The 115,343-nt window shown below is 62.8% G+C and carries 92 protein-coding genes, 1 tRNA gene, 3 pseudogenes and 1 riboswitch (2 of these 97 cut by a window edge); of the genes and pseudogenes, 53 read left to right on the top strand and 43 right to left on the bottom strand.

The window, feature by feature from the left end; all coding sequences use genetic code 11:
• The 3 genes from gph to EK416_RS08365 all read right to left on the bottom strand — a co-directional run.
• Nucleotides 1-657, bottom strand: the 5' portion of a protein-coding gene (gene gph / locus EK416_RS08375) for a phosphoglycolate phosphatase (protein WP_127077050.1). The gene continues 96 nt to the left of window position 1, outside the view; the window shows 657 of its 753 coding nt (coding positions 1-657); its start codon is at nucleotides 655-657; its stop codon lies beyond the left edge, outside the window.
• A 26-nt stretch (nucleotides 658-683) separates the two neighbouring features.
• Nucleotides 684-1,748 (bottom strand): class II fructose-bisphosphate aldolase, encoded by a 1,065-nt coding sequence (fba, locus tag EK416_RS08370; RefSeq protein ID WP_127077049.1) that lies wholly within the window; start codon nucleotides 1,746-1,748, stop codon nucleotides 684-686.
• A 306-nt stretch (nucleotides 1,749-2,054) separates the two neighbouring features.
• Complete coding sequence (locus EK416_RS08365) at nucleotides 2,055-3,263, bottom strand: phosphoglycerate kinase (protein WP_127077048.1); 1,209 nt, start codon at nucleotides 3,261-3,263, stop codon at nucleotides 2,055-2,057.
• A 390-nt stretch (nucleotides 3,264-3,653) separates the two neighbouring features.
• On the opposite strand from EK416_RS08365, the gene EK416_RS08360 reads away from it, so the two are divergent.
• From EK416_RS08360 to EK416_RS08310, 11 genes are all read left to right on the top strand, one after another.
• Nucleotides 3,654-4,277, top strand: a complete 624-nt coding sequence (locus EK416_RS08360; RefSeq protein WP_127077047.1) for a class I SAM-dependent methyltransferase — start codon at nucleotides 3,654-3,656, stop codon at nucleotides 4,275-4,277.
• A 226-nt stretch (nucleotides 4,278-4,503) separates the two neighbouring features.
• Complete coding sequence (locus EK416_RS08355; protein ID WP_127077046.1) at nucleotides 4,504-5,796, top strand: OmpP1/FadL family transporter; 1,293 nt, start codon at nucleotides 4,504-4,506, stop codon at nucleotides 5,794-5,796.
• 355 nt (nucleotides 5,797-6,151) lie between these two features.
• Entirely contained in the window at nucleotides 6,152-7,501 is a 1,350-nt protein-coding gene (locus tag EK416_RS08350) for an OmpP1/FadL family transporter (RefSeq protein WP_127077045.1), read from the top strand.
• A 541-nt stretch (nucleotides 7,502-8,042) separates the two neighbouring features.
• Complete coding sequence (locus tag EK416_RS08345; protein WP_245433993.1) at nucleotides 8,043-8,756, top strand: UDP-2,3-diacylglucosamine diphosphatase; 714 nt, start codon at nucleotides 8,043-8,045, stop codon at nucleotides 8,754-8,756.
• On the top strand, nucleotides 8,756-9,784 hold the full coding sequence (locus EK416_RS08340; protein WP_127077043.1) for a glycosyltransferase family 4 protein: 1,029 nt from the start codon (nucleotides 8,756-8,758) through the stop codon (nucleotides 9,782-9,784). The genes EK416_RS08345 and EK416_RS08340 overlap by 1 nt, the downstream gene beginning before the upstream one ends.
• A gap of 427 nt (nucleotides 9,785-10,211) precedes the next feature.
• Nucleotides 10,212-11,216 (top strand): threonine ammonia-lyase, encoded by a 1,005-nt coding sequence (locus tag EK416_RS08335; RefSeq protein ID WP_127077042.1) that lies wholly within the window; start codon nucleotides 10,212-10,214, stop codon nucleotides 11,214-11,216.
• Between the two features lie 27 nt (nucleotides 11,217-11,243).
• A complete protein-coding gene (locus tag EK416_RS08330; RefSeq protein WP_127077041.1) occupies nucleotides 11,244-12,161 on the top strand; it encodes a metallophosphoesterase in 918 nt (305 codons plus the stop codon).
• Between the two features lie 147 nt (nucleotides 12,162-12,308).
• On the top strand, nucleotides 12,309-12,728 hold the full coding sequence (locus EK416_RS08325) for a L,D-transpeptidase (protein WP_127077040.1): 420 nt from the start codon (nucleotides 12,309-12,311) through the stop codon (nucleotides 12,726-12,728).
• A gap of 349 nt (nucleotides 12,729-13,077) precedes the next feature.
• Nucleotides 13,078-14,184 (top strand): S-(hydroxymethyl)glutathione dehydrogenase/class III alcohol dehydrogenase, encoded by a 1,107-nt coding sequence (locus EK416_RS08320; RefSeq protein ID WP_127077039.1) that lies wholly within the window; start codon nucleotides 13,078-13,080, stop codon nucleotides 14,182-14,184.
• Nucleotides 14,185-14,479: 295 nt separating this feature from the next.
• Nucleotides 14,480-17,383, top strand: a complete 2,904-nt coding sequence (locus EK416_RS08315) for a methyl-accepting chemotaxis protein (RefSeq protein WP_164729925.1) — start codon at nucleotides 14,480-14,482, stop codon at nucleotides 17,381-17,383.
• 344 nt (nucleotides 17,384-17,727) lie between these two features.
• Entirely contained in the window at nucleotides 17,728-20,718 is a 2,991-nt protein-coding gene (locus EK416_RS08310) for an autotransporter outer membrane beta-barrel domain-containing protein (RefSeq protein ID WP_164729924.1), read from the top strand.
• A gap of 110 nt (nucleotides 20,719-20,828) precedes the next feature.
• Here EK416_RS08310 and EK416_RS08305 read toward each other — a convergent pair whose 3' ends face one another.
• The 4 genes and pseudogenes from EK416_RS08305 to EK416_RS08290 form a co-directional block, all read right to left on the bottom strand.
• On the bottom strand, nucleotides 20,829-21,641 hold the full coding sequence (locus EK416_RS08305; RefSeq protein WP_127077036.1) for an energy transducer TonB family protein: 813 nt from the start codon (nucleotides 21,639-21,641) through the stop codon (nucleotides 20,829-20,831).
• Nucleotides 21,638-22,102 carry a TonB system transport protein ExbD gene (gene exbD, locus EK416_RS08300; protein ID WP_127077035.1) on the bottom strand — a complete coding sequence of 155 codons (465 nt, stop codon included), beginning with the start codon at nucleotides 22,100-22,102 and terminating at the stop codon, nucleotides 21,638-21,640. Before exbD ends, EK416_RS08305 begins: the two co-directional genes overlap by 4 nt.
• Before the next feature lie 4 nt (nucleotides 22,103-22,106).
• Nucleotides 22,107-23,183, bottom strand: a complete 1,077-nt coding sequence (gene exbB / locus EK416_RS08295) for a tonB-system energizer ExbB (RefSeq protein ID WP_245433992.1) — start codon at nucleotides 23,181-23,183, stop codon at nucleotides 22,107-22,109.
• Between the two features lie 259 nt (nucleotides 23,184-23,442).
• A pseudogene (locus tag EK416_RS08290) lies at nucleotides 23,443-25,571 on the bottom strand (TonB-dependent hemoglobin/transferrin/lactoferrin family receptor).
• Nucleotides 25,572-25,930: 359 nt separating this feature from the next.
• Between EK416_RS08290 and hutW the strand changes: the two are divergent.
• Together hutW and hutX are read left to right on the top strand one after the other, a co-directional pair.
• Nucleotides 25,931-27,451, top strand: coding sequence for a heme anaerobic degradation radical SAM methyltransferase ChuW/HutW (gene hutW, locus EK416_RS08280; RefSeq protein ID WP_164729923.1), 1,521 nt, complete (start codon nucleotides 25,931-25,933; stop codon nucleotides 27,449-27,451).
• The gene (gene hutX, locus EK416_RS08275) at nucleotides 27,448-27,978 is read left to right on the top strand and encodes a heme utilization cystosolic carrier protein HutX (protein ID WP_127077032.1); all 531 of its coding nucleotides are present in this window, start codon (nucleotides 27,448-27,450) and stop codon (nucleotides 27,976-27,978) included. The genes hutW and hutX overlap by 4 nt, the downstream gene beginning before the upstream one ends.
• Nucleotides 27,979-28,334: 356 nt before the next feature.
• On the opposite strand, the gene EK416_RS08270 is transcribed toward hutX, so the two are convergent.
• Nucleotides 28,335-28,410, bottom strand: a tRNA-Ile gene (locus EK416_RS08270).
• 117 nt (nucleotides 28,411-28,527) lie between these two features.
• On the opposite strand from EK416_RS08270, the gene EK416_RS08265 reads away from it, so the two are divergent.
• On the top strand, nucleotides 28,528-29,253 hold the full coding sequence (locus tag EK416_RS08265) for an SIMPL domain-containing protein (RefSeq protein WP_127077031.1): 726 nt from the start codon (nucleotides 28,528-28,530) through the stop codon (nucleotides 29,251-29,253).
• 35 nt (nucleotides 29,254-29,288) lie between these two features.
• Here the strand turns inward: EK416_RS08265 and EK416_RS08260 are convergent, their stop codons facing one another.
• Complete coding sequence (locus EK416_RS08260) at nucleotides 29,289-30,011, bottom strand: LrgB family protein (RefSeq protein ID WP_127077030.1); 723 nt, start codon at nucleotides 30,009-30,011, stop codon at nucleotides 29,289-29,291.
• Nucleotides 30,008-30,400: a CidA/LrgA family protein gene (locus EK416_RS08255; RefSeq protein WP_127077029.1), complete on the bottom strand. Its 393-nt coding sequence runs from the start codon at nucleotides 30,398-30,400 to the stop codon at nucleotides 30,008-30,010. The genes EK416_RS08260 and EK416_RS08255 overlap by 4 nt, the downstream gene beginning before the upstream one ends.
• A 187-nt stretch (nucleotides 30,401-30,587) precedes the next feature.
• Here EK416_RS08255 and EK416_RS08250 point away from each other — a divergent pair, with 187 nt between their 5' ends.
• On the top strand, nucleotides 30,588-32,489 hold the full coding sequence (locus EK416_RS08250) for a pentapeptide repeat-containing protein (RefSeq protein ID WP_127077028.1): 1,902 nt from the start codon (nucleotides 30,588-30,590) through the stop codon (nucleotides 32,487-32,489).
• A 65-nt stretch (nucleotides 32,490-32,554) separates the two neighbouring features.
• Here the strand turns inward: EK416_RS08250 and EK416_RS08245 are convergent, their stop codons facing one another.
• From EK416_RS08245 to EK416_RS08225, 5 genes are all read right to left on the bottom strand, one after another.
• On the bottom strand, nucleotides 32,555-33,202 hold the full coding sequence (locus EK416_RS08245; RefSeq protein ID WP_127077027.1) for a hypothetical protein: 648 nt from the start codon (nucleotides 33,200-33,202) through the stop codon (nucleotides 32,555-32,557).
• A gap of 201 nt (nucleotides 33,203-33,403) precedes the next feature.
• Nucleotides 33,404-34,774, bottom strand: a complete 1,371-nt coding sequence (gene glmM / locus EK416_RS08240; RefSeq protein ID WP_127077026.1) for a phosphoglucosamine mutase — start codon at nucleotides 34,772-34,774, stop codon at nucleotides 33,404-33,406.
• A gap of 238 nt (nucleotides 34,775-35,012) precedes the next feature.
• Nucleotides 35,013-36,074, bottom strand: coding sequence for a dihydropteroate synthase (gene folP / locus EK416_RS08235; RefSeq protein ID WP_127077025.1), 1,062 nt, complete (start codon nucleotides 36,072-36,074; stop codon nucleotides 35,013-35,015).
• Between the two features lie 202 nt (nucleotides 36,075-36,276).
• On the bottom strand, nucleotides 36,277-36,933 hold the full coding sequence (locus tag EK416_RS08230) for an invasion associated locus B family protein (protein WP_127077024.1): 657 nt from the start codon (nucleotides 36,931-36,933) through the stop codon (nucleotides 36,277-36,279).
• Nucleotides 36,934-36,991: 58 nt separating this feature from the next.
• A complete protein-coding gene (locus tag EK416_RS08225; RefSeq protein WP_127077023.1) occupies nucleotides 36,992-37,501 on the bottom strand; it encodes an RNA methyltransferase in 510 nt (169 codons plus the stop codon).
• Between the two features lie 42 nt (nucleotides 37,502-37,543).
• On the opposite strand from EK416_RS08225, the gene EK416_RS08220 reads away from it, so the two are divergent.
• From EK416_RS08220 to EK416_RS18185, 4 genes are all read left to right on the top strand, one after another.
• Nucleotides 37,544-38,518 (top strand): NADPH:quinone oxidoreductase family protein, encoded by a 975-nt coding sequence (locus EK416_RS08220; RefSeq protein WP_127077022.1) that lies wholly within the window; start codon nucleotides 37,544-37,546, stop codon nucleotides 38,516-38,518.
• Nucleotides 38,519-38,539: 21 nt separating this feature from the next.
• A complete protein-coding gene (locus tag EK416_RS08215; protein WP_127077021.1) occupies nucleotides 38,540-38,980 on the top strand; it encodes a gamma-glutamylcyclotransferase family protein in 441 nt (146 codons plus the stop codon).
• Nucleotides 38,981-39,083: 103 nt separating this feature from the next.
• Nucleotides 39,084-40,496 (top strand): class II fumarate hydratase, encoded by a 1,413-nt coding sequence (gene fumC, locus EK416_RS08210; RefSeq protein WP_127077020.1) that lies wholly within the window; start codon nucleotides 39,084-39,086, stop codon nucleotides 40,494-40,496.
• Nucleotides 40,497-40,567: 71 nt separating this feature from the next.
• Nucleotides 40,568-40,918, top strand: a complete 351-nt coding sequence (locus EK416_RS18185; protein WP_127077019.1) for a ribbon-helix-helix domain-containing protein — start codon at nucleotides 40,568-40,570, stop codon at nucleotides 40,916-40,918.
• Between the two features lie 178 nt (nucleotides 40,919-41,096).
• Here the strand turns inward: EK416_RS18185 and acnB are convergent, their stop codons facing one another.
• Together acnB and EK416_RS08195 are read right to left on the bottom strand one after the other, a co-directional pair.
• Nucleotides 41,097-43,727 (bottom strand): bifunctional aconitate hydratase 2/2-methylisocitrate dehydratase, encoded by a 2,631-nt coding sequence (gene acnB, locus EK416_RS08200; protein ID WP_245433991.1) that lies wholly within the window; start codon nucleotides 43,725-43,727, stop codon nucleotides 41,097-41,099.
• A gap of 102 nt (nucleotides 43,728-43,829) precedes the next feature.
• A complete protein-coding gene (locus EK416_RS08195; protein WP_127077018.1) occupies nucleotides 43,830-46,064 on the bottom strand; it encodes an NADP-dependent isocitrate dehydrogenase in 2,235 nt (744 codons plus the stop codon).
• Between the two features lie 378 nt (nucleotides 46,065-46,442).
• Between EK416_RS08195 and EK416_RS08190 the strand changes: the two genes are divergently transcribed.
• The 6 genes from EK416_RS08190 (at nucleotide 46,443) to irrA (ending at nucleotide 49,470) form a co-directional block, all read left to right on the top strand.
• Complete coding sequence (locus EK416_RS08190; protein ID WP_342634629.1) at nucleotides 46,443-46,673, top strand: antitoxin MazE family protein; 231 nt, start codon at nucleotides 46,443-46,445, stop codon at nucleotides 46,671-46,673.
• Nucleotides 46,670-46,993, top strand: a complete 324-nt coding sequence (locus EK416_RS08185) for a type II toxin-antitoxin system PemK/MazF family toxin (RefSeq protein WP_127077016.1) — start codon at nucleotides 46,670-46,672, stop codon at nucleotides 46,991-46,993. Before EK416_RS08190 ends, EK416_RS08185 begins: the two co-directional genes overlap by 4 nt.
• Before the next feature lie 160 nt (nucleotides 46,994-47,153).
• The gene (locus tag EK416_RS08180) at nucleotides 47,154-47,474 is read left to right on the top strand and encodes a HesB/IscA family protein (RefSeq protein ID WP_127077015.1); all 321 of its coding nucleotides are present in this window, start codon (nucleotides 47,154-47,156) and stop codon (nucleotides 47,472-47,474) included.
• 17 nt (nucleotides 47,475-47,491) lie between these two features.
• Nucleotides 47,492-47,788 carry a NifU family protein gene (locus EK416_RS08175; RefSeq protein WP_127077014.1) on the top strand — a complete coding sequence of 99 codons (297 nt, stop codon included), beginning with the start codon at nucleotides 47,492-47,494 and terminating at the stop codon, nucleotides 47,786-47,788.
• Between the two features lie 18 nt (nucleotides 47,789-47,806).
• Complete coding sequence (gene nifS, locus EK416_RS08170) at nucleotides 47,807-49,012, top strand: cysteine desulfurase NifS (protein ID WP_127077013.1); 1,206 nt, start codon at nucleotides 47,807-47,809, stop codon at nucleotides 49,010-49,012.
• Between the two features lie 11 nt (nucleotides 49,013-49,023).
• Nucleotides 49,024-49,470, top strand: a complete 447-nt coding sequence (gene irrA / locus EK416_RS08165) for an iron response transcriptional regulator IrrA (RefSeq protein ID WP_127077012.1) — start codon at nucleotides 49,024-49,026, stop codon at nucleotides 49,468-49,470.
• A gap of 165 nt (nucleotides 49,471-49,635) precedes the next feature.
• Here irrA and EK416_RS08160 read toward each other — a convergent pair whose 3' ends face one another.
• The 3 genes from EK416_RS08160 to EK416_RS08150 all read right to left on the bottom strand — a co-directional run bounded on the left by EK416_RS08160 (nucleotide 49,636) and on the right by EK416_RS08150 (nucleotide 51,474).
• Nucleotides 49,636-50,103, bottom strand: coding sequence for a YbgC/FadM family acyl-CoA thioesterase (locus EK416_RS08160; RefSeq protein WP_127077011.1), 468 nt, complete (start codon nucleotides 50,101-50,103; stop codon nucleotides 49,636-49,638).
• A 185-nt stretch (nucleotides 50,104-50,288) separates the two neighbouring features.
• Nucleotides 50,289-50,780 (bottom strand): YciE/YciF ferroxidase family protein, encoded by a 492-nt coding sequence (locus EK416_RS08155; protein ID WP_127077010.1) that lies wholly within the window; start codon nucleotides 50,778-50,780, stop codon nucleotides 50,289-50,291.
• Between the two features lie 91 nt (nucleotides 50,781-50,871).
• Nucleotides 50,872-51,474, bottom strand: coding sequence for a PRC-barrel domain-containing protein (locus EK416_RS08150; protein ID WP_245433990.1), 603 nt, complete (start codon nucleotides 51,472-51,474; stop codon nucleotides 50,872-50,874).
• A gap of 357 nt (nucleotides 51,475-51,831) precedes the next feature.
• Between EK416_RS08150 and purD the strand changes: the two genes are divergently transcribed.
• The 15 genes from purD (at nucleotide 51,832) to EK416_RS08075 (ending at nucleotide 70,610) form a co-directional block, all read left to right on the top strand.
• On the top strand, nucleotides 51,832-53,091 hold the full coding sequence (purD, locus tag EK416_RS08145) for a phosphoribosylamine--glycine ligase (RefSeq protein ID WP_127077009.1): 1,260 nt from the start codon (nucleotides 51,832-51,834) through the stop codon (nucleotides 53,089-53,091).
• A gap of 221 nt (nucleotides 53,092-53,312) precedes the next feature.
• Nucleotides 53,313-56,768 carry a DNA polymerase III subunit alpha gene (dnaE, locus tag EK416_RS08140; RefSeq protein WP_127077008.1) on the top strand — a complete coding sequence of 1,152 codons (3,456 nt, stop codon included), beginning with the start codon at nucleotides 53,313-53,315 and terminating at the stop codon, nucleotides 56,766-56,768.
• Between the two features lie 185 nt (nucleotides 56,769-56,953).
• Nucleotides 56,954-58,000, top strand: a complete 1,047-nt coding sequence (locus EK416_RS08135; protein ID WP_127077007.1) for a 30S ribosomal protein S2 — start codon at nucleotides 56,954-56,956, stop codon at nucleotides 57,998-58,000.
• Between the two features lie 56 nt (nucleotides 58,001-58,056).
• Nucleotides 58,057-58,986, top strand: coding sequence for a translation elongation factor Ts (gene tsf / locus EK416_RS08130; protein WP_127077006.1), 930 nt, complete (start codon nucleotides 58,057-58,059; stop codon nucleotides 58,984-58,986).
• A gap of 67 nt (nucleotides 58,987-59,053) precedes the next feature.
• The gene (gene pyrH, locus EK416_RS08125; RefSeq protein WP_127077005.1) at nucleotides 59,054-59,782 is read left to right on the top strand and encodes a UMP kinase; all 729 of its coding nucleotides are present in this window, start codon (nucleotides 59,054-59,056) and stop codon (nucleotides 59,780-59,782) included.
• Nucleotides 59,783-59,828: 46 nt separating this feature from the next.
• Complete coding sequence (gene frr / locus EK416_RS08120; protein ID WP_127077004.1) at nucleotides 59,829-60,395, top strand: ribosome recycling factor; 567 nt, start codon at nucleotides 59,829-59,831, stop codon at nucleotides 60,393-60,395.
• 145 nt (nucleotides 60,396-60,540) lie between these two features.
• A complete protein-coding gene (locus EK416_RS08115; RefSeq protein ID WP_281023880.1) occupies nucleotides 60,541-61,263 on the top strand; it encodes an isoprenyl transferase in 723 nt (240 codons plus the stop codon).
• 39 nt (nucleotides 61,264-61,302) lie between these two features.
• Nucleotides 61,303-62,139: a phosphatidate cytidylyltransferase gene (locus EK416_RS08110; protein WP_127077003.1), complete on the top strand. Its 837-nt coding sequence runs from the start codon at nucleotides 61,303-61,305 to the stop codon at nucleotides 62,137-62,139.
• Between the two features lie 7 nt (nucleotides 62,140-62,146).
• On the top strand, nucleotides 62,147-63,400 hold the full coding sequence (gene dxr / locus EK416_RS08105; RefSeq protein WP_127077002.1) for a 1-deoxy-D-xylulose-5-phosphate reductoisomerase: 1,254 nt from the start codon (nucleotides 62,147-62,149) through the stop codon (nucleotides 63,398-63,400).
• Between the two features lie 114 nt (nucleotides 63,401-63,514).
• The gene (gene rseP, locus EK416_RS08100) at nucleotides 63,515-64,675 is read left to right on the top strand and encodes an RIP metalloprotease RseP (protein WP_127077001.1); all 1,161 of its coding nucleotides are present in this window, start codon (nucleotides 63,515-63,517) and stop codon (nucleotides 64,673-64,675) included.
• Nucleotides 64,676-64,879: 204 nt separating this feature from the next.
• A complete protein-coding gene (gene bamA / locus EK416_RS08095) occupies nucleotides 64,880-67,222 on the top strand; it encodes an outer membrane protein assembly factor BamA (protein WP_127077000.1) in 2,343 nt (780 codons plus the stop codon).
• Nucleotides 67,223-67,324: 102 nt separating this feature from the next.
• Nucleotides 67,325-68,377, top strand: coding sequence for a UDP-3-O-(3-hydroxymyristoyl)glucosamine N-acyltransferase (gene lpxD, locus EK416_RS08090; RefSeq protein ID WP_127076999.1), 1,053 nt, complete (start codon nucleotides 67,325-67,327; stop codon nucleotides 68,375-68,377).
• An 11-nt stretch (nucleotides 68,378-68,388) separates the two neighbouring features.
• The gene (fabZ, locus tag EK416_RS08085; RefSeq protein WP_127076998.1) at nucleotides 68,389-68,910 is read left to right on the top strand and encodes a 3-hydroxyacyl-ACP dehydratase FabZ; all 522 of its coding nucleotides are present in this window, start codon (nucleotides 68,389-68,391) and stop codon (nucleotides 68,908-68,910) included.
• 6 nt (nucleotides 68,911-68,916) lie between these two features.
• On the top strand, nucleotides 68,917-69,717 hold the full coding sequence (gene lpxA / locus EK416_RS08080; RefSeq protein WP_127076997.1) for an acyl-ACP--UDP-N-acetylglucosamine O-acyltransferase: 801 nt from the start codon (nucleotides 68,917-68,919) through the stop codon (nucleotides 69,715-69,717).
• Nucleotides 69,714-70,610 carry an LpxI family protein gene (locus EK416_RS08075; protein WP_127076996.1) on the top strand — a complete coding sequence of 299 codons (897 nt, stop codon included), beginning with the start codon at nucleotides 69,714-69,716 and terminating at the stop codon, nucleotides 70,608-70,610. Before lpxA ends, EK416_RS08075 begins: the two co-directional genes overlap by 4 nt.
• Nucleotides 70,611-70,950: 340 nt before the next feature.
• Here EK416_RS08075 and EK416_RS08070 read toward each other — a convergent pair whose 3' ends face one another.
• Both EK416_RS08070 and EK416_RS08065 read right to left on the bottom strand, forming a co-directional pair.
• A complete protein-coding gene (locus EK416_RS08070; protein WP_127076995.1) occupies nucleotides 70,951-72,663 on the bottom strand; it encodes a L,D-transpeptidase scaffold domain-containing protein in 1,713 nt (570 codons plus the stop codon).
• A 364-nt stretch (nucleotides 72,664-73,027) separates the two neighbouring features.
• A complete protein-coding gene (locus tag EK416_RS08065) occupies nucleotides 73,028-73,603 on the bottom strand; it encodes an HNH endonuclease (protein WP_127076994.1) in 576 nt (191 codons plus the stop codon).
• Between the two features lie 172 nt (nucleotides 73,604-73,775).
• Between EK416_RS08065 and EK416_RS08060 the strand changes: the two genes are divergently transcribed.
• The gene (locus tag EK416_RS08060) at nucleotides 73,776-74,072 is read left to right on the top strand and encodes a DUF2293 domain-containing protein (protein WP_127076993.1); all 297 of its coding nucleotides are present in this window, start codon (nucleotides 73,776-73,778) and stop codon (nucleotides 74,070-74,072) included.
• Between the two features lie 282 nt (nucleotides 74,073-74,354).
• Here the strand turns inward: EK416_RS08060 and EK416_RS08055 are convergent, their stop codons facing one another.
• The 7 genes from EK416_RS08055 to EK416_RS08025 form a co-directional block, all read right to left on the bottom strand.
• Nucleotides 74,355-75,842: a DEAD/DEAH box helicase gene (locus EK416_RS08055; RefSeq protein WP_127076992.1), complete on the bottom strand. Its 1,488-nt coding sequence runs from the start codon at nucleotides 75,840-75,842 to the stop codon at nucleotides 74,355-74,357.
• 285 nt (nucleotides 75,843-76,127) lie between these two features.
• On the bottom strand, nucleotides 76,128-77,045 hold the full coding sequence (locus EK416_RS08050) for an SDR family oxidoreductase (protein WP_127076991.1): 918 nt from the start codon (nucleotides 77,043-77,045) through the stop codon (nucleotides 76,128-76,130).
• A gap of 206 nt (nucleotides 77,046-77,251) precedes the next feature.
• On the bottom strand, nucleotides 77,252-78,550 hold the full coding sequence (locus EK416_RS08045; RefSeq protein WP_127076990.1) for a glutamine synthetase family protein: 1,299 nt from the start codon (nucleotides 78,548-78,550) through the stop codon (nucleotides 77,252-77,254).
• Between the two features lie 160 nt (nucleotides 78,551-78,710).
• Nucleotides 78,711-80,270 carry a L,D-transpeptidase gene (locus EK416_RS08040; RefSeq protein WP_164729921.1) on the bottom strand — a complete coding sequence of 520 codons (1,560 nt, stop codon included), beginning with the start codon at nucleotides 80,268-80,270 and terminating at the stop codon, nucleotides 78,711-78,713.
• A gap of 183 nt (nucleotides 80,271-80,453) precedes the next feature.
• Entirely contained in the window at nucleotides 80,454-81,110 is a 657-nt protein-coding gene (locus EK416_RS08035) for a Pr6Pr family membrane protein (RefSeq protein WP_127076988.1), read from the bottom strand.
• Nucleotides 81,111-81,336: 226 nt separating this feature from the next.
• Entirely contained in the window at nucleotides 81,337-82,932 is a 1,596-nt protein-coding gene (locus EK416_RS08030) for a 2-isopropylmalate synthase (RefSeq protein ID WP_127076987.1), read from the bottom strand.
• A 330-nt stretch (nucleotides 82,933-83,262) separates the two neighbouring features.
• Complete coding sequence (locus EK416_RS08025) at nucleotides 83,263-83,805, bottom strand: TIGR00645 family protein (protein ID WP_127076986.1); 543 nt, start codon at nucleotides 83,803-83,805, stop codon at nucleotides 83,263-83,265.
• A 358-nt stretch (nucleotides 83,806-84,163) separates the two neighbouring features.
• On the opposite strand from EK416_RS08025, the gene olsB reads away from it, so the two are divergent.
• The 4 genes and pseudogenes from olsB to EK416_RS08005 form a co-directional block, all read left to right on the top strand.
• Entirely contained in the window at nucleotides 84,164-85,132 is a 969-nt protein-coding gene (gene olsB / locus EK416_RS08020) for a l-ornithine N(alpha)-acyltransferase (protein ID WP_127076985.1), read from the top strand.
• A gap of 115 nt (nucleotides 85,133-85,247) precedes the next feature.
• Nucleotides 85,248-86,717 carry a hypothetical protein gene (locus tag EK416_RS08015; protein ID WP_127076984.1) on the top strand — a complete coding sequence of 490 codons (1,470 nt, stop codon included), beginning with the start codon at nucleotides 85,248-85,250 and terminating at the stop codon, nucleotides 86,715-86,717.
• Nucleotides 86,718-86,814: 97 nt separating this feature from the next.
• Nucleotides 86,815-87,990: a vWA domain-containing protein gene (locus tag EK416_RS08010; protein ID WP_127076983.1), complete on the top strand. Its 1,176-nt coding sequence runs from the start codon at nucleotides 86,815-86,817 to the stop codon at nucleotides 87,988-87,990.
• A 220-nt stretch (nucleotides 87,991-88,210) separates the two neighbouring features.
• Nucleotides 88,211-88,564 (top strand): annotated as a pseudogene (locus EK416_RS08005) (transposase); the annotation flags it as partial.
• Nucleotides 88,565-88,678: 114 nt separating this feature from the next.
• On the opposite strand, the gene EK416_RS08000 reads toward EK416_RS08005, so the two are convergent.
• Nucleotides 88,679-89,503 (bottom strand): KilA-N domain-containing protein, encoded by an 825-nt coding sequence (locus EK416_RS08000; RefSeq protein ID WP_164729920.1) that lies wholly within the window; start codon nucleotides 89,501-89,503, stop codon nucleotides 88,679-88,681.
• A 217-nt stretch (nucleotides 89,504-89,720) separates the two neighbouring features.
• Between EK416_RS08000 and EK416_RS07995 the strand changes: the two are divergent.
• Nucleotides 89,721-90,489: pseudogene (locus tag EK416_RS07995) on the top strand (IS5 family transposase).
• 55 nt (nucleotides 90,490-90,544) lie between these two features.
• On the opposite strand, the gene thiC reads toward EK416_RS07995, so the two are convergent.
• A complete protein-coding gene (gene thiC, locus EK416_RS07990) occupies nucleotides 90,545-92,395 on the bottom strand; it encodes a phosphomethylpyrimidine synthase ThiC (protein WP_127076981.1) in 1,851 nt (616 codons plus the stop codon).
• Nucleotides 92,396-92,466: 71 nt separating this feature from the next.
• A riboswitch (TPP riboswitch) is annotated at nucleotides 92,467-92,596 on the bottom strand.
• A 268-nt stretch (nucleotides 92,597-92,864) separates the two neighbouring features.
• On the opposite strand from thiC, the gene EK416_RS07985 reads away from it, so the two are divergent.
• Entirely contained in the window at nucleotides 92,865-93,305 is a 441-nt protein-coding gene (locus EK416_RS07985; protein WP_127076980.1) for a putative periplasmic lipoprotein, read from the top strand.
• 112 nt (nucleotides 93,306-93,417) lie between these two features.
• On the opposite strand, the gene EK416_RS07980 is transcribed toward EK416_RS07985, so the two are convergent.
• From EK416_RS07980 to EK416_RS07970, 3 genes are all read right to left on the bottom strand, one after another.
• A complete protein-coding gene (locus EK416_RS07980) occupies nucleotides 93,418-93,840 on the bottom strand; it encodes a phosphate-starvation-inducible protein PsiE (RefSeq protein WP_245433989.1) in 423 nt (140 codons plus the stop codon).
• Between the two features lie 17 nt (nucleotides 93,841-93,857).
• A complete protein-coding gene (locus tag EK416_RS07975; RefSeq protein ID WP_127076978.1) occupies nucleotides 93,858-96,401 on the bottom strand; it encodes a mechanosensitive ion channel family protein in 2,544 nt (847 codons plus the stop codon).
• A 182-nt stretch (nucleotides 96,402-96,583) separates the two neighbouring features.
• Complete coding sequence (locus EK416_RS07970) at nucleotides 96,584-98,017, bottom strand: NAD-dependent succinate-semialdehyde dehydrogenase (RefSeq protein ID WP_127076977.1); 1,434 nt, start codon at nucleotides 98,015-98,017, stop codon at nucleotides 96,584-96,586.
• 220 nt (nucleotides 98,018-98,237) lie between these two features.
• Between EK416_RS07970 and ggt the strand changes: the two genes are divergently transcribed.
• The 5 genes from ggt (at nucleotide 98,238) to EK416_RS07950 (ending at nucleotide 107,076) form a co-directional block, all read left to right on the top strand.
• Nucleotides 98,238-100,019 carry a gamma-glutamyltransferase gene (gene ggt / locus EK416_RS07965; RefSeq protein ID WP_127076976.1) on the top strand — a complete coding sequence of 594 codons (1,782 nt, stop codon included), beginning with the start codon at nucleotides 98,238-98,240 and terminating at the stop codon, nucleotides 100,017-100,019.
• Between the two features lie 257 nt (nucleotides 100,020-100,276).
• The gene (locus tag EK416_RS17725) at nucleotides 100,277-101,137 is read left to right on the top strand and encodes an ImuA family protein (RefSeq protein WP_164729919.1); all 861 of its coding nucleotides are present in this window, start codon (nucleotides 100,277-100,279) and stop codon (nucleotides 101,135-101,137) included.
• Nucleotides 101,046-103,043, top strand: a complete 1,998-nt coding sequence (locus EK416_RS07960; protein WP_164729918.1) for a Y-family DNA polymerase — start codon at nucleotides 101,046-101,048, stop codon at nucleotides 103,041-103,043. The genes EK416_RS17725 and EK416_RS07960 overlap by 92 nt, the downstream gene beginning before the upstream one ends.
• Nucleotides 103,040-106,573: an error-prone DNA polymerase gene (locus EK416_RS07955; protein ID WP_127076974.1), complete on the top strand. Its 3,534-nt coding sequence runs from the start codon at nucleotides 103,040-103,042 to the stop codon at nucleotides 106,571-106,573. Before EK416_RS07960 ends, EK416_RS07955 begins: the two co-directional genes overlap by 4 nt.
• 131 nt (nucleotides 106,574-106,704) lie before the next feature.
• Nucleotides 106,705-107,076, top strand: a complete 372-nt coding sequence (locus EK416_RS07950) for a DUF1491 family protein (protein WP_127076973.1) — start codon at nucleotides 106,705-106,707, stop codon at nucleotides 107,074-107,076.
• Nucleotides 107,077-107,206: 130 nt separating this feature from the next.
• Here EK416_RS07950 and hisG read toward each other — a convergent pair whose 3' ends face one another.
• The 4 genes from hisG to EK416_RS07930 all read right to left on the bottom strand — a co-directional run bounded on the left by hisG (nucleotide 107,207) and on the right by EK416_RS07930 (nucleotide 110,841).
• Nucleotides 107,207-107,917, bottom strand: a complete 711-nt coding sequence (hisG, locus tag EK416_RS07945; protein WP_127076972.1) for an ATP phosphoribosyltransferase — start codon at nucleotides 107,915-107,917, stop codon at nucleotides 107,207-107,209.
• 1 nt (nucleotide 107,918) lies between these two features.
• A complete protein-coding gene (locus EK416_RS07940) occupies nucleotides 107,919-109,043 on the bottom strand; it encodes an ATP phosphoribosyltransferase regulatory subunit (protein WP_127076971.1) in 1,125 nt (374 codons plus the stop codon).
• Nucleotides 109,040-110,461 carry a histidine--tRNA ligase gene (gene hisS, locus EK416_RS07935; RefSeq protein ID WP_127076970.1) on the bottom strand — a complete coding sequence of 474 codons (1,422 nt, stop codon included), beginning with the start codon at nucleotides 110,459-110,461 and terminating at the stop codon, nucleotides 109,040-109,042. The genes EK416_RS07940 and hisS overlap by 4 nt, the downstream gene beginning before the upstream one ends.
• Before the next feature lie 191 nt (nucleotides 110,462-110,652).
• On the bottom strand, nucleotides 110,653-110,841 hold the full coding sequence (locus EK416_RS07930) for a YdcH family protein (protein WP_127076969.1): 189 nt from the start codon (nucleotides 110,839-110,841) through the stop codon (nucleotides 110,653-110,655).
• Nucleotides 110,842-111,155: 314 nt separating this feature from the next.
• Between EK416_RS07930 and EK416_RS07925 the strand changes: the two genes are divergently transcribed.
• A complete protein-coding gene (locus EK416_RS07925; RefSeq protein ID WP_127076968.1) occupies nucleotides 111,156-111,362 on the top strand; it encodes a YdcH family protein in 207 nt (68 codons plus the stop codon).
• 431 nt (nucleotides 111,363-111,793) lie between these two features.
• Here the strand turns inward: EK416_RS07925 and EK416_RS07920 are convergent, their stop codons facing one another.
• From EK416_RS07920 to EK416_RS07900, 5 genes are all read right to left on the bottom strand, one after another.
• Entirely contained in the window at nucleotides 111,794-112,615 is an 822-nt protein-coding gene (locus EK416_RS07920; RefSeq protein WP_127076967.1) for a tetratricopeptide repeat protein, read from the bottom strand.
• A 147-nt stretch (nucleotides 112,616-112,762) separates the two neighbouring features.
• Nucleotides 112,763-112,993, bottom strand: a complete 231-nt coding sequence (gene rpsU, locus EK416_RS07915; RefSeq protein WP_013419901.1) for a 30S ribosomal protein S21 — start codon at nucleotides 112,991-112,993, stop codon at nucleotides 112,763-112,765.
• Between the two features lie 92 nt (nucleotides 112,994-113,085).
• Entirely contained in the window at nucleotides 113,086-114,216 is a 1,131-nt protein-coding gene (locus EK416_RS07910; protein ID WP_127076966.1) for a 5-(carboxyamino)imidazole ribonucleotide synthase, read from the bottom strand.
• Nucleotides 114,203-114,700, bottom strand: coding sequence for a 5-(carboxyamino)imidazole ribonucleotide mutase (gene purE, locus EK416_RS07905; protein ID WP_127076965.1), 498 nt, complete (start codon nucleotides 114,698-114,700; stop codon nucleotides 114,203-114,205). The genes EK416_RS07910 and purE overlap by 14 nt, the downstream gene beginning before the upstream one ends.
• 138 nt (nucleotides 114,701-114,838) lie before the next feature.
• A protein-coding gene (locus tag EK416_RS07900; RefSeq protein ID WP_127076964.1) for a polyprenyl synthetase family protein crosses the window boundary here: on the bottom strand, nucleotides 114,839-115,343 show its final stretch. 512 nt of this gene lie beyond the right edge of the window; the window shows 505 of its 1,017 coding nt (coding positions 513-1,017); its start codon lies beyond the right edge, outside the window; its stop codon occupies nucleotides 114,839-114,841.

The raw sequence follows: 115,343 nt of genomic DNA, 5'->3' as shown, positions 1-115,343 counted from the left end.
GTAGCCGAAGGTGACGACGACGGAGCGGACGCCCGCCGCCTTCGCGCAGCCAACGTCGGCTTCGCTATCGCCGACCATCACCGCGCAGCAGGGCGAGACGTCGAGCGCATGAAGAACATCGAGCAGCGGACCTGCATCGGGCTTGCGAGGCTGCCCCTCGCGCTCGCCGATCACGCTGCTGAAATATTTCGCGAGGTCGAGCTTCTGAAGGATGGCGAGCGTCGCCGCGTGATGCTTGTTGGTGCAAAGCCCAAGCTTCCGGCCCTCGGCCTTGAGTTGCTCCAGAAGCTCGCGCGCGCCCGGATAGACTTCCGTGTGTGTCGTCAGGTTCTCGCGGTAGGCTGCGATGAAGTCCTCCACGACCGGGACGATGCCGTCGGGATGCAGGCCGCGCGCGACAAGCGCGCGCTGGATGAGCGTCGGCACGCCGCCGCCGATCATGTCTTTCACCTCGGGCACCGTGAACGGGTCAAGGCCGCGTTTTCCCGTCGCGACGTTGAGAGCGTGCGCGATATCGGGCGCACTGTCGATCAACGTCCCGTCGAGGTCGAAAACCACCGCTCGCGGCCAATTCGCTTCACCCGTCACGCCGTGCTCCTTGATTTTTGGCCTTGATGCGACCGTCGCAAACGAATGGCCGGGGAAGCCCCCGGCCATGGCTGTCAGTTTTTCCGATCGGCGACTCAGCCGATCTTCGGATCGAGTTCGCCGCTTGCGTAGCGCTTCGCCATCTGTGCCGCCGGGATGATCTTGATTTTCGACGCGTTGCCGGCCGTGCCGAACTGTTCGTAGCGCGCCTTGACGACCTTCTTCTGTTCCTCGATGGCGGGCTTCAGGAACTTGCGCGGGTCGAACTCCTTCGCGTTCGAAGCGAGCACCTTGCGCACCGCAGCCGTCACGGCAAGGCGCAGGTCGGTGTCGATGTTCACCTTGCGCACGCCGAAACGGATGCCGCGCTGGATTTCCTCGACCGGCACGCCGTAGGTTTCCGGGATCGCGCCGCCGTACTTGTTGATGATCTCAAGCAGTTCTTCCGGCACCGAAGATGAGCCGTGCATCACGAGGTGGGTATCCGGGATGCGCTTGTGGATCTTCTCGATGACATCGATGGCGAGCACTTCGCCCGTGGGTTTCTGCGTGAATTTGTAGGCGCCGTGCGACGTGCCGATGGCGACTGCGAGCGCGTCCACTTTCGTTGCGGCGACGAACCTGGCGGCCTCGTCGGGATCGGTGAGAAGCTGTTCGCGCGACAGAACGCCTTCCGCGCCGTGACCGTCTTCCTTCTCGCCGGTGCCGGTTTCAAGGGAGCCGAGCACGCCGAGTTCACCTTCGACCGACACGCCCACATAATGAGCGATGCGCGTCACGTCCGACGTGATCTGCACGTTGTAGTCGTAATCGGCGGGCGTCGAGGCATCGGCCTTCAGCGAGCCGTCCATCATCACGCTGTCGAAGCCGAGACGGATGGCGCTCACGCAGGTTTCTTCGTTGTTGCCGTGGTCCTGATGCATACAGATCGGGATGGTCGGATACTGGGCTTCCAGACCCTCGACGAGCTTGCCGAGCAGCAGGTCGCCGGCATAGGAGCGCGCGCCGCGGCTCGCCTGGATGATCACGGGGCTGTCTGTTTCCTTCGCCGCTTCGAGGATGGCGATGCCCTGCTCCATGTTGTTGATGTTGAAAGCGGGCACGCCGTAACCGTGCTCGGCGGCGTGGTCCAGAAGTTGCCTCAGCGTGATGCGGGCCATTTTTCGGCTCTCCCTGATTGGAACGAATCGTCGGTAATTCCGGCAAAGCGGAGCACTGCGCGTGCGTCTTTCCAACGCAGTGTGACGCGCCCGCGCAAATCGAGTCAATGCGCAGCGCTCGGGTTTTCACCTGATCGCTGAGCCGTTACAGCGTCATGCCGCAAAAAGCCGGCGGCCACTTTTGCGGATGATGCTCCAGAGCCGGACCGATCGGGAGTTATCCAACCTGATCGGTGAATCCGCCTCTGACCTAAGAAGAGACCGTTTTACCGATCCGATCGCGACACGATCAGATCGGAACGGGCTCTAGCGGATGAGCGCTGCCACGCCCGGGAGCGTACGCCCTTCGAGCCATTCCAGGAAGGCGCCACCCGCCGTCGAAACATAGGTAAACTTGTCCGTAACGGAAGCCGCGTTCAGCGCCGCGACGGTATCGCCGCCACCCGCGATGGTGACAAGCTTCCCCTCTTCCGTGAGCTTCGCCGCTTCACGGGCGAGCGCGAACGTGCCCTCGCCGAAAGGCGGAATTTCAAACGCACCGACGGGGCCGTTCCACAGGAGCGTCTTGCTGCTTTCGATGAGCTTCGAGAATTCGGCAACCGAGCGCGGTCCGATGTCGAGGATCATGGCATCCGCGGGCACTTCGCCGACCGGGATCACCTCGGTTTCCGCGTTCGCCTTGAACTCGCGCGCGACAACGGCATCGACGGGCAGCACGATCTTGCAGTGAGACTTCTGCGCCTTTGCGCGGATGTCCTTCACGATGTCGATCGCATTCGGTTCGCACAGCGACTTGCCGACCGAAATGCCGTCCGCATAGAGGAAGGTATTCGCCATGCCGCCGCCGATGAAGAGATAGTCCATCTTTTCCGCGAGGTTGCCGAGCACGGCAATCTTGGTCGAGACCTTCGAGCCGCCGACGATGGCGGAAACGGGCCGGTTCGGATTATGCAGCGCCACCCTGAATGCGCCGATTTCGGCAAGCAGCGATGGTCCGGCGTAGGCCGGCAGGATGTGTGCCACGGCTTCGGTCGAGGCGTGCGCGCGATGCGACACGGAGAACGCGTCATTCACGTAAATGTCGCCGAGCTTTGCGAGTTCGGCGGCAAAGCCGGGATCGTTCTCCTCTTCTTCCTTGTGGAAGCGCACGTTTTCGAGCATCGCGATCTGCCCCGGCTCAAGCGCCTTGACGACCGCGTCGGCGGCAGGCCCGATGCAATCTTCGGCGAAGGCTACGGGCGCGCCGAGCATTGCCGCAAGTTTGTCCGCGACCGGCTTCAGCGAATATTTGGCGACCGGTTTGCCGTCCGGGCGACCCAGATGGGAAAGGATGACGATCTTTGCTCCCCGCGACGCAAGGACGCGGAAGGTTGGCAGGAGCCTTTCGATGCGGGTTGCGTCGGTGATCTGTCCTTCCGCCATCGGCACGTTGAGGTCTGTGCGGATGAGCACGCGTTTTCCGGCGACGTCGGCGGATGCGATATTCTTCAACGAATCGAAAGCTGCTGATGTCATTTCTCTCCCCTGATGGCGCGCGTGTCTGATCGGCTTTTTCCGGCAACGGGGACGGCGGCCCCTCCGTTAGATAGGCACGGGTGAGACCTCCTTAAGTGAACTTAAGGGCGCTGCGTTGCGGTTTGTTGACGCTTGCGTGATTACCTGACACTTCTCCGTGCAATAGACAAGTCAGAGATATTTAACGCACTCTTCACGCAAGCTGATGGCGGGCGATTGCAATTGTGAAGCCGGAGTCGTATGTCTTACGCTTGTCACATTCGAGCAGGTATTCAAATCGCTTATCGTGCCGCTGCCGGGGCCGCTGAAAGCGCGAACTTGTCCGATGGCACGGGGTTATCGATTCGTTAAACGATCCCGTTTCGACGGGGGTTTGAGATAGCGCCCTTCATGAGCAAGCTCATCGAATTATCGGATCTTCCGCTGGCGGCCCAGGGGCCGGTGCTGTTCTGGCAGCGAGCCATCGAGAACCCTCTTCAGGTTTGCAGCCTGTTTCCGTCCAGCCCGTTCGTAGGTCGGGCCATGACGGAGGTTCTCGGCAAGAGAATCGAGTCCCACGTCATCGAGCTTGGCGCGGGCACGGGCGCTGTCACGCGGCAGTTGATCCGCAATGGCGTGGAACCCGACAAGCTGACGCTGCTCGAAATCGACGCGCGCCTCGGCGGCCATCTGCGCCGCCGTTTTCCCGATGTCGATGTGCTGATCGGGTCTGCGCAGGATCTGGCGAAGCTTTGGCAGGAGCGCAACGGCGAGAATGTCGGCGCCATAGTCTCCACGCTGCCGATGCGGCTGTTCTCGAAGAAGCTCATCTATCTCGTGATGAAGAACAGCCTGCAGGTTCTGGACGAAGGCGGCATGTTCGTCCAGTTCACCTATCGCCAGACGAGCCCGGTACCGCCGCGCGTGGTCAATGCGCTCAGGCTCAAGGCGTGGCGCTACACGCGTGTCTGGCTCAACCTTCCGCCCGCCGCGATCTGGGTTTACGAGCGCATGCCGCAACCCCGCGAGATTTGACACGCGCCGAACCGCAGTATCATTTTCGCCACCGCTGGCTGTGGTGTTGATGCATGGCGGAAGCGCGCTCGCGCACGCTTTCTTCCGAGCCACTGTCGCGCGGCTGACGTTTCGTGTCGCGAGCCGCGCGTGGGCAGCCTCGTGCCAGTTTCGGACAAGTTGAGACAGTTACGGGTTCCTTGATGGACGATTCACCGTGCGCGCTCGTCCTGAAAACGGGGGAACCATGACAGGCGGCCACCATTTGAAGCACTGCCTCACAGCGGGCAGCATCCTGATTTTAGGCATGGCCGGAGGCGATGCCGCGGAAGCGGCCGATGCTTTCGGCTTGAGGCCGCAATCCACCTATTTCCTCGGAGCCTCCAATGCGGGAGCGGCTGCGGGTGCAGATATCAGTTCCGTGATCTGGAACTCCGCCGCCACCACCGTGGCGCCCGGCCTGAATTCATCGTCGTCCTATACGGTGATCACGACCTCGCTTGACGAAACGGCTTATGGCGGCGCGTTTGTCGAGAGCGGGTTGCGCACAACCACGGACTCCGGGACGACGCGCGCCGCTGCTGCGTCGGTCTACACCTACCAGATCAACGATCAACTCTATGCCGGGCTTGCGATGTACGCGCCCTTCGGCCTCGTGACGAAGCCCGACAATTATTGGGCCGGCTCGCCTGCTGCTTCCACGCAGCGCATTTTTTCGGTCGATGTCAATCCGACGCTTGCCTACAAGATCACGCCGAACCTGTCCGTCGGCGTCGGCGTGCAGGCCCTTTATTATCAGACGCGGCTGAACTCCGGACCGATCGGTGTCATCGAGGGCACGGCGTTCCGGGGGAGCGACTGGGGCGTCGGCGCGACGGCAGGGCTGCTCTGGGAGGTCGCGCCGGGTACGAGCGTCGGCATCGGCTATCGCTCGGCTGTGGGCGTCGAACTCGACGGAAGCTATCGCGGCCCGGGCGTCTATACGCGCGCCACCCTCGACCAGACCCTGCCGGAGCAGGTCACCTGGAGCTTGCGGCACACCGTTCTGCCGGGCATTGCGCTGCTCGGCACCGTTCAGTGGGAAAACTGGGGCCGCATCAACAATCTCGTTGTGGCCTCCGGCGCCGGCACGGAAGCGGTCATCAACCTCAACTTGCGCGACTCCTGGTATTTCGCCATCGGCGCGGAATATCAGTACAGCCCCGACATCACGTTCCGCACCGGTGTCGCCTACGATTCGTCGCCCGTGACGGATTATAACCGCAATCCGGGGTTGCCGGATTCGAACACCGTGCTCGTCTCGCTCGGTGGTTCCTATAACTGGTCGCAGAGCATCCGGCTGGACGCAGCCTACGCCCACGCCTTTTTTGACGACGCGCCTTTCTGCATCGGCGACCAGATCACAGGAGGAACCTCCCATTGCGTCAGCAGCGCGCAGCCGGTTCTTGTGCGGGGCAGCTCGGACAATTCCGCGGACGTGTTTTCGGTCGGCTTCAAATACAGTCTGGCGCCGGTCGTGGAGCTTGAGCCCTACAAGTAACGATTTTGCGATAATCGCGTTCAGACCGGTCGAAAATTGCGTGACAGCCATGCAACAGTGATTGGGCAAAACACCGAACAAATGCCCCGTCGAAACTGATGAATTCGTCAGTTTTGAAGGGGCGCCGCAATCGCGACAAATCCGTCGTCGTTCCGCGATGTCATTGTTTTTATTTTATTTATTTCCATGCGGCGCACCAAATTTAGGGGCATTTCCCCTTCGCGCCGAAGGCTGATTCGGCTTCCTCTTTCGACCTTTCAGCCCATTGCCAGAGCAGAGAATTTAATGATTAAGTTCCCTCACGAGGAAAAATTAAAGGCGCGGGGCATGCGCCGGGCTCGCTTGGGAGGGGACTATGGGCACATCGAAATTCGTGCGGCTGGCGTGCGTCGGCGCGGCCGCGCTATTGGCTGGGGCCGCGCTGACGCACGAAGCGAACGCCGGTTCGTTCGGCGTGCGCGAGCAGTCCGCCTATTTCCAGGGCATGTCCTTTGCCGGTACAGCGGCGGGCGGTGACATCAGCTCGATGTTCTGGAACTCGGCCGCGACGGCGACGCTTCCCGGCTTCAACACATCGAGCAACGGAACGATCGCTTTCGGCGATGCAGACCTCACGGCGACGGGAGGGGCTTTGACGGGCCTTCCGCTGCCGAAAAGCGCCAACAACGGAACGGATGCGTTCATCCCGGCGTCCTATGCGACCTATCAGGTCAATGATCGGCTGTGGGCCGGTCTCGCGATGAATGCTCCGTTCGGCTTCATCACCAAGCCCGACCGCATTTGGTCAGGGAACGCAGTTGCCGACACCTCGAAGATCTTCTCGCTGAACCTCAATCCGACCCTGGCATACAAGATCACTCCGACACTGACGGTCGGCGTCGGCGCACAGGTGGAATATTTCAAGATCCGCCTCACGCGTGACGGATTCGGCCCCGGCACCGGAACCTCGTGGCGCAGCTACTCGGCGGACGACTGGGGCGTCGGCGCTACGGCGGGTCTGCTCTGGGAGCCAAGAGAGGGCACTACAATCGGCGTCGGCTATCGCTCTCGCGTCGATCTGGATCTTGAAGGATCTTACAAGCGGGATGCCGCGACGGTTGTCGTGCCGGGCGTTGGTCTCGTCACAAGCGCCTCTCGCGTTCGCACGACCGCAACCGGCGAGCTTTCGCTTCCCGACGAACTTTCGATCTCGCTCAGGCAGAAGCTGACGGAACGCCTCGCCGTTCTGGGCACCGTGGAATGGCAAGGCTGGAGCGGAATCGGCAATGTGAAGGCTGTTAGCGGTGCCTGCACGAACGGCGTCTGCGAAACGCTGAACCTGAACTACCGCGACGGCTGGAAATACGCGATCGGCTTCGAATATCTCTACAGCCCGACGCTCACGCTGCGCACCGGCGCGAGCTATGAAGTTTCGCCGATCGACGACAAGACCCGCAACATCCTGATCCCGGATTCGGACCGCATCGGCGTAAGCGTCGGCGCGAGCTATAAGTACTCCGACAAGATCACTGTCGATCTGGCTTATTCGCACCTTTTCTTCGACGAAGGGTCCTACTGCATCGCGTCGGGTGGCACGTCTTCCCATTGCGGCAGTGGCGGTACGACGGTACTCGCCGGCACCACAGATGTCGCCGTCGACCTCGTCTCTGTCGGCCTGAAATACAGATGGAGCGATCCGGTCCCCGCTCTCGAACCCTACAAGTAAGCGGGACGGAACGCTACGAAGGGGGTCAGCGCAAGCTGGCCCTTTTTTGCATTTGGCCGTTCACGGCTCTCGGTTCGTCGCGCGGAACGATGCGGCAATTCCCCGCGCCTCACGCTTCCCTTTAATCGGTTCCGGCGCGGGACGCGGTGCCATTCGCCGGGGGCTCTTGCTTGAACTTGGAAAGGGCCATTTTGCCGCCGGTCCCCTCCTCCGGGGATCGAAGTCGGCAGCCAGTTTTTTTGCTCTCCCCAGCCGACCCTCGCGCGATCGCGACGCGGTCCGGCCTTCGCTCCATGATGCCGCCCAGCAGGGCCGCGGGGCCTGCCTCGAATGGGCGAGAATCTCGTCAGGATGCATTTTTTTAATCGTGGGCTTCGCCGGGGATAGCTTTCACCTCCCGGTAACGCACTTAAAATAATCGTATTTCCTCTACGGGGTGGATCGATGCGTTTTGACGCGATATAAGACGAGCGTGAGATACCGCGCCATCTTTCTCTCGGACATGCACCTCGCCGCGCGAGCATGCCGTTCCGAGGACTTATTGAGTTTCTTGAAGTCCCACGACGCCGCCGTGATCTTCCTCGTAGGGGATGTGATCGATTTCTGGCGGCTTCGGCGGGGACCGAGTTGGCGCGCCTCGCAAACCGAGGTCATCCAGCAGTTTCTGGCGAAGGCACAGGCCGGGACGCGCCTCGTTTACATCCCCGGCAATCACGACGAAGAATTGCGCATTCTCGCGGGCACGACGCTCGGGACACTTGAGGTGCGCCTGCGCGCGATCCACGACACGGCGGATGGCCGCCGCTTCCTCGTCGTCCACGGCGACGAGTTTGACGACGTCGTGAACAAGGCGCGATGGCTCGCCGTGCTGGGCGACATCGCCTACGACGTTGCGTCGGCGGTGAACGTCGGCGTCAACGTCGTGCGCCGCGCGATGGGCATGTCCTACTGGTCGCTGTCGGCCTGGCTCAAATACCGCGCGAAACGCATTTTCAACGGCAGCAAGTTCGAGGGCCTGCTCACGGCCGAAGCGCGCCGCGTCGGCGCTACCGGCGTGATCTGCGGTCATATCCACCATGCTTGCGTGCGCATCATCGACGGCGTTCAATATGTCAATACCGGCGACTGGGTGGACAGCGGAACCGCCGTCGTGGAGCATTTCGACGGCCGGCTCGAAATCGTCCGCTGGACGGATCAACTCCGCGCTCTCCAGTCGAAACCGACAAAGACGCCGGTCGCGCCCGTGACATCGTGATGCGCATCCTGCTCGCGACAGACGCCTGGAAGCCTCAGATCAACGGCGTCGTGAACACCTACCTCAATCTGGAACGGGAAGCCGCCGCCGAAGGCTTCGACCTGTCGTTTCTCACACCGGAAGGCTTCCGAACGCTCCCGCTGCCGACCTATGACGAAATCCGCCTCGCGCTGATCCGGCCGAGCGATGTCGCCGAGCGCGTGGACTATGCCCGCCCCGACTTCATCCATATCGCGACCGAAGGACCGATCGGGCTGGCCGCGCGAGCCTATTGCCTCAAGGCGGGGCGCCCGTTCACGACGAGCTATCACACACGCTTTCCGGAATATGTCGCGGCCCGCGCGCCCGTGCCGGTATCGTGGGGCTACGGCTTCGAGCGCTGGTTCCATAATTCGGGCGTGGGGGTGATGGCGGCTTCGCTGTCGCTGTGTCAGGAACTGGCGGACCACGGCATCCGGCGCGTGCATCTCTGGTCGCGCGGGGTGGATCTCGACCTTTTCCGGCCGCGCTCGGTAGACCGCTTCCCCGATCTGCCGCGACCGATCTTCCTTTATGCCGGCCGCGTGGCGGTCGAAAAGAACCTCGACGCCTTTCTCGATCTTGACCTGCCGGGCACGAAAGTCATCGTCGGTAAAGGCCCGCAGCTCGAAGAACTGCGCAATCGTTATCCCGACGCGGTGTTCACGGGTGCCAAGTTCGGCGACGACCTTGCCGAGCACTACGCCAGCGCCGACGCGTTCGTTTTCCCGAGCCTCACCGACACCTTTGGCAACGTGCTGCTCGAAGCGATGGCGTGCGGCGTTCCGACTGCGGCGTTCAACGTCACCGGGCCGAAGGACGTTGTTGAAAACGGTCGGGTCGGCATCATCGGCGACGATCTGCGCGAAGCAGCGCTGGGTGCGCTCAAGCTCGACCGAAGCGCCTGCCGCGCCTATGCCGAACGCTTCAGCTGGGCCGCGTGCGCCCGCCGCTTTCGCGACATCATCGTCGAGGCCAACAGCGACTCGTCCGACCGCCGCGATGGGTAAACCGGAGCGGTGGATTTGAAATCGGCCTCACTTTGTGGCGCGTACGTTGCCGATTTCGGTCCCGACTTTGAATGCGACTGAAGCCCGACCTGTCCGTGGGGCGCATTCAAAAAGCGATGTTCGACCTTGGATCTCTCGGCCCCGTCGTGATCAATCGTTCAGGGCACCAAGCCATTATCCGCTAGGGCGCTCCCCGCTTCGGCGAAACTGCGCGAGTAGAAAATGCCTGCCAATGGACGCCCGCTTGACGGCGTGAATTGACATTCGGGGCTGACCTGCCGCACGCTGGTTTCCGGTGTCGAAATCAAAGCTCCACGAGACTCGAAGGAGTTGTCCCTGGTCCTCTGGTTTTGACGCGTCTTGTTCACGCGAACCGGTTCACTTCGCTGGAAAATGCTCTGGGACAAACGACACGCGGGACGCTTTCATGCAGACGCCGACGATTGAAGACATTGTTGACGCCGACAAACGCATCCGGCCTCACGCCGTCGAAACGCCGCTTCTTGAGTTCGGCACGCTGAACGAAAAACTCGGCGGGCGCATCCTCTGCAAGGTGGAAGCCCTTCAGCGCACCGGGAGTTTCAAGTTTCGCGGCGCCTATAACCGCGTATCCCGTGTCGACAGACAGGCATTCCCCGGCGGCGTGGTGGCCTGCTCGTCGGGCAATCACGCGCAAGGCGTGGCCGAAGCCGCCCGGCTCTGCGAAATCGACGCCGCCATCGTGATGCCGTCCGATGCGCCGCAGATCAAGATCGCGCGCACGAGCGCAAGCGGGGCTGACATCGTCTTTTACGACCGCGAGACTGAAGACCGCGAGGCGATCGCCCGCGACCTTTGCCAGAAGCTCGACGCGGATTTCATCGCGCCTTTCAACGATCCTTACGTGATCGCGGGGCAGGGCACCGTGGGACTGGAGCTTGCGCGGCAGGCAGAAGCGGCGGGTGCGAAACTCGACGCGGTCCTCGCTCCCGCGAGCGGTGGCGGCCTTGTCGCGGGCGTGGCGCTCGCCGTGAAGGATCGCGTTCCCGATGCGGAAATCTATTCCGTCGAACCCAGAGGCTTCGACGATCTGGCGCGTTCGCTCGCAGCCGGCAGGCGCGTGCGAAACGAGCCCGGCGCGAAATCCATCTGCGATGCGCTGCTCATGCCCGAGCCCGGCGAACTTACATTCGCGCTGAACAAGGATCGGCTCTCCGGCGGCCTCGTCGTCAGCGATGGGGACGTGCGGCAGGCCGTGGCTTATGCCTGGCGCGACCTGAAACTCGTGCTCGAACCGGGCGGGGCGGTGGCTCTCGCCGCGATTCTGTCCGGCGCTCTCGATGTGGAGGGCCGGACCGTTGCCATCGTGCTGTCGGGCGGCAATGTGGACGCCAATCTGTTCGCGGAAATCATCGCCGATAACAGAGAATTGGCCTCGCCGCGCCACGAATAGGTAAAAAACCGGCTGTATGATCGGCGCATGATCACACGCCGCCGCCTTCTCACCCTTGCCGCCGGGACCGTCGGCACGGGCCTCCTCGGTGCGACGAACGCGGTCGCCATGGAGCCGCGTTATCGGCTGGCCGTGACCGACTGGGATATCGAGCACCCGTCCTGGCCCGCTCCGGCGCCTCCGCTTCGCATCGGCGTCATGACCGACATCCATGCGGTTGAACCGTGGATGCCCGCGCGGCGCATCGGCGACATCGCGGCGCGGCTTGGTGCGCTGAAGCCGGACATGATCGTGTTGCTCGGCGATTACGTGAACGCGCTGCGCCCCCGCTTCGTATCGCGGTCGGTTCCGGTCAGGGAATGGGTTGCGGCGCTTGCAGAGCTTTCGGCGCCGCTCGGGGTGCATGCGGTGCTCGGCAATCATGACTGGCTCTCTGGCGAAGCGCCGTCGATCCGGCGCGCCTTTGAAAAGGCGGGGTTCGACCTCCTCGAAAACCGGGCCGTGAAGCTGTCGCATCGTGGCACCCCGTTCTGGATTGCCGGGGTCGTCGATCAGATCGTGTCGCCGACAGCGGGGATTCGGGATCTCGAAGGCACGCTCGATGCCGTGACCGGCGACGACCCGCTCATCATGCTGTGCCACGAACCCGACATTTTCCGCGTGGCCCCGAAGCGGGTCGCGCTGACGCTCGCCGGGCACACGCATGGTGGACAGGTTTATATCCCGTTCGTCGGCCGCCCCGGACTCCCGCCGCAATACAGCGGAGACAATGCGGATCTGGCTTATGGTCATATCGAGGAGGCCGGGAGGCATCTGGTCGTATCGAGCGGTCTCGGCCTGTCCCATATGCCGGTGCGCTTCCTCGTGCCGCCGGAAATCGTGATGATCAATCTTCGCGGCGTGGGAACTTCCGGCCTCAATATTCCTTTAACAAGCGAAGCGTAAACTCTGGCATTAAGCCGTGGTGCGCGTTCCGGCTGAGCGTGCGTCCGTGGCTGTTGTCGAGCGAGGGCGAAGAGCCTTTCGCTTCAATGTAAGTCGAAGCGGCTTTCGCTGCTTCTAGGGCACAGTATCCGGTTGTGGGGCACCCCGATGGGCAAGGTTTCCGTCGCCGTTGCGAGCGTTGTCGCTTGCAGCGTATCCTTTTCTGTTGCGCAGGCCGATGTGGAAGTCCGCATCAGCAAATCGCGTCAGATGATGTATGTCTATGTCGACGGCGAACATTACTACTCATGGCCAGTCTCGACCGCGCGCGGAGGCTACAACACCCCGAACGGCGTCTATAGCCCGCAGCGGCTCGCCGTGTTCCATCGGTCGAGCAAGTACAACAATTCGCCGATGCCCTACTCGATCTTTTTCCATGGCGGCTACGCGATCCACGGCTCCTACGACATCGGCAATCTCGGACGCCCGGTCTCGCATGGCTGCATCCGGCTGCATCCCGAGGACGCGCGTGAGCTTTTCGGCCTCGTCAGCGACAGCGACTATACGCGCATCGTCGTGACGTATTAGCGCGGTTCCCGTTCATTTCGGTTCATAGCCGCATGAACTGAAGCAATTCGCGCGCTCGTCTGGCCTGAAAGGCCGGCGAGCCGCCGATGCGGGTGTAAAGGCCGTTGACGATGCGCTCGCCAGGCGAACGCCCGGCGTCTCGCGCCCCTGCGTGGCTATTGCCGTTGGAGCGGCGCTCCCTTCACGGCGGCTTTCATTGCCCTTGCGACATTCGAGATGTATCCGATTTTGATGGCAGGCGTCGCCTCACATCATGTGAATGTTGGGCGACGGCGGGCTGCGCCGGACGTTGCGAGATAAATTTTACAAGAACAGGGCGGCCGGGAATTGGCTTTAGGAGGATACGGGATTGAAAACACGCGCAGCAGTGGCATTCGAGCCGAAGAAGCCGCTCGAAATCGTGGATGTGGACCTCGAAGGCCCGAAGGCGGGCGAAGTTCTGGTCGAGATCATGGCGACGGGCGTCTGCCATACCGATGCCTACACGCTGGATGGCTTCGACAGCGAGGGCATCTTTCCGTCGATCCTCGGCCATGAGGGGGCGGGCGTGGTGCGCGAGGTCGGCGCGGGCGTTACCAGCGTGAAGCCCGGCGATCACGTCATCCCGCTCTACACGCCGGAATGCCGCCAGTGCAAATCCTGCCTCAGCCGCAAGACGAATCTCTGCACGCATATCCGCGCCACACAGGGCAAGGGCCTGATGCCGGACGGCACGAGCCGCTTCTCCTACAAGGGGCGGACGATTTTTCACTACATGGGATGTTCGACGTTCTCGAACTTCGCGGTGCTGCCGGAAATCGCGGTGGCCAAGATCCGCGAGGACGCGCCGTTCGACACCTCATGCTACATCGGCTGCGGCGTCACGACGGGCGTCGGCTCGGTGATCTTCTCCGCGAAGGTGGAGCCTGGCGCGAATTGCGTTGTATTCGGCCTCGGCGGCATTGGCCTAAACGTGATCCAGGGCCTGCGCATGGTGGGCGCGGACAAGATCGTGGGCGTCGATATCAATCCGTCCAAGGAGGAATGGGGCCGCCGCTTCGGCATGACGCATTTCGTCAACCCGAAGGATGTGGGCGACGTGGTGGCTCATCTCGTGAATCTCACGGGCGGCGGCGCGGATTACAGCTTCGACTGTACCGGCAATACCACCGTGATGCGGCAGGCGCTCGAATGCTGCCATCGCGGCTGGGGCACCAGCATCATCATCGGCGTGGCGGAAGCGGGCAAGGAAATCTCCACGCGGCCCTTCCAGCTCGTCACGGGCCGAGTGTGGAAGGGTTCGGCGTTCGGCGGCGCGCGCGGCCGCACCGACGTGCCGAAAATCGTAGACTGGTACATGGAAAAGAAGATCGAGATCGATCCGATGATCACGCACAGGATGCCGCTGGAGAAGATCAACGACGCATTCGATCTGATGCACAAGGGCGAGAGCATCCGCTCGGTGATCGTCTACTGAGGCTTGAGCCTCGCCCGGATCGCGAGGCAAGCGAACGCGGTTTCGTCAGAGGCGCTGAACCTACGCGACTGGAACGCCGAGGCGTTTCGTCGCCTTCGTCCGGCACAGGCGGCGGGGGGCATGCGCGTGCCGCTCGTCTGGTATGTCTCCGGCCGTCAACCGCTTCGTTCGTCACAGTTTTAGCGGTTGTGGCAACGCACCGCCAACCCTCATCGCGTACAACCTAAGCTAAAGTATGGTTGTTGGTTGGAGTCGGGGGATGTTGAACGTACTTTTCGCGCCAGCTATGGCGATCATGAGCAGACTTCATTTTGGATCGAAGTTGGGACTCGCAGGGCTTCTGTTTGTCGTGCCTTTGGCGACACTCTCATTTGAACTGTATAACGAACTCGACAGAGATCTGCAGTTCAACAAGCAAGAGCAGATCGGACTTGAACTGATCGTGCCGGCAAGGCGCTTGCTACAGGCGGCGCAGGACTACGGTATCGCCAACCCTCTCGCCCTCGGCGGTCAGGAGGAGGCCAAAAAGAAAGAGGCAAAATCCCGGGAAACCGTCGATGAAATGCTGGAACTTTTGACGTGCAAGCTCGCCACCATCCAGTCATTTCAAAGGACGAAGGAAACTTTGTCTATCCTGAAGCAGAACTGGAAGACAGTGAAGAATGCGTCCACTTTAACGATTATAGATAGCGGCAGCGGAAGTCTCATCGATTTCACGAATAAGATCCATGATTTCATTGCCTTTATCGCCGACGACAGCAAGTTGACGTTGGACCCGGAAGCGGATGCTTACTATCTCATCTTGACGACCACCTCAGGCATTCCGGCGCTCACCAGCAATGTGATCCGTCTTGAATATGAAGGCGAAGCCGTGCTTTCGAGGAAGGATAGCTCAGCATCGGAGCGTGTCCGGCTGAGCGTGCTGTCGGAAATCGTAAGCCGCGATTTCGAAGCGTCGAGGCAAAATCTCGATAAGGCCATCGCGGCCAATCCAGGCATTGCGGAAACAATAAAAGCCCGGAGCGACCAGGCAAGAGTTGCAACGGCTTATTTCCTTAAAAGAGAGGTAGGCGCTCTCTTGCGCGGTGACTTCAGCACCGAACGAGATGAATTCGCCAAGCGCTCATCCAACGCCATCGAAAAGCTTTACGCGCTCATGGATTTTTCGCTCGATACGCTCGACGGCATCCTGGCAAGCCGCGGCAGTAAAGCCGAACGAAACATGCAGTTTGTATTCCTCGTGAGTGGTGCCGCGCTTTTCATTGTTCTCTATATTTTTATCGGCACGCTTCTGTCCGTTCTTCGTTCATTGAAAGCGATCGAAAACGGCGCGAACAGGCTCGCTCATGGCGACCTTGCCGAGCCTGTCGAAAGTCACTCGAAGGATGAGCTGCGGAAGGTCAGCGATGCCGTCAACAGCGTGATGACGACGTTGCAAAAATTCTCCGCCGCGCAGATCGACATGGCGCACGCCCATAATTCGGAAGGGCGTATTTCCGTGCGCCTTCGCGCGCATGAATTTGCGGGAACCTATGGCGAGATCGCCCAGAATGTAAACGAGATGGTGCGTGGGCAGATCGATCTGACGATGAGCATCGCCAAACTCGTCGAGGAATACGCCGACGGCGATTTCTCGAAGCACATCCCGCCCCAGCCGGGTGAGCGAAAGGCCATTACCGACGCTATCGATAAAGTTCGCGACGTGCTTGAAGCCGGTGCCAGCGCCGCGCGCTACAATGCGCGCGTCAAGGCTGCGCTCGACAATGTTGGCGTCCCCGTTCGCATCGCCGATATCGAAGGCCGGGTCATTTACGTGAACAAGGCCTTCGCGGCGATGCTCAAAAGGCACGAAGCGGCCCTCCAGCGGCAATATCCCGGCTTCGATGCGGGCAAGGTCGTGGGGAGCGTTGAGATATTCGGCAAAAATGACACCGCGTGGACCTCGGCATATTCGCAGCAAGAGACCGCGCTGCGCAGAGTGTTCGGCGGGCGAAACTTCGATGTTGTCATCAGTCCGGTCCTCGACGAGCACGGCGAACGGCTCGGGACGGCCGCGCAATGGAACGATATAACCGACCAACTGATCGCTGAGAGAGAGATAGCGGCTCTTGTCGATGCCGCCGCCGCGGGCGACTATACGAAACGCGCGGCAGAAGCCGGGAAGTCCGGTTTCCTCCTCGAAATGTCACAAGGTCTCAATGCGATCCTCGGCACGAGCGAGCGTGCTCTCAATGACATCGACCGCCTTTTGAAAGCTCTGGCGGCCGGCGACCTCACGCAGAAGATCGATAGTCATTTCGAGGGCGTGTTTGCCGATTTGAAAGACAACTCGAACAGGACGGTCGATCAGTTGCGCGTTATCATCGCGCAGATCCGAGCTGCGTCCGGCACGATCCAGAACGCCGCGAGCGAGATCGCGACTGCGAACGATGATCTTTCGAGACGCACGGAAAATCAGGCGTCAAACCTTGAGGAAACAGCGAGCAGCATCGAGGGAATCGCCTCCACGGTGAAGCAAAACGCCAACAACGCGCAGGAAGCCAATAAAATCGCCGCCGAGGCATCCAAATGCGCACTTCAAGGTGGACAACTGGTGTCCCAGGTCGTGGCGACCATGAATGACATCACCGCAAGCAATCGTGAGATCGCGGACATCACCACCATCATCGATGCCATCGCTTTCCAGACGAACCTTCTGGCGTTGAATGCGGCGGTCGAGGCTGCGCGTGCAGGCGAGCAGGGCCGAGGTTTCGCCGTGGTGGCTTCGGAAGTGCGCAGTCTTGCCCAGCGCGTGTCTGAAGCCGCCAAGGATATCAAGGCTGTCATTGCGAACTCTGTCGGGAAGGTCGACGAAGGGGCCAAACTCGTGGAAAACGCCGGCAGGGCGATGGATGAGATTGTCGGCCAGGTGCAGCGCGTCAATTCGATCATCGGCGGTATCGCGATGGCCAGCAAGGAGCAGAGCGAGAGCGTGCAGCAAGTGAATGTGGCAATCACCCAGATCGACCGAATCACACAGCAAAATGCCGCGCTTGTAGAAGAAGCGACGGCGTCGGCGAGAAGTCTGGAGGAGCAGGCCCACGAACTTGTCGACGCGGTCGCATTTTTCAGGATCGCGGAGGAACGCCGTTCCTCAAGGAGCGAGCCACCCGCCTCGCCCGATGTCGCGGAACGGGCAAAAGACTCCGCGCTGCATTGATGCGCGTCGGCGCAGAAAGCAGATCTTGTTTCTGCGCCAAGAAGACCCTCGGTGGCAGGCAGGACTAAAGAGTCCACGGAGCGCGCTTTCGATTCAAATCGAAAGCGCGCTCCGTGTTTTGGCTTGTCTGTCGTCTCGGAGCAACGGCGCGCGAGGCGGCCCGCTTCTCCTCTCGCTTTTGTCCAATTCAGAAAGACGGCGTTCGCTCCACGAGAGCGATGAGTAGCCCAATTGCATCACCGCGACCGCCCTCCAAGGCTCAGGCCAAGCGTGTCACGCAAGCTTCAAAGAGCGCTCATAAGGTCCGAAAATTCGGGTGGGCAATCAAAGAATTAGTTGAGCAAATGGGCAAGATAATGTTTTCCGGCTCTTGCGCCGCATTCGCGGCTGTGAGTCTGGTTCTGGTATCGAATGCGGCAGAGGCGGCGTGCGGTAGCGGCGGGAGCATCAACACGGCAAGCGGTTGCCAGACGCTGTCCACCGCTGGCAGCAGCCTGACCGTCACAAGCCTGGGCTCGGTGGCCGTCACCAGCGGTGACGCGGTCACGGCTTCGGGCTCGAACGTCACGATCACCAATTCCGGCACCATATCCGATACGGCGAACGGCAAGCGCGCCATCAAAGGCAGCGATGCGTCTGGAAGCCTTACCATCACCAATAACGCCGGGGCCACGATAACCGCTTCCGGCGACGACGCCATCAAGGTCGGGAGCAACGTCAGCGCCCTCACGATCACGAACGCGGGCACCATTTCGGCCACGGGCAGCTCCGGTCAAGCCATCGACGCACGCGATGCAACCGGCGGAACGATCACGAATTCCGGCACTCTCAGCGCGGCCTACGACGATGCGCTGCGTCCGGGCTCGAACATGACGATCACCAATACCGGGACGATCATCTCGACCAGTCCCTACAATACGAAGTGTCCCGACTATCTCGGCGCAACGGCATGCGCGAGCGCGAAGAGTGCCTCCGACGCCATCGACATCGGCGGAAATACCGGGGTGACCGTTAATAACTACGGCACGATCAGCGGCCCCCGTCACGGTATCACCGCCGATACCGACGTCACCGTCTACAACTATGCGGGAGGCACGATCACCGGAAATAACGGCTCGGGCGTCGGTTCGGACGGAACGGGCAGAGTCTACAACTGGGGCACGATCACGGGAGCATACGCAGGCGCCGGCAACGCCTATGACCAGACGGGTACGGGCGCGACAGTCAACAACGGCGATGGCGACGGCGTCGATATCGACGGTGTGGCTTACATAGAAAACTGGGGAATCATTCAGGGCACGGGCGCAGGCGGCGTGGACAGCGGCGGCAATCCAAACGGCTCGGAAGGCATTGCGGCAGGCGGCGGCACCCTCATCAACCACACGGGCGCAACCATCTCCGGTGCGACCAACGGCATCCTGATCGACGACGGCGCGGGTGGTCCGGGTGTGGCGGCGGTGTCCATCACCAATGACGGCACCATCACCGGCACGACCGGCTACGGCATCTGGATCGCCGGGAGCACTTACGACAACACGATCACGAACAGCGGCACGATCACGGGCGGCACGGCGGCGATCCGGATCGACGGCGGCAACAACACGGTGACGCTTCTCGCCGGGTCCACCATCAACGGGGCGATTCAGCTCGGCAGCGGCAACGACACGCTGAACCTTTATACAGGCGCAACCGTCAACGGCCAGATCGACGGCGGCGCGGGCGCGGACACCCTCAATCTCAAGGGTACTGGCGCAGGTTCCCTCTCCAACGCCACCAATTTCGAGAGCCTGAACATCTACGGCGGTGCGTGGACGTTGACGAGCGGCCTGAGCTTCTCCGGCAATGTGACGGTTGCCTCCACGGCAGTGCTCAAGGTCGGTGACGGCATCGGCACGCTGACGGTTGGCGGAAACTTTACGCAAGCGAGCGGCTCCACCTACGCCGTGCAGGTCACGCCCGGTTCGACCGCGTCCGACGCGATTAATATCACGGGGGCCGCAAGCGTGGACGGCGCGATCCTGAATGTGTCGAAAACCGTGAGCGGCCGCTATACCATCGGCTCCACCTATACAGTGCTTACCGCCGCTGGCGGCGTTTCCGGCGAATACACGCTTACGGGCGACACCACGCTTTCGGCCTTTTACGACCTCGTCGCCAAATACCCTGGAAACGCCGTCAGGCTCGCCGTGACGCAGACCTCGGCCTTCTCGGCGGCGGCCACAACCCGCAACGAGACGGCGGCCGCGAACGGGCTGCAAAGCCTTTCCGAAGGCAACACGCTGCGCGATGCGGTCGGGTATTTGACGAGCTACGAAACGGCGCGCGTCGCCTTCAACCAGCTCTCGGGCGAAGCGCATGCATCGGCCAAGGCCGCGCTCGTGGACGACAGCCGCTTTGCGCGCAGCGCCGCGCTCGACCGTCTGCGCGACGACGACCAGTGCAGCACCGAGTGGCAGCCCGTTTCCGCCAAGGACGAGCCCGCCGCACCCTGCGCGGCTGGCCTCTCGGCCTGGGGACGCGGGTTCGGATCGTGGGGCGGCATCGACGGCAACGGCAATGCACACGCCCTCGATCACACAACGGGCGGCTTCTTCGCTGGCCTCGACGGCCTCGTCGGCAGCGGCATCCGCGCGGGCTTCCTGTCCGGCTACAGCCATTCAACCTATAAAGCATCAGGCGTCGCATCCAGCGGATCGAGCGAGAATTACCATTTCGGCCTCTATGGCGGCGGCGCATGGGGACCGGTTGCGCTTCGCGTCGGCGGCTCCTTCACGATCTCCGACATCTCGCTGTCGCGCGGCGTTGCGTTCACCGGCTACAGTGATCGCTTGAAGTCAGATTATCAGGCGGTCACGGGGCAGGTGTTCGGCGAGGTCGGCTATCGTCTCGGGGCCATCGCCACGCCAGCGGGCGCGGTCGTCGTCGAGCCGTTCGCGGGGCTTGCCTTCGTGAACGTGCATTCCGACGCCTTCAACGAAAGCGGCGGCGCGGCGGCGCTTGCGGCGCGCTCCGGCGATACCGGCGTGGGCTACTCGACCCTCGGCGTGCATCTCTCCCGCGACTTCACCCTCGGCGGCATCGGCCTCACGGCAAAAGGCTCCTTCGGCTGGCGGCACGCCTTCGGCGACGTCACGCCGACGAGCACCTTCGCGTTTTCGGGCGGCGATGCGTTCACGGTGGCGGGAAGCCCGATTTCGCGGGATGTCGCCTTCGTAGAGGCCGGTCTTGGCACGGCCGTGTCATCGAATGTAACGGTGGGCGTGTCCTATGTCGGGCAGTTCGGCGACCGCTCCGACGACAATGGCGTGCGCGGCACGGTCGTCTGGAAGTTCTGACAAGACAAAGCCCGCCTCGCTCCTGTCATCGAGGCGGGCTTTCAATGCGCTCATGGCACCTCATGCCGATGTCGTGACGCGAACGACATCCAGCCGGATCCTCAAACCGGTCAGCGCGTGAAGCGGAGCGGAACCGAGAGGGTGATCGACCCGCGCGCCATTTCCGCCGGCGGCGCGGGCACGGGAGAGGCGCGCTTCGCAAGAGAGACGGCCTCAGCGTCAAGCTGGGAACTGCCGGACGAACGGATGAGGCGCGCCCACAGAACACGGCCTTGCCTGTCTATGGCGAAAGCGACCGAGGCCGTGCCGTTCGATGCGCCGCCCGGATGACGCTTGTGGCGGTTCAGATGACCGACAACCGCGCTTCGCCATGAGGCGGCGGACGCCGAGGAGGAGACGCCTGCGGACGGCGCCGCGTTTACAGGGGCATGCCTCGTCTTGTCCGGGCGCGGCGCGGCTGCGGCGCGAGCGGTCGATTTCACCCGATGCGGCTTCTGCTCTTCCGCTTTCTTTTCAATCTGCTTTTCGACCGGCTTTTCTGGTTGCGGCTCCTGCCGCGCCCGTTCGAGAACGGCCACGGCCTTCTCGAACTCGGGAAGCCTGGTCTCTTGCAGCACCGGCTCTTCTTCCGGCTTTGGCTCACTGATCTCCTGTTCGGGCGAAGCTTCCGATTCCGCACCTGTAGCGACGTCACGCACCGGCGTCTCAGGGGCGGCCACGATCGGCGCGAGTTCGACCATGACCGCGCCAGCGGAATCGCTCGATGCAGGCGCCGCTTCCTCACGCTGCCAGAGGATGACTAAAGCCGCGCAGGCATAGAGCGTCGCGGCAGCCGCAGCGGCGGCCGCCCAGCGCATGGCGTCGGTCCGACGCTCGTCCATGTTGCCAGTCGCGTAGTCCAACGCCCAATCTACTGAGGTCATGGCTTCGCGCCACCCGTTTCCACCGCCTGCGCGCTCGCCTGCGGCGCGGCCTCGAGTCCGACGAGCCCGATTTTCAGATAGCCGGCGTTCCGAAGCAGGTTCATCGCTTCCATGAGGGAGCCGTAGTCCACGCTCTTGTCTGCGCGCACGAAAACGCGTTGTTCGGTGTCGCCCTTCGTCTTGGCGTCAAGCGCGGCCTTGATCGCCTCACGCCGGACGGGATCGTTGCCGATGGAGAGGGAGAGGTCTGCCTTCACCGTAACGAAAAGCGGTTCGGACGGCCTTGGCTTCGGTTGCGCATTCGACACCGGGAGATCGACCGGCACATCTACCGTGGAGAGCGGCGCGGCGACCATGAAGATGATCAGCAGCACCAGCATCACGTCGATCAGCGGCGTGACGTTTATCTCGTGGTTTTCCTCTATGCCGTCGCTCGGCTCCCGCTTCAAACTTCCGGCCATGGCGCTACTCCGCCGCCGCCTTGACGCGAGGTCTGGCCACGCATCTCGCATCGAGATCGAAGCTCACCAGCCTTTCGACCGCTGCCGATGCGTCGGCGAGAAGCTGGCGGTAGTCGGTGATCTGCCGCGCGAAAGCGTTGTAGACGACCACGGCGGGGATCGCGGCAACGAGGCCGAGCGCGGTTGCGAGCAGCGCTTCCGCGATGCCGGGAGCGACCACGGCCAGGTTGGTGGTTTGCGCTTTCGAGATGCCGATGAAGGCGTTCATGATGCCCCAGACGGTGCCGAACAGTCCCACGAACGGTGCAACCGAGCCGATGGTGGCCACGATGCCGATGCCGGACATGACACGCCGGCTCGCGCGTGCCTCCGCGCGGGACAAGCGGGATGCGACCCGCTCCTTGACGCCGTCCTTGTCGGGCTCTCCTAGCGTCGTGGAGCGCTGAACCTCTCGGGCTGCCTCGGCGACAATGACCGCGCCCGGGCCTTTCGTTTCCGCTACCGCATCCAATGCCCCGCTGAGGCTTCGCGCATCTTCGAGAACAGCGATTGTTCCTCTCAGGCGTCGACGCGCCGTCCAAAGCTCCGCCGTTTTCGCGAAGAAAACCGTCCATGTGAGAAACGAGGCAAGCAGCAGCGCAATCATCACCGTCTTCACGACCATGTCGGCGGCATGGAACATTCCCAGCGGCGACAACTCGTGCGGAAGCTGCCTGCCGATCGCCTTCTCGCTCGCCGGAGGTGGCAATGGCTCGGATTGGGAAGATGCGAGAGGCGGCGGCGCCTCCACGGTTGCTCCCGCTTCGGCCTGCGCGGCTTGTGGCGCTTGCTCTTCAAGCTTCGCTTCGGCTGTGAGAGGCGCGGCTTGCGACGGTTGGCCCTCGACGGTTGGCGCCGCTCCCGTTTGAACCGCCTGCGACGGTTGCGGCTCTGCGGTCGTCTCTCCGCCCGAAGCCGTTTGCGGCGGCTGTGCGTTCCCCTCCTGGCCGAAAACCGGGCTCATCGCTATCAGAAGCGTGGCCATCACAGCAACTATGGCATGCACCATCTGCTGGCACCGCGTCGTCGCCTCCGACTGCATCCGTTCTCCCTCATGTCGTGAGATGCACTTCGCGCTACTGTCTTGCCGCATTAGAAAATTGCCCAAGCGCGCTTCGAGACAATAATCCCGCGTCCCGATGCAATCAATGAATATAGTTTGTAATTATTATAGGTTTAGTTCGATATTGGAGATGGAGGCAAAATATGTGTCAGTGTCGACTGGAAAAGTCCCCAAAGAAAAAACGACAGCCGGCGGATGAGCCGCCGGCTTTATATCATTTATCTTTTCGCTCGCGTGGCTACCACTTCACGGTCCAGCTCACTGCGCCCTTGAAGTTGATGCCCTTCTCGTAGACATCCGCGGCGATCAACTGATAGGCCTTGTCGGTGACGTTATCGATGCCGAGGTCTACACGAAGTCCTTTCAATGGCCCTTCGGTCGGCTCGATCACGGCGAACAGGTCCACGAGGTTATAGGCGTCGCGATAGGCCGTCGCCGCATCGGCGCGCGTAAACTTGTCCGCGAAGGTGAAGCGCGTGCCGAGGCGCGTCCAGTATTCCGGCAGCTTCACGCCGGCGGTGAGGATCACCTTGTCGGGCTGGAGCGCGCCGACATACGCATCGGTATCAGCATCGCGGCCGGTCATGGTCGCCCACGAAGCGCCGCCAAAAAACCGCGCGCTGTCATAGGTGAGCGCGATTTCCGCACCCGAAAGGATGGCGTGGTCGGTGTTGAAGAACCGGGTATAACACCCGCCTCGACCGGTGAAGCAGCCCATGTCGCTTGGATCGGTGAGACTCGCACCGACAACCTCTTGATTGATATAGTCGCGCGCGTCCATGTGCCAGTAGGAGCCCTTGAGCTTCACGGCGTCGCCTTTTGCCACGACATCTGTGAACTCGAAGCCCGCGCCCACTTCACCGGTCTCAGCCGTTTGCGGCTTGAGGTCCGGGTTCGGCAAAAACGGATTGCAGACCGTTCGCGGCCCCATCGGGATGCAGAAATGGTTCCCCATGGCGTAAAGCTCATTGTAGTCCGGCGCACGAAAGGCGCTTCCGTAATTGCCGAACAGCAGGAACCACGGCACCGGCTTGTATGCGGCTGCGATCTTCGGCGAGAACGCCTCGTCGGAGAAGTCCTCCTCGCCGCTCGCCTCCATCGAAAACGAGTCGAAGCGCGCGCTCGGGGTCAGCGTAAGCTCGCCCGGAAGCGACGCTGGCCGAAGCATCTTGATTTCAGCCTGTATGAAGGTGCCGGTATAATCGGCTTCGGCACTCGGGATCGATGAGATCTGGTTGCCAACTTCCCAGCCTTGGGGAAGGCTGTCCGCGCCCGCCTGCTTGTCCTTGTGGTAGTCGATGCCGTAGGTGAACGTCACCTTGGTCTGCCAGTCGTTCAACTCGAACCAGGAGCGGTTGTCGGCCTTCACGCCAACCGTTTCGACATCGCGCGTCTGATACCGAGTACTGTTATAGTAATTCTCGGTCACCTTGTTCTGCGCCCAGTAGGCGAGGAAATTGCCGTTGAACCACTGACTGCCTTCCGGCGTGTAGCTGAGTTTGCCGGACACGGTGTCGCTCAGGATGCCGCGTTTGACGAGCGCGTTCGATGAACTGACTTCGCCGTTGTTTTGCGGGTTCGCGGGCGTGACGCCGTCGTCGCCGAAATGGACCCAGGTCGCGGTTGCCTTGAGGTCCGGCGTCACCTGTGCCGTGCCTTTCGCGAGCGCGGACTTGATGTTGTCCTTGTTGCTGAGGTCGTCGCCATTGCCAAGCTCGATCGACCCCATGCGCCGATAGGTAAAGCTGCCGATGGTTTCGAACCTGCCGTCCTCGGTCCGCGCGAAGCCCGTGGTCGTGAGGATCGGCTGGCCGTCCGCCGTCTGGAAGCCGACCTTGACGCGCGCTCCCGCCGTTTCGCCCGCTTCCAGAAGATCGCTCGCGTCGATGGTGGTCATCGCGATCACGCCGCCGAGCGCCCCAGAGCCGTAGAGCGATGAATTCGGCCCCTTCACCACCTCGACGCGCTTCAGCAGATCCGGGTCGACGAAAAGGCGCCCGTCATGCCCGGACTGGAACGTCTGCGGCACGCCGTCGACGAGAATGAGGACGTCCTCGCCGTCGAAGCCGCGAATGTTGGCGTCTGCCCGCTCATGCGTGCGCCGCCATCAACGAACACGCCGGGGACGTTCTTCAGCGTCTCGGCCACTGTCGAGGCTTGCTCGGTCTGGATCTGATCGCGATCCACTACGTCCACTTGGCCGGGATAGTCGAACGTTGCAATCGGATTGAGGGTCGCGAAGATCGAAATCTCGTCGAGTTCGACGCGTTGCCCCGCTTCATCTTGCGAAAACGCAGACGCGGAAAGAAGAGTGGACGCGGAAAGCGCCACTGCAGCGGCGTAAGCCGCTCTGCTGCCCCATAACATTCAACAACCCCATCAAGTGCCAAATTGCCCGGAGCAAGAGTGAGATAACAAAAAAGGGCGCGCAAGCCTAAAAAATGAGTCCATTTTCAGTTATTCATCATGTGTGTCGAATATATTTAGAATATTTCTCGATGCGCCTGCGCATAATAATTCTTATAATAATCGTAATCGCTAGATGGCTCCCGGCGCGGCTTTTAAATTTATAATTACTCTAAATATATACAAATGTTGTTGCTGTATTAATTGGCGTAGTCTAGCGTTTTACTTAAGCTGGAGCCTCGCACTCTCATGCCCGCTCGACTGATCGAAGCGGGACAAGCATCTGCGCGCCAGCGTCGGGCCAGTTGAGGGGAGGGACCATGAAACGCACGCCGCCGCACGCTGAAAAAACAAGCCTCTCCGGGCATGCGCGCAGCGACGCGCCACCTCACCATGGCGCAGGCCATTCCCATGCAGGCAATAACAGCGCGGGTCATCCGGCCCCCAAGCCGGGCCATCCGGGTGGTCATCCCGGCGGCCACCCCATGTCCGCGCCGAAAACCATCGACGCTTTCTTGGTTCCGGCGGGGCGCGATCCTCTGACAGAGGCGTTTTCCGGCCGTGAGTTTTCTCCGCCATGGCGCGGCAGTGTCGCCATCGATCCCGCTGAAGCAGGCAGCGCGGTCGCCCGAGCTTTCGCAACGCCCCGCTCCGAACCGGCGGCCGTTTATATCAACGTGCCCTACTGCCAGAGCCGCTGCCTGTTCTGCGGCTTTTTCCAGAACGTATGGCGGCCCGAGCTTTCGGATGCGTTCGTGGACGATGTCGTGGCCGAAATGGAAGAAATGGCCGCGGCGCCTTTGGTTTCGACCGCCCCCATCGAGTCTGTCTATCTCGGCGGGGGGACTCCGAGCGCGCTTTTGACGGCACCGCTGGCGCGTCTCATCGCGAATGTGCGCCGCCTGCTCCCGCTCGAACCTGAGTGTGAAATCACCGTGGAGGGCCGCGCTTACGGCTTCGGTCTTGAAAAGGCAGTCGCGGCATTCGACGCGGGAGCCAACCGCGTCTCGCTCGGCGTTCAGACCTTCGACACGGCTGTACGCCGCCGTCTCGGACGAAAGCTCGACGGCGCGGAAACGCTCGCCTTCCTGAACGATCTCGCCGCGCTCGACCGCGCCAGCATCGTGTGCGATCTCATGTACGGCCTGCCCGGTCAATCGCGCGAAATCTGGCGGCGCGATATCGAAACCGTCGCGGCCAGCCGCATCGATGGCGTGACCCTCTACGCGCTGAATGTCTTTCGCGGCGGCCCGCTCGCGAAGTCCATCGCGGACGAGAAGCTGCCCCCTGCCGGCTCCGTGGGCGAGCAGGCGCAGATGTATGCCGAAGCCACCGAATTCCTCGTGGCGGAAGGGTTCAAGCAGGTATCGCAGTCGCATTTCGCGCGGGGCGACCGCGAGCGGAACCGCTATAACAGCGGGATCAAGCGCGGCGTGCCCTGCATTCCTTTCGGCCCCGGCGCGGGCGGGCAGGCGCATGGCGTCCGCTGGAGCAATCTCGTCAGCATCGAAGAACGCAGGGCTGCGAAGGTGGAGGGGCAGGCCCCGATCGCGGGCGCATCGCGCATGCCGGCGGCCTATGCTGCGCAAGCCGCCATCACGGCGGGGCTCGAAACAGGCTCACTCGCCATCGCCGCAGTGGAGGCCGTCGCGCCCGGTTTCGCGCGCGCAGCCGCGCCGCTTCTCGACAATTGGGCGGCCGCAGGGCTGGGAAGCATCGACGGCGGCACTTTCCGCACGACGCGCGCGGGCACCTTCTGGATCACCAATTTGACCGGCGGTCTTTACGCCGCGCTCGATGCCATTCCGCATGAAGCCATAGCAACGGAGGAAATCGCATGACCCAGACACAAACCGGCTTTGCCTCGAAAGAAGAAGCGCTGGCGGCACTCGCCGCGCGTCTCGAAACGAACCCGGACGGCGTCATCGAAGCACTGGCGGAGGCGCACGGCGTGAGCGTGGTCGAAGCGATGCAGCTTCTGCCGCGCGTGAACTGCGCCTTCGCGCCCGCGTCTGCCTTCGACGACGTCATGAACGAACTCTCCGAATGGGGCGACCTGACAGTTGTGGTTCACACGAAGAACCTCGTTCTCGAATGCCGGGGACCGCTTCCGAAGGGAGAGTACGGGCGCGGCTTCTTCAACCTGCATAGCAAAAGCCCCATCGGCGGCCACATCAAGGCGTCGCGTTGTGCCTGTATCGCGTTCGTGCGCCGGCCTTTCATGGGCAAGGAAAGCTGCGGCGTGCAATTCTTCGATGTCGACGGCGAAGCCATGTTCAAGGTGTTCGTGGGGCGGCTGGCGGACTATTCGCTCAACCCGGAGCAGGTGGCGAAATTCGAGGATCTGAAGGCGCGGCTGAGCAAGTGAGTGCCGCCAGCAGCGTTGTCAAATCGGGTCCGATTTGGCGCGGCTCGCTCTTGCGCCCGTTCCGGTCGGGTTGAACGACCTGATCGGAATTCTTTTCATGAGGAGAGCGCATCCGCTTTCGACTCGATAAAAAGCGGATGCGCTCTTTTTTTGTGCGTGCCCTTCAGAAAACCGCGTCACTTTTCCGGACGCGTGCGCGGGGCCGTCGTGCCGATCAAAGCGCAGCGTCTGCTCTGCGCGCCCTGCATGTGTGGGCACCGATGCCAACCAGCAGCGCCATGAGAACCGGTTTGCTATCGGTTGCATTTATCCAGATGCAACCAGATGCCGAAAAACCTGAATGAAATCAATGGCAATGGTGGGCGCGGCAGGACTCGAACCTGCAACCAAGCGGTTATGAGCCGCTAGCTCTGACCATTGAGCTACACGCCCTATTCGAGACGTTCGTCGTCGCGAAGCCTACGGAAACTTAATCGGCGGCATAGCTAACGCGACCCGACGCAAAGTCTCATATGCAGTGCGGTTTCGATTCTTAGCGAAGAAAGCACCATGAGAAAAGCACTCCTTGTTCCTTTAGCGGCCTTTGCGGTGGCGTTTTCGACAGCGGCATCGGCAGAGCCGCAGGAATTGAGCATTCCCGCGCAGAGAACGTCGACGATCGAGGTGTCGGGCTCGGGCAGCGTGCAGGTCAAGCCGGACATCGCGGTGATCCGCATCGGCGTCGCGACCGAAGACGCCAACGGGGAATCGGCCGTCGCCAGGAACAGCGCGTCCACAGCGAAAGTGCTGTCCGAAATCGCGGCCGCGGGGATCGAGAAGATGGATTTGCAGACCGCGCAATTCTCCCTCTATCCGCAGACGCAGGCGGCCAGTTCATCGGCAAAGGAAAAGGGCGGCGCCACCATTTTTCGCGCCTCCAACACGGTGAGCGTGACCGTGCGCAAACTCGAACGGCTGGCTGAAATCCTCGGCAAAGCCGTCGCTGCGGGTTCCAACCAGATTTCGGGACCGGACTTCATCGTGTCGGAGCCCGAAAAGCATCTCGGCGAGGCCCGCCGCAAGGCGGTGGAGCAGGCACTCGCGAAGGCGAATACCTATGCGGAAGCGGCCGGGCTGAAGCTCGGCGCCGTGCTTTCCATCACGGAAGATGGCGGTGCGTCGCCCGTGCCGGTTTTCCGGGCGTCATACGCGAAGGCGCAGTCCGTGCCCGTCGAAAGCGGCGAGGAAACGTTTTCGGCGCGGGTGCGCATCGTGATCGAACTCGTCAAACCGTAGCGGGGACGACGGCGCCGAGCGGCGCCGTCTTTCGCCTATCTTCCGAAGATGAGATGCCATGCGGCGGGGATCAGCAGCGCCGACGCGAGCGCGTTCAGCCCCATCGCAAGCCCGGCGAACGCGCCCGCGATCTCGTTCACCTGAAGCGCGCGCGCCGTGCCGATGCCGTGCGAGGCCGTGCCCATCGCGAGACCGCGCGCTGCCCAATCCCTGATGCCAAGCGCGTTCAGGAGCGGCGCGCCCAGCATCGCGCCGGTGATGCCGGTCAGGATGACGAACATCGCCGTCAGCGTCGGCAGGCCGCCGATCTGCTCGGTGATACCCATCGCGACGGGGGTCGTCACGGATTTCGGGGCCATCGAGACGAAGGAATCGCGCGTGCCGCCGAGCACCCAGGTGATGAAGACCGCACTCGCCGCCGCCGTTATCGAGCCGACGATCAGGCTGACCGTCACCGCCAGCGCCGACTTCCGCACCCGCGCGACCTGACGGTATAGCGGGATCGCGAGCGCTACCGTCGCCGGGCCGAGCAGGAAGTGCACGAACTGCGCGCCCTGGAAATAGGTCTGGTAGCTCGTATGCGTCACGAGCAGGATCGTGACCAGAATGATGATCGCGATCAGCACCGGGTTGAAGATGGGATTGAACTTCCGCCAGCGATAGACGGCGTAACCCGCCTGATAGGCGACGAGCGTCAGCGCGAGATGCAGGAGCGGGCTCGCGGAGAGGTAAACCCAGATGTCTGCGATACTGGTCATGAGCGCGCCTCGGGCTCTGGTGCGGCGGGCTTCGGCCCCGGCGCGGTCCCGGATGCCTTGCGCGAAAGCCACGCCATGAGCGCTGCCGTCACGGCGATGGTGAGAAGCGTACTCACGACGAGCGACGCGCCGATGGGAAGCAGGTCGTGTTGAAGAACGCCGAAGTGCAGCATGACGCCCGCGCCAGCCGGCACGAACAGCAGCGACAGGTTCGACAGGAGACCTTCAGCGGTTTTCGCCAGCCCGTCAGGCACGCGTCGGTAGATGACCAGCGCGAGAAACAGCAGCACCATTCCGCACACGGGGCCCGGCACGGGCAGCTTCGTCGCCGCCGAAAGGATTTCTCCAGCGAGCTGGAAAACAACGAGGACGGTGAACCATTCGACCATGGCAAGGCTCCTGTCGGCAGGATTTTTCGGCGGGAAGGGTAAGCACAACTTCAGGGCGCGGTTCAAAGACTAATTTCCGGGGGAATACCTCACGCCCGCCCAATTCATGATAAAAAGGCTGTTCATCACTCGGGTGTGAATTTGGGTTCGGGAAGTCGCCGCGGCGGGCGATGGGGCTTGGGACTGCATGAATGGGCAGGAGACGCGGGCGCTGTTCGACATGGGCCGCGCGGCCTGGAACGACTGGGCTTCGCAGGTTCTGAAATCGAAAGCGAATTTTCAAGAAGCGGGGACGCTTTCGCTGAACTGGTTCGGCGAGGGCGACAACGATGAAACGCGCCTCTGGCTCAAGGTGGCGAAGGCCGATTTTGCGAATGAGCGTTTTGAGGACGCCGTCGATTTCGAGGGCTTCATCTTCCCCGGTCCGGTCAACCTCGCAGGGGCGGTGTTCGAGCGTCCGGTTTCGTTCGCGGACGCGGAATTCGGGCTTTCCGTCACTTTTGCACGTGCGCATTTTCAAGGGGACGCTACCTTCAAGGCGGCGAAATTTTCCGGGCAGGCGGTTTTCGACGACGCGCTTTTCGACGGCGTGGCCGATTTCGAGCGCGCGGAGTTCCTGCAGGAGAAGAACGGCCCGCTTAGTCACGGCGTGAAATTCCAGCGGGCTCGCTTCACGGGAAAGGCCGATTTCCGGTCGAGCCTGATAACCGGCAGCGCCGACTTCTCGAAGGCGCAGTTTGCCGCCGCCGCGCGGTTCGACGAGGCGCGCCTGCTGTCGGACACGCTGTTCGAGGGAGCGGTTTTTTCCGGCTCGGCAGGGTTCCACGCGGCGCAGTTTCTTGGCAATGCCGGGTTTGCGGAGGCGCAGTTCACAGGCGATGCGCGTTTCGCCGAAGCCGCCTTCAAGGGTGAGGTGCTGTTCGATCGCTGCCAGTTCTGGAACGACGTGTCGTTTCGCGATGCTCGTTTCGATAGACCCGCATCTTTCGTGGACATGCGCGCGGAAGGCAAGGCGCGCTTCAGCGGCGCGAAATTCGCGCTCGACGCGACATTTACCGACGCGCGCTTTTCGGGCGAGAGCGATTTCTCGGCTGCCGAGTTTGGCGCTCCCGCGATTTTCCGGCAGTCCGGATTTCCGGGCGGAGTGACCTTCGCGAACGCGCGTTTTCTCAGTCAGTCGGATTTCGCGGGCTTCAGCGTTGGCAAGACATCCACCTTCGCTGAAAGCCGGTTCGAAGGCGAGGCGGTGTTTCGCGAGGCCAGATTTGAAGCGCCGGTTTCGTTCGCCTCTGCCGTATTCCTTGCGAATGCGGATTTCAGCGCCGCGCAGAGCCGCGTTGCGTTCGTGCTCGCGCGAGCGAATTTCAAGGCCGTGCCAAATTTCCTCGAAGCGAACTTCCACGAGCCGCCCCGTCTCGACAACATGACGGTGGCCGATCCGCTGAAGCGTTTCCACTCGTGGAAGAAGGCGGGCATTTCGGATCCGCGCGGGCCGTTCTTCAAGGCCGCGAAGGTTTGCGCGGACGCGGATGCTTCCGCGAAGTTCCGCCGTCTCAAGAAGCTGGCATCGGAGGCGCAGGATCTGCCCCGCGAGCAAGAGTTCTTCGCGCAGGAGTTTCGCTGCCGGAGGTTCTGGAGCGACAGACCGTTCGGCGCGGGCGTCGGCCGCTTCTGGCTGGGATATCTTTACGGGGGCGTTGCGAATTTCGGCCGCTCGCTTTTGAGACCGGCGGCGCTGTGGGGGCTGTCCGTCCTGGTGTTCGCGTGCTTCTACCTGATCGCGCGGGGAAGCGCAGCGTCGCTCCTGAAGTGGCCGCCCGCCGCAATCGGCTCGCCCTGCGCCAGCGGCGCCTCGAACCCGATCCTCGAAGCGCTGTATCTCTCGTTCAGAAGCGCGTTCCTGCAAATCGACTGGCACGATTCGATAAACGCACGCCGCGTCTTCGGCTGCCTCTATGGCGTCGAGGCAGGCGGAACGCCCATCATGCCGCTCGTCGTATCCTCACTGGCGCTGTGTCAGGCGATCCTGAGCGCGGCGCTCATCTTTCTGTTCCTGCTCGCGCTGAGAAATCTGCTCAAGGTCCGCTGAGAACTCGGCGACGAAAAAAGGGCGGCACATGGCCGCCCTGCCAGATAGGAACATACGCGTCGTTGTTAATGCCGCCGCCAGCGCAGATATTCGTCGAGGCGTACGATGTTCGCTTCGAGCGACATCGGCGTTTCCATCATTGAAGACGACGCCACGGCCCGCGCAAGTGCAGGTTCTCTCACCGGCGTAAACGCCATGCGGGGCAGCGGCACCGACGCGCGCCAGAGCGCCGAGAAGCTCGCGATCGCTTCGGTGAGCACAAGCGGTGTGCAATCTTCCACGCGGTCGATCGCGCTGCGCGAATCCTCGGATCGGCGCATGGAATCGCCCGTCCAGCAGAGTGTGCGGCCCAGCGTCAACCGCTCGTGTGCATCGAGAAGCGCGCGGTTCTTGGCCCAGCGAACGATGATTTCGGGGGCTCGGCCGCAGGCGTTGGCGAGCGAGCGCACGAAGGACTCAAGCTCGTCGGCGGGCGCGATCTGCGCGAAGATGACATTGACTTCGACGGAGCGCGGCTGGAAGCGGGCGAGGTTCAACGCCAGCGCCTTCGCACAGGGAGAAACGGGGGAACGCGCTATCAGAGTGACGGTTCGCTGCACCTCGTCGGCCTCCTGCTTGAGGCTAAGGCCGTAAACGTCGAAATAGGCGTCGAAACGGCTGGCCGCTCCGAGCAGCCCTTCGTGGGTAGCGTCGTAATCTGACATAAAGCTCATGGTTTTATCCAGTGATGCAGCTTGGGACGGGCAAATCGGTCTGGCATCATTGGTAAACGGCTAAGGTTAAATATCACTTGCGAGCGGGCCGTTTGTACTGGAAAAAGCCATCACGGATTATTATGGTTACTGAAGGGTGAAGTAATCCTAAGTATTGCGAGAGCCGAGGCGAAAGCGCAAAGGGGCCCGGCTCTCGGCCTTTTATGCCGCCGAAACAACGCCCTCGCCTTGCCCGGCGGCCTCAACGGCGGCAACGATCTCGGCCACGACGCCGCTGATGAGCGTCTGGTCCTCGCCTTGCGCCATGACGCGTATTAACGGCTCGGTTCCCGATTTGCGGATGAGGAGCCGCCCGGCCCTTCCGAGGCGCTTTTCCTGCGCGGCGATGACCGCCTTGACCGCCTCGCTTTCGAGCGGGCTCCTGCCGGAGAAGCGAAGGTTTTTAAGAAGTTGCGGCACCGGTTCGAAGCGGCGGCACACCTCGCTGACCGGCTTGCCGCTCTGAATCACGACGCTCAGCACCTGAAGCGCGGTTACGAGGCCGTCGCCCGTGGTAGTGAAGTCGGACAGCACGACATGGCCCGACTGCTCGCCGCCGACATTGTAATTGCCGCGCCGCATGGCCTCGACCACGTAACGGTCGCCGACCTTGGTGCGAACCAACGAGAGATCGAGCTTCTCGAAATAGCGCTCCAGGCCGAGATTGGACATCACCGTCGCCACTACGCCGCCGCCGCGCAGCCGCCCCGATTCGCGGAAATTTTCCCCGATGACGGCGAGGATCTGGTCGCCGTCGACGAGTTGGCCATTTTCATCCGAAATGATGACGCGGTCGGCGTCGCCGTCGAGTGCTATTCCGATATGCGCGCCCGTCTCGAGAACCTTGCGGCAGATGTGGTCGGGCACCGTCGAGCCGCATTCGCGGTTGATGTTGCGGCCGTCCGGCGCGATCCCCAGCGCAACCACCTCGGCGCCGAGTTCCCATAGCGCAGCGGGGGCGACGCGATAGGCGGCTCCGTTCGCGCAGTCGATGACGATCTTGAGGCCTGAGAGGCTGATGGTGCGGTCGAGGGTGCGTTTGGCGAATTCGATGTATCGGTCGACAATGCCGTCGATGCGCCGGGACTTGCCGATGTGGTCCGGCTCGGCGAGCAGGCGGTCGATGTCGCCGAACACCTCGGCCTCGATTTCGGCTTCCACCTCGTCCGAGAGCTTGTAGCCGTCGGGGCCGAACAGCTTGATGCCGTTATCCTGGTAGGCGTTGTGCGATGCCGAGATCATCACGCCGAGGTCGGCGCGAAGCGAGCGCACGAGCATGGCGACGGCAGGCGTCGGTATGGGGCCGAGTTGCACCACGTCCATGCCAACCGAGGTGAAGCCGGAAACGAGTGCGTTCTCGATGGTATAGCCGGAGAGCCGGGTGTCCTTGCCGATCACCACGCGGTGGCGGCGGCCGCCATTCGTGAACATATGACCAGCCGCCATGCCCACCTTCAATGCAATCTCAGCCGTCATCGGCCAGGTGTTTGCCTGCCCGCGAATGCCGTCCGTGCCGAAGAGTTTTTGCCGCATGTCCATTCCCGGTAAGTCAGTTTGGCCGCCGTCAACAAAGACAGACTTGCGCTTAAAACGGATAAAGATTTTCGCTTCACGCTACGTCTGTCAGTGCAGCATTATATTTGAATATTTGACGGAATTGAGCCTGTTTGTTCCAGAATTGCATGAATACCGACAGGCGGTGTCTTGCATACAATCTGAAGCCGCTTCCCGCAAGCGTCTCGTCGGCATGGCAGCCACCCGGCCGCTTGCCTTATGGATCACGGCCGTTGAGCCAGCGCCAGATCGCAAGCGCCTGCGCGGTGGCGCCGACATTATGCATCCGCAGAATTTGCACACCCCGCGAGGCGGCGTCGAGGGCGGCGGCGAAGCTCGCGGCGTCGATGTCGGCTGAAAGCTCGACAGCGGCCACGCGCCGGAGCGACCGCTTGCGCGATGTGCCGACGAGCAGCGGCACGCCGAGGCCGTGGAACAGCGCGATGCTGCGGAGCAGGGCTGCGTTGTGATCGAGCGTCTTGCCGAAACCGATCCCCGGGTCGACGACGATTTTCGCTCTGTCTATTCCCGCCGCGACGGCAGCTTCGATCCGCGCTTCGAGCCAGTCGAACACTTCGAGCACAACGTCGGAATAGGTCGGCGCGTCCTGCATCGTTTTCGGATCGCCCTGCGCATGCATCAGGACAACGGGTCTGCCGAGTTCTGCGGCCGTTGACAAGCTGTCGCTGGCAAAGGTGAGGGCGGCAACGTCATTGATAAGGTCGAGCCGCGCGCCCGCCGCAACACGCATGACGTCCGGCCGGCGCGTATCGACCGAAACGGGTGTCTGCCACGCGGTCAGCCCTTCGAGCACGGGCAGGATGCGGCGCACCTCTTCCTCGACGTCCACCGGATCCGAGCCCGGCCGCGTCGATTCCCCGCCGACATCGATGAAGTCGGCGCCCTGGCGTACGAGATCCGCCGCATGCGCCAGCGCGGCATCCGTACCGAAATGCTGGCCGCCGTCGGAGAAGCTGTCCGGCGTGACGTTCAGAATGCCCATGATGCGCGGGCCGTCCATCGGCACGCCCGCTATGTCGGACCGAGGCGCGGTAAGGCGCGCGAGCAGGTCTTTCGCCCGCGGTTCGTTCAATTGCGAAAGGGCCGCTGCGCGCAGGAAGAAGTTGCGAATGCGGCCAGCCCCGCCCTCCTGAAGGCGCGCGGCCGAAAACGCGATGCGCGGGCTACCCGCAAGCGGCAACGCCTCTCCCGCCGCGATCGCCTGCCGCGCAACCTCGCCGTAAAGAAAGCCGGTTGGTTCCAGATAAAGTCCGGGCATCTCATCTCCAGAGCGTGAAACGGTCGCGCTGTTGGCGGCTAGTGGAGCGAATTTGACATTTGAGTCCCGGTGGCTGCGGGCTCTCGCTCAAATGTCAAATTCAAAAGCTCCACTAGAATCATGATGTTGTTGGTGGTCCTTTCGATTCCGGCATTTGCTCGCAAGCGTGCTGCAAACGGATGCAAATGTCGGACTCGGACCACTAGGGGCAGATTTCGCGAAGCTTCTGAACGGCGGCAGGCGCGCCTTCGAGCGAATAGTGGTCCGTCGTGGCAGTACCCTTCGCGGACGTGGCCTTGACCGTCATCGGCCCGCCCATGGCCATCGCCGAAAGCAGCCTGCGCTCTTCGGCCGGGTCTCTCGCATAGGCTTTGTCGTCGAGCGCATAGAGCGCGAAGGATTGGCCGCCGAGCGTGATCGTGGTCTGCGCATTCGCCTTCATGGCGTAGCCCTGCCGTACGCTGATCTCATTATAGATCCCGTCCTTCTGCCACGAACTGATGTAGAAAATGACGGACGTGCGCTTCGCCGTCTTCGGCTGCATGTCGGTTGGCGCGCTCGCGGCGAAACAGATGCGGCCTTCGGGGCTGTCATGCAGGAAGACATTCCATTCCCCGATTTTCTCGACGAGCTTCGCCTTCACATCGGGAACGGGAGCGGGCGCCGGCTTTTTGGCGGGCACTGGCTTCGGCTTGGGCTTCGGTGCCGCCGCCGGGCGGGGCGGCTGGGTCGGGTCCGGCACGGCTGACGGTCCTTGCGGAAGCGTCTGCGGAATTTGCTGCACCTGGACTTGTTGAGCGACCGCGCCCGACGAGATCGCGGCGACGGACAGAAGCGGAAGGATCAGATGGCGCCGCATGAAAATTCCCGTTTGAAAAGCCATAGTTGGCAAGCCAAAACCTTAAGCAGAACCCAGGTCATCGGTCCACGGAAAGCCTGCCTTGGCGCGGCTGGAGCGCCTTTGCGGGTGCGTCCATCCGATCCGGGAACGAGCCGAGGCTTCGCACGCGGTCGTACATCACGATGGCTCCCGCGGTGCCGACGTTGATGCAGAATGCGGTCGGAATTTTGATCACGTGATCGCAGCGGGCGAGCACCTCGTCCGACAGCACGCCGAGTTCTGGGCCGAGCACATAGGCCGCGTGGAGCGGATGCTTGAACGCAGGCAGATCGGTGGCTCCTTCGATCAGTTCGACACCGACGAGTTTGCAGCGCAGCGGCAGCGCCATCTCCGCCACGTTCGCCCAGTGATAGACCGGCAGGTGGTCCACCGTTTTCGACGTGTCGGATTTTGCATCGAAGGCCCTTTCGTGCGCGCCGATGGTAAAAAAGAAGTTGGCGCCGAAAGCATGAGCGGAACGCATCAGCGCGCCGAGGTTCATCGGCTTCGAGATCCGTTCGGCTCCGATGGCGAAATATCCGCGCATGCTATAGCTTCGTTCGGGAAGTGCCATGCGATGAGGTAGGCGATGAAGGCTGTGCTGTGCAAGTCTCTCGAAGGACCGGACGCACTTGAAATGGCGGACCTGCCCGACGCGATACCGGGTCCGGGCGAGGTCGCAATTCAAGTTACAGCGGTTGCGCTTAATTTTTTCGATACGCTGATCACGCGCGGAAAATATCAGACGAAGCCGGCGTTGCCGTTCTCGCCCGGCGGCGAGGTCGTGGGGCGCGTGATCGCTACGGGGCCGGGCGTCGAGGATTTTGCGGAAGGTGAGCGCGTGCTCGCCTATGTCGGCTATGGCGGATGCCGTGAGCAGGCCATCGCCCCGGCGGCGCGCACCGTCGTCGTGCCGGACGGCATCGCCGACGAAGAGGCGGCATCCATTCCCATCGCCTACGGCACGGCGCTGCACGGCCTCGAAGATCGCGGACAGGTTCGCGAGGGCGATGCGGTGCTTGTGCTGGGCGCGACGGGGGGCGCGGGCCTTGCGGCGGTGGAAGTGGCGGCGGCGCTCGGCGCGGAGGTAATCGCGGCGGGCACGTCCGACGAAAAGCTCAAGCTGTGCGCTGATCGCGGCGCGGCGCATCTTCTGAACCTGAACGGCACCGACGTGAAAGAGGCCGTGCGGGCCATTCGCGGCGGCAAGGGGCCGGACGTGATCTATGACTGCATCGGCGGCCCGTATGCCGAACCGGCGCTGCGCGGCATCGCCTGGGGCGGGCGCTATCTCGTCATCGGCTTCGCGGCGGGCGACATTCCGAAAATCCCGCTGAACCTCGTGCTGCTGAAGGGCTGCGATGTTCGGGGCGTGTTTTTCGGCCGTCACATCGACACCGATCCGGCGGCGTTCCGCGTTCAGATGGCGAAGCTGCTCGACTGGTGCGCGGAGGGAAAAATCCGCCCGCATATCGACCGCATTTTCAGCCTCGAAGAAACGAAGGACGCGATCAAGGCGCTGGACGCGCGGACGATCAAGGGCAAGATCGTCGTCAAGCCGTGAGGGAAAAACGGGGGCAGCAGGATGAATGAAGACATCGATCTACAGGCGACGAAGGCGAGCCGCCCGGTTGCCGAGCCGAAGCATATCTTCGTCTACGGCACATTGATGCGCGCAAGCCGCAGTCCCTATGCGCGCCTTCTCGAAACGCGCGCCCGTTTTGTCGGCGAAGCGTCTGTACGGGGGCGGCTTTACAATCTCGGGCGTTTTCCGGGGGCGGTGTTCGACGAGGCGGCGCGGACCCGCGTTTTCGGCGAGGTGTTCCGGCTGAACGGCGCGGCGGTGCTTGCGGCGCTCGACGCTTACGAAGGCTGCGCGGGCGTCGGCACCAAGCCCGACCAGTTCTATCGCACCGTGATCGAGGTACGGCTTCATCGCGGCGGCCCGCTGGCGGCATGGGTCTATCCTTACGCGGGCAAGGTCGACTTTCGCCCGCTCGTCGCGTCGGGCCGCTTCCCGCTGTAACGGAAGCGTGCGGTTTTGCGCCAATCCGTGCGGCTTGGCGCGACCGGCGCGGGCATGATAGACCACCTGTCAACCTTTCCACGCAAATCATCAGAGACCGGCCATGACAGAAGACGTCTCCCCGTTCGCAACGCGCACCGAAACCGACACATTCGGCCCCATCGACGTGCCCGCCAACCATTACTGGGGCGCGCAGACACAGCGTAGCCTCGGCAATTTCAAGATCGGCGGCGAGCGTATGCCCATCCCGCTGGTGCACGCGCTCGGCATCGTGAAGAAGGCGGCGGCGAAGACGAATCTCGCGCTCGGCAATCTGGAGCAGCCCTTGCACGACGCCATCGTGACGGCGGCGGAAGAAGTCATATCCGGCAAGCTCGATGCGGAATTTCCGCTCGTCGTCTGGCAGACGGGATCCGGCACGCAGTCGAACATGAACGCGAACGAGGTGATCTCGAACCGCGCGATCGAACTGCTCGGCGGCGAGAAAGGCTCGAAGAAGCCGGTTCACCCGAACGACGATGTGAACCGTTCGCAATCCTCGAACGACACCTTTCCGACCGCGATGCGCATTGCCGCCGCCGTGCAGGTGAACGAGGCGCTGCTGCCCGCGCTCTATCATCTGGCCAGCGCCATCGAGGCGAAGGCGGAAGAGTTCAAGGACATCATCAAGATCGGCCGCACGCATCTTCAGGATGCGACGCCGGTTACGCTCGGGCAGGAGTTTTCCGGCTACGCGACGCAACTGCGCTTCGGCATCGAGCGCGTGAAGGCCACGCTGCCGCGCCTCTATTTCCTCGCGCAGGGCGGCACGGCGGTGGGCACCGGCCTCAACACGCCCATCGGTTTCGCCGAGAAGTTCGCGGACGAAGTGGCTAGAGAAACGGGTCTGCCGTTCGTCACCGCGCCGAACAAGTTCGAGGCGCTGGCGTCGAACGACGCCGAAGTCGAGCTTTCGGGCGCGCTCAATGTGCTTGCGACGAGCCTGTTCAAGATCGCGAGCGACATCCGCCTCATGGGCTCCGGCCCGCGCTCCGGCATCGCCGAAATCTCGCTGCCCGAGAACGAGCCGGGCTCATCCATCATGCCGGGCAAGGTGAACCCGACGCAGTGCGAGGCGCTCACCATGGTCTGCGCGCAGGTGTTCGGCAACAACGTGGCGATCACTGTCGCGGGCAGCCAGGGCCATTTCGAGCTGAACGTCTACAAGCCCGTCATCATCTACAATCTGCTCCAGTCGATCCGGCTGATCGCCGACGCGGCGGTGAGCTTCACCGAGCATTGCGTCGTCGGCATCGAGCCGAACCGCGCGCGCATCGAAGACCTGCTGGAGCGTTCGCTGATGCTCGTAACCGCGCTCGCGCCGAAGATCGGCTACGACAAGGCCGCCAAGATCGCGAAGACGGCGCACAAGAACGGCACGACGCTGCGCGAGGAAGCGCTGGCGCTCGGCTACATCTCCGAGGAAGACTTCAACGCTCTGATGAAGCCGGAACTGATGATCAAGCCCGGCGTGTGACGAGCGGCGACGGGCAAGGCCGGGATTTCCCGGCCTTGCTTTTTGGGATCGTTCGGCGAAGCGGGTTGCCTATGAGGAAAGTCATCGCGCGCGAAAAAGCCGGAAGCAGCGGCAGGGAGCCCGGCGCGCGGCCCAGTGGCGATGCGGTCCAGAGTGCGGATGCAGGCTCAGAGCGAGCCGCGTTCGACCCCGCGCTTGCCTTGCCAAAAAAGCGCTCCCTCGCCATCGCGGGGCACCGCACGTCCATCACGCTCGAAGATGCCTTCTGGCGGGAACTCAAGGCCTCGGCGGAAGAACAGGGGCGCACGGTCGCGGCACTCGTCGCCGAGATTGACGCGGCGCGCGGACCTGCGAGCCTTTCCGCTGCCATACGGGTCTGGCTTCTCGAAAGATCGAATGAACGCGCTCCGCTGCCGGAGTAACAAGCGCCGCGCTTGGCATGGGCCGCAAATAATGCGCTCTACAGGGCCATTCGATTATTCCGTTCGACCGCGCGCTGCTTGAGGTGATGGCGACCGCGCGTCACATCGAGCGCGTGCAAAGTGCGAATCGATCAAAAAAGCCCCGCAGCGCGGGGCTTCATGATCATGTCGTGCGCCGTCAAGCCGCCGCCTTACCCGCGTCGGCAAACTCCGGGATCTGGTCGAAATTCATGTAGCGGTAGACGTCACCCGAGGCTTTGTTCACGGCCTCGACGTGCTCCAGATATTCCGCCAGCGTCGGGATGCGTCCGAGAAGCGCGCCCACCGCAGCAAGCTCCGCCGACGAGAGATAGACCCGCGTGTCGATGCCGAGCCGGTTGGGGAAGTTGCGCGTCGAGGTGGAAAGTGCCGTCGAGCCTTTGCGGATCTGTGCCTGATTGCCCATGCAGAGCGAGCAGCCGGGCATTTCCATCCGCGCGCCGGACTTGCCGAGCACTGAATAATAGCCCTCTTCCGTCAGGATGCGTGCGTCCATCTTGGTCGGGGGCGCGATCCACAGCCGTGTCGGGATGTCGGACTTGCCCGCGAGGATCTTCCCCGCCGCGCGGAAGTGGCCGATGTTCGTCATGCACGAGCCGATGAACACCTCGTCGATGGTGTCGCCCGCCACCTCGGACAGCGTCTTGACGTCGTCCGGGTCGTTCGGACAGGCGAGGATCGGTTCCTTGATGGTGGCAAGGTCGATCTCGAACACGGCGGCGTAGTCCGCGTCCGCGTCCGGCTCGATCAGGTGCGGCGCGGCGATCCACGCTTCCATCGCGGCGATGCGGCGCGCGAGGCTGCGGGCGTCCTCATAGCCGTTCGCGATCATCCACCGCATCAGCGCGATGTTCGAGCGCATGTATTCGATGATCGGCTCCTTGTTGAGCCGCACGGTACATGCCGCCGCCGATCGCTCCGCCGATGCGTCGGTCAGCTCGAACGCCTGTTCCACCTTCAGATCCGGCAGCCCCTCGATTTCGAGGATGCGACCGTTGAAGACGTTCTTCTTGCCCTTCTTCTCGACAGTGAGCGCACCGGCCTTGATTGCCGCCAGCGGGATCGCATTCACGAGGTCGCGAAGCGTGATGCCGGGCTGCAGCTTGCCCTTGAAGCGTACGAGCACGCTTTCCGGCATGTCGAGCGGCATGACGCCCGTCGCCGCAGCGAACGCCACGAGGCCCGAGCCCGCCGGGAAAGAGATGCCGATCGGAAAGCGCGTATGGCTGTCGCCGCCGGTGCCGACCGTGTCGGGCAGAAGCAGGCGGTTCAGCCACGAATGGATGACGCCGTCGCCGGGCCGCAGGGATACGCCGCCGCGCGTGGCGATGAAGCCCGGCAATTCGCGGTGCGTCGTCACGTCGACCGGCTTCGGATAGGCCGCCGTGTGGCAGAAGGACTGCATGACGAGATCGGCGGAGAAGCCGAGGCAGGCGAGATCCTTCAACTCGTCGCGCGTCATCGGGCCGGTGGTGTCCTGACTGCCGACCGTCGTCATCTTCGGCTCGCAATAGGTGCCGGGGCGAATGCCCTTGCCTTCCGGCAGACCGCAGGCGCGGCCGACGATCTTCTGGGCGAGCGTGAAGCCCTTGCCGGTGTCGTGCGGCACGGCGGGTAGCCGGAACAGCGTCGATGCCGGAAGCCCGAGCGCCTCGCGCGCCTTCGCGGTGAGCCCGCGCCCGATGATGAGCGGGATGCGGCCGCCCGCGCGCACCTCGTCGAAGATCACCTCGGACTTCACCTTGAATTCCGCAATGACTTCGCCGTTTTTCAGCGCCTTGCCTTCATAGGGGCGAAGCTCGACCACATCGCCCATGTCCATCTTCGATGCGTCGAGTTCGATCGGCAGCGCGCCCGCGTCTTCCATCGTGTTGTAGAAAATGGGCGCAATCTTCGTGCCGAGGCAGACGCCGCCAAAGCGCTTGTTCGGCACGTAGGGAATATCTTCGCCCGTGAACCACAGAACCGAGTTCGTCGCCGATTTGCGCGAAGAGCCGGTGCCGACCACGTCGCCGACATACGCAACCGGGTTCCCCTTGGCGATGAGCGCCGCAAGCTGCTTGACGGGGCCGCGTGCGCCGGGTTCGTCCGGTTCGATGCCGGGGCGCGGGTTCTTCAGCATGGCGAGCGCGTGGAGGGGGATGTCGGGGCGCGTTGAGGCGTCCGGCGCGGGCGACAGGTCGTCCGTGTTCGTCTCGCCATTCACCTTGAACACGGTGACGGTGAGCGATGCGGGCACTTCGGGGCGCGACGTGAACCACTCCGCGTCCGCCCAGCTCTGGATCACGGCTTTCGCGTTGGCGTTGCCCGCGTCGGCGCGCTCCTTCACGTCGTGGAAATAGTCGAACACGAGCAGCGTCTTTTTGAGGCCATCGGCGGCGACCGCGCCGACTTCGGCGTCGTCGAGAAGCTCGATCAGAGGCTTGACGTTGAAGCCGCCGAGCATGGTTCCGAGAAGCTCAGTAGCCCGCGCGCGCGAAATAAGCGCGTTCGCTTCCTCGCCCCTCGCGATGGCGGAGAGGAACGCCGCCTTCGCCTTCGCCGCATCGTCCACGCCCGCCGGGACGCGGTACGTTATGAGATCGACAAGAAACGCTTCCTCGCCCGCAGGCGGATTGCGCAACAGCGCGACGAGGTCTTCCGTCTGCTGGCGACTGAGCGGCAGCGCGGGAATGCCGAGCGCGGCGCGTTCGGCGGCGTGGGCACGGTAGGCTTCAAGCATGGTGTAGTCCTTGGAGGTCGGCGGCGGCGCGTTGTCTTTTTGAGGCAAGCGGCGTCATGAGGCAAGCGACACTGGAATCGTTTCAGGGGAGGCGAACGTCCCTTCCCTGAAACTCGCGTAAAAACAGACCGCGTGCGCATGTGCCGCTGTCTAGCGAAGGCTCTCCAGCGCCGCGTTCAAGGTCGCGCTCGGACGCATGGCCGCCGAGGCTTTCGCGAAGTCCGGGCGATAATAGCCGCCGAGATCGGCCGGGCGCCCCTGCGCCGCGGCGAGTTCGCCCACGATCTTCGCTTCGTTCTCAGTCAGCGTCTCGGCGATCGGAGCGAACAGCGCCTGCAATTCCGCGTCCTTCGTCTGCTCGGCCAGCGCCTGCGCCCAGTAAAGCGCGAGATAGAAGTGGCTGCCGCGATTGTCGATGCCGCCGATCTTGCGTGCGGGGCCCTTGTCGTTCTCAAGCACCTTCGCGGTTGCCTTATCGAGCGTCTCCGCCAGAACTTCCGCCTTCTCGTTCCTGTAGGTCTGGCCGAGATGTTCGAGCGAGACGCCGAGCGCGAGATATTCGCCGAGCGAATCCCAGCGCAGATAGCCATCTTCTTGGAACTGCTGGATATGGCGCGGAGCAGAGCCGCCGGCGCCCGTTTCGAACAGCCCGCCGCCATCCATCAGCGGCACGATGGAGAGCATCTTCGCGGACGTGCCGAGTTCGAGGATGGGGAACAGGTCGGTCAGATAGTCGCGCAGCACGTTGCCGGTGACGGAAATCGTGTCCTCGCCCCTGCGGATGCGCGCGAGCGTGAAGCGCATCGCGTCGTCAGGCGAGAGGATGCGGATGTCGAGGCCGCCGGTGTTGTGGTCCTTGAGGTAGCGCCCGACCTTCGCGATGACCTGCGCGTCGTGCCCGCGCTTCGGATCGAGCCAGAAGATCGCCGGCGTGCCGGTGGCGCGGGCGCGATTGACCGCGAGCTTCACCCAGTCCTGAATAGGCGCATCCTTCACCTGACACATGCGGAAGATGTCGCCGTGCTGCACCTCCTGTTCGAGGAGCACGTTACCGTCCTCGTCGATGGCGCGCACCTTGCCGTGGCCTTCGGTGATTTCGAACGTCTTGTCGTGGCTGCCGTATTCCTCGGCCTGCTGCGCCATGAGCCCGATATTCGACACGCTGCCCATGGTCTTCGGATCGAACTGGCCGTGTTCCTTGCAGTCGTCGATCATCACCTGATAGATCGTCGCGTAACAGCGGTCGGGGATCATCGCGAGCGTGTCGGCTGTCTTGCCTTCCGCGTCCCACATCTTGCCGCCTTCGCGGATCATCGCGGGCATGGAGGCGTCAACGATCACGTCGTTCGGCACATGCAGGTTGGTGATGCCCTTGTCGGAATTCACCATCGCAAGCTGCGGACGCTTCGCATAAACGGCCTTGATATCGGCTTCGATCTCGGCGCGCTTGTCTTCCGGGAGCTTGCCCAGCTTCGCGTAGAGATCGCCGAGGCCGTTGTTCGGATTGACGCCGATATTCTTGAAGGTTTCGGCGTGCCTGTCGAACACGTCCTTGAAGTAGACCGAAACCGCATGGCCGAACATGATCGGGTCCGACACCTTCATCATCGTGGCCTTCAGGTGCAGCGACAGCAGCACGCCCTCCGCCTTCGCCGCCTCGATGGCGTCCGCGTAGAAGGCGCGCAATGCGTCGCGGCTGATGAAGGCGGCGTCGACGATCTCGCCCGCCTTGTAGCGCACTTTCTGCTTCAGGACATGTGTGTGGCCATCCTCACCGAAGAACTCGATCATGAAGCTGCCATCTGTCGGCAGGGTGATGGACTTTTCGCTGCCGTAGAAGTCGCCGCCCGCCATATGCGCAACGTTCGTCTTCGAACTGGCCTTCCACGCCCCCATCTTGTGCGGATGGTTCTTCGCGTATTGCTTCACCGATGGAGCGGAGCGGCGATCAGAATTGCCTTCGCGCAGAACGGGGTTCACGGCCGAGCCGAGCACCTTCGCATAGCGCGCCTTGATTTCTCTCTCCGCCTCGGTCTTCGGCTCCTCGGGATAATCGGGCAGATCGTAGCCCTGTCCCTGAAGCTCCTTGATCGCCGCCTTGAGCTGCGGGAGCGAGGCCGAGATGTTCGGCAGCTTGATGATGTTCGCTTCCGGCTTTTTCGCGAGAGCGCCGAGTTCGGCGAGCGCGTCGGGCTGGCGCTGTGCGGGCGTCAGGTTCTCGGGGAACGTCGCGATGATGCGGCCCGCGAGCGAAATGTCCTTCTCGACGACCGAAACACCGGCTGTTTTCGTGAACGCCTGGACGATGGGCAGGAGCGAATAGCTCGCAAGCGCCGGGGATTCATCGGTCCTGGTCCAGACGATCGTCGGTGCTTCGTTGGTCATGCTGTCAACCTCAGTCAATGGTTCCGGCCAAGCTTAGCCGCTCCGCAGCCGAATATCACGAGACAACCCGTGGGGCCGAGACGGAAAGCCGAAAAAATCATCTCGCCGCATGAACGTTTCCAAAGACGATGGCGGTTCGCCGCCATTCCGCTTGTGGCATTCTGTAGCGCGGTCACTCATCCGGGGTGGTAATGAATCGCCGCGTTCCGACCGAATGTAGCATGATGTTGTCGCCCGCGACGACGTGAAATCGCGCAAGAAAGCTTCGCCCTGCGGCGCGCATTCTTGGCCTCAAGCGTGCGGTCACGAAAGACAAATGCTTGTGAGGCTCGCAATTGCACCTGTCAGCCAATATGATAGGTTACATGTAACCGGACCATGGACATGCCGCTATCTCCAAAGCCTAGGTCGTCGCGCATCAAGGTGCGCGAACATCGCGCACGACTGCGGGCGCTCGGCCTCAGACCGATACAGATCTGGGTTCCGGATACAAGGACGCCAACCTTCAAGAGAGAAGCTCATCGCCAGTCGGCGGTTGTTGCGCGAAGCGGCAGCGCGGCTGACGACCAGGCTTTCATCGATTCAGTTTCCGACTGGCCGAACGAATGAGGCGCGGGGAAATCTGGACCGTGTCGGGCGGTAAGGATTACGCGGGCAAGCCCCGCCCCGCCGTCATCATTCAGGAAGACGCCTTCGACGCCACGGATTCAATAACGATCTGCGCCTTCACCTCCGACGAAACCGAAGCACCGTTGTTCCGGCTGCCGGTCGAGCCAGACAAGATGAACGGCCTCAGGCAGAGCTGCCGCCTCATGGTCGACAAGATTACGAGACACCTCGCCGACGAGGACATTCTCCGTCTCAACCGCGCGATTCTGGTCTTTCTCGGCTTGACCGCCGCTCACAGGGCAGCGCGCTCCGGTCATTGAACCGCGCGTCCCGCTTGCGACGTGTCGGGAATCCGACAAACCGCATCTTCGATCCGCTCTAAATTTGATATTTATCAAGCCGTGCAGCCACTTGCCGCATTGGCACGGGCGTTGCTTCAGCCTTGAGCGAATGCAGGTTCAAGCAGAAAGGCTCCGCCGCATGATCTACCTTACGGAAGCCGCAGCAAACGCCGTTCGCACCGCCATCCAGGGCGCGAACACGCCGATCGAAGGGTTGCGCCTCGCCGTGGACGCAGGGGGATGCGCGGGCTTCAAATATCTGATGGGGCTCGTGGCCGATCCGAACCCCGACGACATCGTCGTTGAAGAGCGCGGCGTAAAACTCTTCGTGGATCGCGACAGCGTCGGGATGCTCGAAGGCACCACCGTCGATTTCGTGACCAGCGTGCAAAGCTCGGGCTTCACCTTCGACAATCCGAAGGCGACGTCGAGCTGTTCCTGCGGTAAATCGTTCGGCTGACAGAGGGAAAACAAACAATGTTCGAAGTCTTGGAACGCGCCGAAACCGTCGAGTGCGATGCCCCCGTGGAAACGGCCGAAGAAACGAAACTGCGTATCATCCGCGAAACCATCGAAGAGCTGCGCCCGCACCTGAAGCGCGACGGCGGCGACTGCGAACTTCTCGAAGTCTCGGGCAATTTCGTGAAAGTACGCATGACAGGCGCGTGCGTCGGCTGTCAGCTTGCGTCGGTCACCGTGCACGGCATTCAGGCCAAGATCATCGCGAAGCTCGGCTATCCGGTGCGGCTCATTCCCGCGATGGGTGCCCACTAAAACCGAAAGAAGGGACTTATGCATCCGGTCTATCTGGACAATAACGCCACCACCCGGCTCGATCCGGCTGTGCTGGCTGAGATGCTTCCCTTCTTCACCGAGCATTTCGGCAACGCATCTTCCATCCACGGCTTCGGCAAGGAAGTGGGCGCGGCGATCAATCGAGCGCGCAAGCAGGTGCGCGCTCTGATCGGCGCTGCCCAAAGCCACGAGATCGTCTTCACCTCGGGCGGCACCGAATCGGACAATACGGCACTTCTGTCGGCGCTCGAAACGCAGAGCGGCCGCAACGAGATCGTGACATCTGCCGTCGAGCATCCGGCGATCCTCGCGCTTGTGCAGCATCTCCAGCGCCATCGCGGCATCGTGGTGCACATGATCGGCGTCGACGGGAAAGGCCGTCTCGATATCGACGCCTATCGCGCCGCGCTCGGGCCGAAAACGGCCATCGCCTCGATCATGTGGGCGAACAACGAAACCGGCACGATCTTTCCGGTCGCGGAGCTTGCGCGGCTCGCACACGAAGCGGGCGCGCTGTTTCACACGGACGCGGTTCAGGCCGCCGGACGCATCCCGATCGACGTGAAGGCCGCCGATGTCGACATGCTTTCACTATCGTCGCACAAGTTTCACGGGCCGAAAGGGATCGGCGCGCTTTACGTGAAAAAGGGCGTGGCCTTCCATCAACTCATCCGCGGCGGCAAGCAGGAGCGTGGACGGCGCGCGGGGACCGAGAATGCGCCGGGCATCGTCGGGCTCGGCAAGGCTGCGGACCTCGCGCTGAAGCGTTTGCTGACCGGCGAAGGCGATCGCGTAAGGCAGCTTCGCGACAGCTTCGAGCGCGCGGCACTTGGTCGCATAGATGCGACGTTTATTGCGGGCGATACCGAGAATCGACTTCCGAACACGTCGAATATCGTGTTTGATCGCGCCGAGGGTGAAGTGATCCTTCTGGAACTCGATAAGGCTGGAATAGCAGCGTCGTCCGGTTCCGCTTGTGCTGCCGGCTCTACGGAGCCATCTCATGTCCTGCGGGCCATGAAGATGCCTTACGCCGCCGCTTTGGGGGCGATCCGCTTTTCATTTTCGCATACCAGCGGGGCAGAAGACGTCGCTCGTGTTCTTGCAATATTGCCCGCGATAGTGGAAAAAGCGCGTGAAGCCTCGGGCTTTGCTGCGATGGACGAGACGGCGCAAGCAGGGCTTGGCGCCAGGTTTCGATAGGGGAGGGTGCGGTGTATCTGCCGGAAGAAGCGCGGGTTGCGGACAGCAGGGACGCGACCTGCCGTATCGAAGCGAAACTTCGCGATGCGGGCCTTCGCCCCACGCGGCAGCGAATTGATCTCGCCAAGCTCCTGTTCAAGGAGAGAGATCGCCACGTGACAGCGGAGGAACTGCACGCGGAAGCCGTCGCCAACAAGATGGCGGTGTCGCTTGCCACCGTTTACAACACGCTGAAACAGCTCACCGAATGCGGGCTGCTGCGTGAAGTCGCGATCGAGGGGTCGAAGAACTATTTCCACACCAAGATTTCAGACCATCAGCACTTCTACTTCGAGGAGGAAGGCCGCCTCGTCGACCTTGAGCCCGACAACGAAGTAACCGTGACGGTTCCCAAGTTGCCGGAAGGCATGAAGGTCGCCCGTATCGACGTGCTGATCCGGCTCGTGAAGGCGCGCTAGTAGTCCGATTCCGACATTTGCATCCGTTTGCAGCACGCTTGCGATCAAATGTCGGATCGAAAGGACCACTAGCAACATCATGATTTGAGTGGAGCTTTTGAATTTGACATTTGAGCGAGAGCTCGCAGTCACCGGGCCTCAAATGTCAAATTCGCGCCGCTGGTCCTAACCGCGCGTCAGCATATCCACCAGCGCGGGCGGCAGGCGCAGCACGCGCCCCGTCATCGACAGCAGTACGCATTGCACTTCAAGCTCGAATACGCGCTCGCTTCCGCGCACAATGTGCTGCGTGAGCGTGATGGTCGCCTTGGTGAAGGAGCCGTAGGCCGTGTGCACCTCAAGCTCGTCGTCGATGCGGGCTGCGCGCAGGAATTCGGCCTTGAGACGGCGCACGGCGAACACCGACGGTTCCCCCGTTAGCGAGCCGTCCGCCAGCTTGTTGTGATGCACGCCGAGAAGGCGCAGGAAGTCGGAGCGGCCCCGCTCGCACCAGCGCAGGTAGCTCGCATGATAGGATGCGCCGGAAAAATCCGTGTCCTCGAAATAGACGCGCACCGGCAGCACGTGGCCTTCGGCAAGCACGCGGCCCGAAAGATCGGGCCAGGCCGAGCCCCACGGTGGAGCATCCGTCATGCGGCCCCCGCAAACGCGACCGCCGCGACCACGGCGCGTGCCGCTGCCCAAGCGCTTCCCCGAAGTCCGTCCACCGCCGCCTCCATCGCAGAACGGGCCTGCTCGCCCACGATGGGCCACCTCCACAAAAAGTAAGGCGGGTCCATGGCAGAACCCGCCTTGCGACAAAATTTCGAGGAAGCTGCTCAGGCCGCGCTTCGATTGATGCCACCCATGGCCATCTTATTCAGGAGCGCATCCGTCTCCTTCTCTTCCTTGAGGGTCTGCTGGAGCAGCTTTGCAGCCTCGGGCATGCCAAGCTGCTCGGCCCACGCACACAAGGTTCCGTATCGGGCGATCTCGTAATGCTCGACAGCCTGCGCAGCCGCGATCAGACCGGCGTCCATCACTTCTCCCGGCTCGGTCTCGCTCATGACTTCCTGGCCTTCTTCGACAAGCCCTTCGATTGCTTCGCAGGTCTTCCCGCGCGCGGACTTGTCGAGCATTTCGAACACCTGCTGCAGCCGCTCCACTTGGCCCTGCGTCTGGTCGAGGTGAAGCTGGAATGCCTTCTTGAGTTCCGGCGTGGTGGCGTTTTTTGCCATCTTTGGGAGCGCTTTCAGGATCTGCTTTTCGCCGTGATAGATGTCCTGAAGCGTTGCATAGAACAGTTCGTTCAGGTTTTTCGCCATCGGCATGACGGGATGTCCTTTTCTGAGGTGAATATTTCTCGGTTCCGGCTGCTGTTACGAAAAGAGAGGGCTATCAAGCCCCCTCTCCCGCCGATCATTATCGTCTGTCGCCCATCATGCCGCTTCCTGAACCCTGGCGCTGGAAATTGGGTGCGTTGTTCAGGTCGTCCTTCGTCATGTTGATGGTGACGCGGTCTGGCGTGATGCCGCCATTCTGCCGCAGATGGTTGTAATCCACCGCGACGTTTTTCTCGCCGAGGCCAAGGAAGCCCCCGACTCCGACCACGACCGCCGCGATGCGACCATCCTTGTCGATCACGAGATCATTCAGGTCGCCGATAGATTCACCATTGGAATTGTAGACACGCTTGTTCCAGAGATTGCCAACGAGCCACTGATCGGCGCCTTGCGTCTGGCGGAAGCGCTCCGACGCGCCTGGCGCGCCTGTGCCGCTTCGAATCGTATCGCGGACCTGGCCCTCTGTGCCCATCTGACCCTGATTTGTCTGGGCCATTCGGTCACGGCTGGCGCGGTTCGACTCTTCCGCGCGCATGGCGGCGGGATCTCCGGGGCCGCGCGTCCCGAGGCTGGACCCCGCATTGCCGGGGGGCGACGACTGCTGAACCTGCGGGGTTTGCTGAGCCTGAGCGGCGGTTGCAAGCAAGAGCACTGCAGCAGCCGCCGTGGTCATACACTTCATGGTCGTGTCCTCCGTTTGATGATGGTCCTTCTCAAACGCTCATTACGCCGTGAAGTTCCTGCCTGTGGAAAGGAACGGCGGTTTGCAGCCGAGTGTTCTACTGACATATGAAGCAATAGGAGGTAGAAAAATGAAGGGGGTTATGCTTTGGGCAATCGGAATCCCGATCCCGCTTATCATACTCGGCTATATCTTCGGATGGCTGTAAGCTTCTTGAGCGTGGCGTTATGCTATCGAAGTGTCCAACTATATTCTAAAGACATCTGACACGCGTCGCTCGCGAGGGCCTCGAACGGCGCGTGCCCGGAAGGCTTTTTCGCTGTTAACGCGGGGCAATTTCGTTGCTAAGAAGCGTGCATGAACGTTCTTCTCATTGGCGGCGGTGGCCGCGAACATGCGCTGGCGTGGAAGCTCAGGCAGAGCCCGGCGCTCGGCACGCTTTATTGCTCGCCCGGCAACGCGGGGATCGCGCAAATCGCGGAGCAGGGGCCGACGAACCCTGACGATTTCGCGCAGGTCGCCGAATTCTGCCGTGAGGCGGCCATCGGCCTTGTGGTCGTCGGCCCGGAAGCACCTTTGGTGGCGGGGCTCGCGGATTATCTCCGCGCCGCCGGATTGTCGGTTTTCGGCCCGTCCGCAGCCGCCTCGCAGCTTGAGGCGTCGAAATCCTTCACCAAGGCCGTTTGCGACGAGCGCGCCATTCCGACAGCCGCCTACGGCCATTTCGTGAGCCGCGAGGAAGCGATGGCGTATGCGCGCGCAAAGGGTGCGCCGCTCGTCGTGAAGGCGGACGGGCTTGCGGCCGGCAAGGGCGTGACCGTATGCGAGACGCTCGCCGAGGCTGAAGCCGCGATCGCGTCGTGTTTTGACGGCGCATTCGGCGAGGGCGGTTCGTCCGTCGTCATCGAGGAAAAACTTGTCGGCGAGGAAGCGAGCTTTTTCGCGATCTGCGACGGCACGCGCGCCGTGCCGTTCGGGAGCGGCAAGGACCACAAGCGCGCATTCGACGGCGACGAGGGGCCGAACACCGGCGGCATGGGCGTTATCTCGCCCGCCCCGCAGATGACGCCTGCGCTCGAAGAGCGCGTCATGCGCGAGATCGTGACGCCGACGCTCGAAGCGATGGCTGCGCGCGGGACGCCGTTTCAGGGGGTGCTATACGCCGGGCTGATGATCACGGCGGATGGCCCGAAACTTATCGAATACAATGTCCGCTTCGGCGATCCCGAATGTCAGGTGCTGATGCTTCGGCTGAAGTCCGATCTCCTGCCGTTGCTCCATGCCGCCGCGAAGGGCGATCTTTCCAGCGTGGCGCCGGAATGGAGCGACGACACGGCTGTCACCGTCGTGCTGGCCGCAAAGGGCTACCCCGGCGATTACGAGAAGGGCAGCGTCATTCGCGGGCTGGACGCGGCGGCTGCGCTTCCGGGCGTGACCGTTTTCCACGCCGGGACGAAGCGCGGGAACGATGGCAAGGTTCTCGCCAATGGCGGGCGCGTGCTCAATGTGAGTGCGGTAGGCCGCGATGTCGCGGAGGCGCGCGCTCGCGCCTATGCCGCCGTCGACGCCATCGATTGGCCGGAGGGCTTCTGCCGCCGGGACATCGCTTTGCGGTAGGGATCAGGCGAAAGCCGGCATCATCGGACGGCGTCGCCTCCGCCTGGGCTTTTCCGTCTGTCCCGCCCATCGGCGGGAAGAGTTTTCCCCGCAAGTGCCGCTGGATTGCCGTATATTCGTAAGCGACTTGAATCTCGATCCGCTTTCGCGGCCAATGGTTCCGCCGACGGAGACGATTCGGCCATTACGGTCGTTTGCGGAAGAAGGGAGGGGCGAGGCTTATGACAAAACCGGGATTCATCCACCTCCACGTCCATTCCGCCTATTCGCTGCTCGAAGGCGCGCTGCCGGTCAAGGCGCTCATCAAGGCCGCCGTCGCCGACGGACAGCCCGCGCTCGCCATCACCGACCGCAACAATCTTTTCGGTGCGCTCGAATTCTCCGAATACATGGCGGGGGAGGGCATCCAGCCGATCATCGGTTGCGCGCTGACTCTCGCCTTTCCCGCACCCGCCGACGAGACGCCGCGCCCCGGTGCGCGCCCCGCCGCGAACACGGGCACTGTCGTTGTGCTCGCGAAGGACGCGGAGGGCTACGGCAACCTCATGCGTTTGTCCAGCCAGGCGTTTCTCGATTCCGGCGACGGCTCGAAGCCGCATGTCGAACTCGATTTTCTCGCGGAACATGCGCGCGGCCTGATCGCCCTGTCAGGCGGCCCCGACGGCCCGGCGGATCGCGCTTTCGCTGCCGGAAACGCAGCCGTCGCGGAAGCGCGTCTTGCGGCGCTCGCGGAGTCGTTCGGCGACCGTTTCTATGTCGAAATCCAGCGCCACGGGCTCGCGCGCGAGCGCGCGGTGGAGCCGCAGCTGCTGCGCTGGGCCTATGACAATGGCGTGCCGCTCGTCGCCACCAATGAAGCCTATTTCCCGAAGCGCGGGGTTTTCGAGGCGCACGACGCGCTGCTTTGCATTGCCGAGGGGCGCTACGTCGCCGAGGACGATCGCCGCCGCCTCTCGCCCGATCACTGGCTGAAGCCGCAAGCCGACATGGTGAAGCTGTTCGCGGATCTGCCCGAGGCGGTGGCGAACACCATCGAGATTGCGCAGCGCTGCGCCTTTCGCCCGCGCCCGAGAAAGCCGATCCTGCCGCAATTCGTCGTCGGCAGCGAGGACACGCACGAGGCCGAAGCCGCGGAGCTTCGCAAGCAGGCGCAGGAGGGGCTCGCGCGCCGCCTCGCCGTCATCCCGGAAAACCAGCGCGCGGCGAGCGTCGAGGATTACGAGAAGCGCCTCGAATTCGAACTCGACGTCATCACGCGCATGAAGTTTCCCGGCTACTTCCTGATCGTGTCCGACTTCATCAAATGGGCGAAGGCGCACGGCATCCCCGTTGGGCCGGGGCGCGGCTCGGGCGCGGGTTCGGTCGTCGCGTGGTCGCTCACCATCACCGATCTCGACCCGATCCGCTTCGGCCTCCTGTTCGAGCGCTTCCTCAACCCGGAACGCGTGTCGATGCCGGACTTCGACATCGACTTCTGCCAGGATCGTCGCGACGAGGTGATCCAGTATGTGCGCGGGAAATACGGAGCGAACCGCGTTGCGCAGATCATCACCTACGGAAAGCTTCAGGCGCGCGCTGTGCTTCGCGACGTGGGCCGCGTGCTGCAAATGCCCTACGGGCAGGTGGACCGGCTCTGCAAGCTCGTGCCGAACAACCCGGCAAACCCGGTCACGCTCGCGGAGGCCATCGAGGGCGAGCCGAAGCTTCAGGAAGCGCGCGACGGCGAGGAAATCGTCGCCCAGCTTCTCGACACCGCGCAGAAGCTCGAAGGGCTCTATCGCCACGCATCGACGCACGCGGCGGGCGTGGTAATCGGCGACCGCGACCTCGTGGAGCTTGTGCCGCTTTATCGCGATCCGAAGTCCGACATGCTCGTCACCCAGTTCAACATGAAGTGGGTGGAGCAGGCGGGGCTCGTGAAATTCGACTTCCTCGGCCTGAAGACGCTGACCGTCTTGCAGAAGGCGTGCGCGCTGCTGGAGAAGGCGGGCAGACCCATCGACCTCGGCCATCTGCCGCTCGACGACCGGCCGACCTATGAAATGCTGGCGAAGGGCGATACGGGCGGCGTGTTCCAGCTCGAAAGTACGGGCATGCGCGAGGCATTGCGCAAGCTGAAGCCCGACCGCTTCGGCGACATCATCGCCATGGTGGCGCTCTACCGCCCCGGCCCGATGGACAACATCGAGACCTACGTCAACCGCAAGCACGGCATCGAGGTGCCGGACTATCTGCATCCGCTCGCGCAGCCCATCCTCGAAGAGACCTACGGCGTCATCATCTATCAGGAACAGGTGATGCAGCTCGCGCAGGTGCTGTCGGGCTACAGCCTCGGCGAAGCCGACCTGCTCCGCCGCGCCATGGGCAAGAAGATCAAGGCGGAGATGGACGCGCAAGGCGCGCGCTTCGTGAAGGGCGCGCTGGAGAAGGACATTCCCGAGGCCCGCGCGCGCTACATCTTCGAGCTTGTGGCGAAGTTCGCGGGCTACGGCTTCAACAAGAGCCATGCGGCAGCTTATGCGCTGATTGCCTATCAGACGGCGTACCTGAAGGCGAACCACCCGCAGGAGTTCATCGCCGCCTCGATGACGCTCGACATGGCGAACACGGACAAGATCTACGGCTTCACGCGCGAGGCCCGGCAAAACGGCCTTGCGATCCTGCCGCCCTCGGTCAACAGGTCGGCGGTCGAGTTCGAACCCGAGGGCGACGACGCCATTCGCTACGCCCTCGCCGCCCTCAAGAATATGGGGCACGCAGCGGCAGCTCACATCGTGGAGGAACGTGGCGACAAGCCATTTCTCGATCTCGCCGACTTCATGCTCCGCATCAACCCGAAGGCGGTGAACAAGCGCGCCATCGAGACGCTGAACGCGGCGGGCGCTTTTTCGGACATGGAGCCGAACCGCGCGAAGGTGGCGAAGAACCTCGACCGGCTCGTGGAGTTTGGCGCAAAGGCCGCCGAAGATCGCGCGCGCGGGCAGGTGGACATGTTCGGCGGCGGGATCGCGGGCGGCCCCGCGCCGCGCCTCGACCTCGCGGACGCGCCCGAATGGAGCCTCGTGGAAAAGCTCGAAAACGAGCTTGGCGCGGCGGGCTTCTACCTCTCCGGCCACCCGCTCGACGATTTCACCGACCAGCTCGCCCGCATGAACGTGCTGAAATGGAGCGATTTTTCAGCGCGCGTGCAGGCGCATGGCCGCGCGGAGTCGCGGCTTGCGGCAACCGTCACCTATCGGCAGGACCGCAAGGCCAAGTCCGGCAACCGCTTCGCGTTTGCGGGCTTCTCCGATCCGACCGGCCAATTCGAAGCCGTCATCTTCTCCGACACGCTGAATGTGGCGGGCGACAAGCTCGAAGCGGGCAAGAACGTGCTCGTCCATGTGGAGGGTGAGGCCGACGGCGAGGCGATCAAGGTGCGCGTGCAGGCCGTGCAGGCACTGGACGACGTGCTCGGCAAGACCACGAAGCAGCTTTCCATCACCGCCACGGAGCGCCTGCAGGTGGCCGAACTCGTGAAGCATCTCGGCCGCGAGGGCGGCATCCAGGTGAATCTCGTGGTGCAGATCCCCGAAGCGCAAAAGGCCGTGGAGTTCAAGCTCGGCGACAATTTCTCGATTTCCGCGCGCCAGCTCGCCACGCTGAAGACGCTGCCGGGCGTGTTGCAGGTGGGGTAAAGGGGGGCGCCGAAGCGACGGCGCGTTAACCCCGCTCTTGCAAATCGCGCCGTCGCCCCCTATACAAAGCGCATCTCGCACGCGGGGATCATGTCAGGGCCGTTCAAGCGGCCCTTTTTGGCATTCCGGTGATGGCATCGCCATCCACACGCCCCGCGGAGGCTCAACCGGACGAAGGACATACCATGACGCTTCCCCAATTCACGATGCGCCAGCTCCTCGAAGCTGGCGTGCATTTCGGCCACCAGACGCACCGCTGGAACCCGAAGATGTCGGACTACCTGTTCGGCACGCGCAACAAGATCCACATCATCGACCTGTCGAAGACCGTGCCGCTGCTGCATCAGGCGGTCGTCGCGGCGAGCGACGTGGTGGCTCAGGGCGGGCGTATTCTGTTCGTCGGCACGAAGCGGCAGGCGTCGGACGCCGTCGCGGACGCGGCGAAGCGCAGCGCGCAATATTACGTCAACCACCGCTGGCTCGGCGGCATGCTGACCAACTGGAAGACGATCACGAATTCGATCAAGCGGCTTCGCTACCTCGACGATCTCGTGTCGGGCGAAGGTCAGGGCTTCACCAAGAAAGAGCTTCTGAACCTCACGCGCGAGCGCGACAGGCTTGAGCAGGAACTCGGCGGCATCAAGGACATGGGCGGCGTGCCCGATCTTCTGTTCGTGATCGACACGAACAAGGAATCGATCGCGATCCAGGAAGCGAAGAAGCTCAAGATCCCGGTCATCGCGGTGATCGACTCGAACTCGAACCCGGACGGCGTCACCTATCCGATCCCGGGCAACGACGACGCGGGCCGCGCCATCACGCTGTATTGCGATCTGATTTCGCGCGCGGCGATCGACGGCATCGAGCGCGCTCAGGGCGTTTCGGGCATCGACATCGGCGAAGCGGAAGACGTCGCTGAAGTAGCGCTTGACGAAGTGCCCGCGACGAACGGCAAGAACGGCGCGCATGCGACCGTCGCCAAGAAGGAAGACGACGCGGAAACCACGCTTGAAGGTCTGGCCGAGCCGCAGGGTGAGAAGGACGACCTCAAGAAGGTGCGCGGCATCACCAAGGCGCACGAGAAGAAGCTCAACGAGCGCGGCATCTTCCATTTCTGGCAGGTTGCGGCGTTCACGCAGGACAATCTGGACGAGATCGACCGCCTGCTGCATGGCAACGGCCAGATCGCGAAGGGCGATTGGGTCGATCAGGCGCGCGAACTGACGAGCTAGGACATTAAGCCGGAGCGCGCGCGAGCGCGCTCCGGCTCAACGAAACGAGGTAGAGAATGGCTGCGATTACTGCCGCATTGGTGAAGGATCTCCGCGAGAAGACCGGCGCGGGTATGATGGACTGCAAGACGGCGCTTTCGGAATCGAACGGCGACATGGAAGCAGCCGTCGATTGGCTTCGCGCGAAAGGTCTGTCCAAGGCCGCGAAGAAGGCGGACCGTGTGGCTGCCGAGGGTCTGATCGGCGTGGCGTCCGACGCAAAGTCCGGCGCCCTGGTCGAAGTCAACTCCGAAACCGACTTCGTGGCGCGCAATCCCGAGTTCCAGAAAGTCGTGGCCGAAGTGGGCAAGCTCGCGCTCAAGGCTGGCGGCGATGTCGAGAAGCTCGGCGCCGCCATCTATCCGGGCAAGACGGCTTCCGTCACCGACCATCTCAAGGAACTCGTGGCCACCATCGGCGAGAACATCTCGCTGCGCCGCACGGCTGCGTTGTCGGTGAACGATGGCGTGGTTGCGACCTACGTCCACAACCAGGCGGCTCCGGGCCTCGGCAAGATCGGCGTGCTCGTCGCGCTCGAATCGACGGGCAACGCGGAGAAGCTCGCCGAGATCGGCCGTCAGATCGCGATGCATGTCGCGGCGACGAACCCGCTCGCGCTGAAGGATGAGGAAGTCGACCCGGAAGTGGTGGAGCGCGAACGCGCGATCTTCACCGAGCAGGCGAGGGAAAGCGGCAAGCCCGAGAAGGTCATCGCGCAGATGATCGAAGGACGCATCCGCAAGTTCTATCAGGAGGTCGTTCTCCTGAAGCAGGCTTTCGTGATCAATCCCGACCTCACCGTTGAGAAGGCGGTGAAGGAAGCCGAGAAGGAAGCGGGAGCGCCGATCACGGTTGCGGGCTTCGTTCGCTTCGAACTCGGCGAGGGCATCGTCACCGAGAAGGGCGACTTCGCGGCGGAAGTGGCGGCGGCCGCTGCAAACCAATAACGGCAGACCGATATGGCGGGCGGCAACCTCTGCCGTCCGCACTTCCCGCAGCCTCAAGGAAAAGCCCATGGCGCACCTTCCTTTTACCCGCCCGCTCATCAAGATTTCGGGCGAGGCGCTTATGGGCAGCGGACATTACGGCATCGACCCGCAGGCGCTCGACGCTATTGCGCGCGATATCGCCCAAGTGGCCAGGAGTGGCAAGCGCATTGCGCTCGTCGTCGGCGGCGGAAATATCTATCGCGGCCTCGCGGGCTCCGCGAAAGGCATCGACCGCGTGAAGGCCGACTTCATGGGCATGCTTGCCACGGTCATGAACGGCGTCGCTTTGCAGCAGACGCTGGTTCGCATCGGGCAGCCCGCCACGATCTACTCCGGGCTTCCGGTGCCAACAATCTGCGCGACCTTTTCACGCGATGAGGCGCTCGCCGATCTTGAGGCGGGCAAGGTCGTCGTGCTCGCGGGCGGCACTGGAAATCCGTATTTCACGACCGACACGACGGCAGCGCTTCGCGCCGCCGAACTCGATTGCGATTCGCTGCTCAAGGCGACGCAGGTGGACGGCATCTATTCCGCCGATCCGAAGAAAGACCCGCATGCCGAACGCTACGACCGGCTGACCTTTTCGGACGTATTGGCCCGGGATCTCAAGGTGATGGACGCAGCGGCGATCGCGCTTGCCCGCGACAACGCGATTCCCGTCGTGGTATTCTCGCTTCACGAACAAGGCGCAATCGGCAAGGTAATGCGCGGTGAGGCCCTTTGCAGCGTTGTCGGAACCGACGCGGACGCATAAATCAGGGCCTAAAGAAACACAGCCTCAAGACTCGAAGGGGATGGAAATGGCTACCGGCAATTTCGACATCAAGGAAATCGAGAAGCGCATGAAGAGCTCGGTCGCTTCGCTGAAAAGCGAATTCGGCGGCCTTCGTACGGGGCGCGCGAGCACGACGCTGCTCGATCCGATCATGGTTCAGACGTCTTACGGCGCAAAGATGCCCATCCAGCAGGTGGCTGCGGTCAACGCGCCGGAACCGCGCCTCATCACGGTGCAGGTATGGGACAAGAGCAACCTTCACGGTGTGGAGAAGGCAATCCGCGAGTCGAACCTCGGCCTCAATCCCGTTGTCGACGGGCTGACGCTGCGCCTCCCGATCCCGGAGCTGAACCAGGAGCGCCGCCAGGAACTCGTGAAGATCGCGAAGAAGTATGCCGAGACGACACGCGTTGCCGTGCGCAACGTCCGCAAGGATGGCATGGACCAGATCAAGAAGCTCGAAAAAGACGGCAAGATCAGCGAAGACGAGAGCGGCAAGTCTTCCGCCAAGGTGCAGGATCTGACCGACAAGACCATCAAGGAAATCGATGCATTGCTCGCGACGAAAGAGCAGGAAATCTTGCAGGTTTGAGGTTCGTCGATTCAGCCCGGCGCAGGTTCCGGCGCGTAACCTCCGGTGCCCGCCGACGGAGCCTGAAGCGCAAGAGCCTGTCGGGTTTAGCGGCAAATTGCCTCGGTAATCATGGGTGCTCGAAGTGAGATTGCGTGAACAGGCTCTGACCGACGGAAACGAGCGCCCGTCTCCGAAGCATATCGCCATCATCATGGATGGAAACGGCCGGTGGGCGGCTCAGCGCGGTCTGCCGCGCTCCGAGGGGCATCGCCGAGGGGTGGAAAGCACGCGCGAATGCGTGCGCGCGGCTGCCGAACTCGGGATTTCCTATCTGACGCTGTTCAGCTTTTCGTCGGAGAACTGGAAGCGCCCGCCGCTGGAAGTGACTTACCTCATGGGGCTTCTGCGCCGGTTCATCCGCCGCGATCTCGCGGAAATCCACCAGAACAACATCAAGATACGCGTCATCGGCTCGGAGGAAGGTGTGCCGCCCGACCTCAACGCCATGTTCCGCGATGCAATGGCGCTGACATCCGGCAACACCGGGATGGAACTCATCATCGCCTTCAATTACGGCGCGCGCGATGAGATCGTGCGTGCGGCGAAGCGTCTCGCGGAGCGGGCCAAAGCCGGCGAAATCGACCCCGCCGATATCACGCAGGAGATGTTAGCCAAACAGTTCGATACCGCCGGAATCCCAGATCCCGATCTCCTGATCCGGACGAGCGGCGAACAGCGGATTTCAAACTTTCTCCTGTGGCAGTGTGCCTACTCCGAGTTTTTATTCGTTGATAATTTCTGGCCGGACTTTACAAGACAGACGTTAGAAAGCGCGATCGCGTCTTACCAGCAGCGTGAACGCCGTTTCGGCGGCCTTGCAGGATAGCGCCCTCGCGCACCTCGCAGCCGCCAGAACGGGCGAAGGATGATGGTCAAACCTCTCAGTTCAGAGCTGGTTCTCAGAATCAATTCGGCCTTGGTCATGGTCGTCCTGACCTTGGCGTTGACGTACGCCGGGACAACGACGTTTGCAGGGTTGATCCTCTTCGCGGCGACGTTGATGAGCTGGGAATGGGGCCGCGTCGTGCGCGGATCCAACATCGATCGCATCTTCGTCATTCAGTCGGTAGCCATCATCGCCGCTGGCTACGCGACGCTGATCGGGGAGCGGGTGCTGGCCATAGCCATCATCGTTGCGGCAACCTGGATCGTGTTTCGCGTCCACAAGAACAGCGAACTCACGAGCGATCCCTGGTGGTCAGCTGCCGGTGTCTACTACGCGGGTTTTCCCGCCATCGCGCTCATCGCGATCCGGCAGGACCCGGATTACGGCTTTCACGCCATCATCTATCTGTTTCTGGTCGTCTGGTCCGCGGACACGGGCGCCTTCTTCGTCGGCAGGTTTTTCGGCGGTCCGAAACTTGCGCCCACTATCTCGCCCAACAAGACGTGGTCGGGCTTCATCGGCGGCGCCGTCACGGCCGGCGTTGCGGGCGTACTCTTCGCGCTCTGGTTCGAGCATACATCCGTCGAGATCATGGCTGGGCTCAGCGTGGTGCTCGCGATCATCTCGATGGGCGGCGATCTCGGCGAGTCGTTCATCAAACGCGCCTTCGGCGTAAAGAATTCGAGCGGGTTGATCCCCGGGCATGGCGGCGTTCTCGACCGCCTGGACGGTCTTGTTTTCGCGGCGATGGGCGCTGGCCTTATCGCCGCGGCGGCCGATCCGTTGAAGCCGGGACGCGCGCTGTTGATCTGGTGAGGCATAAATGACCAAGAACGGGCAGGCACACAAATCGAATGGAGCGGGCGTCAGAAAGCGCGTCAGCGTGCTGGGCGCAACCGGTACAATCGGCGACAGCACCTGCGACCTCCTCGCGCAGAACCCCGACCAGTTTGAAGTCGTGGCGCTTTCGGCGAACCGCAACGCGAAGAAGCTGGCGAGCCTCGCCGTGCAGTTCAAGGCGAAGTTCGCGGCGATCGCCGAGGAGAGCGCAGGAGCGGAACTGCGCGACTTGCTTGCCGGAACGGGGATCGAATGCGGCGCTGGCAGGTCGGCTGTGGTCGACGCAGGAGCCCGCGACGCCGATGTCGTCATGGCTTCCATCGTAGGCTATGCGGGCCTCGCCCCCACGCTGGCCGCTTTGAAGCAGGGCAGGACGGTGGCACTCGCCAACAAGGAATGTCTCGTCTGCGCCGGCGCCTACTTCATGAACGAGCGCGAGCGTTACGGGACGACGCTGCTTCCGGTCGATTCGGAACATTCGGCCGTATTTCAGTCGCTCGACGAACAGGATGGCCGCCACGTCGAAAAGATCGTGCTCACGGCGTCCGGCGGCCCGTTCCGCACCTGGACGAAAGAGCAGATCGCGGCGGCGCGCGTCGAGGATGCGCTGAAGCATCCGAACTGGACGATGGGACAGAAAATCACAATCGACAGCGCCACGCTCATGAACAAGGGGCTCGAAATCATCGAGGCGTTCCACCTTTTCAAGGTGGGCGCCGACCAGCTCGATGCCGTCGTGCATCCGCAGTCGATCATCCACGCGCTCGTCTACTACACCGATGGCTCCGTAATCGCGCAGGCGAGCCTGCCCGACATGCGCACGCCCATCGCGCTGAGCCTTGCCTGGCCGCAGCGGCTCAAGGCGGAGACCATCAAGCGGCTCGACCTCGCCGAAGCTGCCACGCTCACCTTCGAGAAGCCGGACGAAACGCGCTTTCCCGCGCTTCGCCTCGCAAAGGAAGTGCTGAAGTCGGGCGGCAACACGCCGACCGTTCTCAATGCAGCCAACGAGGTGGCGGTGGAAGCCTTCCTCAACCGCCAGATTTCCTTCCCCGGCATCGCCGAGGCCGTCGAGCGCACGCTCGACAAGGCGGCATCCGCGCTTGCGGGCGTGCTGCCGGATAGTCTCGACGCCGTCACTCATATCGATGAGCGTGCCCGCGATATCGCCCGGTCGGCGCTCGGCGCCGTTCGCCCCGCCGTCACCGCCACGGAAGCGGCGGCTCCGCATATTTAAGCAGTCCATCGAGCACCTTATATGCCTTCTGTTCAAGCTGCAGGTCGCGGCAAGCTCCGAAAGCGATAAGGCAGCTCACGCGTCGTTTTTCGCCTCCTCGCTGTAAGGGCCCCTATGATTCTCTCGGATTTATCCTCGGCGTTCGGGCAGTTCTTCCTCTGGACGGTGCCGTTCCTTCTCGTGCTCGGCGTCGTGGTGATCATTCACGAACTGGGGCACTTTCTCGCGGCGCGGGCGCTCGGCGTGAAGGTGGAAACCTTCTCGGTCGGCTTCGGCCCCGAGATCGCGGGCTTCGTCGACAGGAGCGGGATACGCTGGCGGCTCGCCTGGGTTCCGCTCGGCGGATATGTGAAGTTCAAGGGCGATGAAAACGCGTCGAGCGTCGCCTCGGCCGAAGATATCGCCAAACTGACGCCGGAAGAGCGCAAGGGCAACTTCCACACCGCGGACCTCTGGCGGCGCACGCTCATTGTGCTCGCCGGACCCTTTGCGAATTTCGCGCTCGGCATCGCGATCTTCGCCGGTCTGGCGCTCGCGAACGGCATCAGCTACCAGGAAGCGCGAATCGTTTGCGTCGAGCCGAACACGCCTGCCGCGAAGGCGGGCCTCGAAGCCGGGGACAAGATCCTTTCGATTGGCGGACGGCCGGTCAAAAGTTTCGAGGATTTCAGCTACTACGTGAAGTTGAATGCGCGGTCGCCGCTCGACATAGAGGTGGAGCGCGGGGGCCGCGTCATGGCCCTTACCGCGATACCCGAGCTTACCGAAAACGACTGCGTCGGGCGGCTCGGCGTGTTGGGAGGATCGCGGCGCGAGGACTCCCGAGTCGAAAGTGTCGGCATCGCGCAGTCGGTGGGTATCGGCGTGGAGCGCACATGGCGCATCATCGAGGGCCCGTTCCAGTTTTTTGGACAGCTTTTTAAGGGCAACGCCTGCGCGAGCACGCTCGGTGGTCCGGTGAAGATCGCGGAGGTCGCGAAAACCTTTGCCTCAGACAGCTTCGTCAATCTTATCCCGTTGATTGCGTTCATTTCCATCAGCGTCGGACTGTTCAACCTGTTCCCGATCCCCGTGCTGGATGGCGGCCACCTTTTGTTCTATGGCGCGGAAGCCATACTCGGGCGCCCATTGAGCCAGAGGGCTCAGGAAATCGGTTTTCAATTTGGATTCACTTTGCTTATCATGTTAATGATTTTCGTGACGTGGAATAACATAGCCGACATCACACGCGGCCCAACGCCTGCACCGCAGGTGGAAAGCGTGTGCCGTCGTTAGCGTCTTCTTAAGGGAGTGGTGGGTCTGGCCGTTCTGATGCCGGGGGGCAACAGGCGGTTCGTAAACAGACTGATTGGTGGGGGACAAGCCACCGTGGCGTCACAAATTGCTAGTCTCTGGCAAATTGAACTGCTGTGGTGGGGATCCGGCGTAATAGGGGCAACAAAACAGATGCTTCGCTCGAGCATAATCCGTGGGGTCTGCATGACCCTCGTACTACTCGCGGCCGCGATGACGGTGACCGTCACGGCCGGCGCGATCTATTCAACGGAAGTGTTCGCCCAGGGAGGTGGCGTCGTCCGCGACATAAAGGTCGTGGGCAATCGCCGCATCGAGCCGGAAACCGTCAAGTCCTACCTGACCTTCACGGCGGGCCAGCGCTATGACGCTTACAAGGCCGACGAAAGCCTGCGCGCACTTTTTGCTACTGGTCTTTTCCAGGACGTCCGGATCACCCCTCAGGGGAGCTCGGTGGTTATCGCGGTTGTTGAAAACCCGCTGATCAATCGCGTCGCTTTCGAGGGCAACACCGAAGTCAAGAGCGACACGCTCACGGGCGAGGTGCAGCTCAAGGCCCGCACCATGTATACGCGGGCCAAGGTGCAGGCGGACGTTCAGCGCATTCTCGACGTCTATCGTCGTCAGGGCTATTACGCGACCCAGGTCGATGCGCAGATCATCGAACTCGACAACAACCGCATAGACCTCGTATTCGAAATTCGCGAAGGGCCGGAGACGAAGGTCGTCGGCATCAACTTCATCGGCAATCAGTCGTTCTCGGACACGGAGCTGCGCGGCGTCATCACGACGACCGAGTCGAGCTTCCTCGACTTCCTGAAGCCGACTTCCGTCTATGATCCCGATCGCTTCAATCTCGATCGCGAGCTTCTGCGCCGCTACTACCTCAAGAACGGTTATGCCGATTTCCGTGTCGTCTCGGCCGTGGCTGACGTGGACCAGGAGGGGAAAGGCTTCTTCCTGACGTTCACCATCGACGAGGGGCAGCAATATTTCTTCGGCGGCGTGGACGTCGAATCCACACTCCCCGCTTTCGCCGTCGACACGGTTCGCGGCAATCTCCTGACCAAGCCGGGCGACGTTTATAACGCCGAGCTCGTGGACCGCACCGCCGAGCGTTTGACGGTCGCCGTCGCAGAGCAGGGATTCGCCTTCGGTCAGGTTCGCCCCCGTATCGATCGCGATCCGGTCAACCGCACCATCACCGTGACCTACGTGGTGGAGCAGGGTCCGCGCGTCTACATCGAGCGCATCAACGTCGTCGGCAACTACCGCACCGAAGATTACGTCATCCGGCGTGAGTTCCGCGTGGCTGAAGGCGACGCCTACAACAAGATCATGGTCGATCAGGCTCGCCAGCGTCTCCTCGCCCTTGGGTTCTTCAAGGATGTGAAGGTCAACCGCGAGCCGGGTTCCGCGCCGGATCGTGTGGTGCTGACGGTCGCGGTCGAAGAACAGTCCACCGGCGAGCTTTCCTTCGCGGCGGGCTACTCCTCGGCTGAAGGTATCCTCGGCGAGGTGTCCTATACCGAGCGCAACCTTCTCGGCACGGGGCAATATCTCCAGATCAAGGTCACGGGCAGCCAGGTCAGCGGCGGCGCGGAAGTGAGCTGGACGGAACCGCGCTTCCTCGATCGGAACCTCTCGTTCGGTCTCGACGCATTCGCTCGCAACTCGGACTACACCTCGTCCTCCTATACGGACGCGGGCTATGCGGATCTCAAGATCGGCGGCAGTGTGCGGTTCGGCTTCGCGCTCATCGACAGCCTGTGGCTCAACACGAACTACACGCTCATGTCGGATGAAGTTTACGATGTGTCGGATGGCTCGTCGCTCGCGGTGAAGCAGATCGAAGGAACCTCGGTGATCTCGTCGGTCGGTTACTCGCTGATCTACGACACCCGCAACAACCGCAAGAACCCCTCGCGAGGCTTCTACTTCTCCTTCGCGCAGGATGTTGCCGGTGTCGGCGGCGACGTGAACTACATCCGCTCCGTCGCAGAGGGTCGCGGCTACTATCCGATCACGAAGCAGATCACCTTTGTCGGTCGCGCCATCGGCGGTAATATTACCGGCTGGGACGATCAGAACGTCCGCATCGTGGACAGCTTCTTCAAGGGTGGCGAGACGATCCGCGGCTTCGCGACGGCTGGTCTCGGCCCGCGTGATAAATATACCGACGACCCGGTCGGCGGTAAGAACTTCTGGGCGGCCACGGCCGAAGTCCGCTTCCCGCTGCCTTTCATTCCGGACGACCTCGGCTTCGGCGGTGCGGTGTTCGCGGATGCAGGCTCGGTCTGGGGGACGGATGCTGGCAAATTTGCTCAGTCCTATATCGCCAACCATCCGAGCAGTGCAGGCTCCTACACCGGGACCTTCGACTCCAACGATATCCGGGCATCGGTCGGTGCCTCGATCCTTTGGAACTCGCCGGTCGGTCCGCTTCGCGCAGACTTTGCCTACGCCTTGGCCAAGGCAAGCTACGACGAAACGCAGGTCTTCCGTTTCGGTGCGGCAACCAAGTTCTGATCGCGTCTTTCGGCCTCGCGCCTTGGACTTTACGATCGCCTTCAACGATGCTAAGCGGGCACATGCTCGCTTAGCATTTTAATTTTTTGGGCCAGGTTCATCATGGATCATCCGGGCTTCTGGGCTCCCGCCGGGCCCTACACTCTCTCTGAACTCGTTGCCCATGCGGACGCGACGATTCCGGAAGCGTTCCTCTCGCGCGGTGCACTCAAGATCGTCGCGATCAGAACGCTCGACGAAGCCGGTCCCGACGACGTTTCATTCTTCGACAATCGGAAATATCTCGCGGCGCTCAAGGTCACCAAGGCTGCGGCCGTTTTCGTCTCGCGCGAATCGGTCGCCAAGCTACCCGACGGCGTCGTGCCGCTCGTTGCGCGCGATCCCTATCGCGCGTTCGCCCGCGCGCTCGAATTGTTCTTTCCCGACGCCGGAACCCCGAAAGTGGCTCCGGGCACGTCGCTCGTCGACGAAACGGCACAGATCGAGGACGGCGCGATCGTCGAGCCCGGCGCGGTGATCGGCGCGGGAGCCTCGATTGGCCGGGGAACGCGCATCGCGGCGGGCGCGGTGATCGGCTACCGCGTCGCAATCGGCCGTGACGGCTTCATCGGCCCCGGTGCCACGATCACGCATGCACTCATCGGCAATCGTGTCATCATTCATGCGGGCGTGCGCGTCGGTCAGGACGGCTTCGGCTTTGCCATGGGCCCCGGCGGCCATTACAAGGTGCGCCAGGTGGGCCGCGTCATCATCCAGGACGACGTGGAGATCGGCGCGAACAGCACCATTGATCGAGGCGCGCTGAGGGATACGATCATCGGCGAGGGAACGAAGATCGACAATCTCGTTCAGATCGCCCATAACGTCGTCATCGGGCGGCATTGCGTGATCGCCGCTCAGACCGGTATTTCCGGCAGCACCGTCCTCGAAGATTACGTGGCGATGGGCGGCCAGTGTGGAACCGTCGGTCACATCAGGATCGGAGCAGCTGCCCAAATCGGCGCGCAGAGCGGCGTCGCGTCCGATATCCCTCGCGGCGAACGATGGGGAGGCTACCCGGCCAAACCCATCGTGGCATGGGCGCGTGAAGTGGCGCTCCTGAAGCGTCTTGCAAAGCGCAAAGGCGCCGATACCCCGGGCGACACCAACGATTAGAAGTCATGAGCATGACCAACACATCCGAACCTCAACTGGAAAGCGAAACCCGGCAAGAACGCAGGGAACTCGGCACGGCCGATATCACCCGCATCCTCCAGCTCCTGCCCCATCGCTACCCGTTCCTTCTCGTCGACCGCATCATCGAGATGGACGGCGATCGGTCAGCGATCGGCATCAAGAACGTGACGATCAATGAGCCGTTCTTTCAGGGGCATTTCCCGAATTTCCCGGTGATGCCGGGCGTGCTTCTGATCGAGGGCATGGCGCAAACGGCAGGGGCGCTTTGCATGGCGAGCCTGTCCGGCTTCGAGCCCCAACTCGTCTACTTCATGTCGATCGACCGTGCGCGCTTTCGCCGGCCGGTGCTCCCGGGCGATCAGGTCCATTTCCACATGACGAAGAAGCGTAACCGCGGGCGCGTCTGGCGGTTCGACGGCGAGGCCCGGGTGAACGGGCAACTCGTGGCCGAAGCCGAGATCAGCGCCATGATCGTCGATCCAAACGAGAAGAAGGGCGCTCAGAACGCGTAAGTTTTCATGACAGAGATGCTGGTGCATTCCTCGGCGGCAATCGATCCGCGCGCAACGCTTGAAGAAGGCGTCGACGTCGGGCCGTTCGCTGTGATCGGTCCGAATGTCACCCTGCGCAAGAACGTCAAGGTCCATGCCCACGCGGTGATCACGGGCGTGACCGACATCGGCGAGGGATGCGAAATTCATCCCTTCGCGGTGCTGGGCGGCCCTCCGCAAGACGTCAAATACAAGGGTGAGCGCAGCGAACTTTTCGTGGGCGCGCACACGATCGTGCGCGAGCATGTCACCATGAACGGCGGGACGGCGGGCGGTGGACATGTCACGCGCGTCGGCAGCCACGGTCTGTTCCTCGCGGGAAGCCATGTCGCGCATGATTGTCAGGTCGGCAACCATGTCATTCTGGTGAACAATGCGACGCTCGCGGGCCACGTCGTTGTCGAAGACTATGCCATTCTCGGGGGACTTTCGGCCGTTCATCAATGGGTGCGGATCGGCGCCTACGGCTTTGTCGGCGGCATGTCGGGCGTGGAGGCGGATGTGATCCCCTTCGGCATGGTCCTCGGCAACCGGGCGGCGCTCGCGGGGCTCAATATTCTCGGTTTGAAGCGGCAGGGCTTTGAACGCGAGCAGATCCACTCGTTACGCAAGGCGTATCGGCTGCTCTTTTCGGCTGAGGGCACGCTTTCCGAGCGGCTTGACGACGTCGAGAAGATGTTTCAGGGCGATGTGGCCGTGGAACGCATCGTGTCGTTCATGCGGGCCAAGACGGATCGCTCGTTCTGCGTGCCACGCGCCCAGGCATGACGGTCCCGGCCGGGATTGGAGAGCAGGGTGCGAAGGGCGGCGCGGCTGGCGAAGGCACCCGCATCGGGATCGTTGCTGGAGGAGGGACGCTTCCGGTTGCCGTCGCCGAAGCGGCTGCGGCGCGGGGCGAACGCCCTTACATCGTCGGCCTTCAGGGAAATGCATGCGCCGAGATCGAGCAGTTTCCCCATACCTATGCCGGCCTCGGCCAGATCGGCCGCATCCTCGGCGCGTTACGCCGCGAGGGCTGCAATCGCGTCGTCTTCGTCGGCAGCCTGCGTCGCCCCAATCTCTTCCGGTTGAAGATCGACGCCGGCTTCGTGCGTCACTTGCCCGAACTCCTGCGCCTGCTGCGTGGCGGCGACGACTCCGTGCTGCGCGGCGTTGCGCGCTTTTTCGAGGCGCGCGGCTTCGAGGTTCTGGCGGCACACGAGGTCGCGCCGCGACTGCTCGCCCCCGCTGGCACGTTCTCCGGGCGCGCTCCGGACGCGGAGGCGCTTGCCGATATGCACCTCGCTTTCCGGGTCGCCCGCGCGCTGGGCAAGTACGATATCGGGCAGGGCGCGGTCGTCGCTCGCGGCTATGTTCTCGCGGTGGAGGCTGCGGAAGGGACTGACGCCATGCTCGCGCGGTGTCGGGAGCTCAATCGATGGGGATTCAAGAACAGGCAGGGCGTGCTCGTGAAGACGCCCAAGCCGGGGCAGGATCTTCGCCTCGATATGCCCGCCATAGGCCCGAGGACGGTTGAACTTGCGGCAGAGGCGGGGCTCGCGGGGATCGCGGTGGCGGCTGGCGGTGTGCTCCTTGCCGAGCAACAGGCCATTGTGGAGAAGGCCGACGCTCACGGCCTGTTTCTCTATGGGGTCGACGAGGAAGCGTTGCCAGCTCAATAGCCGAAGGCGCGGTTCCCCGGGCGATCAGCGCCAGAGGAACCGGTCTCGCGAGCGCTTTCGGGCCATGTGAATGGTCGTTCCCAAACGGCTGCGGCGCCCTGCATTTTTCTCGCGAACGGCTTTGCCCGTCTTTCATCCCGCCGGTAACTCGCCAACATCTGACGCGGAAGCTGATCGACAACACAAATCGACAACAGCCCCATCCGATCTTGAGCGTATCCGAAAGCGCCTCTGCCTTTTCGTCTTGTCGCGCGTCTGAAAAAACCGCGTCACAGTTTTCCGGACGCGCTCTGGTTAGGGCAGCCGCTTCGTTTGAACGCAACGAGGCGCCGACGATCGATCACCAGCGGCCGAACAGCGAATCCAGAAATCCGCCCCGAAAGCTCGCATTGCTGCGCCAGACGCGTGGCGGCGCATCGGCCGCATCGTCCTCCGCGTAACGGTTGCGACGCTGAGCGGACGCCATATCAAGCTCCACCGGTGCGAGGTGATCCTTGCCTCGGGAGATTTGCGACCACTTTCCTTCGAGCGCCAGCGTAATGCGCCGCTCGTGGCCGTAAACATCGGGGAAAGTGTGGAGCTTGCCGTCATCGTCCACAAGCGCCGTGAAATAGGTCATGTGGATGGGGATGCGCCGCTCGATCTCGAACTCGTTGTCGTTTCGGCCGGAGCGAGCCGCCTCGCGCACCTGCGCCGCTTCGAGCCCCTTGTCTTCCTTCAGCAGGATCTCCGCGAGACCGATCGGATTTTGCACGCGCATGCAGCCGTGACTGTATGTGCGCCGCGCCTTGTTGAACATCCACTTGTCGGGCGGATAGGCGTCATGCATGAAGACGGTGTGCTGGCTCGGGAAGGAGAACTTCACCTTGCCCATCACGCTCTTGGGGCCGTTCTCCTGCACCACGTTGAAGATGCGGATGTCGGTCCGGTACCAGTTGATGCGCCGCCAATCGACCGTCTGTCCGTTCTTGTCGCGAAGTTCAAGCTGCCATTCGCGCATCATTCCGCCGCCGCGCTGAAGGCTCGGCAGGATCTCCCGCACCTTGATGGATTCCGGCACGATCCAGGTCGGCTTGAAAGTGATCTTCTTCAGTGTACGCGTGAAGATCGGGGTCTGCTTGTCGAGCTGGCCCGTGACGATGCGTTCCTTGCGGACGACCTCGCCGTTCTTGACCACGCGCTGCATGAATTCGGGGATGTTGTTCCACACGTAAAGGTCGCCGAGGTCGGCAGGCATCCACCGCCACTGCTCCATGTTGGCGAGGAGGCGTTTGGCTTCTGCGCTCTGGCTCCTGTCGCGGAGCGCGAGATATTTCCGACGCAGCCTGTCGAATTGCGCGTGCTGGGGATGAAGGCCGCGAAGATAAGCATCCGGCTCCCCGCTGGCGGCGACGCCTTCGAGGATTACGTCGGGCTTGAGCAGTTGGGGGCGCCGGTCGAGATAGGAGCTGAGCTGTTCCGAAGGATTGATGATGCGACCGCCCCGAGCAAAGCGCCCATATTTCAGCACCGCGCGCGAGATGGCGATTTCGTCGGAGGCGACGGTCTCCGGCTTCTGATCTCCGACGCGCGCGGCGGCCGTTTGCGCGCGTTGATCGAGCCCGGCGGGAAGCGTGAAGTCGCGCGGATCGAGGCCGTAATCGTCGGCGCGGGCAATTTCTGCCATGGCGCTCGTGGCTTTCGGCGTGGGCACGCCCGACATGTCGAGCCAGAGCGGGGCGAAGCGACGGGTCTCGTAAAACGACAACAGGGCCGCATGCTCGTTGCGCTCCTCCTCGTTGCCTCCGGCTGCGAGCGCCAGAAGCGCTTTTTTCATAGCCTCGGCCTGTGGCGTGACCTGAGCCGGCGTTGCAGTCGCCTCGACGTCGTGACGCTCCTCGGGGGCGAGACGCTCTATCGCCGGCCGCTCCGCGTCGACGCCTGCTCCAGCGGCGTGGTCCTGAGGCGTCTCAACGGGGCTTTCCGGCTCGGTCTGCTGTGCCTGTGAAAACCCCGGCGACGCAAACGCCATCGCCGAGAGAACGAAGAACGCAAAAACAAGCTGCCCCGTCATTCCAATGCTCCTTCAACCGAATGAAAGGGCACGATAGAGGGCGGAACTGGCGTGAAACCTGATTTAAAGAATCAGAAATACTTTGGCCAGACAGCTTGAGGCGTGAACCTCGGTTTGCAGGGCATGGCGCGAGCCAGAGCCAAGGCGCGTCAGGGGGCGTCCAGAGGCGGCATGCGTCAAAATCGGACACGCGGAGAAGCCGATTGAAAACCAAGACCAGCAGCGTCGTTCCGCGTCTGATTTGCCGCGTCTGATTTGCCGCACGACGCTGTGGGGAGGTTTCTGCGGGGGCGCTCGCCCAAGGGCGGGCCGACATGAAAAGGCCGCCTTGTGGCGGCCTTAAGCGCTCAGCGGTATCTCCCGCTCATGGTTCCAGTTCGACGTCCCAATACAGATAGTCGAGCCAGCTTTGATGCAGATAGTTCGGCGGGAAGAAGCGCCCATTGCGATGAAGCTCATGGACCGTGGGCCGATAAGGCTTCAGCGCGGGGAACATCTTCGCCTTGGCGGGCATCTGGCCGCCCTTTTTCAGATTGCATGGCGCGCAGGCGGCGGTGACGTTGTCCCAGCGCGTCTGGCCGCCCCGCGAACGCGGGATGACGTGGTCGAATGTGAGATCATGGGGAGAACCGCAATACTGGCATTGAAACTTGTCGCGCAGGAAGACATTAAAGCGCGTGAATGCCGGGTAAAGCGCTGGCTTCACAAAGGTTTTCAGCGAAACGACGCTGGGTAGCCTGATTTCCGCGTTCGGGCTGCGGACAACCTTGTCGTAGAAGGAGACGATGTTGACGCGATCAAGAAAAACGGCCTTGATCGTCTCTTGCCAATTCCAGAGGGACAGAGGATAGTAGCTCAGCGGTTGGAAATCCGCGTTGAGCACGAGAGCCGGAAAGCTGTCCGGCGGAGACCCTAAAGAGGTCGCTGCGAAAGCTGTCACGTTCACCTTACCTCAACGATTGCCGTTAAGTCGGGGCCACGCTCGCACGTACGTCGCTCTATACACAGACGCGGATACTACATGCGCGTGTCAATTCTGTGAAGGGTGATGATGCACTTTCGTGCCGTTCGTGCGAAAAGCGTTTGAACGCTCGCCGCCGGACGAGGCTCGCATGGCATCGCGAAGAGAAGTCCAAGACGCGCTGACGCGCCTTGCTCCGAAAATTCCCGCCTTTGAATTCAATGCCATAGCCGATCACGCGATGGACAGTATGGGGCTTGCGAAAGCGTCGCCGGAAACGGCGGCCTGGCTGTCGATGGTCGCATTCGTGCGCCATAATTTCACGGATTACGACGCGCTGCTGCATGATGGCTATGACCGAGCGGCAGCCAGGCATTTTGTCGCAGCCGAGATCGAAGGCATTCTCGCGCGGTGGGGCGTTCGTCGGAAATTGTCGGCGGGCGAGTGAATCGCGGCGAACCCGGCCTCGAAAAGGCAGATTTCGGGCCTCGCGCACTGATTACTTCAGAGGGAGCGGTAATCGACCGCAGCGTGTCGTTCCGGACGGGGGCGCGTCGGGCTGGCGCATCGTTGCGGCGCGCCTACGCGTCCCGAAACAAAAACGCCCTCCGAAGAAGGGCGCTCTCACCATCTGCGAGGGCTCAAAGCTCCGTTCGCTTGGCAAACGTTCGCTTCAAGCCGTGTCTTGATCGCTCCGCGCTCGGCTGCTTTCGCGCGAACGCGGCTTCACTTAACTTGCAACGCGCACCGGACGCATCAGGAAGGCCGGCACATGATCGCCAAGGCCGACAACCGGCGCAGACGTTGCGGGCGGCAGAAGTTCGCGATGATAGCGCGATACGCTCGAACCGTCGCCGTTGCGGCGGTTGCGTGCGGGGCGCTCAGCCGTGGCAGCGGTGCGCGCGGGGCGGACGTCGCCGGCGGGCGCTGCTGCACCCTGACGGATCGGACGCACTTCCGCAGTTTCGCGAGGCTCGGCCGCTGCGACCGCGGCTTCCTTGCTCCGGCCGCGTCCGGCACCGCCACGTTCGCCCCGGCGAGACCGCTCGCGGCGTTCGCTGAAGTCTGTCGCGGCGAGGTTCTCTGTCGAAGGTTCGCCGTCGATCCATTCGATCTTCGCCTTGCAGAGACTTTCGATGGCGCGCAGGCCCTTCATCTCCTTCGGTGTGACGATCATGGCGGCGTAGCCGTCGCGACCCGCGCGGCCCGTGCGGCCGATGCGATGCACATAGTCCTCGGGGCTGATCGGCACATCGAAGTTGAACACATGGCTCACTTCGGGGATGTCGAGGCCGCGGGCGGCGACGTCGGACGCCGCGAGATAGGTGATTTCGCCCTTGCGGAAGGCTTCGAGCGTCGCCATGCGCTGACGCTGGTCGAGATCGCCGTGAAGGGCGCCCGCGTTGAAGCCGTGTTTGACGAGGGATTTATGAAGAACCGCGACGTCGCGCTTGCGATTGCAGAAGATGATCGCGTTCTGGATCGTTGCCGCCTCGGACCGCATCAGCTCGCGGAGGACGTGGCGCTTCGTCTTGGAATCGGAGGGGGAGAACTTCAGTTTCTGCGTGATGTTCTTCGCCGCAGTGGACGGGGCGCTGACGCGAACCTGCTCGGGGTTCTTGAGGAACTGGTCGGTCAGCTTCTGGATTTCCGGCGGCATCGTCGCCGAGAAGAAGAGCGTTTGACGCGAGGGCGGAAGCAGCTTGCAGATACGCTCGATGTCGGGGATGAAGCCCATGTCGAGCATGCGATCCGCTTCGTCGATGACGAGGTAATCGACCGCGTTCATGAGAAGCTTGCCGCGTCCGAAGTGATCGAGAAGGCGGCCCGGCGTCGCGATGAGAATGTCCGCACCGCGTTCGAGCTTCTTTTCCTGATCGTCGAAGGACACGCCGCCGATGAGAAGCGCGACGGTGAACTTGTGCTGCGAACCGAGCGTCTCGAAGGCTTCGGCCACCTGGGCGGCCAGTTCGCGCGTCGGCTCAAGGATGAGCGAGCGCGGCATGCGGGCGCGAGCGCGCCCCTGTTCGAGCATGGTCAGCAGCGGTAGAACGAAGGAGGCCGTCTTGCCAGTTCCCGTCTGGGCGATGCCGACGACATCGCGGCCCTCTAGGGCGAAGGGGATTGCCTGGGCTTGAATTGGGGTGGGTGTGGTATACCCTGCTGCCTCGATGGCAGCCAGCACTTTGTCGCTGAGCTTAAGGTCTTTAAAAGTCATATCCCGTTGGGTTTTTGGAACCACGTCATCATGGGTTCGGTGAGTATCATCCGCACAATGCAGATCGATGACAGCATGCGTCAGGCACTAGTATCCAGCGTCGCATTAGCGGGCAGATTGCGACCCACATCGGATTACCATGCTGCCTGGAAGTGCTGCTTGGGCAGATTTCTGAAATTCTGCCTTGACGCTTGGCGCGAATATGATCTCAACACCTCGCGCAGTCAACCCCGTATGGGTGTATTTGCTGATTAACACGGGTGTTATGACGCTGATGCAACAGGCTCAGACCGAGGCGTGCGCCTTTTCAAGCGCGGCCTCCACAAGACGCTCGCTCTCCGTCCAGAGGCGCAGGGCGGCATGCCGGTCTTCGGCGATGGGGTTCGGTCGCGCCGGTCGCTCCTTCACGAAGTAAAGCCCGGTTTTGCCTTCGATTTCCGTCGCGGTCGCGACGTACAACGAGTTTTCCGCGCCCTGCTCGGGTGTGAGTACCAGAGGCTTCAGAAGCGACCAGGCCGCGCCCATGACGCCGCCGACATTGCCGATGCCGGTGCCGACGACGCCCGGATGCAGGCAGTTCGCCGTGACGGGCTTCGGCGGCAGACGGCGGGCCAGTTCCACCGTGAAGAGGACGTTTGCGAGCTTGGACTGCGCATAGGCACCGAACACACTGTAGCGCCGGCTGGACTGAAGGTCGCCGAAGTCGATGGACGCGCGGTTCGAGGCGTTCGATGCAACGGTCACGATGCGCGCCTTGCGCCGTTCCTCGCCGCTGCCCGCGAGCGCTGGAACAAGCCTGTTCGTGAACAGGAACGGCGCGAGATGGTTTACCGCGAAGGTCATTTCGTAGCCGTCGACCGTCAGCTCACGGACCGGCGCGAATGCGCCGACATTGTTCACGAGGATGTGGATTTCGTTATAGACGTCGGCGATCCGCTGGGCCGCGTTGTCGACGGATTTCAGGCTGGCGAAATTCGCGAGCACGACATCCGGTTCGTTGCCTCCGCTTTGCCGCGCGATCAGCCGCTTCGCATCGTCGCCGCGCGCCTGGCTGCGGCAGACTAGAACGACCTTCGCGCCCGCCTTGGCGAGGCCGAGCGCGGTGTAAAGGCCGATGCCGGAACTCGCCCCGGTGACGACGGCGATCCGTCCGGCCTGGCTTGGGATGGGCCGCTTTTCCTTCCGGTCGAGCGAGAGTTTCATGCGCGCCTCGCGAGGGTCTTCGGCTATAACTACCTTTTATTCCTATATATGTGCCGCGAGGCTCTTTGCGATACGCCCGGCGCGATGTTCTCTGGCACACCGGCCCGAATCGCGTCGTGCCGCACATCGGATGCGGCTCGACGCTTGCGTTCAAATGTCGATCACCTTGTCTCCGTCAAATCGCGTCCGATTTTACGCGGGCCGATCTAGAAATTGACGAGATATCGCTCTGTCTCGACCGGCGTCACCTGCGCCTCAAGAAAATCGATCTCACGCTCGGCCTGACGCACCAGAATCGCAAGGCGATCCTCGCCGATCACTCGCTTCAGGAACTCCGACGATTTGGCGAGCGCAATCGCGGTCGGCAGATCGCGCGGGAGCGGCGGCAGGTCGGGCTGCTCATAAGCGTTGGTCGCAACCGGAGCGCTTGTCAGTTCCAGCCCCTCCTCAATGCCGTCGAGCCCTGCGGCGATATCTGCGGCGAGCAGGTAATAGGGGTTGGCGTCGGCCGAGCCGTCCCGCTTCTCGATGCGGACCTGATGATCCTTGCCCTCAATGACCCGGAACGCAACCGTTCGATTGTCGTAGCCCCAACTGACATTGGTTGGACAGAAGGTGTAGGGACGCCGCCGCCGGAAGGCATTGGGCGTGGTCGATACGGCGAGCGCGGATTCAGCGATGCGGCGCTCCAGCCCGGCGAGAAATGAGCGGCCGAACCTGGACAGGCGGCCTCCATCGGCGAACAGGTTCACTCCCTCCCGCCAGACCGAATAGTGCGCGTGGAAGCCGCTGCCCGACTGGTCGATAAAGGGCTTGGCCATGAAGGTGGCGATATAGCCGTGGCGCGCGGCGATTTCCTTGATCGCGGTCCTGAACAGCACCACCCGGTCCGCTCCGGTGAGCGCATCGGCGTGGCGAATGTTCACTTCCACCTGACCGGGCGCATATTCCGGGTTCGACTGCTCGATCGGGATGCCGAGCGCTTCGAGATACTTGCGGATCGGACCGAGAACGGGCTCGAATTGCGCCGAGCGGCCGATGCCGTAAACCGAGATGCCCTTGTCCTTCGGTCGTTTCGTCTCGGGATCGAGAAGGTAGAATTCGAGTTCGGTTCCCACCTCTATGGTCAGTCCAAGCCGCGCTGCGCGCTCGACCTGGGTGAGGAGGGCGACGCGGGGGTCGATCGGCACGGGCTTGTGATCGACGGTTTCGGCGCGGCCGACCGTGATGGCGACGCCCGGTTCCCATGGCACCGCCACCGGTGCGGCCAGCGGAAAAAGATGCACGTCCGGGTAGCCATTATCGAACGAGCAGAAGGGCGTGTCCCAGATGTCGCTCGTCATGTCGAGCGCGAAAATGGCCGCACAGGTGGCGTTGCCGTCTTCGCAAGTCGTCGCCCAGTTGCTGGCGGGAATGCGCTTGCCGCGCATGACGCCGTTCACATCGCCAACCCCCAGTACGACGGTATGCGTTCCATCCGGCAGCGGTAGTAAAGAACCTGACATGAAGCCCCCCTCCAAAATATTCGATATAGTCGATAATTTTAATAGACATGGCAACCGAAGTTTGCGGTGTGTGGTCGCTTTCGGGCAAGGAATCGCCGGCACGCAAAAAGCCGCGTTGTGAACGCGGCTTTCGATGGATGCGCGATGTCGGCAGGACGCGTCAGCGCGTGAGGATGACGAAATCCGTATATTCGCCGGTTTCGTTGCTGATCCCTGAATCCGAGACGATGATGGAACCGCCGGACCAGAGCATCTCCGAAATCTTTTCTTCCACCTCCTCCGGGATCTCGATGCGGTCGAGCGCGGCCGAGGCGGATACGTTCGGGGCGGAACGCTGCTGTTCTTCCTCACCCTTGCGGCGACGGGAACGTGACTCGACAAGGTCTTCGCTCGGTTCCGTGAGCGTCATGGAAAGCCAGCGAAGCTTGGGTGCCTTGTCCGCGCTACCTTTCGCGGGCTGCATGGCCATGTAAAGGTGTGTGCCGAGCGGCTTGCCGGGTTCGCGGATGGTAATCGGCACATCGAACACCTTGATGTAGTTCTGGCGAACGTAAAGCCGCTGGTTCTTCCGGCTGATGAAGACCGAAACCGGCGCGAGCCTGCGCTTCCAGAACAGTGTGCCGTTGGCCGCCTGCGACCGGGAGACGTCGAGCTGACGGAACGCCTTCAGTGCCTCGGCTGCGGCTCCATCCTTATCCGCCTTGGCACGCTCCGCGGCCTCGACCTGAGTCTGAGCCTCTTTCACCTTCGTTTCGGCTTCGGCTTTTGCAGCTTCAGCTTCGGCGCGCTTGGGCTCGTTGTCTCCCAAGCGGCTCAGGCGCTTGTCAGCCGCGTCGAGGCGGCCCTTGGCCACGGATAACGCGATTTGCGCGTTGCGAAGGTCTGTCGCCGCAATGCGCTGTTCCTGCACGCGCGCTTCCACCGCGCGGCGGGCGGGACTTGCAGCGCGTTCGGCATCTTCAGCGCTCTTCGCTGCGATCTTCGTCATGGCGAGCGCGTATTCGCGCGGGTTCAGGAGCTTGTCTGTTGCATCGGCCTTGTCGTGCGTCTCTGCCTTGACGTCGATCTTTTGCGCCTCGTCCCCGTTCCGTTCGGCGACATTGACCGCGTTGGCAAGAATGCGGTCGGAAATCGAGGCAACATGATCGTTGCCGGGGGCCTGCAACATCGCAGGTTCCGGCAGCTTCGCGTGCGAAAACGGCATAGGCACCACATCGCCCTTTGCCACGATCACCCGCTCGGTCCCCTCGGTCGCGCTGAACATGCGGCTGGCGAAATCGTAGGGGAGGCGGATGCAGCCATGGCTCGCCGGATAGCCCGGAAGAACGCCCTGATGCATGGCCACGCCTGACCAGGTCAGCCGCTGCATGAACGGCATCGGAGCGCCGCTGTAGATGTTCGAGCGGTGATGCTTGTTCTTCTGGATGATGTTGAAGATGCCGGTTGGCGTTGCGTGGCCGCGCGAGCCCGACGAGATCGGTGCTTGCGCATAGATGCCGTCGTTCGAGTAGGCGGTGACGCGTTGCTTGCCGATATTCACGACGAAAAACAGGGGGCGGTTCAGGGGCGCGGGAGCAGGCGCTTCCACCTTCTGTCTCGGACGGTCGTAAGAACGATTTCGCGTCCGCGCGTCTGCCGCGTCGAGCGGTGCAAGGGCGGCGGCCGAGCATAAACACAGGGCAAGGTAACCGCCGAAGGTCTTACGGAGCGAATTATTCACGGGACCGGCCCCCCCAGCCGCAGCTCGACGCATCATTGTAAGCCTTTTTCCGTTTTTGGCGTCGTGAGCGAAGACGCGGCGTCGGATCGAACGCACACGGCAAATCAGGGGACGCCTTAACAAAAGGGTTCTCTATATGGTTCATAGGGCCGCAGGAGTTACAATTCGGTGTGCGCGCGGTCGTTACGCTGTCGGGATCTCCCCCTGCCAGCGGCTCTGAAGCGAGCCGAGCAGCCAGTCGACTATGATGAGGACGGTTCCCAGCGCCAGAAAAAGCGCCGAAAACAATAACCCGCTCCATAACACGCTGGGGTAACCGCGCTCCGCCACGTTCAGGAACGGGTAGGGATAGAAGCCCGTCAAAGCTCCGTGAACGAGCGTCCAGACGAAGAAAGCTGCGGGAGGCAGGAGCCAGGGCAACTGATCCTTCAGCCGAAGCGTCCCCTTGGGAACAAGGAGAATCCAGTATCCGGCGAAAAGAGCCGGAACGACGAAATGAAGCGTTCGCTCGGCCAGAAATTCGATGCCCGATGGCGCGTACAGATGACGCAGGAGTGCAGCATAAACGGTGGCGACCACTATGATGTAGACGGCGAGCGCGGTATTTGCTGACGGCCTGTTCCAGATGCGCGCGTCGGACGCGTTCGCGGCGGTTGCGACGAGAGCGGTCGCGATGGCGAGATTTGTCAGGATCGTGAAATAGCTGAAGTAGTTGAGGATCGCGCCGCCGACGCTGTGGCCGGAAGGATGGGCGTACTCGACCGCAATATAAAGCTGGATGGCCAGCGCGGTCACGCACAAGGCGGCGATGAGCGTTGCGGTCAACCGTCTTACGAGCATCGGGCAAGTCCTCCTTTACCTGTTACAGCGGAGGACGAACAGCCGGGACGCGGCTTTGTGCCCGGTCCCGGCTCGATTTCTGCGCGGCTCGAAGCTGCCGCGCTCTCACTTCGGTCGACCGGCGACTTGCAGCATCAAACCTCAAATCAGACGCAGCAGGACGCTGGAGGTCTGCGTTGCCGATCGGCTTGTCTGCGTCATATCGATGCCGACCAACGCGCCCGATCTAGGCCGCCGTGCCGCCGGACTGCGCATGCACGCGGTCGCGCTTGATGGCGAGCTTGTTCAGCGCCGAGACATAGGCGCGCGCCGAGGCGACCATCGTATCGGTATCGGAGCCGCGCCCGGTGACGGTCTTGCCGCTTTCCTCCAGCCGAACGCTCACTTCGGCCTGCGCGTCGGTGCCCTCGGTCACCGCATGCACCTGATACAGCGGCAGCCGCGCGTCATGGGGAACGATGGTCTTGATCGCATTGAATGTGGCGTCGACCGGCCCGTCGCCCGTCGCTTCCGCCGTTTCCTGCTTGCCATTGACTTCGAGCGTGATCGTCGCCTTCTGCGGGCCGCTCGTGCCGGCGATGACGGTCAGGGCCACGACCTTCACGCGGTCGTTTGCCTGCGCGATTTCCTGATCGACCAGCGCTTCGATGTCCTCATCGTAGACATGCTTCTTGCGGTCGGCCAGCGCCTTGAAGCGCACGAAGGCATCCTCGAAGGCGTTGTCGCCCAATTCGTAGCCCAGATCGCGCAGCTTTTCGCGGAAGGCATGGCGCCCCGAATGCTTGCCCATGACGAGCGAGCTTGCGCGCACGCCGACGCTCTCCGGCGTCATGATTTCGTAGGTCGAGGCGTTTTTCAGCACGCCGTCCTGATGGATGCCGGACTCATGGGCGAACGCGTTCTTGCCCACGATGGCCTTGTTATACTGCACCGGGAACGCGGTGACGGCCGAGACGAGGCGCGAGGCGCGCGCGATCATCGTGGTGTCGATGTTGGTCCAGTAGGGCATGACGTCGTTGCGCGTCCTGATCGCCATCACGACCTCTTCCAGCGCCGCGTTGCCGGCGCGCTCGCCCAGGCCGTTGATCGTGCATTCGATCTGCCGCGCCCCTGCCTTCACGCCCGCCAGGCTGTTCGCGACGGCCAGGCCCAGATCGTTATGGCAATGCGTGGAGAATATCACGTCGTCCGCGCCTGGAACGCGCTCCTTCAGCATCGTGATGATGTCGACGAACTCGTCAGGCACCGTATAGCCGACCGTGTCGGGGATGTTGATGGTGGTCGCGCCCGCCTTGATGGCGGCTTCCACCACGCGGCACAGATAGTCGGGTTCGGTGCGCGTCGCGTCCATCGCCGACCATTCGACATCGTCGACCAGGTTGCGCGCGCGGGTAACGGACGATACGACCGCATCGAACACCTGCTCGGCGCTCATCTGCAGCTGGTATTGCCGGTGCAGCGGCGAGGTGCCGATGAAGGTGTGAATGCGGCCGCGCTTCGCGTGACGCACGGCCTCGCCCGCGCGGTCGATGTCTTTTGGATTGGCGCGCGCCAATCCGGCGATCACGGCATTCTTCGAGCGCTTCGCGATCTCGGCCACGGATTCGAAGTCGCCCACCGACGCGGCGGGAAAGCCCGCCTCGATGATGTCGACGCCCATTTCGTCGAGGATTTCGGCGACCTGCATCTTCTCTTCGAAGTTCATAGTCGCGCCGGGACACTGCTCGCCATCGCGCAGCGTTGTGTCGAAGATCAGGATGCGGTCTTTTTCGGAGCGGGCGACGGACGCGTCTGCGGAAGCGGGGGAATTGGAAACGGTCATTTGAAGGAGTCCTTACCTGGATGTGTGGAGCATATCACAAACCGGGCAAGACCTCTAATGGAGCGCCCGGGCTTTAACCCCCAAGCGCTCGCCCGTTCGCCGGACCGTCAGCGCTCAGGGGCAGATAAGGAGAAGGAGGCCGCTCGTCGCGGGGCGCATGCGTGCACTGGCGCAGGCCGAGGCATAAGCCCCGAAGCCCGAAGAATGCGCGTCAGACATGGCCATTGTGATTTCCATGGACGTCATATCGCACATCTTCAGGCTCCGGACAAGGTCTCCTTAGAATGATAGGCGCGAGCATTCTGTAAGAGCCGTCGCGCCCGCTTCCCGTCAATGAGAGCCGGGCTTCTTGTCCTCTGCCTCCTCCACCGCGTGATGCGCTTCCGAAAAACGGTCCATCAGCGCGAAAAGTACACCCGAGACAACGAATGTCAGATGCAGCACGAGCCGCCAGATGATCTCTTCCTGATTGACGTTCTTGAGGTTCACGAATGTCTTCAAAAGCTCGATGCCGGAGATGGCGACGATCGTGCCCATGAGCTTGATCTTGAGATCGGAGAAGGTGATATGCCCCATCCAGTCCGGCCGATCCTCATGGTCGGTGATGTGCATCTTCGACACGAAAATCTCGTAACCCGCGAACACAATGATGAGCACGAGATTGGCGACCATCACAATGTCGACGAGTGAGAGAACCATCACGATGACGTTGCTCGTCTTCGCATGCAGCGCTTCGGGCACGAATTCGAAAAACTCGCGAACGAAGGTCACGAGTAGCAGCGCCAGCGACAGGACGAGGCCAATATAGAACGGCGCGAGCAGCCAGCGGCTTGCAAAAATCCCTGATTCAAGAGCATTTTCGATGCGCTTCATTAATCCTCCGATGGGTGGCGATCCGGAACCGGACCGCGGGTGCGGGAAAACTCACACGCCGCTCCAGCAGATGCTTCACAGTGCATCTTGCGGCGACATGGCAATGCCTTAATATTCCTTTTTAGCGATGGCAGAATTTCGTGCCAGAAGCTAGTCTCCCGATTACGGAGTTCGCCGGACGTCGCGGCGGGCTTCCGAGCGGCTACGGATTTCGGACGGCACCAGCAAAGCCTACGTTTCTGATGTGGTTTCGGAATTTGGAGTTTCCAGGCGGTTGCGTGCCGGATGGTGGAACTTCAAGTCCGCTTCCACGGGATGGGAACGGCAGTTCATGCCGTGACTGACACAAAGAGGTTTCATGCGCATACCCTCCAACGGCCGGTCTGGCGGACTGCCTTCGTTCAGATCGAAGCCCCTGTCATTCCTCCGGCTCGCGGCGAAGCGTCGGCGGCGTTTCCCGATCTTTCCGCTCAGGAAGCCGAAGCGGATTTACGGCAAGATCGGAAATCTCGAAGTGCGCCTCGCGCGCTCGGTGGCGGATATCAAGAAGGCGCAGCGGCTGCGTTTCGAAGTCTTCTACAAGGAGATGGCAGCCATCGCGGATGCGCGGACCCGCATCAAGAAGCGCGACGCGGATCAATACGATCCGATTTGCGATCACCTGCTGGTCGTCGACAAGGCGGTGGAACGCGCCGCGAAGCGGCCATGGCCGAAGCGGTCGAAGGTGGTCGGCACCTATCGCGTGCTCCTTCAGGACGTCGCCGAGAAAAATCAGGGCTTCTACACGCAGGGTGAATACGATATCGCGCCCCTCATCGAGAAGAAGCGCGCAACGCACACATTCATGGAACTCGGCCGCTCCTGCGTGCTGAAACCGTACCGCAACAAGCGCACGGTGGAACTCCTCTGGCAGGGCCTCTGGAACTACATCCGCGAGCAGCGCGCCAACGTCATGATCGGCTGCGCGAGCTTTCCCGGCACCGATCCGAAGGAACACGCCCTGGCGCTCTCCTTCCTGCATCATTTCTCGCGCGCGCCGGATGAATGGCTCGTTTCCGCGCACCCCGACATCAAGGTCGACATGAACATGATCCCGAAGGAGGAGATCAACCCGAAGGAGGCGCTCAAGGGCATGCCGCCGCTCATCAAGGGGTATCTTCGCCTCGGCTGCTATATCGGCGACGGTGCGGTGGTGGACAAGCAGTTCGGCACGACGGACGTGCTGATCGTGCTGCCGCTCGAAGCCATCGATTCGCGGTACTTCTCGCATTTCGGCGCGCCTGACGAGACGCCTGCGCAGGGACGCAAGGGCCGCGCGGTTCATTAAGCCCGCGCGCTCGACGGTCGACATCTTCGGCGTCGCCTGCAGGTGGCTCAGAAGCGAAGCGTGCTTCGCGTGATGGTGCGCGACGCGAGGAAGCGGGGGGACAGAAGGGCACGCCATGAAGGCATTTTCGTCGCTCGGGGCTGTTCTGACCCTCTGGCTCGGCGTGAGCTTCGCGCTTTGGCTTCTCTATCGCCTTTTTCGCAGCCACGACGGTTCGCGCCGCAAGGCGCTGGTCGACGACGCGCTTGCGCTGGTGGACGAAGGCGCTGAAATCCTTGCCGCGCTCCGCAGGCGTTCGTCTTCGCCGCGAACAGCCGCTTTCGACACCGAAGACGATGTCCGTGAGGATGTGCGCCACCTTCTGAACGGCATCGAGGCGAACAGCGCCTATTTCGATCGTGTCAGTACGCTGAAAAAGAAAATTCAGACGGCATTCGACGTGCCGGATTTCGCGCCGCTCGCGGAGGTTCTGCAAATCAGACGCGATTTCTGGGCGGCGTCCGAGATATTCCTGATCGAAGACATCCGCCTTCTCGGGCCGGAACTCGCCGACGAGCATGCGCTCGAAACCTTTCGCGACGAGGCGCATGCGCTTCTGTTCCGCGATCCCGACGCCGACTGGAACCCGAAGCTCGCCGATCTCGATCCGGTCGCGCTGCGCCTGTCGCTTGCGCGCCAGGAGGCCGAAGCCTTCGCGGTTCGCGTCTCCTGCGTTATCGCTGCGGAACGGGAGCAGGGCCGCATACCGCGCCCGTCCGAGATCGCGGCGGTGCCGTTGTCGCTGTTCCGCGCCGCTGCCACGGTCTGGCGCGAAGGACGGAGCATCGCGGTCGACGCGGCGGCCACGGCGCGGCGCTTTGCCCGCTCGGTCGGCGAGAAAGGCTTCGCGGCGGCGGCTGAGGAACTGCGCCGGGCGCGTACCGACCTGCCGGGACAGTTCGCGAGCGCTTTCGAGCGGGCGGGCGGTCTCGCGCGCAAGGGTGGCGAGGGGCTGAAACGGCATTACGAATTCGTGCTTGAAGCGCAGGAGCTTCGCGCGCGCTACGCGGAACTTCTGGCCCGCGCGCCGCATGTCAGCGAGAAGGGGCGGCAGTTCCTCGCGCGGCTCGAACTGGAGCGCCGCGCGGAGCAGCTTCGCGACACGTCCGGCGGCGCTTCGGACTGGCTGCGCCAGCGGGTGGTGATCGGCATCGCGCTTCTCATTCGCGGCCTGCAACATGTTCAGGCGAAGATCACGCCGCAGAAGAACAAGCAACTTGCCGTGCGTCCGGCGGCGGGTGAACCGGCGCCGCCGCAATCCGCCGCCGCCGTGCACGACGCCGCGCCGGAGCCGCTGCGCGCCTTGCTTCTCCCCTCGACGGCCTATGCGGGCGGCGTTCGCGGGCGGGCGAAAGCGCAATCGACGCGAAAGGCGGCGGACGCCGGGCCGCCTCGCGGGAAAAGCCGCAGCGGTTCGCTGCTCGACCGCCTCGAAGGGGTCGGCGCGGAACCGGCCAGCCCCGCCGATACAGGTGCCGATCCGATGGCGAAGGCGACGCCGCAAGCAAAGCCCGCAAAGAAAAAGGGTCACCATCTCTTCGGTTGAGAAGGCTCGGCGCGCCGTCCTTTTCCCGAAGCCCATGCCGATGTTAGGATGGCGACACCCTTCGAGCGTGAAGGCTTCCGCTGTCCGAGGCGATGCGATGTTCCTGAACTTTTTCTACGAGTTGAAGAACGCGGGACTGCCAGTGAGCGTGAAAGAATATCTCACGCTGCTTTCGGCCGTGGATGCGGGCGTCGCGGGCAAGAAGATCGAACATTTTTACTACCTTTCCCGCGCCTCGCTCGTGAAGGACGAGCGACATCTCGACAAGTTCGACCGCGTGTTCGGGCAGGTCTTCAAGGGCCTGGAAAGCATCGGCGAGAGTATCGAGGCGGAAATTCCCGAGGACTGGCTGCGCGCGCTCACCGAACGCTTTCTTTCCGACGAGGAAAAGGCGCAGGTCGAGGCGCTCGGCGGCTGGGACAAGATCATGGAGGAACTGAAGAAGCGCCTCGAAGAGCAAAAGGAGCGCCACGAAGGCGGTAGCAAGTGGATCGGCACGGGCGGCACGTCGCCGTTCGGCGCGTATGGCTACAATCCCGAGGGCGTGCGCATCGGTCAGGCCGGAAACCGCAATTTTCGAGCGGTGAAGGTGTGGGACAAGCGCGACTTCAAGGATCTCGACGGCGAAGTCGAACTCGGCACCCGCACCATCAAGCTCGCGCTGCGCAAGCTCCGCCGCTTCGCGCGGGCGGGCGCGGCCGAAGAACTCGACCTCGACGGCACGATCAAGGGCACCGCGCACAAGGGTTATCTCGACATCGCGTTCCGGCCCGAGCGGCGCAACACGGTGAAGGTGCTGCTGTTCTTCGATGTCGGTGGATCGATGGACTATCACATCAAGGAGACAGAGGAGCTATTCTCCGCCGCGCGCTCCGAATTCAAGCATATGGACTATTTTTACTTCCACAACTGCATCTATGAGGGCGTGTGGAAGAACAATGCGCGCCGCCATGCCGAGCGCATTCCCACGTGGGACGTAATCCACACCTACCCCTCCGATTACAAGGTGATCTTCGTCGGCGATGCGGCGATGTCGCCTTACGAGATCGCGCTTGCGGGCGGCTCCGTGGAGCACTGGAACGAGGAAGCGGGGCAGGTGTGGATGCAGCGCATGCTCGACACGTTCAAGCATGCGGTGTGGCTCAACCCTACGCCCGAGCGCTATTGGAGCGAGACGCCTTCGCTGCGGATGATGCGGCAGATCATGCAAGGCCGCATGTATCCGCTCACGCTCGACGGCATCGAGGCCGCCATCGCGGAGTTGCTGCGGTAACGCCATTTGTTGTGGAGCGTCATTGCAGCGCTTGATTGTAAATATCTTATCACTTAAAAATTGGATAATATTAATTTATGGAGATTCAAATGTCGTTGGTTCCCTGCTTTTTTCTTTCAAGGGGCGGATCGGTATAGGAAATTTCTGGCAAGGGTTTTTTATTTTAGTTCTTATCTATATTGTTTTAGTGTTCTTTATTTCACTAAGTGAGCCGAAGCGGCGCGAGGCCTGGTTCGAAGGCCAACTTGACCTCGATCCGGAGCGGCTTGTCTTCATCGACGAAACCTGGACATCGACCAACATGGCTCGCCGCTACGGCAGGGCGCCACGAGGTCAGCGCCTTCGCGCGGGCATCCCGCACGGGCACTGGAAGACGACGACTTCCGTCGCCGCCTTGCGTGTTTCAGGCATGAAAGCGCCGATGGTGCTCGACGGACCGATCAACGGCGCGGCCTTTCAGGCCTATGTCGATCAGGTGCTCGTGCCGGCGCTTCGCCCGGGCGACATCGTGATGGACAATCTCGGCAGCCACAAGGGTGCGGCGGTGCGAGCGGCCATCGAAGCGGCCGGGGCCTAGTAGTGCTTTATATAGCATGTTTGCGAGCGTTCCGCTAGGTACTCGGAAGCGATCTTCCGGGAAGGGCGATCAAGCTCGTCATGCACTGGCCGGAGAGAGACAAGCGCCTATTCACTTCTTGGGCGGCTTGGATGGCAAAGGCGCAGCTTCCTTCGATTGCCCCGACTTCAACCGTTTTTCGGCCTTGCTGATATGCTCAAGGGCCGGTTCCGCTTCCGGCATCGTCCCACCCAGGTCCCTTATTGTTTGGCACACAGCCTCACCAACTTTAGCATGAGCTGCGTTGGCTGCCGTCTGTCCCTTAATCCCGTCACGCTTCAATTTAGCGGTCGCCTGCGTCGCTTTGAAATAATTCGCGGCTAACTCTTCATGTCCTGCATGGTCCAAATGGTGGGCATCAGAAGCAAGGCCTTTGCGCTTTAGCAACTGCGCCTTCGTCAGGCCTCCATAAAGTCCGGCCAATCCAGCGCCATTATAAGCCTCGAAATTCGTCACTCCAACGGATAGCTTGTTATGCTCTTTCACAAGGTTGCGAAGTTTAACCCTTAACTGATCGTATTCCTCTTGTTCGTGCAGGCCCTCAAGGATCTCGGACGCAAGAGATACGTCTTTCGCCCGATAGCGGAGAAAGATCTCCCGAACTTCCACGCCAAGCGCCGGCAGAAGATCTTCGGCGTATGCCAAAGCGAGAACGGGATGGGCGAAGGTTTTTGCATTCCGCCCCTTGCCCGTGACATAATACATTGAATCGGCATCGATTTTTTTTGAATTATGGTTTTGAACCATAATTCTTTCGAGCAGGGCGTTTTCGAGCGCCTGGGTTCTCTTCTGGCGATGCCATTCCGTTGGACGGAGATGCTCAGGCTTTTCGGCCATATCCCAGAAATCATTGAGGCAGACGTTGCCCTTATCGTCTTCTGTGACCTTCTTGCCCATAATCTCCGGCAACACAGACGCATCCTCTTGAGACGACATAGCGATTCCCCAAAATCATTTGCGCATGATCGGATCGAAAACTACTTATCGTCAAGAAGCTATGAGTTGGAACCCACTACATAAATGATTTAAGCTTTGAAAGCCTAGGCTCAGGACCTATTAATTTCCATTAAGATGTGATTCAAAGCCTTTCCCGGGAGGAGGAGGTTTTGATTCGATGAGCGCACTGTTTTTGCTGAGCGAGCGCCAGATGGCGCGGATATCGCCGTTTTTTCCGCTGCCGCATGGGGTGCCGCGCGTCGACGACCGCCGTGTGGTGAGCGGCATCGTTTACGTCATCAAGCACGGCCTTCAGTGGAAAGACGCGCCGAAGGCGTATGGCCCGCACAAGACCCTTTACAACCGCTTCATCCGCTGGAGCAGGCTCGGCGTGTTCGACCGCATCTTCGCGAGCCTTGCCGGAGAGGGACCCAGGCCAGAGCGCATCATGATCGACGCGACCCACCTCAAGGCACACCGCACGGCGGCGAGCCTGCTCAAAAGGGGGCTTTACCCCGCTTTATCGGACGAACGAAGGGCGGCATGAACTCGAAGCTGCACGCGGTCTGCGACGAAAAAGGCCGGCCGCTCGTCCTGCTTCTCACCGAGGGGCAGTTGAGCGACCACAAGGGCGCGGCGCTGGTGCTCGACGCCCTGCCGGATGCCGGCGCACTGATCGCCGACAAGGGCTATGACAGCGCATGGTTCCGGCAAGCCCTTGAAGACAAGGGCATCTCGCCTTGCATCCCGTCGTCCAGAAGCCGCAAGCGGCCCTACCCTTACGACAGGGCGCTCTACCGGGAGCGGCACAGGATCGAAAACCTGTTTGCAAAACTGAAAGACTGGCGCCGCATCGCGACACGATACGATACGACCGATGCGCCCACACCTTCTTTTCCGCCATACTCATCGCCGCAACCGTCATCTTCTGGTTACCTCAACAATGAGTCCTGAGCCTAGCGTTCCTCGCCAACTGGCATGACCATGTCTTCGTCGCGGCAATCAAATTTTCCGCTCCACATAAACCTCGCCACCCATCTCCCTAAACTTCTCGCTCATCTCGTCCATGCCCGCCTGCGCGGCCATCTCGGGCGTCTCGTTCAACTTGGCCGCGTAGTCGCGCACCTGCTGCGTGATCTCCATCGAACAGAATTTCGGCCCGCACATCGAACAGAAATGCGCGGCCTTGTGCGCGTCCTTCGGCAGCGTCTCGTCGTGCATGGCGCGGCTGCCCTCGGGGTCGAGCCCCAAGTTGAACTGATCCTCCCAGCGGAACTCGAAGCGCGCGCGCGAAATCGCGTTGTCGCGAAGCTGCGCGGCGGGGTGGCCCTTGGCGAGGTCGGCCGCGTGCGCCGCGATCTTGTAGGCGATCACGCCTGCCTTCACGTCGTCGCGGTCGGGCAGGCCGAGATGCTCCTTCGGCGTGACGTAGCAGAGCATCGCCGTGCCGAACCAGCCGATCATGGCCGCGCCGATGGCGCTCGTGATGTGGTCGTGGCCGGGCGCGATGTCGGTGACGAGCGGGCCTAGCGTGTAGAACGGCGCTTCGCCGCACAGCGCAAGCTGCTTCTCGACGTTCACCTTGATCTTGTGCAGCGGCACGTGGCCCGGCCCCTCGATCATCACCTGGCAGCCCTTCGCCCAGGCCACCTTCGTCAGTTCGCCGAGCGTCTCAAGTTCCGCGAATTGCGCCGCGTCGTTGGCGTCCGCGATGGAGCCGGGGCGCAGCCCGTCGCCGAGCGAGAACGACACGTCGTAGCGGCGCATGATGTCGCAAATCTCGTCGAAGCGCTCATAGAGGAAGCTTTCGCGGTGATGCGCGAGGCACCACTTCGCCATGATCGAGCCGCCGCGCGATACGATGCCGGTGACGCGCTTCGCCGACAGCGGCACATAGCGCAGGCGCACGCCCGCATGGATGGTGAAGTAGTCGACGCCCTGCTCGCATTGCTCGATGAGCGTGTCCTTGTAGACCTCCCAATCGAGCTTGACGGGGTCGCCGTTCACCTTCTCCAGCGCCTGATAGATCGGCACCGTGCCGATGGGCACGGGCGCGTTGCGGATGATCCATTCGCGCGTGGTGTGGATGTTGCGGCCGGTGGACAGGTCCATCACCGTGTCCGCGCCCCAGCGGATGGACCAGACCATCTTTTCCACCTCTTCCTCGACGGAGGACGAGACGGCGGAATTGCCGATATTCGCGTTCACCTTGGTGAGGAAGTTGCGGCCGATGATCATCGGCTCAAGCTCGGCGTGGTTCACATTGGCCGGGATGATGGCGCGGCCGCGCGCAACCTCGTCGCGGACAAATTCCGGCGTGATGAATTCGGGAATCGCCGCGCCGAAGCTTTCGCCATCCGCCAGCGCTTCCTTGGCGCGGTCGAGCGCCGCCGTGCGGCCCAGATTCTCGCGGTTCGCGATGTAGACCATTTCTTCGGTGATCACGCCCGCCCGCGCCAGTTCGAGCTGCGTCAACGGCTGGCCGTCGGCGGCGCGATAGACCGGATAACGATGCGGAAATTCGCGCGCGCGGTGGGCGTCGCCGACATTGCCGTTATCTTCCGGCTTTACGGTGCGCCCTTCGTAAGCTTCGACGGCGCGACGCTTCACCCACGCTTCGCGATGGCGGGCGAGCCCCGCGTTAACATCGATGCGCGCGGCTTCATCGGAATAAGGGCCGCTCGTGTCGTAGACGCGGAACGGCGGCTCCCCCGAACTCTCATGCAGGGCGATTTCGCGGAAGGGCACCCGCACGCCGGGCGCGGCCTCCGCATAAACCTTGCGCGATCCCGGCAGGGAACCCGTCGTGACCTTCACCGGCTCAACCTTTTTCGGATCGATGGGCGCGTTCATGCGCTGTCTCCTTGCGTGATCGGGGGATGAGTCGGGGCCGCGAAGCGCGAGCGCTTTTCGCGAAGCGGGCGGCGTGTCTGCAAGACCATTCCCTCCGCCGGTCCTAACCGGATCAGGTTCGACGGGTCGTCGCGCGGCACCTGTTTCAGGTTTCTTCAGCGCAATCTCAGCCGCATGCCTGCGGCCCCCCTTGGTATGCGGGGATCATCGCCTGAAAGAGCGCCGAATGCAATTGAAGGAATCGAGAGGGGCTTGGGCGAAGCGGGTAGCGGAATGGTCAGCCGGCATGGAGAGGTAGAGCGTTTTTCGCGCAACAGTCGCGCCTGGAAGCGTCCGGTGCGACAATCTCAGGTTGAAAACCCATGGCGCGAGCCACAGAAGCGCCGGGAATCGCCTCCCACGCTTAAGCATCGGCGCGCCAAGGGGGCTGGCGGGCTTCGCGTCAACGAATTCATGGATTGATCGTGTCATGAAAAGATTTGCCTTGTTTGCCGTCGCCACGGTTGCGCTCGCGGGCTGTGCCTCGAACACCGAAACGCAGCCCTTGCAGGCTGCTGCGGTCGATACCTCGAAGATGCCGCAGTCAGGCATTTTCACGGTGAAAGATGTCGTGGTGACGGAGCAGGGGCCCGACACCCTGCGCCTCGCGGCGGCGACCACGAACAAATATACCTTCGCCGATCTGTCGGCGGTGGTCTGGTGCCGCGCCCGCGAAGAGGCGACCGCTCGCAAATACGATGGCTGGTATCAGGACGGCATTCAGCAGGTCTCCAACGGCGAGGGCCAGCCGCAGGTTGCCATCGCGACCGCGCGCTATTTCAAGGGCAAGGCGCCGGAGGGAAAGAAGACCTTGAAGAACGAGAAAAGTCCCTGCCACGACGTGCCCGCCGCTGCAAAGGTGAAAGCGTGAAACGCTTTTCATAAGCGGCCTTCGGAAGACGAAACCGGGCCTGCACGAGCCCTCCCGCATCAAGCGAAAAGGCCCGTTATCGGCCGACGCGGTGGACCGGCGAAATCGCCGGTCACGCCGGCGGCATGGTGCCGCCTTCACCGGCCCTATCGCTGGACGACGGTCCGCCCGGAACTGCCGGCTTTTTCGCCGGGCGGAAATTTACCACCGCTGCCGCAATGGCCAGCATCAGGATTGCCCCCGACTCGTAGATGATTGCGATCGGGTCTTGCTCCTTCTGCAGGATTGCCACCCGCGCGATGGCGGTAATCGCGATGAAGATGGGCAGCGTGATCGGGATCTGCTTCGACGTGATATAGGCCGCGACCATGCCCAGCACCTCGACATAGAGGAACATGAGCAGCAGATCTTGCAGGCCGACATCGCGCTTCATGCCGATGAGATAGATTTCCTTGATCGCGCCGATCACGGTCAGGATCGCGATCACAACGAGGAAGAAGCTCTCGACCTGCTGGATCAGCTTGCCTATTTTCATATTCTCCCCCTGACGGCTCATGAACCGATCCTCGGCAGGACGATCCGGCCGTCATTCGATGCGCCGTCCTCGTCACCGTCTTTCTTGTCGCCGCGTGAAGCCAGATATTGGCTCACGGCTTCGCGCCAAAGCTCGGCCTCATCGGACGGCAGTGTCGGGGACGCGCCTTGCGGCATCTGGATTCCCTCTTTCCTGAAGGCCTCGATGATCGCCATGCGAAGCTCGGTCTTCGTGCCGGTTCCCTTGTTGAGATCGTAGATATAGGCGAACAGCTTGAACTGAAGCGCATCGACCGTGAAATCGTCGAGCGAAACGAACGGCTCCGGCGATGTCATCACCGCAACATGAGAGCGCGCGACGCCGAGCAGCAATTCCTTCACCTTGCGCGGGTCACTTCCGTGAACGACCGAAACGGGGATCATCACGCGCGTCGTGTTATTGCGCAGCGTCCAGTTTTTCACGTTGCCGGTGATGAAGGAGGAGTTCGGCACGAGCACGCTCGCGCGGTCGCTGGTTTCGATTTCGGTCGAGCGCACGCTGATCTTGCGCACCGTGCCTTCCTCGCCGCCGACCGTGACGAGATCGCCCACCTTGATCGGACGTTCGGCGAGCAGGATGAGGCCGCAGACGAAGTTGCTGACGACGCTTTGCAGGCCGAAACCGATGCCGACGGAGAAGGCGCCCGCAACGATGGCCAGGTTCGAGAGATTGAACCCGGCGTAAGACAACGCGATGAGTGCCGCCGCGCCGACGCCCATATAGCCGACGCCCGTGCGAATCGAGTCACGCAGGCCGCCCGAGAGGCCCGCGGGTTTCAGAACCTGTGTGTCGAGCCAGCTCTGGAACAGCCGCGCCGCGAAATAGCCGAGCACGAAGACGACAATGGCGGCGAGAATCGCGGCGAGCGACACTTGCGTGTTGCCGATGCGGAAGCCGAAGAAAAGCTGGTAATACCATTCAACGATGTCGGCCCACGGATAGCCCCATTGCAGCAGGATCAGCGGCACCGCGCCGATCAGCACAATGAACTTGAGGAAAAGGCTTATCGGAACCGAAAAGCGTTCGCAGCGCTTCTGGTCCACGCCGAGCGTCTTGATCCAGCTGCCGATGGCCGAGTTTTCGTCGCTGATGCCCTGAGCCACGCCATCGGCCCACAGAAGCAGGATATAGACGACGGCGAGGATCGAGCCCGTGACGATGAGTTGCTGCGCGAGGAAGCGCGACAGCGCCAGATAGCCCGAAAGCGCTGTTACGATGATCGCGACGGTAATGATCCAGACCGGTACCCGAAGCAGGTTCAGCCACGTCGTCGACGGCAGCCCCTCTGACGTCTTGTCCCTGAGCGGCGTCTTCAGGATCGCGGTCACGAGCAGCGCGACGAGAAGGTTCGCCGGAAGCGTGAAGGCAAGCGTCAGCGAGAACGGCGCCTGCACCAATCGCGTGGCGGTGTAGATGAAGGTGGTCGCGCCGTAAACGAGCGCGAGCGCGAGCATCAGCCCCGAAATCCGCACCGCCGCTCCTTCTGTGGCGCGGATGAGCCGCCATTGCGGGCGCCCCGGCGCGAAGACGGTCGCGATGAGGGCGTTCACCACCACGATCACGAGGATCGAGCGCGATGCCGAATAGAGCAGCCACTGAATCTTTTCAGGGATGGGCTGCACCGAGTTGACCGCGTGATAAAGAAAAACCAGCGGCACGCAGGCGGGCAGAATACGCAACACGATAACGCCTGCTGCCGTCGATGCACGCCGCCAGAATGGCGGTTCGCCCTCTTCTGTCCAGGTCCTGAGCCGTCGAATTCCGCGCCATGAAATCAGGGAAAGTCCCGCGAAAAGCGCCGCCGCGGTGCCGAAAAGATAGAGAAGCTCGGATTGATCGTCCGAGTCGTCCCACCAGCTTCCGATTGTGCGTTCGACCCGCTCGGCGGCGATGTTCGCATAGGCGGGTACGTTCTCCCATGTCTGCGCCGACCAGACGCCCTGCACCGGTTGGAAGAGATTGCTGGTGAAGTTCTTTCGGCGGATGTCCTGGATGGAGTTGATCTCCTGATTGACGCGCGAATGCGTGTGATCGAGCGTTGCGCGTGCCGAATTCAGGTGGCTCAGATGAAAAGTCAGGTCGGCGCGAAGCTGGGCTGCTTCGCCCGTCTCGGGCGGCTGGTCGGCAGCCGGCAGCGGGGGCAGGTTGCGCACCTGTTCGTCGATTGCCCCTATAGCGGGCTCCAGCTTCTTCCAGAACTCGTCGGCTTCAGCACGAATCTTGAGGAGCTGATCGCGGAAGCCATCGAGTTCGGGGTAGCGAAGCCCGGGCTTGCGAAGCTGGTTCTCGATGTCGTCGAGCGTTTTCAGCCATTTCGCGGTCGTTCCTGCGATGTCCGCTCCGAAGGCATCGTTTGCACGCTTGATGACCTCTGCCTTGTTCGCCTCGGGCGCGGGTGCCGGCGCCGCGGCGGCGGGTGCAGCCGGTTTCGGGGCGTCGGCCCCTTGCGCCATCGCGCCGCCATTCGTGAGAGCAAGCGCCGTCGCGAGAAAAACCGCAACGATCCAGTGCCGCAAAGCCATCGAGCAAACCCTTGGAAACCGTGAAATACAGGATTGCTGGTGTACTAAAGGGCAAGTTTGCGGGCAATAAGGCGGGGAGCGCCGTCAACCATTCCGTGCGGCTGCCGGTCATGCGAGGCGAGTTGAGCTTGGGCGACGGGTGCGCTTCCCGCGCAACAGAACGCTCTTCGGTCACCTCGCCGCTATTCGCGCACGTGGACGCTCTTGATGTTCACGAATTCGCGGATGCCGAACACGCCGCATTCGCGGCCGTAGCCCGAGTGCTTCACGCCGCCGAACGGCATGCGCGGGTCGGATCGCACGTTCTCGTTCACGAACGCCATGCCCGCTTCGAGGTCGTTCGCTGCGATTTCCTCTCCGCGCCGGATGTCGCGGGTCAGCACGCCCGAACCGAGGCCGAATTCGGAGTCGTTCGCGATGCGGATCGCGTGTTCGACGTCGCGCGCCTCGATGATCGCGGCGACAGGGCCGAACACTTCTTCGTCGTAAGCGGGCTGGCCCGGCCTCACGTCGGCAAGCACCGTCGGCGGATACCACGCACCCCGCCGGTCGGGCACCTCGCCGCCGCAAAGGAGCCGCGCGCCCTTCTCGATGCTCTCGCGCACCTGCCGGTGGATTTCGTCGCGCGCGCCCACGCTTACGAGCGGGCCGAGCTTCGTTGCCGGGTCGAGCGGATCGCCCATGCGGATCGCGCTCATCTTTGCCGCGAGCGCCGTCTCGAATGCTTCTCGCACCGGCGCGATCACGACGAAGCGCTTGCCCGCGATGCAGCTCTGGCCGCCGTTCACCATGCGGGCTTTCGCGGCGACGGTGGCGGCTTGCTCGATGTCCGCATCTTCGAGCACGAGGTAGGCGTCGCTGCCGCCGAGTTCGAGCACGGTCTTCTTGAGATTGCGGCCCGCCGCCTCGGCCACGGCCTTGCCCGCAGCCACGCTGCCGGTGAGCGTCACCGCGGCGACATGCGGGCTGTCGATCAGCTCCGCCGTGTCGCGACCAGCGATCAGGATGGTGCGAAACACATTGTCGGGCGCGCCTGCCTCGCGAAACACGTCCTCGATGGCGAGCGCCGAGCCGGGCACGTTGCTCGCGTGCTTCAGGAGCACCGTGTTACCCGCCATCAGCGCGGGCACGGCGGCGCGGAACACCTGCCAGAAGGGAAAATTCCAAGGCATCACGGCCAACAGAGGCCCGAGCGGGTTGAAGGTGACATAGGCGCGTCCCCCTTCGAGTTCGACCGGCTCATTCGCGAGAAACCGCTCGGCATTCTCGACGAAATAATCGCAGTTGAACGCGCATTTCTCGATCTCTGCGAGCCCCTCCGTGACGGGCTTGCCCATCTCTTCGGCCATCAGCCGGGCGAACGTGTCCTTCCGCTCGCGAAGGATGCGCCCGGCTGTGCCGACGACGATGCCGCGCTCCGTGAATGACGTGCACCGCCAGCCGGGAAACGCCTCGCGCACCTCGCGCGCAATCGTGAGCGCCTGTTCGCGCGAATGGCCTTCGTATGTTCGGCCCGGCTCGCCCGTCGCCGGATTTTCGGTCTTGAGCTTCGGGCCGCCGCCGCCTTCGCCCTGCGCCGCCTTCGCCTCGTAACCATGTCCCGCGTGATGTGTCATGATGGGCCTCGTGAATGGAAAGCGCGCCCGCCCGTTTGCCTCTGTGTTCAACTGCTTTCGGCTGGCGTCGTTCCCGCCTCCGGCTTGCCGGATGCGTGAGTATCGTTTCCAATTCCGTGCCTCTCACACGAATGTCTATTTCCTGCTGCAAAGCAGTCGCGGTTAAATCTTATCTGTCGCCATTCCGTCAGCCTGCCCCCCAACCTTCAGGCCACACCCCATGCTGCATTCGAAATCCGCACTTCGCTGCTTCTGTGTCTCGCTGGTCCTGCTTCTGGTCCTCGCTCCCTTCGCGCCGCCCGCGCTCGCGCAGAAGGCGACCGATCCGGCGGCCGACGCGCTCATCGGTTTCGACGCGCGTTTCGTGCCCACCGTCGCCGAAAACGGCATGGTGTCCGCGCAGGAGAAAGTCGCCGCGCAGGTCGGCGCGGACATCCTCAAGGCTGGCGGAAACGCAATCGACGCGGCCGTGGCTGTCGGCTTCGCCATGGCCGTCACGCATCCGCAGGCGGGTAATATCGGCGGCGGCGGCTTCATGCTGATCACGCTGGCGGACGGACGGAAGATCGCGCTCGACTATCGCGAAACCGCCCCCGCGGCCGCCACGCGCGACATGTTTCTCGACAATCGCGGCGCTGTGGATCGCGACAAGGCGCGCTACAGCCGCGCGTCGGCGGGTGTGCCGGGAACGGTGGCGGGGCTGCTCTACGCGCTCGAAAAATACGGCACGATGCCCCGCGAACAAGTGATGGCGCCCGCGATCCGGCTCGCGGAAGAGGGCGTCGTCGTGCCCTACGGCCTCGCCTATGCCTTCTCGCGGGCGAAGGACCGGCTGAAGACCGATCCGTCTTCGGCGCGCTACTTCCTGAAGCCTGAAGGCGAGCCTTATCGCATGGGCGAGGTGCTGCGCCAGCCCGACCTCGCGAAAACGCTGCATGCGATCAGCGAGCGCGGCGCGGCGGGCTTCTACGAGGGCGAAGTCGCCGAACTGATCGCCGCCGAGATGAAGAAGAATAACGGCCTCATCACCACGGACGACCTTAAGGCCTACAAGCCCGTCGAGCGCGAGCCGGTGCGCGGCATCTACAACGGCTACGAGATCGTTTCCATGCCGCCGCCGTCGTCGGGCGGCGTGCATGTCATCCAGATGCTGAACATCCTCGAAGGTTACGACCTGAAACCGCTCGGCAACGAGAGCGCGGACACCTATCACCGGCTCATCGAGGCGATGCGGCGCGCCTATGCGGACCGTGCGAAATATCTGGGCGACCCTGATTTTGTTACCGTGCCGGTGGCAGGGCTGACGAACAAGGCCTATGCGGCGGAGCTTCGCAAGGGCATCGACCTCGAACGCGCGTCGAAATCGGCGGACGTGTCGGCGGGCAAACCGCCCGCGCCCGAGGGCGAGCAGACGACGCATTTTTCGGTGATGGACAAGGCGGGCAACGCGGTGGCGAACACCTACACGCTGAACCTCGCCTTCGGCAGCGGCTATTCGGTGGACGGCGCGGGCTTCCTCCTCAACAACGAGATGGACGATTTCTCCGCGAAGCCCGGCGCGCCGAACGCCTTCGGCCTCACCGGCGACGAGGCGAACGCGATCGAACCCAGGAAGCGCCCGCTGTCCTCGATGGCGCCCACCATCGTCATGAAGGACGGCGCGCCCTATCTCGTCACCGGCAGCCCCGGCGGCAGCACGATCATCACGGTGGTTCTGCAGGAGATTCTCAACGTGCTGACCTTCGACATGAACGTGGCCGAAGCCACCGCCGCGCCGCGCATCCATCACCAGTGGATGCCGGATAACGTCATCACCGAACGGGGTGTGTCCGAGGATACTTTACGGCTTCTCGAATCGCGCGGGTTCATTCTGCCGAAGAACGCGGACGGCACGTTCCAGCACCGGGTGCTCGGTCGCGCCAATTCCATCATGAAGAAAGGCCCGCTGTTCCTCGGCGCGGCCGACCTGCGCGACGGCGACTCGGCGGCGATCGGATATTGAAGCGTATCCCGCTTCGGATTGGATTAAAAGCGCGCCCTATCTTTCTTTCTGGCGCGCGCCAGAGCGCACGGTTCCTTGCGAGCAATGGCGAGACGGCGGCGATGGCCGGTTGCGCCCAGCTTTCATGCGAGAACAAACTGATTGACTGACGCGGGTTTATGGTCCAAAACAAGAACAAAACAGGATCATAATGTGTCATGAGCGTCAGCCCTCCGTCAGATCGCCGTGCCGAAAAAGGCGCCCGGCCGCAAACCGCGATGCGAGAGAACCGAGCTTCGGACCGGCGTGCCGGGTCTGCGGTTTCCGGCGTTCTGGACGCGCTCAGGATGCAGGTCCGCGCCATCGAAGGCCACTATCTCGACGATGGCAGGGCGCCGCCCGTGCTGCCCTTCGCCGATCCACGGCTGAACGAGCCCCTGCCCGGCGGCGGCCTTTCGCTCGGCGCACTGCATGAGTTCACCGCAGCCGCGCTCGAAGCCGAACTCGCGCCATCGGTGACAGCCTTCGCGGCGACCGTGCTGGCCGCTCACCTGCGCGTGCGAGGCGGCGTCGCGCTATGGGCCGCGAGCCAAAGCGATTGTTACGTGCCCGGCCTTCGCCGCTTCGGCCTCGACCCGGCGCGCATCGTTTTCGTGGACTGCCGGAAGGACGCCGAAGTGCTGGCCGTCATGGAAGAGGCGCTTCATTCGCGGGCCGTCGCCGCCGTGCTCGGCGAGGCGGGCGCGCTTACGCTGAAAACCGGGCGCAGGCTCGACGCCGCCGCGCGGACTTCAAACGCGCTCGCGCTCCTCGTCCGCCGCCATGTGGTGAAGCCCAGAGGCGTGGCCGGCGAGCCGAGCGGGGCCGCCTCTACCCGCTGGCGCGTCGCCGCCGTTCCTTCGTCCGATGTCTTCGGCGGCCTCGGGCCCCCGCGTTGGCGTCTCGACCTCGACTATTGCCGCAATGGAAGAACCGCATCCTTTATCGTGGAGGCACTCGATGGCGCAGACGGGCACACTTTTGAAGCGGGCCACGGGAAAGCGGGCCATGTACGTGTGGTTGCCGAACTTTGCGATGACGCTCGCGCGGCTGAAGCGCCCGAGGCTCGCGAAGCGGCGCGAACCGCTCGCCCTTCTTGAGAAGCACGGCACCGTCCGCCGCATCGCCGCGCTGGACGGCCCCGCTATCGAGGCGGGGATCTCCCTGCACCAGCCGCTGGCCGACGCGCTCGCGGTATGCCCGAAACTCGTCACCGCCGACGCCGATCCCGCCGCCGAGGCCGACGCACGCGCCGCACTCGCCCTGTGGGCGCAGCGCTATACGCCCGCGACCGCGCCCGCGCCGTCCGGCCTCTGGCTCGACATCACCGGCTGCGCGCATCTCTTCGCTCAACCCGCGTTCGGAGCCGGGCGCCTGAACGAAAAGTCGGATCGCCGCTGCGGCGCTGCGACCGATGAGGACAAACTCGCCGACGATCTGCTCGGCCGCCTCGAAGCGCGGGGCATTCCGGCCCGCGCTGCCATCGCGCCCACCTTCGGCGCGGCCTTTGCGCTCGCCCATCACGCCGAACGCTACGTGATCGCGGATGACTTCGCGGCCGCCGCCGGGGATACGCCGTCGCTCCTGCCGAGGCAGTCGACCCTGTTCGAGAGCGGGGAGGATCGGCGCGTTGAAGCCGGCCTCGCCGCCCTGCTTGCGCCGCTGCCCGTCGAGCGGCTGCGTATCGCCGCCGAAACCGCAAGCGTGCTGCGCAAGCTCGGCCTTTACACGGTGGGCGACGTGCTGCCCATGCCGCGCGCCGGTCTCGCGCGCCGCTTTCCCGACCTTCTGCCGCAACTCGACAAGGCGCTCGGCCGCGCCGAAGAAGCCATCGATTTCCTGCGCGAGCCGTCGCCCTGGCTCGAACGCCTGCGCTTCGCCGAGCCCCTGGCCGCGCCGGAGGACATCGAGCGCGTCACGCGTGCGCTGCTCGACATGCTGTGCCGCCGCCTCGAACGGGAGCGGCACGGCGGCCTCACCTTCGAGGTAAGCTTTTTCCGCGCCGATGGCGGCGTGGAAGGGCAGGCCGTGACGACAGCGCTTCCCTGCCGCGATCCGGCTCGCGTGATGCGCCTCTTCCGCGAGAAGCTGCCGCTCATCGATCCCGGCTTCGGCATCGATTCCGCCATGATCTTCGCCTCGAAGGTGGAGCCGCTCGAAGCGCGCCAGTCCAACATCTTGCGCAAGGTGCGGGGCGAAGCGAGCCTCGAAGACCTCGCGGCGCTCATCGACGGGATCGAGAACCGCTTCGGCGAGGGGCGCGTCTACCGCTTCGCGCTGCGCGAAAGCCATATTCCCGAGCGCGCCGTGGCAAGGCAACCCGCGCTCGCCGACGCGGGAACGGCATTCGCGGTCGCTGAAACCCCGCGTCTGGCGGCTGAGAAGAAGGAGGCTGCGTCCTTCGCGCTTTGCGACGCGCGCGGTGCCATGCCCGAGTTGCGCATGCCCGAGCCGCATTCGAGAGACGCCGGATCGCCGGGCTGTCCGCGCGCTTCCTCGCTGCAAACAGGCGAAGCGACTGGGGCGCCCCGATTGCTCGCTTCCGCTGGGTTCAAGCCGTCGTCCCACGCCGCGCTCAAAGACGAAACGCAGTCGCGTCAGCCTGACGAGACATCCCTTCCACGCGGCAAAGCGGAACGAGGTCGCGGATCAAAGGGCAGGCGCTCCCCGAAACAGCCGGCCACGGAGCCCTCGCCTTGGGACTTGCTGCCCGAGCGCCCCGTCCGCCTCTTTACACGGCCCCATCCCATCGATGTGACCGCCGTGCTCCCCGACGCGCCGCCGATGCTGTTCCGCTGGCGCAAGGTCGTCCACCGCATCGTGCGCGCGGACGGGCCGGAGCGCATCGCGTCCGAATGGTGGCGAGCGCTGCGCGACGAAGACCGCGAGGTACGCGATTATTATCGCGTGGAAAGCGCGCACGGCATGCGCTTCTGGGTCTATCGCGAAGGTGAATATGGCGGCGAGCGCCCGCCACGCTGGTATTTGCACGGAGTGTTCGCATGATCGCGAAAGCGCCGCCGCGCTATGCCGAGCTTCAGGCCGCGACGAACTTTTCGTTTCTAGAAGGCGCATCGCATCCGCACGAACTCGTGGCGCGCGCGGCGGAACTCGGCCTGTCCGCCATCGCCATCACGGACAGAAACTCGCTCGCTGGCATTGTGCGCGCGCATCTCGCCGCCCGTGACCATGGTGTGAAGCTGATCATCGGCTGCCGCCTTTCCTTCGTCGACGGAGCGCCTGATCTTCTGTGCTATCCGACCGGCCGCGCGGCTTACGGGCGGCTGTGCCGGCTTCTGACGCTCGGCAAGTCGGACCGCGTCATCAGGAGCGAAGCCCTCTCCGCCGCGCAAAGCCGCTCGAAGCCAGCCCAATCGAAGCCCCGCCCCGTTCCCGAACCGCAAACGCGAGAGCCTTGCTCCAACGTCTTGCCGTGGCCGAAAAGGCCGTCGGAAGCGTCGCCGTCCTTTCCGCTCGCCGACGCGGAGAATGGCGCGCCGTTCGATACCGCGATGGACGCGGCATCGCATCAGGCTGAGCCACACGCCGACGCAAGTCTCGCCCAGGGCCTCGGCGACCGCGGACCGGAGGACACGATCCCGAAGGGCGAATGCCGTCTCGCGCTGGAAGACTTCCTGTCCTTCGCGGAAGGGCAGATCGTCGCCGTGCTGCCGCCGGACGACATCTTCCGAAGCCCGCGCCGCATGGCCGACTTCCGCCGCCACCTGCAAACGCTCGCCGCGCGGTTGCCGGATCGGGTCTACCTCGCCGCGAGCCATCGCTTCCGTGGCGACGATGGCCCGCGCATCGCCCGTCTCGCCGCGCTCGCCGCCGCCGTTTGCGTTCCGCTCGTCGCAACCGGCGACGTGCTCTGCCACGTCCCTGCGCGCCGCCGCCTTCAGGACGTCCTCACCTGCATCCGCCACGCCTGCACCATCGACGAAGCGGGCTTCCGGCTCGCGGCGAACGCCGAGCGGCATCTGAAAGCGCCCGCGGAAATGGTGCGACTGTTCGCCGGGTATCCGGAGGCCGTGGCAAACACGGTTAAGCTCGCGGCGCGCTGCACTTTCAGCCTCGCCGAACTGACATACGAATATCCCGAGGAGATCGCGCCCGACGGCGAAGCTCCGCAGGCCCGGCTGGAGCGCCTCACATGGGAGGGGCTCGGACGGCGCTATCCGGACGGCGTGCCCGACGATGTGGCGGAGCAGGTGCGGCATGAATTCGACCTGATCGCACGCTTCGGCTACGCGCCGTTCTTCCTCACGGTCGAGGACATCGTCCGCTTCGCGCGGGAGAAGAACATCCTGCATCAGGGGCGCGGCTCGGCGGCAAACTCGGCCGTGTGCTACGCGCTCGGCATCACGGGCGTGGACCCGGCGCGCTCCAATCTCCTGTTCGAGCGCTTCATCTCCGACGCGCGCCACGAGCCGCCAGACATCGACGTCGATTTCGAGCATGAGCGCCGCGAAGAGGTGATTCAATACATATACAGCCGCTTCGGCCGCCACCGCGCCGGGCTGTGCGCAACCGTCATCTGCTATCGCACGCGGGGCGCGGTGCGCGAGGTGGGCAAGGCGCTCGGGCTTTCGCCGGATGTGACGGCGGCGCTCGCGGGCTCCGTCTGGGGCTGGAGCGATGGCGGTGTCGATCCGGGCGACCTCGCCGCGCTCGGCCTCGACGCGAAGGACCCGCGCCTGATGCTCTGCCTTGAACTGACGCGCGAACTGATCGGCTTCCCACGCCACCTGTCGCAGCACCCCGGCGGCTTTCTCATCGCGCGCGGACGGCTTGACGAACTCGTGCCCATCGAGAACGCGGCGATGGACGACCGCACCATCGTCTCATGGGACAAGGACGACATCGAGGCGCTCGGCATGCTGAAGGTCGACGTGCTCGCGCTCGGCATGCTGACCTGCCTCGCAAAAGGCTTCGACCTCATCCGTGCGCATTATGGCCGCGACTTCACGCCTGCCACCGTGCCATCGGAAGACCCGGCCGTTTACGCGATGCTGTCGCGCGCCGATTCCATTGGCGTGTTTCAGGTGGAAAGCCGCGCCCAGCAGACGATGCTGCCGCGTCTCAAGCCGCAGAACTTCTACGACCTCGTCATCGAAGTGGCCATCGTGCGGCCCGGTCCCATCCAGGGCGACATGGTGCATCCCTATCTGCGCCGTCGGCAGGGCCTCGAAAAGGCGAGTTTTCCGAGCCCGGAACTGAGAGGCATTCTCGAAAAGACGCTCGGCGTGCCGCTGTTTCAGGAACAGTGCATGCGCATCGCCATCGTCGCGGCGGGCTTCTCGGCGGGCCGCGCGGACGAGCTGCGCCGCGCCATGGCCACGTTCAAGAAGGTCGGCACCATCGGGACGTTCAAGGACGAGTTCATCGGAGGCATGCTTGCGAGGAACTATCCGCGCGACTTCGCCGAGCGCTGCTTCAGCCAGATCCAGGGTTTCGGCACCTACGGCTTCCCGGAAAGCCACGCGGCGTCTTTCGCGCTCCTTGTCTATTGCTCGGCGTGGATGAAGTGCCATTACCCCGATGTGTTCGCCGCCGCGATCCTCAACAGCCAGCCGATGGGCTTTTACGCGCCCGCGCAACTCGTTCGCGACGCGCGCGAGCATGGCGTCGAGATGCGCCCCCCCGACGTGAACGCGAGCGAATGGGATCATACGCTGGAGGCTGCGGACGGCGGGCGGCATGCGCTGCGCCTCGGCTTCCGTCTCGTCGCGGGCATGCGCGAGGAAGACGCCGGAAATATCGTGAAGGCACGCATGGCGGGCGGCCCGTTTTCAAGCACCGAAGATGTGATGCGCCGCGCAAAACTCGGCACAGCCGCGATGCTCACGCTCGCGCGCGCCGACGCGTTCGGCTCGGTGGCGCGGGCGCGGCGCGAAACGCTGTGGGACGTCGCGGGGTTCGAGGCGGATGAATTGCCGCTTTTCGCGCGGGCAACGGAGCCTTCCGCACCATTGCCCTTGCCGGACGCGGTCGCGCTGCCGCCGCTGGATGCGGGCGAGGCCGTTGCGGAGGATTATTCGGTGTTCGGCCTGTCGCTGCGGAATCATCCGATGGCCTTCATGCGCGCCGGGCTTCAGGCGCAAGGCATGGTGCGCGCCGTCGATCTCAAGACGCTGCCGAACGGTCGCTTCGTGACGATCGCGGGACTCGTGCTGTTTCGCCAGCGCCCCGGCACCGCAAAGGGAACGATCTTCATGACGATCGAGGACGAGACAGGCGCGGCCAACCTCATCATATGGCCGAAGCTTTCCGAGACTTATCGCCGGGCTGTGTTCGGTGCGAAAGTGATCCTCTGCGAAGGCGTTCTGCAAAGGGAAAGCGGCGTCATCCATGTCGTAAGCCGCCGCCTGACCGATTTCACGCGCGTCCTCGGGCGTCTTCAACCCGATGCCGCCGCATTCGCCGTGCGCTATGGGCGCGGCGACGAAGGGACGCACGGAACCGCACTGCCACGCCGACGTTCCAAAGTTAACCCGGATTGGACCCGCACCTTAAAAAGCCGCGATTTTCGCTAATGCTGACTTACATCCTTTCCTGTAGCCCTGGATAAGCCATTGCCGCAGGAGAGGCACGGTCGCAAAATGACCAAGGCAACGGCCCCACGCTGGCGGAGCGTTTCGCCTTTGCTCAGTAAAAGAGGGGAAACATGCGCGTTAAATCTCACATTTGGGTGAGCGCCTACCTGCGTCGGCTGGACACCGCTTTCATTCCTGCCGCGCTCGTGCGTCACGGCGATGCGGATGCCGGAGCGATCTACATCAAGGTCGCCGCTCTCGATGGCACGGCCCAGGTTTTCGCTCCGCTCTCGTCGCAGTTCGCCGAAATGGCGCCGGCCGGGACGCTTTTCATGGAAGATGGACGCGCATGGCAGCCGGTCTACACGCCTCACGCGGCGGAGGCGGAAGCGGATGCCTATCTTGAGCGGCAGGCGAGCCGCGATCCCGACATCTGGATTCTCGAAGTGGAAACGCCGCAAGGGAGGCACATGCTGGGGGCAACGGCTGCAACGGTTGCGTGACCTTGGCGCGCCGCCGCAGCAGCGTCCTGCCGTCGCTTCGGACGCGACGTGCAGGTTTATGTCGATCAGCTTGTCTGCCGCAAATCGAGCCCGATTTGACCCGGACTGACCGAGGATCGCAATCGAAGCGTCAGGCTGCGCCGCGCGCCATGCGGAGCCGCTCCGCGATGTCGGTGCAAAGCGCGGCCAGTCGGGGCTCGGCGAGCGCTGCGCGCGCCGCGACGAGATTGGCCTCGGATCGAAGGATCAGTCCATCGGCAAGGATGCGCAGCCCGTTCGCGCGAAGCGTCGCGCCCGTGCTCGTGATGTCGACGATGCCTTCCGCCATGCCGGCGGCGGGTGCGCCTTCCGTCGCGCCGAGGCTCTCCACCGTGCGATAGTGGCCCACGCCTTTTTCCGTGAAGAAGCGGCGCGTCAGCATGGGATATTTGGTGGCGATGCGAAGCCGCCTGCCATGCTCGGCGGTAAACAGCGCGCCTGCTTCTTCGAGGTCTGCCATCGTTTCCACGTCACGCCAGCAATCGGGCACGGCGACGACGACATTGGCGTGGCCGAAGCCGAACTTCACGAGCAGGTCCACGCGCTCGTCGGCATCGGGGATCTGCTCGCGCACAAGATCTTCGCCGGTGACGCCGAGATGCACCCGCCCGCTTTGCAGGTGCCGCGCGATCTCGCCCGCAGAAAGAAATTCCACGGCGACATCCGGCACGCCCGTCATCGCGCCCTTGTAGCCGCGCGCATCGCCCGTCTTCTCGATGGCGACCCCGCCCTTGCGAAACAGGTCGAGCGTATCTTCCATCAGCCGCCCCTTGGACGGCACGCCGACGATGAGCTTGTCCATGCTATCTCCCCGAGGCCGCGACGAGCAGCCGCTCGGTATGGATTGCAGCGCCCACGGCGGGCACGTCGCGCGCGCCGCCGGAGAGTGCGCGGATGAGGCCGTCATAACGACCGCCGCCCGCGATCTGCCGTTCCACGCCTGCCGCATCGATCCGGAACACCATGCCGGTGTAATACTCGAAATGCCGCCCGAAATCGGCCTCGAAGATCACCGGGGCGCAGCCCGCGAGCTTCTTGATGCCGCCGAGCAGCGCCCGCGCGTCGTCCATCACCGGGCCGAGGTCGAGCGACGCTTCAGCGGCGAGAGACGCGATGCGGTCGAGCGCGGCGTCCACGTCGCCGCGCGTAGCGAGATAGTCGCGCGCGAGCCGCACGGTTTCGGCTGAAAGCGGCAATTCCTGCGCATCTGCCGCCTTATGCTGCAAGCGCTTCACGATTTCGGCCGGGCGGCGCAGACCGATGAACGGCACGCCTTCCGTATCGAGATGGGCGAGGAAGCCGTCGTCGGTGAGCGCCGTTTCCGGCAAGGCGGGCGCGCGGTCGGCCTGCGAACGTGAAAGGACATCCAGCTCCTGCGCGAAGGCTTGCCGCCGGAAGGCGCGGGCCAAGCGGTCGCGCCAGCGCTGCGGCATGTCGAGCGCGTTCAGCAGCGCGCGGACGAGGCTGATATGGCCGACGCGGATCGTGAAATCGAGCACGCCGCAGGAGCGCACGGCGTCGAGCGTAAGCGCCATGACTTCGAGGTCGGCTTCAATGCCGCGCGCGCCGTAATATTCGATCCCCGCCTGGCGGAATTCGCGCGTGCGCAGCCGCTCGGGCTTCGTCTGAATGCGGAAAGCGGGGCCGTTATAGCTGAATTTCGAAACGCCATCGCCCGCGCCGCGTTCCAGAAACACGCGCGCCACGGGGAGCGTGAGGTCCGGACGGAGACAAAGTTCCTCGCCGCTAGGGTCGCTGAAGATATAGGTTCGCGCGCGAAGTTTCTCGCCGATGCGGTCGAGAAACAGGCTGGCTGGCTGGATGAAGGCTGGAGCCACGCGCTCATAGCCCTTCGCCGCGAACAGCGTCATGATGGTAGCGGCCTGCGCTTCGAGCGCCCCGAATTCCTTTGCGCCTTCCGCCGTCACGCCTTGGCCTGCTCTTCGATGAGTTTCTTCACAGCGGCGACGAGATCGCCCTCGCTCACGGAAAACTGCGCGGGGCGCGCCTCTTTCCACTCGGCATGATCGGCAATTTCGCCGGAAAGCCGCGAGCCTTCCAGCAGATCCTTGATCGTGACTTCGCCCTTGGCGCGTTCGTCCTCGCCCTGAATGATGACGCACGGGCCGCCGCGTTTGTCGGCGTATTTCATCTGCGCCTTCATGCCCGCATCGCCGACATACATCTCGGCGCGGATGCCCGCGTCGCGAAGCTGGCGCGCCATGCGCTGATACTCGCCGACGCGCGCCTTGTCCATGACAAGCACGACAACCGGACCCGCCGCCTTCGCCGCGCCGATTTTGCCGAGATGCGAGAGCGCCGCGTAAAGCCGCGACACGCCGATGGAAAAGCCGGTGGCGGGAACGGGCTGCGAGCGGAAGCGCGAGACGAGGCCGTCATAACGACCGCCGCCGCCGACCGAGCCGAAGCGCACGGTCTGGCCGTTTTCGTCCGTGGCGGGGAAGGTCAGCTCCGCCTCGAAGACGGGGCCCGTGTAATATTCGAGGCCGCGCACGACTGTGGGATCGAAGCGGATGCGGTCGTCGCCGAAGCCGGCGCCGCGCACGAGTTCCATTATGGCTGCGATGGCCGCGTCGGCGGGCGCGTCGCCACTGAGGAGCGCGAGCACGGCGTTCGCCTGCGCCGACGTGAGGTCCGCGCCGGGCGTGAAGTCTCCGCTTTCGTCCTTGCGGCCCTTTCCAAGCAGGTCGGACACTCCCGGGATGCCGAGGCGATCGAACTTGTCGACGGCGCGCAGCACAACGAGACGCTTTTTCTGGTCGTCGATGCCTGCGGCGTCGAGAACGGTGTCGAGAAGCGTGCGGCTCGACACTTTAACTATATATGAACCTCCGAGGCCGAGCGCGTCGAGCGTATCCGCCGCGAGCATGCACATCTCGGCGTCGGCGGCGGGGTTCGCGGTGCCGACCGTGTCCGCGTCGAACTGCATGAATTGACGGAAGCGGCCGGGGCCGGGCTTCTCGTTGCGGTAAACGTAGCCCGTCTGGTAGCGGCGGAACGGCTTCGGCGTGGCGTCGAAGTTCTGCGCGACATAACGCGCGAGCGGCGCCGTGAGATCGTAGCGCATGGACACCCACTGCTCGTCCTCGTCCTGAAACGAGAACACGCCCTCGTTCGGGCGGTCGGTGTCGGGCAGGAATTTGCCGAGCGCGTCGGTATATTCAAACGCAGGGGTATCGAGCGGCTCGAACCCGTAGCGCTCGTACACCGCGCTGATGGTGTCGAGCATGTGCTTCAGCGCGCGGAGTTCCTGCGCTTCGACATCGCGCATGCCTTTCGGCAGCCGCGCCTTGACCTGTGATTTGGATGGCTTCTTGTCGCTCATGCGGAAAGGAATGAAGCCGACTGTCGGAGAGCGCAAGACTTTTGTGGGGATTGCGGCGACGCGCGGCGGCCAAAGAGGGCGTGTTGTGCAGGGCGCGCGGAGCGACAGGAGGGAACGCGGTAGGGGAGGGTGATGGGGTTGTGGCCTGAGCGGCAGGTCATGCCCTGCCGCTTTGGCCCGTATCGGAGGTGTTACGCCCTGAGAGCGACGTCCTCTCCGGATTTGAACTTTTCTATCTTCTCCTTGAGAAGGAGCTTACGGCGCTTTAGTTCGGAAACCTTCAACCCGTCCACGAGAGGCCGAGCCATTTCAAGCTCGATCTGCCGCTGAATGGTCTGGTGCTTCTCTTTGAGTTCCTCGATATGCGCAATAAGGCTCATTTCCGGCCTCCACTTTTGTTTAACCCTCCTATGGCAAACCCAATTTACGGCGAAAAAATGACATAATTGGCGCCAAACCGTGACGCGGTTGCATGACGCATAACCGGCAACCTGAAATCCCTTGCAAATTTGCGCCATATCTTAACAAATTCCTTCGACCGTCTTCAAAATCCCATGAGAATCTTTCCAATCCGTGCTACACGTTACGGATCGAGGAGATTGCGCTTTTTCGGAAATTCGGGATTCGTGCTATGATGAAATTCGTAAGCGATTTTTCGGGGCCGAGTATTTTTGGCGTCATCCCCGGGGGTTTGATGAACACTTCGGAAGATGGAGGTGTGCGCCAGAAACTCGCACAGCTCAGACAGGAACATCGCGATCTGGACGATGCGATCACGGCGCTTGAGAGCGCTCCGGATCGCGACCAGCTGCGTCTTACGCGTCTCAAGAAGCGCAAGCTCTTTCTCAAGGACAAGATCGCGCGTTTTGAGGATCAGCTTCTGCCCGATATCATCGCCTGACTGCCGGTTGCTGGCGGTCCGAGAAAGACACAAAGCCGAGCGTCCCTTCGGAATCGGCTGCGAAAGTGGGGTGGCGTCCCGGTCTTCTTTCCTGCTGACAAGCTCGCGGAGAACGAGCGCGAATGCCCAAAGAGCGCATCGCAGCCTCGCAATGTAGACCTGATGAACATGCCTCCCGCTCGGGACGCGGTCTCAAGCTGATTGCTTTCAATCGATCTGCGACGCTCGCGTCATAGGGCGTCATCGGCCTGTGTACGCCAGCGCGTAGCTCCGCAGAGCCCGGCGTGCGTGTCCGGAATTGATTGCGCTCAGCCGACGGCACCCGCAAGGGTGCCGGGAAGCGCTGCGTCCGATGAAGAGAAAATACACCAAACTTTTCGAGCGCGCTCATCGCGGGTCGCCCCGCCAGATGCGGCTCTGACCGGATGCATTTACGCGTCTTCGCCGCCGACGCGGCGCAGGCCCTCATAAGCGACGCGGCTTTCCCGATTGATTTGAAGCGCGCGCTTGTAGGCGACTGCGGCTTCCTTGCGGTCGCCCATGGCTTCCGCAGCCTGACCAGCCGCCGCCCACGCCTCGTAATTGTTGACCTTGTTGGTCCCGGCGACCTGGAAGTCCTCGAACGCCTTCTTGTAATCCTGCATGACCATGAAGCTCTGGCCGCGCGCGAAGTGCGGGTCGGGCGCGTCGGGCCGGTAATTCACGGCGACGTTCAGATCGTCCAGCGCGTTGCGGTGATCGTTCATGGCCTGATGGATCAGGCCGCGGCTGTAATACGGCGCGGGATCGTCGGGCTTGAGTTCTATGGCCTTGGTGAAGTCTGCCACGGCCAACGGATAATTGCGCTGGTCCTTGTAGACATTGCCACGGCCGACATAGGCTCCGGCGTAGTCCGGCTTGATCGCAAGCGCCTGATTGTAGTCGGCGAGCGCAGCGTCATACCGGCCCATCTTCAGATAGATCAGCGCGCGGTTGTTATAGGCTTGATAGAATTGCGGATTGATCTGGATTGCGGCCGTGAAATCGGCGATGGCACGCTCGCCATCACCCGCCTGGCCATAGGCTGTGCCGCGCAGGTTAAGCGCGCTCGCATCTCGCGGGTTCTTCGCGAGAACCTGTGAGATGGACGCGATATTGTTCCTCGGGTCGACCTGCGGATTGTTCAGACGGTCGGCGGCACGCTGATCGCTTACCCCTGGGGTTTCGCATGCCGCCAGCGAGAACCCCGCAAGACATACGACACCCGCCGTCAACGCTCTTTTTATCGTCCCCGTCTTCACAATACAGGCTCCACCCTCGCGAAAGGCTCTCAAGTGACGCCACAGTGAGCCCCGAATGGGGCCACAATCGGATGGCGGCGCGAAACCTCTCGCCGGCTGTGTATAATTTGAAACGAAGACTTATCGTGCTGCGGCGCGGCCGGGAGCAACGATGCCTTCTCTCTGAGCCTTCTTCCGAGCGAGCTTGCGGGCGCGGCGCACGGCCTCGGCCTTTTCGCGGGCTCTCTTTTCGGAGGGCTTTTCATAGTAGTTACGCAGCTTCATCTCGCGAAAGATACCTTCGCGCTGCATCTTCTTCTTGAGCGCCTTCAGCGCCTGATCGACATTGTTATCGCGAACGTGTACCTGCACGCTGACTCCCTTGGTTCGAATTGGGCTGGAATAAAAAAGCCCGCACGAGTGCAGGCCATTGCGCGCACTCTATCAGGCTTTACCCTGTCTGTCTATTTCAAGCTTGATGTAGCACGCGGCGCGCCACGGTAGTTTTCCACCGGTGATATTTGGGTCACATGCCCGAGCTTGCGACCGTTCTTGATCTCCGACTTGCCGTAGAGATGCAGGGACGCCCCGGCATCGCGGCTCAGGATGTCCTGCCACTCCAGCACATCGGCGCCAAGGAGATTCGTCATGACCGCGTCGGAGTGCCGCTCCACGCTGCCGATTGGCCACCCCGCGACGGCACGGATGTGATTTTCGAACTGGCTGATAATGCAGGCTTCCATCGTCCAGTGACCGGAATTGTGCACGCGCGGCGCGATTTCGTTCACGAGAACGTGCTCGCCATCGGGCATGACAAAGAATTCAACGCCAAGCGTTCCGCGATAGTCGAGCGCGGCGGCGATGCGGGCGGTGATCTCCTGCGCGGCGGCCTGCTGCGCGGCCGAACATGCGGCGGGGACGATGCTCTGATGCAGAATGCCGTTCCGGTGGCGGTTCTCCGGGCAGTCATAGGCCGACACCGCGCCGTCGGTTCCGCGCACGGCGATGACAGAAATTTCAAGCGCGAAGTCGACCATGCCTTCGAGCACGCAGGCTGCCGAAAAATCCTTGAATGCGTCGCGAAGCTCCGCCTCGCTCGACACCCGTGCCTGCCCTTTGCCGTCGTAGCCCTCGCGGGCGATCTTGAGGATGCCTCGCCCGTGCTGCGCGAGGAACGCAGCGGCGTCGGCGAGGTCCGCTTCCGTCTCCACGACCGCATAGGGGGCGGTGCCAAGGCCCAGCGCCGTCAGGAAGCGCTTCTCGGCGATACGGTCCTGCGTCACGGCGGCGGCGCGAGCGGGCGGCCATACGGGCGTGCGCAGCGCGGCAACCTCCAGTGCCGCAGCGGGCACGTTCTCGAATTCGAAGGTGACGACGTCGCAATTCTGCGCGAAGTCAGCAAGCGCCGCCTCGTCCGTATAGGGCGCGCACCAATGCAACGACGCGACCTGGAAGGCCGGGCTGTCCTCCTTCGAGGAATAGACGGCCGTCTTGAAGCCAAGTTTTGCGGCGGCTACGGCGAGAAAACGCCCGAGCTGGCCGCCACCGAAAATGCCGATGGTCGAGCCGGGCGGCAAAGGCTCACGGAACGTCATTCGGCTTTTCCGCTACTTTTGCCGAGCGATTTGCGCGCCATGCGTCCACGCGTGCCGCAAGCGCCGCGTCGCCCAGCGCGAGGATCGATGCGGCGAGCAGACCGGCGTTGGTTGCGCCCGGCTCGCCAATCGCAAGCGTGCCGACCGGAACGCCCGCCGGCATCTGCACGATGGACAAAAGCGAATCCTGGCCCTTCAGCACGGTTGTCGCGATGGGAACGCCGAGAACGGGCAATGTGGTGAGCGCCGCTGTCATTCCGGGAAGATGCGCGGCTCCGCCAGCGCCCGCCACGATCACCTTGAAGCCCTCGGTTCGCGCCGATTTGGCAAAGGAATAGAGCCGGTCCGGCGTTCGGTGAGCGGAAATAACGCGGGCCTCGTATGAGACGCCGAGTTCGTCGAGCACGGCCGCGGCGGCGCGCATAACGGGCCAGTCGGACTGGCTGCCCATGATGATGGCGACAGGGGGCATAACATTGGTCATATGAAAGTACAAATCACGGAATTGCGCGCGCCGGAAGCGGCATTGTGATCGCAGATCGCGTTACTTATGCGTTTTCCAGTGTCAATGCTCTACGCATGTCGACGGATGGCAGGGCGGCGTGCGCCGCTCCGCCCTCTATCAATGCATGCGCGCGATGCTGAAATCCACCGCGTCGATCAGAGCCTTGCGCGCCTCGCCGGCGGGGAAGATCGAGAGCGCCTCGCGGGCTTCCTTGCCGTAGTAGACCGCGCGCTGGATCGTTTCCTCGATGGCGTTATGACGTCGCATGATCTGGATCGCGTGTTCGAGATCTCCGTCCTCGATGGCGCCTTCCTGAAGCGTGCGCCGCCAGAAAGCGCGTTCCTCGGGCGTTCCGCGCCGGTAGGAGAGCACCACGGGCAACGTGATCTTGCCCTCGCGGAAGTCGTCGCCGACGCATTTGCCGAGGCTTGCCGCTTCGCCCGAATAATCGAGCGCGTCGTCGATAAGCTGGAATGCAAGGCCGATGTTGGTCCCGTAGAGCCGAAGCGCTGCCTGCTCCTCGGCGCCTCGATCCGTCAGGATCGCGCCGATCTCAGCCGCCGCGGCGAACAGCGCGGCGGTCTTTGAGATGATGACGTTGAGATATTCTTCCTCGGTCGTG

The organism is Rhodomicrobium lacus (genome assembly GCF_003992725.1).
GTDB classification, from domain to species: domain Bacteria; phylum Pseudomonadota; class Alphaproteobacteria; order Rhizobiales; family Rhodomicrobiaceae; genus Rhodomicrobium; species Rhodomicrobium lacus.
Note: the sequence above shows the minus strand (reverse complement) of the source record. Positions and strands in the feature narration are given on the sequence as shown.

Excerpts from the sequence above, each read along its gene's own strand:
- fba (WP_127077049.1), bottom strand. The coding sequence starts at position 1,748 with ATGGCCCGCATCACGCTGAGGCAACTTCTGGACCACGCCGCCGAGCAC.
- EK416_RS08365 (WP_127077048.1), bottom strand. The coding sequence starts at position 3,263 with ATGACATCAGCAGCTTTCGATTCGTTGAAGAATATCGCATCCGCCGAC.
- EK416_RS08360 (WP_127077047.1), top strand. The coding sequence starts at position 3,654 with ATGAGCAAGCTCATCGAATTATCGGATCTTCCGCTGGCGGCCCAGGGG.
- EK416_RS08355 (WP_127077046.1), top strand. The coding sequence starts at position 4,504 with ATGACAGGCGGCCACCATTTGAAGCACTGCCTCACAGCGGGCAGCATC.
- EK416_RS08350 (WP_127077045.1), top strand. The coding sequence starts at position 6,152 with ATGGGCACATCGAAATTCGTGCGGCTGGCGTGCGTCGGCGCGGCCGCG.
- EK416_RS08340 (WP_127077043.1), top strand. The coding sequence starts at position 8,756 with ATGCGCATCCTGCTCGCGACAGACGCCTGGAAGCCTCAGATCAACGGC.
- EK416_RS08335 (WP_127077042.1), top strand. The coding sequence starts at position 10,212 with ATGCAGACGCCGACGATTGAAGACATTGTTGACGCCGACAAACGCATC.
- EK416_RS08330 (WP_127077041.1), top strand. The coding sequence starts at position 11,244 with ATGATCACACGCCGCCGCCTTCTCACCCTTGCCGCCGGGACCGTCGGC.
- EK416_RS08325 (WP_127077040.1), top strand. The coding sequence starts at position 12,309 with ATGGGCAAGGTTTCCGTCGCCGTTGCGAGCGTTGTCGCTTGCAGCGTA.
- EK416_RS08315 (WP_164729925.1), top strand. The coding sequence starts at position 14,480 with ATGAGCAGACTTCATTTTGGATCGAAGTTGGGACTCGCAGGGCTTCTG.
- EK416_RS08310 (WP_164729924.1), top strand. The coding sequence starts at position 17,728 with ATGGGCAAGATAATGTTTTCCGGCTCTTGCGCCGCATTCGCGGCTGTG.
- EK416_RS08305 (WP_127077036.1), bottom strand. The coding sequence starts at position 21,641 with ATGACCTCAGTAGATTGGGCGTTGGACTACGCGACTGGCAACATGGAC.
- exbD (WP_127077035.1), bottom strand. The coding sequence starts at position 22,102 with ATGGCCGGAAGTTTGAAGCGGGAGCCGAGCGACGGCATAGAGGAAAAC.
- exbB (WP_245433992.1), bottom strand. The coding sequence starts at position 23,183 with ATGCAGTCGGAGGCGACGACGCGGTGCCAGCAGATGGTGCATGCCATA.
- hutW (WP_164729923.1), top strand. The coding sequence starts at position 25,931 with ATGAAACGCACGCCGCCGCACGCTGAAAAAACAAGCCTCTCCGGGCAT.
- hutX (WP_127077032.1), top strand. The coding sequence starts at position 27,448 with ATGACCCAGACACAAACCGGCTTTGCCTCGAAAGAAGAAGCGCTGGCG.
- EK416_RS08265 (WP_127077031.1), top strand. The coding sequence starts at position 28,528 with ATGAGAAAAGCACTCCTTGTTCCTTTAGCGGCCTTTGCGGTGGCGTTT.
- EK416_RS08260 (WP_127077030.1), bottom strand. The coding sequence starts at position 30,011 with ATGACCAGTATCGCAGACATCTGGGTTTACCTCTCCGCGAGCCCGCTC.
- EK416_RS08255 (WP_127077029.1), bottom strand. The coding sequence starts at position 30,400 with ATGGTCGAATGGTTCACCGTCCTCGTTGTTTTCCAGCTCGCTGGAGAA.
- EK416_RS08250 (WP_127077028.1), top strand. The coding sequence starts at position 30,588 with ATGAATGGGCAGGAGACGCGGGCGCTGTTCGACATGGGCCGCGCGGCC.
- EK416_RS08245 (WP_127077027.1), bottom strand. The coding sequence starts at position 33,202 with ATGAGCTTTATGTCAGATTACGACGCTACCCACGAAGGGCTGCTCGGA.
- glmM (WP_127077026.1), bottom strand. The coding sequence starts at position 34,774 with ATGCGGCAAAAACTCTTCGGCACGGACGGCATTCGCGGGCAGGCAAAC.
- folP (WP_127077025.1), bottom strand. The coding sequence starts at position 36,074 with ATGCCCGGACTTTATCTGGAACCAACCGGCTTTCTTTACGGCGAGGTT.
- EK416_RS08230 (WP_127077024.1), bottom strand. The coding sequence starts at position 36,933 with ATGCGGCGCCATCTGATCCTTCCGCTTCTGTCCGTCGCCGCGATCTCG.
- EK416_RS08225 (WP_127077023.1), bottom strand. The coding sequence starts at position 37,501 with ATGCGCGGATATTTCGCCATCGGAGCCGAACGGATCTCGAAGCCGATG.
- EK416_RS08220 (WP_127077022.1), top strand. The coding sequence starts at position 37,544 with ATGAAGGCTGTGCTGTGCAAGTCTCTCGAAGGACCGGACGCACTTGAA.
- EK416_RS08215 (WP_127077021.1), top strand. The coding sequence starts at position 38,540 with ATGAATGAAGACATCGATCTACAGGCGACGAAGGCGAGCCGCCCGGTT.
- fumC (WP_127077020.1), top strand. The coding sequence starts at position 39,084 with ATGACAGAAGACGTCTCCCCGTTCGCAACGCGCACCGAAACCGACACA.
- EK416_RS18185 (WP_127077019.1), top strand. The coding sequence starts at position 40,568 with ATGAGGAAAGTCATCGCGCGCGAAAAAGCCGGAAGCAGCGGCAGGGAG.
- EK416_RS08195 (WP_127077018.1), bottom strand. The coding sequence starts at position 46,064 with ATGACCAACGAAGCACCGACGATCGTCTGGACCAGGACCGATGAATCC.
- EK416_RS08190 (WP_342634629.1), top strand. The coding sequence starts at position 46,443 with ATGGACATGCCGCTATCTCCAAAGCCTAGGTCGTCGCGCATCAAGGTG.
- EK416_RS08185 (WP_127077016.1), top strand. The coding sequence starts at position 46,670 with ATGAGGCGCGGGGAAATCTGGACCGTGTCGGGCGGTAAGGATTACGCG.
- EK416_RS08180 (WP_127077015.1), top strand. The coding sequence starts at position 47,154 with ATGATCTACCTTACGGAAGCCGCAGCAAACGCCGTTCGCACCGCCATC.
- EK416_RS08175 (WP_127077014.1), top strand. The coding sequence starts at position 47,492 with ATGTTCGAAGTCTTGGAACGCGCCGAAACCGTCGAGTGCGATGCCCCC.
- nifS (WP_127077013.1), top strand. The coding sequence starts at position 47,807 with ATGCATCCGGTCTATCTGGACAATAACGCCACCACCCGGCTCGATCCG.
- EK416_RS08160 (WP_127077011.1), bottom strand. The coding sequence starts at position 50,103 with ATGACGGATGCTCCACCGTGGGGCTCGGCCTGGCCCGATCTTTCGGGC.
- EK416_RS08155 (WP_127077010.1), bottom strand. The coding sequence starts at position 50,780 with ATGCCGATGGCGAAAAACCTGAACGAACTGTTCTATGCAACGCTTCAG.
- EK416_RS08150 (WP_245433990.1), bottom strand. The coding sequence starts at position 51,474 with ATGAAGTGTATGACCACGGCGGCTGCTGCAGTGCTCTTGCTTGCAACC.
- purD (WP_127077009.1), top strand. The coding sequence starts at position 51,832 with ATGAACGTTCTTCTCATTGGCGGCGGTGGCCGCGAACATGCGCTGGCG.
- dnaE (WP_127077008.1), top strand. The coding sequence starts at position 53,313 with ATGACAAAACCGGGATTCATCCACCTCCACGTCCATTCCGCCTATTCG.
- EK416_RS08135 (WP_127077007.1), top strand. The coding sequence starts at position 56,954 with ATGACGCTTCCCCAATTCACGATGCGCCAGCTCCTCGAAGCTGGCGTG.
- tsf (WP_127077006.1), top strand. The coding sequence starts at position 58,057 with ATGGCTGCGATTACTGCCGCATTGGTGAAGGATCTCCGCGAGAAGACC.
- pyrH (WP_127077005.1), top strand. The coding sequence starts at position 59,054 with ATGGCGCACCTTCCTTTTACCCGCCCGCTCATCAAGATTTCGGGCGAG.
- frr (WP_127077004.1), top strand. The coding sequence starts at position 59,829 with ATGGCTACCGGCAATTTCGACATCAAGGAAATCGAGAAGCGCATGAAG.
- EK416_RS08110 (WP_127077003.1), top strand. The coding sequence starts at position 61,303 with ATGATGGTCAAACCTCTCAGTTCAGAGCTGGTTCTCAGAATCAATTCG.
- dxr (WP_127077002.1), top strand. The coding sequence starts at position 62,147 with ATGACCAAGAACGGGCAGGCACACAAATCGAATGGAGCGGGCGTCAGA.
- rseP (WP_127077001.1), top strand. The coding sequence starts at position 63,515 with ATGATTCTCTCGGATTTATCCTCGGCGTTCGGGCAGTTCTTCCTCTGG.
- bamA (WP_127077000.1), top strand. The coding sequence starts at position 64,880 with ATGACCCTCGTACTACTCGCGGCCGCGATGACGGTGACCGTCACGGCC.
- lpxD (WP_127076999.1), top strand. The coding sequence starts at position 67,325 with ATGGATCATCCGGGCTTCTGGGCTCCCGCCGGGCCCTACACTCTCTCT.
- fabZ (WP_127076998.1), top strand. The coding sequence starts at position 68,389 with ATGACCAACACATCCGAACCTCAACTGGAAAGCGAAACCCGGCAAGAA.
- lpxA (WP_127076997.1), top strand. The coding sequence starts at position 68,917 with ATGACAGAGATGCTGGTGCATTCCTCGGCGGCAATCGATCCGCGCGCA.
- EK416_RS08075 (WP_127076996.1), top strand. The coding sequence starts at position 69,714 with ATGACGGTCCCGGCCGGGATTGGAGAGCAGGGTGCGAAGGGCGGCGCG.
- EK416_RS08070 (WP_127076995.1), bottom strand. The coding sequence starts at position 72,663 with ATGACGGGGCAGCTTGTTTTTGCGTTCTTCGTTCTCTCGGCGATGGCG.
- EK416_RS08060 (WP_127076993.1), top strand. The coding sequence starts at position 73,776 with ATGGCATCGCGAAGAGAAGTCCAAGACGCGCTGACGCGCCTTGCTCCG.
- EK416_RS08055 (WP_127076992.1), bottom strand. The coding sequence starts at position 75,842 with ATGACTTTTAAAGACCTTAAGCTCAGCGACAAAGTGCTGGCTGCCATC.
- EK416_RS08050 (WP_127076991.1), bottom strand. The coding sequence starts at position 77,045 with ATGAAACTCTCGCTCGACCGGAAGGAAAAGCGGCCCATCCCAAGCCAG.
- EK416_RS08045 (WP_127076990.1), bottom strand. The coding sequence starts at position 78,550 with ATGTCAGGTTCTTTACTACCGCTGCCGGATGGAACGCATACCGTCGTA.
- EK416_RS08035 (WP_127076988.1), bottom strand. The coding sequence starts at position 81,110 with ATGCTCGTAAGACGGTTGACCGCAACGCTCATCGCCGCCTTGTGCGTG.
- EK416_RS08030 (WP_127076987.1), bottom strand. The coding sequence starts at position 82,932 with ATGACCGTTTCCAATTCCCCCGCTTCCGCAGACGCGTCCGTCGCCCGC.
- EK416_RS08025 (WP_127076986.1), bottom strand. The coding sequence starts at position 83,805 with ATGAAGCGCATCGAAAATGCTCTTGAATCAGGGATTTTTGCAAGCCGC.
- olsB (WP_127076985.1), top strand. The coding sequence starts at position 84,164 with ATGCGCATACCCTCCAACGGCCGGTCTGGCGGACTGCCTTCGTTCAGA.
- EK416_RS08015 (WP_127076984.1), top strand. The coding sequence starts at position 85,248 with ATGAAGGCATTTTCGTCGCTCGGGGCTGTTCTGACCCTCTGGCTCGGC.
- EK416_RS08010 (WP_127076983.1), top strand. The coding sequence starts at position 86,815 with ATGTTCCTGAACTTTTTCTACGAGTTGAAGAACGCGGGACTGCCAGTG.
- EK416_RS08000 (WP_164729920.1), bottom strand. The coding sequence starts at position 89,503 with ATGGGCAAGAAGGTCACAGAAGACGATAAGGGCAACGTCTGCCTCAAT.
- thiC (WP_127076981.1), bottom strand. The coding sequence starts at position 92,395 with ATGAACGCGCCCATCGATCCGAAAAAGGTTGAGCCGGTGAAGGTCACG.
- EK416_RS07985 (WP_127076980.1), top strand. The coding sequence starts at position 92,865 with ATGAAAAGATTTGCCTTGTTTGCCGTCGCCACGGTTGCGCTCGCGGGC.
- EK416_RS07980 (WP_245433989.1), bottom strand. The coding sequence starts at position 93,840 with ATGAAAATAGGCAAGCTGATCCAGCAGGTCGAGAGCTTCTTCCTCGTT.
- EK416_RS07975 (WP_127076978.1), bottom strand. The coding sequence starts at position 96,401 with ATGGCTTTGCGGCACTGGATCGTTGCGGTTTTTCTCGCGACGGCGCTT.
- EK416_RS07970 (WP_127076977.1), bottom strand. The coding sequence starts at position 98,017 with ATGACACATCACGCGGGACATGGTTACGAGGCGAAGGCGGCGCAGGGC.
- ggt (WP_127076976.1), top strand. The coding sequence starts at position 98,238 with ATGCTGCATTCGAAATCCGCACTTCGCTGCTTCTGTGTCTCGCTGGTC.
- EK416_RS17725 (WP_164729919.1), top strand. The coding sequence starts at position 100,277 with ATGCGAGAGAACCGAGCTTCGGACCGGCGTGCCGGGTCTGCGGTTTCC.
- EK416_RS07960 (WP_164729918.1), top strand. The coding sequence starts at position 101,046 with ATGTACGTGTGGTTGCCGAACTTTGCGATGACGCTCGCGCGGCTGAAG.
- EK416_RS07955 (WP_127076974.1), top strand. The coding sequence starts at position 103,040 with ATGATCGCGAAAGCGCCGCCGCGCTATGCCGAGCTTCAGGCCGCGACG.
- EK416_RS07950 (WP_127076973.1), top strand. The coding sequence starts at position 106,705 with ATGCGCGTTAAATCTCACATTTGGGTGAGCGCCTACCTGCGTCGGCTG.
- hisG (WP_127076972.1), bottom strand. The coding sequence starts at position 107,917 with ATGGACAAGCTCATCGTCGGCGTGCCGTCCAAGGGGCGGCTGATGGAA.
- hisS (WP_127076970.1), bottom strand. The coding sequence starts at position 110,461 with ATGAGCGACAAGAAGCCATCCAAATCACAGGTCAAGGCGCGGCTGCCG.
- EK416_RS07930 (WP_127076969.1), bottom strand. The coding sequence starts at position 110,841 with ATGAGCCTTATTGCGCATATCGAGGAACTCAAAGAGAAGCACCAGACC.
- EK416_RS07925 (WP_127076968.1), top strand. The coding sequence starts at position 111,156 with ATGAACACTTCGGAAGATGGAGGTGTGCGCCAGAAACTCGCACAGCTC.
- EK416_RS07910 (WP_127076966.1), bottom strand. The coding sequence starts at position 114,216 with ATGACGTTCCGTGAGCCTTTGCCGCCCGGCTCGACCATCGGCATTTTC.
- purE (WP_127076965.1), bottom strand. The coding sequence starts at position 114,700 with ATGACCAATGTTATGCCCCCTGTCGCCATCATCATGGGCAGCCAGTCC.